97 protein-coding genes and 1 pseudogene (2 of these 98 cut by a window edge) are annotated in these 115,343 nt (G+C 63.7%); 44 read left to right on the top strand and 54 right to left on the bottom strand.

What is annotated here, in order from left to right; translation table 11 throughout:
- The 5 genes in view from EC845_RS17600 to EC845_RS17580 are tightly spaced (at most 6 nt apart) and all read left to right on the top strand, a layout consistent with a single transcriptional unit that may run on beyond the window.
- Positions 1–469, top strand: partial view of a hypothetical protein gene (locus EC845_RS17600; protein ID WP_123299430.1) — the end only. The gene continues 1,013 nt to the left of window position 1, outside the view; only the last 469 of its 1,482 coding nucleotides appear in the window; its start codon lies beyond the left edge, outside the window; its stop codon occupies positions 467–469.
- A gap of 6 nt (positions 470–475) precedes the next feature.
- A complete protein-coding gene (locus tag EC845_RS17595; RefSeq protein ID WP_123299429.1) occupies positions 476–997 on the top strand; it encodes a serine O-acetyltransferase in 522 nt (173 codons plus the stop codon).
- Positions 997–2,217: a polysaccharide pyruvyl transferase family protein gene (locus EC845_RS17590; RefSeq protein ID WP_123299428.1), complete on the top strand. Its 1,221-nt coding sequence runs from the start codon at positions 997–999 to the stop codon at positions 2,215–2,217. Before EC845_RS17595 ends, EC845_RS17590 begins: the two co-directional genes overlap by 1 nt.
- Positions 2,214–3,392 carry a glycosyltransferase gene (locus EC845_RS17585; protein WP_123299427.1) on the top strand — a complete coding sequence of 393 codons (1,179 nt, stop codon included), beginning with the start codon at positions 2,214–2,216 and terminating at the stop codon, positions 3,390–3,392. Before EC845_RS17590 ends, EC845_RS17585 begins: the two co-directional genes overlap by 4 nt.
- Positions 3,393–3,394: 2 nt before the next feature.
- Positions 3,395–4,486: a glycosyltransferase gene (locus EC845_RS17580; protein WP_123299426.1), complete on the top strand. Its 1,092-nt coding sequence runs from the start codon at positions 3,395–3,397 to the stop codon at positions 4,484–4,486.
- Positions 4,487–4,518: 32 nt separating this feature from the next.
- Here EC845_RS17580 and EC845_RS17575 read toward each other — a convergent pair.
- Positions 4,519–5,242, bottom strand: a pseudogene (locus EC845_RS17575) (IS3 family transposase); the annotation flags it as partial.
- 10 nt (positions 5,243–5,252) lie between these two features.
- Here EC845_RS17575 and EC845_RS17570 point away from each other — a divergent pair.
- A complete protein-coding gene (locus tag EC845_RS17570) occupies positions 5,253–5,627 on the top strand; it encodes a DUF1153 domain-containing protein (RefSeq protein WP_123299424.1) in 375 nt (124 codons plus the stop codon).
- Positions 5,624–6,397, top strand: a complete 774-nt coding sequence (locus EC845_RS17565; RefSeq protein ID WP_123299423.1) for an IS3 family transposase — start codon at positions 5,624–5,626, stop codon at positions 6,395–6,397. The genes EC845_RS17570 and EC845_RS17565 overlap by 4 nt, the downstream gene beginning before the upstream one ends.
- A 227-nt stretch (positions 6,398–6,624) precedes the next feature.
- On the opposite strand, the gene EC845_RS22210 is transcribed toward EC845_RS17565, so the two are convergent.
- From EC845_RS22210 to EC845_RS17535, 7 genes are all read right to left on the bottom strand, one after another.
- Entirely contained in the window at positions 6,625–8,853 is a 2,229-nt protein-coding gene (locus EC845_RS22210) for a hypothetical protein (RefSeq protein ID WP_148077337.1), read from the bottom strand.
- Positions 8,854–8,978: 125 nt separating this feature from the next.
- Positions 8,979–11,192 carry a polysaccharide biosynthesis tyrosine autokinase gene (locus EC845_RS17560; protein ID WP_370451353.1) on the bottom strand — a complete coding sequence of 738 codons (2,214 nt, stop codon included), beginning with the start codon at positions 11,190–11,192 and terminating at the stop codon, positions 8,979–8,981.
- A gap of 79 nt (positions 11,193–11,271) precedes the next feature.
- Entirely contained in the window at positions 11,272–11,706 is a 435-nt protein-coding gene (locus tag EC845_RS17555; RefSeq protein ID WP_123299421.1) for a low molecular weight protein-tyrosine-phosphatase, read from the bottom strand.
- Positions 11,703–12,905 (bottom strand): polysaccharide biosynthesis/export family protein, encoded by a 1,203-nt coding sequence (locus EC845_RS17550; RefSeq protein WP_233598146.1) that lies wholly within the window; start codon positions 12,903–12,905, stop codon positions 11,703–11,705. Before EC845_RS17550 ends, EC845_RS17555 begins: the two co-directional genes overlap by 4 nt.
- Before the next feature lie 101 nt (positions 12,906–13,006).
- Positions 13,007–16,009, bottom strand: a complete 3,003-nt coding sequence (locus EC845_RS17545) for a YjbH domain-containing protein (RefSeq protein WP_158615724.1) — start codon at positions 16,007–16,009, stop codon at positions 13,007–13,009.
- A complete protein-coding gene (locus tag EC845_RS17540; protein WP_158615723.1) occupies positions 16,009–16,587 on the bottom strand; it encodes a YjbF family lipoprotein in 579 nt (192 codons plus the stop codon). The genes EC845_RS17545 and EC845_RS17540 overlap by 1 nt, the downstream gene beginning before the upstream one ends.
- A gap of 207 nt (positions 16,588–16,794) precedes the next feature.
- On the bottom strand, positions 16,795–17,100 hold the full coding sequence (locus EC845_RS17535; RefSeq protein WP_123299419.1) for a hypothetical protein: 306 nt from the start codon (positions 17,098–17,100) through the stop codon (positions 16,795–16,797).
- A gap of 262 nt (positions 17,101–17,362) precedes the next feature.
- Between EC845_RS17535 and galE the strand changes: the two genes are divergently transcribed.
- The 4 genes from galE (at position 17,363) to EC845_RS17515 (ending at position 21,314) form a co-directional block, all read left to right on the top strand.
- A complete protein-coding gene (galE, locus tag EC845_RS17530) occupies positions 17,363–18,442 on the top strand; it encodes a UDP-glucose 4-epimerase GalE (RefSeq protein WP_123299418.1) in 1,080 nt (359 codons plus the stop codon).
- A gap of 71 nt (positions 18,443–18,513) precedes the next feature.
- Entirely contained in the window at positions 18,514–19,359 is an 846-nt protein-coding gene (gene kdsA / locus EC845_RS17525) for a 3-deoxy-8-phosphooctulonate synthase (RefSeq protein WP_123299417.1), read from the top strand.
- A 21-nt stretch (positions 19,360–19,380) separates the two neighbouring features.
- On the top strand, positions 19,381–19,986 hold the full coding sequence (locus EC845_RS17520; protein ID WP_123299416.1) for a phosphatase PAP2 family protein: 606 nt from the start codon (positions 19,381–19,383) through the stop codon (positions 19,984–19,986).
- Between the two features lie 1,082 nt (positions 19,987–21,068).
- Complete coding sequence (locus tag EC845_RS17515; RefSeq protein WP_148077334.1) at positions 21,069–21,314, top strand: hypothetical protein; 246 nt, start codon at positions 21,069–21,071, stop codon at positions 21,312–21,314.
- On the opposite strand, the gene EC845_RS17510 is transcribed toward EC845_RS17515, so the two are convergent.
- Positions 21,311–22,114, bottom strand: coding sequence for a D-hexose-6-phosphate mutarotase (locus EC845_RS17510; protein WP_123299414.1), 804 nt, complete (start codon positions 22,112–22,114; stop codon positions 21,311–21,313). The two genes, EC845_RS17515 and EC845_RS17510, sit on opposite strands and share 4 nt — an antisense overlap.
- A 141-nt stretch (positions 22,115–22,255) precedes the next feature.
- On the opposite strand from EC845_RS17510, the gene EC845_RS17505 reads away from it, so the two are divergent.
- The 3 genes from EC845_RS17505 to alaE all read left to right on the top strand — a co-directional run bounded on the left by EC845_RS17505 (position 22,256) and on the right by alaE (position 24,950).
- The gene (locus EC845_RS17505) at positions 22,256–23,692 is read left to right on the top strand and encodes a mannose-1-phosphate guanylyltransferase/mannose-6-phosphate isomerase (protein ID WP_123299413.1); all 1,437 of its coding nucleotides are present in this window, start codon (positions 22,256–22,258) and stop codon (positions 23,690–23,692) included.
- Positions 23,693–23,875: 183 nt separating this feature from the next.
- Positions 23,876–24,352 carry a hypothetical protein gene (locus EC845_RS17500; protein ID WP_123299412.1) on the top strand — a complete coding sequence of 159 codons (477 nt, stop codon included), beginning with the start codon at positions 23,876–23,878 and terminating at the stop codon, positions 24,350–24,352.
- 133 nt (positions 24,353–24,485) lie between these two features.
- Positions 24,486–24,950, top strand: a complete 465-nt coding sequence (alaE, locus tag EC845_RS17495; RefSeq protein WP_123299535.1) for an L-alanine exporter AlaE — start codon at positions 24,486–24,488, stop codon at positions 24,948–24,950.
- Positions 24,951–24,965: 15 nt separating this feature from the next.
- On the opposite strand, the gene EC845_RS17490 is transcribed toward alaE, so the two are convergent.
- A complete protein-coding gene (locus EC845_RS17490; RefSeq protein WP_123299411.1) occupies positions 24,966–25,286 on the bottom strand; it encodes a YciI family protein in 321 nt (106 codons plus the stop codon).
- Positions 25,287–25,549: 263 nt separating this feature from the next.
- Between EC845_RS17490 and EC845_RS22205 the strand changes: the two genes are divergently transcribed.
- Both EC845_RS22205 and EC845_RS17485 read left to right on the top strand, forming a co-directional pair.
- Positions 25,550–25,783, top strand: coding sequence for a hypothetical protein (locus tag EC845_RS22205; protein ID WP_148077333.1), 234 nt, complete (start codon positions 25,550–25,552; stop codon positions 25,781–25,783).
- A 958-nt stretch (positions 25,784–26,741) separates the two neighbouring features.
- Positions 26,742–27,176, top strand: a complete 435-nt coding sequence (locus EC845_RS17485; RefSeq protein ID WP_123299410.1) for an NUDIX hydrolase — start codon at positions 26,742–26,744, stop codon at positions 27,174–27,176.
- A gap of 68 nt (positions 27,177–27,244) precedes the next feature.
- Here the strand turns inward: EC845_RS17485 and EC845_RS17480 are convergent, their stop codons facing one another.
- Positions 27,245–27,433: a hypothetical protein gene (locus tag EC845_RS17480; RefSeq protein WP_123299409.1), complete on the bottom strand. Its 189-nt coding sequence runs from the start codon at positions 27,431–27,433 to the stop codon at positions 27,245–27,247.
- Between the two features lie 171 nt (positions 27,434–27,604).
- Here EC845_RS17480 and EC845_RS17475 point away from each other — a divergent pair, with 171 nt between their 5' ends.
- Entirely contained in the window at positions 27,605–27,973 is a 369-nt protein-coding gene (locus EC845_RS17475; protein ID WP_123299408.1) for a YXWGXW repeat-containing protein, read from the top strand.
- A 65-nt stretch (positions 27,974–28,038) separates the two neighbouring features.
- Here EC845_RS17475 and EC845_RS22200 read toward each other — a convergent pair whose 3' ends face one another.
- The 3 genes from EC845_RS22200 to EC845_RS17465 form a co-directional block, all read right to left on the bottom strand.
- On the bottom strand, positions 28,039–28,827 hold the full coding sequence (locus EC845_RS22200; RefSeq protein WP_148077332.1) for a hypothetical protein: 789 nt from the start codon (positions 28,825–28,827) through the stop codon (positions 28,039–28,041).
- Complete coding sequence (locus EC845_RS22195; protein ID WP_148077331.1) at positions 28,824–29,735, bottom strand: HipA domain-containing protein; 912 nt, start codon at positions 29,733–29,735, stop codon at positions 28,824–28,826. Before EC845_RS22195 ends, EC845_RS22200 begins: the two co-directional genes overlap by 4 nt.
- Positions 29,736–29,963: 228 nt before the next feature.
- Positions 29,964–30,254, bottom strand: a complete 291-nt coding sequence (locus EC845_RS17465) for a hypothetical protein (RefSeq protein ID WP_123299406.1) — start codon at positions 30,252–30,254, stop codon at positions 29,964–29,966.
- Positions 30,255–30,684: 430 nt separating this feature from the next.
- Here EC845_RS17465 and EC845_RS22190 point away from each other — a divergent pair, with 430 nt between their 5' ends.
- Both EC845_RS22190 and EC845_RS17460 read left to right on the top strand, forming a co-directional pair.
- Positions 30,685–30,912 carry a hypothetical protein gene (locus EC845_RS22190; protein ID WP_148077330.1) on the top strand — a complete coding sequence of 76 codons (228 nt, stop codon included), beginning with the start codon at positions 30,685–30,687 and terminating at the stop codon, positions 30,910–30,912.
- A 5-nt stretch (positions 30,913–30,917) separates the two neighbouring features.
- Positions 30,918–31,178, top strand: a complete 261-nt coding sequence (locus EC845_RS17460) for a hypothetical protein (RefSeq protein WP_123299405.1) — start codon at positions 30,918–30,920, stop codon at positions 31,176–31,178.
- 16 nt (positions 31,179–31,194) lie between these two features.
- Here EC845_RS17460 and ligD read toward each other — a convergent pair whose 3' ends face one another.
- Positions 31,195–33,747, bottom strand: a complete 2,553-nt coding sequence (gene ligD, locus EC845_RS17455) for a DNA ligase D (RefSeq protein ID WP_123299404.1) — start codon at positions 33,745–33,747, stop codon at positions 31,195–31,197.
- Positions 33,748–33,836: 89 nt separating this feature from the next.
- On the opposite strand from ligD, the gene EC845_RS17450 reads away from it, so the two are divergent.
- Entirely contained in the window at positions 33,837–34,223 is a 387-nt protein-coding gene (locus EC845_RS17450) for a hypothetical protein (RefSeq protein WP_123299403.1), read from the top strand.
- Positions 34,220–34,702 carry a PIN domain-containing protein gene (locus EC845_RS17445; RefSeq protein WP_123299402.1) on the top strand — a complete coding sequence of 161 codons (483 nt, stop codon included), beginning with the start codon at positions 34,220–34,222 and terminating at the stop codon, positions 34,700–34,702. The genes EC845_RS17450 and EC845_RS17445 overlap by 4 nt, the downstream gene beginning before the upstream one ends.
- 60 nt (positions 34,703–34,762) lie before the next feature.
- Here EC845_RS17445 and EC845_RS17440 read toward each other — a convergent pair whose 3' ends face one another.
- Genes EC845_RS17440 through EC845_RS17430 form a run of 3 tightly spaced genes read right to left on the bottom strand, consistent with a single transcriptional unit; the run spans position 34,763 to position 37,583 of the window.
- Positions 34,763–36,013, bottom strand: coding sequence for an MFS transporter (locus EC845_RS17440; protein ID WP_233598144.1), 1,251 nt, complete (start codon positions 36,011–36,013; stop codon positions 34,763–34,765).
- A gap of 59 nt (positions 36,014–36,072) precedes the next feature.
- On the bottom strand, positions 36,073–36,654 hold the full coding sequence (locus tag EC845_RS17435; RefSeq protein ID WP_123299400.1) for a TetR/AcrR family transcriptional regulator: 582 nt from the start codon (positions 36,652–36,654) through the stop codon (positions 36,073–36,075).
- Between the two features lie 47 nt (positions 36,655–36,701).
- Positions 36,702–37,583: a LysR family transcriptional regulator gene (locus tag EC845_RS17430; protein WP_123299399.1), complete on the bottom strand. Its 882-nt coding sequence runs from the start codon at positions 37,581–37,583 to the stop codon at positions 36,702–36,704.
- Between the two features lie 117 nt (positions 37,584–37,700).
- Here EC845_RS17430 and EC845_RS17425 point away from each other — a divergent pair, with 117 nt between their 5' ends.
- Positions 37,701–38,678: a tripartite tricarboxylate transporter substrate binding protein gene (locus EC845_RS17425; protein WP_233598143.1), complete on the top strand. Its 978-nt coding sequence runs from the start codon at positions 37,701–37,703 to the stop codon at positions 38,676–38,678.
- Positions 38,679–38,704: 26 nt separating this feature from the next.
- Positions 38,705–40,060, top strand: coding sequence for an FAD-dependent oxidoreductase (locus EC845_RS17420; RefSeq protein WP_123299397.1), 1,356 nt, complete (start codon positions 38,705–38,707; stop codon positions 40,058–40,060).
- A 36-nt stretch (positions 40,061–40,096) separates the two neighbouring features.
- Here EC845_RS17420 and EC845_RS17415 read toward each other — a convergent pair whose 3' ends face one another.
- Positions 40,097–40,522 carry a helix-turn-helix domain-containing protein gene (locus EC845_RS17415; protein ID WP_123299396.1) on the bottom strand — a complete coding sequence of 142 codons (426 nt, stop codon included), beginning with the start codon at positions 40,520–40,522 and terminating at the stop codon, positions 40,097–40,099.
- 91 nt (positions 40,523–40,613) lie between these two features.
- On the opposite strand from EC845_RS17415, the gene EC845_RS17410 reads away from it, so the two are divergent.
- Positions 40,614–41,459: an SDR family oxidoreductase gene (locus tag EC845_RS17410; RefSeq protein WP_123299395.1), complete on the top strand. Its 846-nt coding sequence runs from the start codon at positions 40,614–40,616 to the stop codon at positions 41,457–41,459.
- A 42-nt stretch (positions 41,460–41,501) separates the two neighbouring features.
- Here EC845_RS17410 and EC845_RS17405 read toward each other — a convergent pair whose 3' ends face one another.
- The 9 genes from EC845_RS17405 to EC845_RS17365 all read right to left on the bottom strand — a co-directional run bounded on the left by EC845_RS17405 (position 41,502) and on the right by EC845_RS17365 (position 49,922).
- Complete coding sequence (locus EC845_RS17405) at positions 41,502–42,842, bottom strand: type II toxin-antitoxin system HipA family toxin (RefSeq protein WP_123299534.1); 1,341 nt, start codon at positions 42,840–42,842, stop codon at positions 41,502–41,504.
- Between the two features lie 5 nt (positions 42,843–42,847).
- The gene (locus tag EC845_RS17400) at positions 42,848–43,108 is read right to left on the bottom strand and encodes a helix-turn-helix domain-containing protein (RefSeq protein WP_123299394.1); all 261 of its coding nucleotides are present in this window, start codon (positions 43,106–43,108) and stop codon (positions 42,848–42,850) included.
- A gap of 202 nt (positions 43,109–43,310) precedes the next feature.
- Positions 43,311–43,835, bottom strand: coding sequence for an aromatic-ring-hydroxylating dioxygenase subunit beta (locus tag EC845_RS17395; RefSeq protein WP_158615722.1), 525 nt, complete (start codon positions 43,833–43,835; stop codon positions 43,311–43,313).
- A complete protein-coding gene (locus EC845_RS17390; RefSeq protein ID WP_123299392.1) occupies positions 43,832–45,274 on the bottom strand; it encodes an aromatic ring-hydroxylating dioxygenase subunit alpha in 1,443 nt (480 codons plus the stop codon). The genes EC845_RS17395 and EC845_RS17390 overlap by 4 nt, the downstream gene beginning before the upstream one ends.
- A gap of 35 nt (positions 45,275–45,309) precedes the next feature.
- Positions 45,310–46,371 carry an ABC transporter substrate-binding protein gene (locus tag EC845_RS17385; protein WP_158615721.1) on the bottom strand — a complete coding sequence of 354 codons (1,062 nt, stop codon included), beginning with the start codon at positions 46,369–46,371 and terminating at the stop codon, positions 45,310–45,312.
- Between the two features lie 42 nt (positions 46,372–46,413).
- Entirely contained in the window at positions 46,414–47,184 is a 771-nt protein-coding gene (locus EC845_RS17380; RefSeq protein WP_158615720.1) for an ABC transporter permease, read from the bottom strand.
- Positions 47,177–47,974, bottom strand: coding sequence for an ABC transporter ATP-binding protein (locus tag EC845_RS17375; RefSeq protein WP_123299389.1), 798 nt, complete (start codon positions 47,972–47,974; stop codon positions 47,177–47,179). The genes EC845_RS17380 and EC845_RS17375 overlap by 8 nt, the downstream gene beginning before the upstream one ends.
- Positions 47,971–48,801 carry an ABC transporter permease gene (locus EC845_RS17370; RefSeq protein WP_123299388.1) on the bottom strand — a complete coding sequence of 277 codons (831 nt, stop codon included), beginning with the start codon at positions 48,799–48,801 and terminating at the stop codon, positions 47,971–47,973. Before EC845_RS17370 ends, EC845_RS17375 begins: the two co-directional genes overlap by 4 nt.
- Before the next feature lie 170 nt (positions 48,802–48,971).
- Entirely contained in the window at positions 48,972–49,922 is a 951-nt protein-coding gene (locus tag EC845_RS17365) for a LysR family transcriptional regulator (RefSeq protein WP_123299387.1), read from the bottom strand.
- Positions 49,923–50,209: 287 nt separating this feature from the next.
- On the opposite strand from EC845_RS17365, the gene EC845_RS17360 reads away from it, so the two are divergent.
- The 4 genes from EC845_RS17360 to EC845_RS17345 all read left to right on the top strand — a co-directional run bounded on the left by EC845_RS17360 (position 50,210) and on the right by EC845_RS17345 (position 55,582).
- Positions 50,210–50,878, top strand: a complete 669-nt coding sequence (locus tag EC845_RS17360) for an RraA family protein (protein WP_123299386.1) — start codon at positions 50,210–50,212, stop codon at positions 50,876–50,878.
- 23 nt (positions 50,879–50,901) lie between these two features.
- Positions 50,902–51,894 (top strand): tripartite tricarboxylate transporter substrate binding protein, encoded by a 993-nt coding sequence (locus EC845_RS17355; RefSeq protein WP_158615719.1) that lies wholly within the window; start codon positions 50,902–50,904, stop codon positions 51,892–51,894.
- 94 nt (positions 51,895–51,988) lie between these two features.
- Entirely contained in the window at positions 51,989–52,696 is a 708-nt protein-coding gene (locus EC845_RS17350; protein ID WP_158615718.1) for a GntR family transcriptional regulator, read from the top strand.
- 378 nt (positions 52,697–53,074) lie between these two features.
- Positions 53,075–55,582, top strand: coding sequence for an ExeM/NucH family extracellular endonuclease (locus EC845_RS17345; protein WP_233598142.1), 2,508 nt, complete (start codon positions 53,075–53,077; stop codon positions 55,580–55,582).
- A gap of 27 nt (positions 55,583–55,609) precedes the next feature.
- On the opposite strand, the gene EC845_RS17340 is transcribed toward EC845_RS17345, so the two are convergent.
- From EC845_RS17340 to EC845_RS17305, 8 genes are all read right to left on the bottom strand, one after another.
- A complete protein-coding gene (locus EC845_RS17340; RefSeq protein ID WP_123299382.1) occupies positions 55,610–56,968 on the bottom strand; it encodes an LLM class flavin-dependent oxidoreductase in 1,359 nt (452 codons plus the stop codon).
- Between the two features lie 38 nt (positions 56,969–57,006).
- Complete coding sequence (locus EC845_RS17335; protein ID WP_123299381.1) at positions 57,007–58,806, bottom strand: ABC transporter ATP-binding protein; 1,800 nt, start codon at positions 58,804–58,806, stop codon at positions 57,007–57,009.
- Positions 58,803–59,684 (bottom strand): ABC transporter permease, encoded by an 882-nt coding sequence (locus EC845_RS17330; RefSeq protein ID WP_123299380.1) that lies wholly within the window; start codon positions 59,682–59,684, stop codon positions 58,803–58,805. The genes EC845_RS17335 and EC845_RS17330 overlap by 4 nt, the downstream gene beginning before the upstream one ends.
- Before the next feature lie 43 nt (positions 59,685–59,727).
- Positions 59,728–60,720 (bottom strand): ABC transporter permease, encoded by a 993-nt coding sequence (locus EC845_RS17325; RefSeq protein ID WP_123299379.1) that lies wholly within the window; start codon positions 60,718–60,720, stop codon positions 59,728–59,730.
- Positions 60,721–60,755: 35 nt separating this feature from the next.
- Positions 60,756–62,414, bottom strand: coding sequence for an ABC transporter substrate-binding protein (locus EC845_RS17320; protein ID WP_123299378.1), 1,659 nt, complete (start codon positions 62,412–62,414; stop codon positions 60,756–60,758).
- 12 nt (positions 62,415–62,426) lie between these two features.
- Positions 62,427–64,073, bottom strand: coding sequence for an ABC transporter substrate-binding protein (locus tag EC845_RS17315; RefSeq protein ID WP_233598141.1), 1,647 nt, complete (start codon positions 64,071–64,073; stop codon positions 62,427–62,429).
- A 65-nt stretch (positions 64,074–64,138) separates the two neighbouring features.
- On the bottom strand, positions 64,139–64,792 hold the full coding sequence (locus EC845_RS17310) for a GNAT family N-acetyltransferase (RefSeq protein WP_123299377.1): 654 nt from the start codon (positions 64,790–64,792) through the stop codon (positions 64,139–64,141).
- 115 nt (positions 64,793–64,907) lie between these two features.
- Positions 64,908–65,963: an LLM class flavin-dependent oxidoreductase gene (locus EC845_RS17305; protein WP_123299376.1), complete on the bottom strand. Its 1,056-nt coding sequence runs from the start codon at positions 65,961–65,963 to the stop codon at positions 64,908–64,910.
- Positions 65,964–66,329: 366 nt separating this feature from the next.
- Between EC845_RS17305 and EC845_RS17300 the strand changes: the two genes are divergently transcribed.
- Positions 66,330–67,652, top strand: a complete 1,323-nt coding sequence (locus EC845_RS17300) for an NtaA/DmoA family FMN-dependent monooxygenase (protein ID WP_123299375.1) — start codon at positions 66,330–66,332, stop codon at positions 67,650–67,652.
- Between the two features lie 85 nt (positions 67,653–67,737).
- Here EC845_RS17300 and EC845_RS17295 read toward each other — a convergent pair whose 3' ends face one another.
- From EC845_RS17295 to EC845_RS17260, 8 genes are all read right to left on the bottom strand, one after another.
- Positions 67,738–69,105, bottom strand: a complete 1,368-nt coding sequence (locus EC845_RS17295; RefSeq protein ID WP_123299374.1) for an acyl-CoA thioester hydrolase/BAAT C-terminal domain-containing protein — start codon at positions 69,103–69,105, stop codon at positions 67,738–67,740.
- A gap of 2 nt (positions 69,106–69,107) precedes the next feature.
- Positions 69,108–70,679: an ABC transporter substrate-binding protein gene (locus EC845_RS17290; RefSeq protein WP_123299373.1), complete on the bottom strand. Its 1,572-nt coding sequence runs from the start codon at positions 70,677–70,679 to the stop codon at positions 69,108–69,110.
- 88 nt (positions 70,680–70,767) lie between these two features.
- Complete coding sequence (locus tag EC845_RS17285) at positions 70,768–71,823, bottom strand: ABC transporter ATP-binding protein (protein ID WP_123299372.1); 1,056 nt, start codon at positions 71,821–71,823, stop codon at positions 70,768–70,770.
- Positions 71,820–72,848 (bottom strand): ABC transporter ATP-binding protein, encoded by a 1,029-nt coding sequence (locus EC845_RS17280; RefSeq protein WP_123299371.1) that lies wholly within the window; start codon positions 72,846–72,848, stop codon positions 71,820–71,822. The genes EC845_RS17285 and EC845_RS17280 overlap by 4 nt, the downstream gene beginning before the upstream one ends.
- The gene (locus EC845_RS17275; RefSeq protein WP_123299370.1) at positions 72,845–73,771 is read right to left on the bottom strand and encodes an ABC transporter permease; all 927 of its coding nucleotides are present in this window, start codon (positions 73,769–73,771) and stop codon (positions 72,845–72,847) included. The genes EC845_RS17280 and EC845_RS17275 overlap by 4 nt, the downstream gene beginning before the upstream one ends.
- On the bottom strand, positions 73,768–74,739 hold the full coding sequence (locus EC845_RS17270; RefSeq protein WP_123299369.1) for an ABC transporter permease: 972 nt from the start codon (positions 74,737–74,739) through the stop codon (positions 73,768–73,770). Before EC845_RS17270 ends, EC845_RS17275 begins: the two co-directional genes overlap by 4 nt.
- 105 nt (positions 74,740–74,844) lie before the next feature.
- A complete protein-coding gene (locus tag EC845_RS17265; RefSeq protein WP_123299368.1) occupies positions 74,845–75,807 on the bottom strand; it encodes a LysR family transcriptional regulator in 963 nt (320 codons plus the stop codon).
- A 219-nt stretch (positions 75,808–76,026) separates the two neighbouring features.
- Positions 76,027–77,286 carry an acyl-CoA dehydrogenase family protein gene (locus EC845_RS17260; protein ID WP_123299367.1) on the bottom strand — a complete coding sequence of 420 codons (1,260 nt, stop codon included), beginning with the start codon at positions 77,284–77,286 and terminating at the stop codon, positions 76,027–76,029.
- Positions 77,287–77,571: 285 nt separating this feature from the next.
- Here EC845_RS17260 and epsC point away from each other — a divergent pair, with 285 nt between their 5' ends.
- The 7 genes from epsC (at position 77,572) to EC845_RS17225 (ending at position 87,272) form a co-directional block, all read left to right on the top strand.
- The gene (gene epsC, locus EC845_RS17255; protein ID WP_123299366.1) at positions 77,572–78,540 is read left to right on the top strand and encodes a serine O-acetyltransferase EpsC; all 969 of its coding nucleotides are present in this window, start codon (positions 77,572–77,574) and stop codon (positions 78,538–78,540) included.
- Positions 78,541–78,586: 46 nt separating this feature from the next.
- Positions 78,587–79,504, top strand: a complete 918-nt coding sequence (locus tag EC845_RS17250) for a family 2A encapsulin nanocompartment shell protein (protein ID WP_123299365.1) — start codon at positions 78,587–78,589, stop codon at positions 79,502–79,504.
- A complete protein-coding gene (locus EC845_RS17245; protein ID WP_123299364.1) occupies positions 79,491–81,536 on the top strand; it encodes a family 2A encapsulin nanocompartment cargo protein cysteine desulfurase in 2,046 nt (681 codons plus the stop codon). Before EC845_RS17250 ends, EC845_RS17245 begins: the two co-directional genes overlap by 14 nt.
- A gap of 238 nt (positions 81,537–81,774) precedes the next feature.
- The gene (locus EC845_RS17240) at positions 81,775–83,385 is read left to right on the top strand and encodes an ABC transporter substrate-binding protein (RefSeq protein ID WP_233598140.1); all 1,611 of its coding nucleotides are present in this window, start codon (positions 81,775–81,777) and stop codon (positions 83,383–83,385) included.
- 16 nt (positions 83,386–83,401) lie between these two features.
- A complete protein-coding gene (locus EC845_RS17235) occupies positions 83,402–84,367 on the top strand; it encodes an ABC transporter permease (protein WP_123299363.1) in 966 nt (321 codons plus the stop codon).
- Positions 84,368–84,443: 76 nt separating this feature from the next.
- Positions 84,444–85,358, top strand: coding sequence for an ABC transporter permease (locus tag EC845_RS17230; protein WP_123299362.1), 915 nt, complete (start codon positions 84,444–84,446; stop codon positions 85,356–85,358).
- 102 nt (positions 85,359–85,460) lie between these two features.
- Positions 85,461–87,272 carry an ABC transporter ATP-binding protein gene (locus EC845_RS17225; RefSeq protein ID WP_123299531.1) on the top strand — a complete coding sequence of 604 codons (1,812 nt, stop codon included), beginning with the start codon at positions 85,461–85,463 and terminating at the stop codon, positions 87,270–87,272.
- Positions 87,273–87,410: 138 nt separating this feature from the next.
- Here EC845_RS17225 and EC845_RS17220 read toward each other — a convergent pair whose 3' ends face one another.
- The 6 genes from EC845_RS17220 to EC845_RS17195 form a co-directional block, all read right to left on the bottom strand.
- Entirely contained in the window at positions 87,411–88,313 is a 903-nt protein-coding gene (locus EC845_RS17220) for a transporter substrate-binding domain-containing protein (RefSeq protein ID WP_123299361.1), read from the bottom strand.
- 159 nt (positions 88,314–88,472) lie between these two features.
- The gene (locus EC845_RS17215) at positions 88,473–90,149 is read right to left on the bottom strand and encodes a S8 family peptidase (protein ID WP_158615717.1); all 1,677 of its coding nucleotides are present in this window, start codon (positions 90,147–90,149) and stop codon (positions 88,473–88,475) included.
- A gap of 119 nt (positions 90,150–90,268) precedes the next feature.
- Positions 90,269–92,116, bottom strand: coding sequence for a hypothetical protein (locus tag EC845_RS17210; RefSeq protein WP_123299359.1), 1,848 nt, complete (start codon positions 92,114–92,116; stop codon positions 90,269–90,271).
- A gap of 95 nt (positions 92,117–92,211) precedes the next feature.
- A complete protein-coding gene (locus EC845_RS17205; RefSeq protein ID WP_123299358.1) occupies positions 92,212–94,377 on the bottom strand; it encodes a M14 family zinc carboxypeptidase in 2,166 nt (721 codons plus the stop codon).
- Between the two features lie 403 nt (positions 94,378–94,780).
- Positions 94,781–96,124 carry a sigma-54 dependent transcriptional regulator gene (locus EC845_RS17200; RefSeq protein ID WP_304984897.1) on the bottom strand — a complete coding sequence of 448 codons (1,344 nt, stop codon included), beginning with the start codon at positions 96,122–96,124 and terminating at the stop codon, positions 94,781–94,783.
- Positions 96,125–96,126: 2 nt separating this feature from the next.
- Complete coding sequence (locus EC845_RS17195) at positions 96,127–98,079, bottom strand: ATP-binding protein (protein ID WP_158615716.1); 1,953 nt, start codon at positions 98,077–98,079, stop codon at positions 96,127–96,129.
- 585 nt (positions 98,080–98,664) lie between these two features.
- Here EC845_RS17195 and EC845_RS17190 point away from each other — a divergent pair.
- From EC845_RS17190 to EC845_RS17165, 6 genes are all read left to right on the top strand, one after another.
- Positions 98,665–98,895 carry a hypothetical protein gene (locus EC845_RS17190; RefSeq protein WP_148077329.1) on the top strand — a complete coding sequence of 77 codons (231 nt, stop codon included), beginning with the start codon at positions 98,665–98,667 and terminating at the stop codon, positions 98,893–98,895.
- Positions 98,896–99,162: 267 nt separating this feature from the next.
- Complete coding sequence (locus EC845_RS17185) at positions 99,163–100,359, top strand: HlyD family secretion protein (RefSeq protein ID WP_123299530.1); 1,197 nt, start codon at positions 99,163–99,165, stop codon at positions 100,357–100,359.
- Between the two features lie 11 nt (positions 100,360–100,370).
- Entirely contained in the window at positions 100,371–101,972 is a 1,602-nt protein-coding gene (locus tag EC845_RS17180) for a DHA2 family efflux MFS transporter permease subunit (protein ID WP_123299354.1), read from the top strand.
- A complete protein-coding gene (locus tag EC845_RS17175; RefSeq protein ID WP_199739835.1) occupies positions 101,959–103,488 on the top strand; it encodes an efflux transporter outer membrane subunit in 1,530 nt (509 codons plus the stop codon). Before EC845_RS17180 ends, EC845_RS17175 begins: the two co-directional genes overlap by 14 nt.
- 40 nt (positions 103,489–103,528) lie before the next feature.
- On the top strand, positions 103,529–104,317 hold the full coding sequence (locus tag EC845_RS17170; protein ID WP_123299528.1) for a 2OG-Fe dioxygenase family protein: 789 nt from the start codon (positions 103,529–103,531) through the stop codon (positions 104,315–104,317).
- Positions 104,310–104,804 carry a hypothetical protein gene (locus EC845_RS17165; RefSeq protein ID WP_123299353.1) on the top strand — a complete coding sequence of 165 codons (495 nt, stop codon included), beginning with the start codon at positions 104,310–104,312 and terminating at the stop codon, positions 104,802–104,804. The genes EC845_RS17170 and EC845_RS17165 overlap by 8 nt, the downstream gene beginning before the upstream one ends.
- Before the next feature lie 28 nt (positions 104,805–104,832).
- On the opposite strand, the gene EC845_RS17160 is transcribed toward EC845_RS17165, so the two are convergent.
- The 4 genes from EC845_RS17160 to EC845_RS17145 all read right to left on the bottom strand — a co-directional run bounded on the left by EC845_RS17160 (position 104,833) and on the right by EC845_RS17145 (position 109,910).
- Positions 104,833–105,126, bottom strand: a complete 294-nt coding sequence (locus tag EC845_RS17160) for a hypothetical protein (protein ID WP_148077328.1) — start codon at positions 105,124–105,126, stop codon at positions 104,833–104,835.
- Between the two features lie 290 nt (positions 105,127–105,416).
- Complete coding sequence (locus EC845_RS17155; RefSeq protein WP_233598136.1) at positions 105,417–106,940, bottom strand: D-alanyl-D-alanine carboxypeptidase family protein; 1,524 nt, start codon at positions 106,938–106,940, stop codon at positions 105,417–105,419.
- A 175-nt stretch (positions 106,941–107,115) separates the two neighbouring features.
- Entirely contained in the window at positions 107,116–109,167 is a 2,052-nt protein-coding gene (locus EC845_RS17150) for an ATP-binding protein (protein WP_123299351.1), read from the bottom strand.
- On the bottom strand, positions 109,164–109,910 hold the full coding sequence (locus EC845_RS17145) for a response regulator transcription factor (RefSeq protein ID WP_123299350.1): 747 nt from the start codon (positions 109,908–109,910) through the stop codon (positions 109,164–109,166). Before EC845_RS17145 ends, EC845_RS17150 begins: the two co-directional genes overlap by 4 nt.
- A 230-nt stretch (positions 109,911–110,140) precedes the next feature.
- Between EC845_RS17145 and recC the strand changes: the two genes are divergently transcribed.
- Together recC and recB are read left to right on the top strand one after the other, a co-directional pair.
- Positions 110,141–113,785 (top strand): exodeoxyribonuclease V subunit gamma, encoded by a 3,645-nt coding sequence (gene recC, locus EC845_RS17140; protein ID WP_199739834.1) that lies wholly within the window; start codon positions 110,141–110,143, stop codon positions 113,783–113,785.
- Positions 113,782–115,343: the 5' end (the start) of an exodeoxyribonuclease V subunit beta gene (gene recB, locus EC845_RS17135; RefSeq protein ID WP_233598135.1), read on the top strand. It continues 2,368 nt past the right edge of the window; 1,562 of the gene's 3,930 nt are visible here — the first part of the coding sequence; the start codon lies at positions 113,782–113,784; its stop codon lies beyond the right edge, outside the window. Before recC ends, recB begins: the two co-directional genes overlap by 4 nt.

The following is a 115,343-nucleotide window of genomic DNA, read 5'->3' as shown; positions in this document are numbered from 1 at the left end:
TTTTTCTTATGGCAGAACCTATTTGACAGCTATTTTTGCTGCGATTCCAAAATCAATAGTTCCATATAAGCCTGATCAGATCACCAAGGAAAAAACTGAAATTATCTATGGCCGGGGATCTTATATACCGGATTCACCTCGTCAAACAACTTTAGTACTTGGGCAGTTCGGAGAATTTTTCATCAATTTTGGATTGATTGGTGTATTTGCTTTTTGGATAGTCCTTGGTCTGGTTGTTAGGCGTTTGAGGATGTGGAGTTATCAATGGCAAGATTGGGATGTGCGGCGATTTATACTGCCAGTGCTTACTTTGATTCCTATTTTGATGTTGATAACTGATATGAATGTCTTGTTGTTGAATATGACGCGATATCTATTCTTCCCAGTTTTTGTTGCATTGCTGTGTATTCGTAAGAGAAAACCCGTACCTGTTTTGAATAACGGCGCGCACCACCTGGCTGTGGCGTAATTTCGTATGTTGCAAATAATTAAACTTGATTTGCTTGCATATGGGAAGCGTCGAGGCTTGTTCGGATTCTTGTCGGCGCTTATCCTGAATGCAGGGTTTTCCACTGTATTTTGGTATAGGGTGATTTGTGCACTGAATCGGTTTGGACTTCCTGGGCGTATCATCTCAAAGGTGCTTCTAAGGATTCACGTGATTTTTACTGGATGTTATCTGAGCCCTCAAGCAAAAGTTGCCGGCGGTCTCCGTCTTCCACACCCTGTGGGTGTTGTGATTGGTGAGGGGGCCGTAGTCGGTGCTGGAGTTACGTTATATCAAGGTGTCACCTTAGGGCAAAATCTAAAGAATCAGTATCCAATTTTGGAAGACGATGTTTGCTGCTATGCAAATAGTGTTTTGATTGGCGATATTCGAGTAGGGCACAGTGGCGTAGTTGGTGCAAATTCGTTTGTTAATCGAAATGTTGAGTCGTATTCGATTGTAGCAGGTGTGCCCGCACGTGTAATTGCCAAGAACAAGCAGGAAACATAATGAATGACGAGTTAGTCCCACACAGGGGGCGAGTTGTGCTTTGCACGCTGCGTTACAGTGATAACTTAGGCGACGGTGTTATTGGCGATTGCATGGAGTTTCTCATCAAGAAGCAGAGGCCTGGCTTTGATGTTGAACATTTAGATATGGCAGGGCGAGCTGGCTTTTCTGCGCCAAAAGAAAGCCGATTAGGATATTTGCGTAAGATTTTGTTTTACGCGTGCCCCGTGCCGATGCGCGGTACGGCATTTCGTTTACTTTGGCCTTTGTTATTTGAAAAGCGTATGGCCCATGCATGTGGCCATGCTTTTCGAGAGAACGTGGATGCGTTAGTATTTGGGGGCGGTCAAATGCTAAATGATGTAGCATTGAATTTTCCGCTGAAATTTCAGTATGTGGCTAAATACGCATCTCAAAGGCGTACGTCAATGGCTATGGCCGGTGTTGGCGTCTCTAGTAATTGGTCTAAACGAGGTTTGGATTGTTTTCGAGGCGCTTTATCGAGTCCGTTATTTAAATATGTGTCAGTTAGGGATGAGCGCTCTCGCAATACCCTTACCTCATATCTCGAGTCGAGGACAAGTGAAGTTGCTGTCACTTTGGATCCAGCCATTTGGTCCAGTGAAGCCTATAAGGTAGTTCCTCGAGAAAAATCTGTTGATGTTTTGCGTGTAGGCTTTGGAATCGCAAATCCGGAGGAGCTGGCTACTCAAGCTCAGGGCGAAAATTTCTCTGCAGCATCATTTGATAGTTTTTGGCTTGATGTCATAGATGGTGTCAAATCATTGAATTGCAAAATCGTTCTTTTTAGTAATGGCGCTGTAGAAGACGATACCTATTTGCGTCAGTTTGCGGCGAAATTAAAAAGTGTGCGTCCAGATGTCCTCTTCGAGGTGCTTCCTCGTGCGGAAAGACCTCACGAATTGGTGAGTCAAATTGCCGGCATGGATGTCATCGTTGCCCACCGGTTACACGCAAATATCATTGCTTATTCATGTTCTGTACCCAGCATTGCCTTAGTTTGGGATGCCAAGGTTGCAGGATTTTGTGACATGGTTGGACGCAGTCGATGGTGTTACCATTCTTTGACGGATGGGGCGCGTGTTGCAGCGGATGTTGAGCAGGCTTACAAGACAGGAGTTGACTTGGATCAACAACAAAAGTTGAAATCTATTTGCCTGTCTAAAATTGAAGATATGTTAGGAGCGGTCGGGAAATGAAGGTTTTTGTTATTCGGGATGGCGTTTTTACTTTGAATGACGGTGTGCCATCCTCCAATTTATTATACTACGCCGCATTTCCCAAGCGTTATTTGGCAGTTTTTGATAGTGTTACGATGGTGGGTCGTCTTTTTAGCAAGGAAGATCCTACTGCTAAGCCGGTTACAGGTCCGAATGTCGACTTCGTTTCATTGCCTGGTTACCACGGGCCGATAGGTTTTCTGAAAAATCTGCCCAAAATAATATCGGTTATTAACCGTAGCATTGATCCGAATGCAGCTTATATTTTAAGAGTTCCGACTACGGTGCCGAGCTTGTATTCTGTCTTGCTTTATTTGAAGCGCATTCCATTCGCCGTCGAAGTTGCTGCAGACCCGTATGATGGATATAGCCCTCAGGCACTTGGGAACCACCCCCTGAGCCGTTTTTTTCAATGGTTTTTCCCTCTGTTGATGCGTTGGCAGTGCCGCAATGCAGTCGCAGCAGCTTATGTGACGCGCGACGCATTGCAAAGGCGTTATCCGGCGCGTAATGCAGAGTCATCGTTTTCTTTTACGTCTATCGATTTGGTTCCTGAAGCTTATAGAAGCGAACCTAGGACTTATGAGTCAACGCGAAATGCTAGCCTTAGGCTTGTGATTATTGGCAACATGCAAAAAACCCTTAAGGGGCATGATGTTTTATTGCATAGCCTTGCTAAACTCCGATCCAAGAATTTTGACTTGAAGTTGACGATTATCGGGTATGGCGAAAATTTAGCCTTTTTTCAAAAAATGGCTGAAGATCTTGGATTGAAAGATCATGTCGAGTTTACTGGGAAGCTGCAAAACGGTGAGCCCATTCGCAGTGTGCTAGATCGTTGCGATATCTTCGTGCTGCCGTCACGGCAAGAGGGACTTCCTCGCGCTTTGCTTGAGGCGATGGCTCGTGGCCTACCTGCCATCGCTACGCGTGTGGGGGGGACACCCGAGCTACTAGAAGAGCACGCTCTTGTGGAACCCGACGACATAGACGGTCTGGCTGGACGCATACAGCACTTCGTAGAGAATCCAGAATTGCTCAACCAAGAGGCTGCGCGAAATTTGGCGCTCTCACATGAATACAGCATGGAGAATGTCACAATTCAGCGTAATCGCTTCTTCGAGCGAGTTAAGCAAGCCAGTCGGCGGGTTTGAAGATGGCAATCATCGTCTTTCATGCTGCCGAAACGATTAAAGGTGGAGTTGCAAGTGTACTCAACTTACTAGTAAGTCACCAAAGGCAATCTGGCATGGATGTGCATGTGCTTGTCCCCAGCCAGCAATGCGAGGAGCTTACAGGGATTGATCGCTCTGCAACTACAACCTTTGACCGCCCGGGTAGGAGTCTGCGATCTTTCTTCAATTTTTTTATTTCCTTCCTGCGCTCAGTGTGGACGTTGCGACCGGATGTTGTGCATCTGCATAGCAGCTTTGCAGGTGTTTTGGGCAGAGTTGCATTATTATTTTTGCGACCGTTTCGTCGTCCCCGTGTTATTTATACTCCACATGCATGGTCATTTATCATGGATGTTTCAGAGAAAAAGAAGAGAATTTATTCTTATTTAGAAAAGATACTTCTTCCTCTTTGTGATGTTGTGACATGTGGTAGCAAATATGAAAAAAATGAGGCGGAGAAATATGGAATAATTTCGCCTAAGATTGGAGTTATCTATAACGGTGTTCTGGATCCCCTTGTCGTGGACTCGTTGCCGCTTCGATCAAGTCGAATGGAACTTCTTTTTGTAGGTAGGTTGGATCAACAAAAAGGCTTTGATATTTTAATCAGTGCCATGCGGACGCTCGATCCATCTTTGTACCGGCTTACCGTCGTAGGCGGAGGGGTTCACGATGACTCTGACCATAAATTGGAAGATCTGCCCAATGTGGAGTATGTTGGATGGGTTAAACAAAATCAGTTGCCCAAATATTTTGCTGCATCCGATGTTTTGGTTATGCCCAGTCGTTGGGAGTCTTTTGGTTTAGTCGCCGCAGAAGCTCATAGCTGCGGGCTCCCTGTCATTGCTTCGCGATGCTGTTCGATCCCGGAGATTGTTCAGGACGGCGTAACAGGATTCTTGTTTGAAAAAGATTCGAGTAGTGATCTGGTTGACAAACTTGGGCTTTTTAGTCGAGAGACTGCACTTGCGATGAGGTCTGCATGCTTGTTGCGTTATGAATCGTTGTTTACGGCTAAATCAATGTGCGAGCGCGTAGCTCAGACTTACAAGTTCTCTTTTGTTTGGAAGTAATTAAGATGACCTGCCCTTTCCAGCCATACCAATCAGTTGGAGAGAGGTCCAAGGGTTTGCAGGTTAACTGATCCTGCCTCGGTGGTTGATGGGTTGGGATTGCGGTGTTTGGCGGCGAACTCAGCCGGAGGAATCCGGTCAATCGTTCCGTGCGGTCGGACCTCGTTGTAGTCCTGGCGCCAGATGGCGATGACCTCGCGCGCTTGGGCCAGGGATTCGAACCAGTTCTCATTGAGGCATTCATCCCTGAACTTGCCGTTGAAGCTCTCGATGTAGGCGTTTTGAGTTGGCTTGCCTGGCTGAATCAGGATGTGCTGTATGCCTCGTGTCTGCATCCAGGTCATGAAGGCTCGGCATGTGAACTCTGGGCCGTTGTCGCTCCTGATGGCCTCTGGGTAGCCCCTGAATCTTGCAGCCCGCTTGAGGACGCGAGCGACGTATGCCCCAGGCATGGAAAGGTCCACAGCGATGTCGACGCACTCATGGGTGAAGTCATCGGCGATCGTCAGGCATTTGATGCGGCGCCCGTTGGACAGCGAGTCGCTGACAAAGTCAAGGCTCCATGTTTGATTGACCCGGGCAGCGGCCACCAAAGACGTCCGCTCACCACGGTACTTTTTGCCCTTGTTGCGCTTGCGAACAGCACAGGCCCTGTGCGCGGTAAAGCCGAAACACCTTCTTGTGGTTCGTGCCTGGAAACTCTTTGCGCAGCATGTCGTGCACACGACGATACCCAAAGCGCCGGCGCTCCATGGCCACTGCATGAATGCGTTCGTGTATTGACCCACTGAAAAGCTGCACAGGTCTTAAACTCGAAGAAAGAGACCTGAGCATGAAGATGGAAGAAGAGATCAAACGGTGGACGGCCAAGCGCAAGAGCGCCTTGGTGATGGACATCATTCAAGGCAAGACGACGGTGGCAGAGGCCAGCCGAGCGCATGATCTGACGCCCTCGGAGATCGAGAGCTGGGTGGACGATGCCAAGCGCGGTATGGAGAACGCCCTGCGGGCCAAACCCGAGGACGTTCGTGAACAGTACGAACGCCAGCTGCGTGATCTGCAGGAGGCGTACGGCGAGGCGATGCTGGAGCTGCGTGCGAGAAAAAAGCTACAAGCCTTGCTGGACGAGGACGGGAAGTGATCCTGCGTGTACAGCAAGGCTTGGCCGATGAGGGCGTTGCGGTCAGCTTGAGCCAACTGTGCCGGTGGTTTGAAGTACCTCGACGCACGGTCTATTACAAGACAGTCAAGGTGCCTCCCAAAGTCGAGCCCCGGTTTGCCGAGCCCATCAAGGCACTGATCGAGGAGTCGCCATCGTTTGGCTACAGGACCGTGGCACATCTGCTGGGCTTCAACAAAAATACCGCGCAACGGATCTTCCAGATCAAGGGCTGGCAGGTTCGCAAACGGGCTATTGGCATGCGACCGCGGATCCAGGCTCTACCCTCAGTGGCCACAGCGCCCAACGAGCGATGGTCGACCGACCTTTGTCGAATCTGGGCCGGTCGCGACGGCTGGGCCGCGTTGGCGCTGGTGATCGACTGCCATACCCGGGAGTTACTGGGCTGGCACCTGTCGCGCAGCGGCAAGGCGACAACGGCATCGAGCGCGTTGGAGCAGGCCTTGATTGCCCGGTTCGGCACGCTCGGGCGTGTGCCGCAGCCGTTCCTTCTGAGGTCTGACAACGGCCTGGTGTTTACCAGCCGGGACTACACCGCCCTGGTCAGAAGCTACGGATTACACCAGGAGTTCATCACGCCCCATTGCCCTCAGCAAAACGGAATGGTCGAGCGGGTGATCCGAACACTGAAGGCGCAGTGCACGCGTCGGCACCGATTCGAAAGTTTCGAGTACGCGAGCCGGTTGATCGGCGACTGGATTGGTTTCTACAGCACTCGCCGGCCACACTAGGCCCTGGCGATGATGACTCCCGCTGAGGCATACGCACTAGCGGCCTGATCTGTGCACATTCTGCTGGGTTAATACAGCTGCGCAGCAGCCACATGCCGATTTGCTCGCAGCGAGCTCCAGAACCGCCAATTCGAGCGCTCAAGTGCAATCGGCGGATCTGGCTTTCGATCGGCAATTGTCAGCCATCCGCAACGCGAAAGAGTGCAGCCTCGTGTTTGAGGCTGTAATCATGTGGTCGCAGTGAAAATTTGTCCGTCCGATTGGTGGCTGGGATCACCACCGAACTTGACATACAACTTATTCTCGTTTGACCAAATCCTAGCAGGGCCAATATGAACAGGAGACTCCCAGGAACCTTCGAATTGAACAGCCTTTCCTGGATTTACTAAAAGGCGGTCGGGCGTTTTCTTACTAAATGCCAGCTCTCCACTTTGCCCTTGGCCGTCGCTGAGTCGTATCGACGCGCCTTGTGCTGTTACACGCACATCAAACTCATTGGATTTACCCTCAGCTGAACGGTATGCATAAGGCGTTACCATTGTATGGACAGCTCCAGCTTGCACCAGCCACCCGACTGGGTTACGAGAATGATCTGGGATGCTTACTATCTGTGTTGTGCTATGTTGTTCACGGAAAACACCTCTTGGATCAAAGACTTCAACAGTGTTAGTCCCTGACATACGATAGCTGACTTCTAGGCGTGCTGATTTTGATGGATTTGCTTTTGGCATAACCAAAACTCCGACTGCTCCATCTCCGCTGGCATTTGATACTACGCTGGCCACAAAGCGAACATCGCTGGGGGCTTTTCTCCCTTCATCGCCTACAAGTATGCCAATGGTGTCGTTGCCGTCACCATTTCTAATATTGGTGCCATGGACGTTAAGATTGAATGCATATCCAACTTCAATCATCCGTTGATTGTCCAAAACGCGAATTTCTTTAATATCTTTTTGGCGTTTGGGATATGCGTGAATATGCCCGCCGTAAATATTGAAGTGCGTAACAGGACGTGCTGCTGTTTTTGATGAGTCGATACGCACGAAACAGGCATTGCCACAGTCACGTATTATTGGCGAATACAGAGTGAACTGATTGCTACGATCGCCAGTGTCGATAATGGTGTCATGTAGTTCAAAGACGGCTTCGTCTTGATATCGTTTTTGCCAATATCGATCTTCAATTTTTTCTGTATTGGTGTTAAATTCACGAGGATCTTTGCCCGAATTGGTTTTTGTGCAAATGTAATCTTCGTGAGGAATTCGTCGCCACTGTGACTTGGATGATGCTGGTGATGCGCCTGCGCTCTCGGTAATGGCTATGTATCTATTGCCTTGGTGTCGAATAATACTCTCAATGGCATATTTCTTTTGCGGTTCCCATTCTGGATTGGAGATTCTTGTTAGCTCTCCCTGCTTATATCCGCGTGCATTCGTCCAGAAATCAGGTGAATCAAATGCCAGCCGCTCAGTGCAATTGACAAATTGGGGGAAAAATAGGGTGGATTCTCTGATCTTATCTCCGTAGAATCCGTGGCCCCGAGCGCGCTCTACGCGTAAATTGGCGATGCATAAGTGGTCAATGCCTACAACTCGTATTCCTCGGCATTTGTAACGCGCATCAATGTGAATTTTATTGGCGACGACTGGCCATCTAAAGTAGGGTGTCGATTCTTCAGCAATGATTTCGACCAAGTACTCGCCTTCAAAGTCATCGCCTGCAACAACAATTCCATCCCATTTTATGTTCTGAAAGCCCTTTTTTATGATCACAGGGCGATCTACTACCCAGGTCCCAGGCGGTATGTGTGGGGCGCCAAATTTTTCCGAATCCTCAAATAGTTTGTCCATGGCATCGCTATTGGTGCGTGCCATAGATCTGTCTGATGTTGGGGCGTCTCGTTTTGCGCCTTTATCTGACAGGGTCTTGAATTCCGATAGCTTTTCACTGAGATTTCGATCGATTGATCCATCACCTTCAGCTCTAATTCGAATCATTCCTCCTCCCTTTTGGGGGTCGGTAGTATTCGAAAGGTCTGTTTTTATAGTTGATGAGGCAATTTCTGCTAGATAGCCTTCACTTTTATAGCCTGAAGCAGCCCAGGCTACTTCTCCATGCTTATTCTTTGCAATGACTTGATAGGGTCCATCCCAAAAAATTGATGCAGCGCCGTCGGCGTCAAGCTGAATAGAGTGATCATAAGCCTGCTTGAACTCAGGATCTCTATAGGCCGTTTTGGGAGCACCGGTGGACGGATCAAAAGTGCTGATGGAGCCGAGTGCCAATCGCCGTCCATTTAAATCATGGAACTGATTGCTTCCTGATATAGGGAGTGAGGGTGGCAGATGCAAGGGCTGCGAGCCTGACGGTTCCGTGACCTGATTAGCAATTGCTGAACTTCCAATGCCCAATCCAACAAAAGAGAGGGCTCTGCTGAAGAAATTTCGACGGCTCATGAGATTCTTTCCATTGGATGCACGAAACAATCTGATTGCACGATTGTGTTGAAGTTCAGTCTGGTCGCAAGCGATTGGCAATAAAAAAAACGCATCGACTTATCGATGCGTTTTGAATTTTTTTATTACGACTTATTGCTTGGTGCGTAATCGTAATTAGCGTATCGATAGCCACCGTATTTGTAACCGTATGCTCCAGCATACCGCCGGGTCGTATCTATGCCATTGAACAGCACACCGTTAACGCTACAACCGCTGTGTGCAAGCCGCTTAACGCTTTCGTTTAGTTCTCCAGTTTGCGTCAACTCTGCCCGGGCAACAAGCATCACAATTCCTGCTGTTTTCGCTGCCGCAGCGGTATCTGCAGCTACCAAAACTGGAGCGGTATCGATGATAACCATATCGTAATCACTAGAAACGCGTTCGACGATGCGCGCAAACGCCTCCGACATCAACAGCTCCGCCGGATTTGGCGGGAATGTGCCCGTCGTCAGAACATCGAGGCCGCTTAAAACATTCTTATGAATAGCTTTTTGAGCATCGATAGAGCCGACGATAAGATCTGAAAGACCATTGTTGCGAGGAAGCCCAAAAAATTGATTGATGTACCCTTTGCGCATATCGGCGTCGATGAGCAACACTCGTTTACCACCTGATGCAACAATGGCTGCAAAATTGGTTGAAACAAAGCTCTTACCAAGTCCAGGTGTAGCTCCTGTAATAACAATGCGGTTGTTGGGCGCTTCGAGCATTGCAAATTGAAGCGATGTCCGTAGGCTGCGGAGGCTCTCTATCGCTGGATCTGCTGCATGCGAATGTGCAAGAAGGTGAATGCCCGGTGCCTTATTTGCAACTTGCTGTGAGATCACCTTTTGGGTGGGACTCAAAGGAATCATGGTGTATACATTGAGCCCTGTATGTGCCTCGATTTCTTGAGCACTTCGTATGCCGCGGAACATCGAGTTTCGAATAAATGCCAATATAACACTGAGAAGAAATCCAATTGCAAAGGCGAGCGCGACTGCCATTCCTTTGCGTGGTTTAACCGGTTCAATTGGCACTACTGCATTGTCAAGCAAACGGACATTTCCCGTTTTACCCTCTTTTACCAACTGCAATTGCATTGAGTTGTTCAGGAGGGATTGATAAAGTTCAGTGTTAACTTGAATGTCGCGCTGGAAGCGCAGAGCATCCTGCTGAACTGTGGGCATGCCCTTGATACGAGTATTGAGTCCTGCGATTTGGGCCTGCCATGCCTGAATCTGACGATCCAGTGTTTGCACGCTTGGGTGTGACGAAGTAAATCGTTCTTCGAGTGCTCTGCGTTGTTGTTGAGCCTCGAACAGTTTTGTCTGCAGGTCGACCGTTTGGGTTAACGCAAGCTTGGCCTCTTCATCCAGTGCAATAGTGCCCTGTCGATTGCGATACTGATTGTAGGCCGCTTCTGAAGATTCCAACTGTTTTTTGAAGTCAGGTAGCTGAACATCAAGAAATGCAAGAGTTTTTTCGGCTTCAGCCGCTTTTCTTTGTACGTTCTGTTGAACATACTGCTCCCCGATTTCATCAAGGATCGTTACCAATCGACTTTTGTCAGAATCCTGCAGACTTACGTTTATGATGCCTGATTGACGACCTTTTTCTGCAATCAATAGATTTGTTTGTATATCATCTACCACGCCATCACGAGACAGCCGGTTCAAAACAAATTGAGCACCTGCCATTCCTTGAAGACTATCGACAGTGAGTGCAATAGGGCCAAGCGCGGTCTGTTGTAATAGAGGTACGCCGATCACGCCACGAACGGGTTGTTCAAGATTAGCTGTGGTTAATGTGTAGGATTTTTCCTCACCAACAGTGAGGATGAAATCTTCGCCTTCCAAGATCGAAGGAACATTAAACTCACTGACTGTGATGTTTTCCTTCCCTGATACATAGCCAGCAGCGCCTAAAAAACCTGGAGTGGACAGGTCTGTTGCACGGCTGGCCATCCAACGTCCAATCACTGGAACATACCGGGGTTGAGCGCTGATGTAGATCTTGGTTGCATCGACGGCACGTCCGATCACCATACGTGATCGCAGTACCTCAATTTCACCACTGGCCGGCGTTTTCACATCAAATAGGCTGGAGGCTGCCCCAAGAAGCGACTGCGCGGCTGATGAAGCTCCAGAAGAATCTTCGACTTGAATTAATAAGTCAGTTTGATAGACTGGTTTTGCCAAGATGGCATACGCAACACCTACGGCTAATGCGACCGTAGTCACCGACGCAATTAGCCATTTATTATCAAGAAGGATATCAAAGTACTCCCTCAGATTGATATCGCTGTCTTCCTCCACGTAGGAAACGGGTGGTTGATTGTTCGAAGGTAGATGAGCGGTTGTCATATGAATAAGAGGGAATTTTGTGGATGCTGTTTTAGAGTTTACGGATGCGCTGAGACCAGTCGTCAATGCCCGCTTCAATCAATCGGAGTGCATATTCGAAAGCGGATTTATCTAAGCGGTAAGGATCCGGGATGTCTACATTCTGATTATGTCCGATTCTGAAGACTTTTCCTTTGGTAAACGGATACATCTTTTCAATTGCATCTCGATGCTCATTTTCCATTACCAAAATCATGTCATGCTCCTTGCACATTGCGAGGGTAAGCTGTCGGGCCCGATGAGGCCTTATGTCAAGTCCTGCGTCGGTCATCAGTTCAACGGCGTGTGGATCTGCCGGATAACCTACTAATGCTCCTAAGCCTGCTGAACCAACTTGGATGTTGTTCAATTTATTACGCAAAAGTGCTTCTGCCATGGGACTTCGACAGATGTTGCCTACGCAAACGATTAAAACCTTTCCAATCATCGTGTGCTAATTTCGCTTCCGTAGTTAATGGCACTGGCAGAAGGCAGAATCAAACTGATGATTCGGTTCCAGCGAGCAAGGCCGACGGGATCGATATAGACCACATCTCGGGACTGTAGTTTAAAGCCATCCGCTACTGCGAGCATAGTAGGATTTTTGGCATCCAAGTGAAATACGCTGGGCGTTCCACCTTGATCACGTCTGATGACGTAAATTTGACCAGGATTGGCTGTGGCCAGATTGATACCTCCGGACTCGCCCAATGCTTGAGCCAAGCTCAATCGTCCATCTCGCATCAGCAATGCGGATGGCCGGAGTGTTTCACCCATCACATAAACCTTGCGCTCATCCCGGTTGCGCACTTCAAGTGCATCCCCATCTTTGAGGATGATTTTATTGGCGTCTAGGCCTTTGGCCTGTAAGTCGGAAAGATCGATTTTAGTTGAACGCCCAGACCGAGTTAAAACAACATTGGAACGATCGCCGTTGGTTGTTATTCCGCCTGCTCGATTCAAAGCTTCTAAGAGCGTCATGGGTCGATCCGTGAAGATCTGAGTACCTGGAGTGCGAACCTCTCCCTCCACATATGCCCGTTTGCTGCGAAAAGCTTGAATCCGTACCGTTAACTGAGGACTTCGAATGAACTCTGCCATTTTGTTGGCTATAAGTTCGCTGGCTTGGAGTTCATTGAGTCCAGCGATTTTTACTCGTCCGATGTAAGGGTAGCTGATTTCTCCATCGGCCCCAACAATAAGTCCTGGGGCTGTACTTACACCGGCAGGATCAACCTGCTGGCTGATAACTGCACCTGCAGAGGGCATGAGCTCTGGGTGATCATAAACAGTGATGGCTATGACGTCACCAGGTCCTATCGTATAAGGTGCGGCTGCATCCGAAAAGAGGGCTGACAACTCCGGAGAAACACTTCCGGGTTGCATTTGATCCATGGCAGTAACAACCTCAGGCGTGATCTGAATAATCGAAGGTTGGCGCGAATTGCTAAATGTTCCCCAACCACGCCCATCATCAGTCGGCAATCCAGTTGTGGCGATGCCACCATGGCCGGGTCCAATCAAACTGCAGCCAGAAAGGGCCGTCAGTGCGGCAAGAGCTGTTGCCTTCAGTAAAGACTGGAATGACCCGTGCATCATGACCTGGGTTTGGCTTATGCCGAATCTTTTAGTATTCAGTTGTTGCATTTTGACTTGATTCGATGAACGAATGCTGGAAATAATTAAAATGATAGTCGGAAGCCATGATCATCCTTTTGGATTGTGCTTGGCTTCGTCGTGAGCGGCTGTTATCTTGATGGCCAGAGATAGTCTTGTCCTGTCTCGCTCGGCTTGATCTCTCGCTGTCTAGCCATGTCCGGTTCGTACTTGAAAGCCGATGCATCACGTGTCGATGTCATTGAATAAAGCTGCCATGAACGCGCCAATTTGGCTCCTCCATCTCGCGTTAGCGGCGTATAAAGGAATGTTCCGTTTGTAATGGTCGATTTAGGCAGCATCAGATCGAATGGGATAGTAACGAACATGCCCTTGTCAAAACTGCCTTCGCCGAATTGAGCCGCGGATACGTTCGTCTTGGTTGCCCAAGCACCTAGCAATACGCCGTTTTTGAAGCGTTTGCTGAGCATCACGGTAGCCCCCCTGTCGCCAGCTAGATACTGCCCTGCACTAAGACTTGCATTAATGCCTTGCCAGCCCGTATCCCAATAGAAAGTCGCGTGTCCCGTGTTGACGTTGTAGTCTCGCATCGAGAAGCGTTGCTCGAAATCGCGTTGTTTTACGCGATTCACATCTATTCCGAATGCCCAGCGGCTGGCGACGGGACGATACAGCCATTCACCACCTACACCCGCAAACATTGGTTCTAACAGCCCGCCGTACACCATTGCGAATTGGTTCGGTGTCAATTGACGTGCGTGCGTAAGTTGTAGATTTGCGAGAGTCAAACGTTCTGTGACGGCATATTCACGCATGTACGTGCGTACCCGCGGAAGACGGCTTGGCGCTGTGTACTGAAATTTATCGTAGTTGTCGATTAATCTCAGATTTGCTGAGCCGCTGAGCCACGTGCGAGGCGTTATACGGTACTCTGCGGATGCTCGAACACCGACCTGATACAACAGGAAAGTATCAGGCCCCCCAAACGATTGCCAGAAGCTCGGCGTGAAGCCTCCTCGGAAGCGGTCTTCCTCACCTGTCCATAACACCTGTTGCTCGCTATTGGCTGCTGTTGGCGTGACAGGAGGGGTAGTCAGAGTATACTTAGAGGGTGTTGGTTTTTGAGTATCTTTTTCTCGTTGATTCTGGATGGCGAGTTCACTCACATCACCTTGCATACGCCAAGGACTGTATGGCAGACCACGATTCCCAAATTCGGTTGGATAATGGGCTTCGACATGGCGAGTTACCCAATCCTTTCGATTGATTCTTTGGGTGTCAAGCAGTAATCCATGATGCGTGAAATCGATGGCAAAATATTGAACACTTGCGGGCGCGTCGCGATTAAGTACCGCAATAGTTCTTTCCAAGCGCTCTTTACGATATGTTGAACCCGAATCTTCGACATTGACGTGTAGCGTTTTGTCTTGTTGGGCGATTGCTTGTACAGGCCAACTGGTCTGTTCAACGAGATCTGCCGCAGTTTCATTCCATTTCGTTGTGCCGGATACGTCCCTAGGCGCTACATTGGCGGGGACGGGGGGCGGATCGAATGGTTTTGGTGTGTATGCCGTCGCGAGACTATTTCTAAATGTCACGCCTAGCATTATTTTGTTCCCGCGTTCGAAGGCAGCGGAAACGTCCATGTACTTATTGACCCTGTAAACTGCTCCAATATTCAAGGGTGAGCTTGCGTTGATCGGGTTGCCTGCGCGATCTGATTTGTAGTCGTTGCCGTCATATTCTAGTTTTAAAATTAACGGTTCATATGGCGTATGCCATTGTACGCCGCCGAATAAACTTGTTCGGCCTCTGAAGAATGTACTGAAACTGGCTTCGCCTGTACCTGAGGTCGTAGGCCGCGTAGAAAATTTGTCGCTCAATAGGGAGAATGGGTTGCTTAGGTTTCCTCGTGCTCCCAAATATCCCCAGCCTAAACCCACGCTCCAGTCAAAGTTGCCAGTTCGTTTATTTGAAACTACATATTCGCCAGAAAATAATCCGGTGCCGCCTAAGTCACGAACACCAACTGCGAGTTGAGGTAACCATCTTGATTCCTGCCAAAGTCTGACTTTGAAGTCAATGCTTTTGTCTTTGTATGATTGATTAGGGTTGACAACGCCATAAGGCCGGTCTGAAATGTCTGCGTACCTGAATCCACCTTCTAGCCATTCCAATGGCTGGAACATGAGGGTGGCACGTGTATAAGGGCTGATACGGCTTAGCGTAAATCGAATATCACCTTCTTCCGCCATCCGTGATGTAGGCGTTTGAAGTAGACCGATCTCTCCGAAGTCGCTGGATGTAACAGGTAAGTCCCGGCTTCGCCTTGTCGGCGTTTCGCCGTCTTCCGTCAAGGCTGCAGTTGTTCTGCCTATGCCGTCGGTTGCTACGCCCTGAGTCGCCAAATATGCGGCCATGCGCTCCGAGAATTCCTCTGGAATATCACTGTTTCGAGTGGGCGCCCAAATCCAAGAGCCCGGTGCCGGTGGCATTTGAGCTTCCGCATTCCATAGCGAAATGCCGTAGGTTAACTGTTGCCCATCGGGCTGAGTAATCCAAGCCCGATCCCGTTGGTTGGCGTCGCTGCGAGAAGTGCAGGCAGCCAGATACTGCCAAGCCAACGCACCTGCGCGATGAGGTACTTGACAGATCTCGCCGTTTTCTAAGACCACAGTCACGGTGTTCGGCCGCACTGGCAGCACAACACTTTGGCCGGTTTGCAGAACTGGATCTTCGGATGGGTTGACAAACAACCATCGTTCGTCTGGTACGCCCAGCGCCACACGGCCCGTAGCAGACTGTCGTTGGAGCCAAGTCACCAGTCGTGGAAATCGCCTAAAGGATGCCGCCTGTAGGACCAGTTGTTGTTGAAGCGCTTGCTGACGAACTCTTTCCTGCGGAACTTGCCATTGCAGACCTGCATAGTAGGCGTTCTCCGTTTTTGGCTGGCGTGCAAGATAGGCACTCAGCCTTTCCCCCGCAACGACTTGTCCAGTAGCAGATGTAGTGGCCTGCTGCTGCGCGATAGCGGTTGAAGCGGCACCAGCGACCAACAGCGGCAAGGCGCCGTTGCGAATGAACTGGGCAATGATGGAGGGCGCGTAAGGGGGGCGAATTCCGGTCGGTGACATCAGCCACGTTCTCCAACAGATGCAGTTTTTTGTTTGTCGTTGTTTGTGTTGGAGGAGGTCACGGGCCATTGCTGCAAGGTCATGCAGAAATCGGCCGATAAGCACTGCTCACTGTAGACCACGGCTCCGGTTGCCGGGTTGACGGCAAAACGCGAAGCGGGCAGGCGGTCTTCTGACGCGCCACCCGTGGTCGATGCTGTTTCTTGGTACCAGCGCAATGTACTGGGATCTAGCTGCACGAGGCGTGTACTCCACGGCGCACCGTCCATCGGACGGATGGTCACCTGATCGATCAAGCCAGAGCGGTAGCCGGGCATGACGTCGCGCAGGCGCGAGTACTGACTGTCGCTCGACGACGATTGGCCGGTCATAGTCGCCCATGCCGGTGCGGATCGGAGTTCGACATGCCGCCAGTCCACCAAGCGAATGCCCGATGTGCCAGCCACGCGGCCATCGACAAGCCGCAACACCTCACCATCACCGCTGAACCACACTTCGGTGGTGCTCACACGGCCCGTGGCGGGATCTGTATATTTTTCGGTTGCACCTAGCGCAAGCAAGAACGGGATGCCGCTCACCGTGGCGCGAAGATATCGTGCGTTAGGGACCAGAGGGATTGCCTCTACGTCGGTCCGTTTGGTCTTCCACCAGCCAGCCACAGTGTCGACCCAGGCGTCGCTGACGGAACTGCATCCACTTAGCGTAAAAGCGGACGCCACTAACAACAACACGGTGCGGGAAGCCCGGCACCGTGTTGTTGTAACGGGTACTGCCGGAGCCACAGATTACTGCGTGCCGGTGGTGCCGCCTGTACCGCCGGTGCCGCCTGTGCCGCCCGTACCAGTGTTGTTGTCGTCGGAGTTGCTGGAAGCCAATCCGATAGCGGCGATGGTGCCGAGACCGATAGTGGTACCGGCAATGCCCGCAGCGGTGAAGCCACCTGCGCCTGCAGCGCCACCAGCGGCGGCGCCTTCGGTCGCTGCAGCGGCGGGTGCAGTTTGTTCAGGGGCGGCTGCGGGAGCCGCGACTTGGGCGCCAGCGATCAGCGGCGCACTGACCAGAGCGGCCAGCAAAATCTTATGCAGTTGCATGATGAATACCTTTCAACAAAGAGTTGATAGCGATGTGAAGAGGCATGGACCAAGCGCCCAGACCCGATGTCATGGGGATGATAGCATCGTGTGGGCGCAAGACAAAATAAACGTGGCAATCCGGGGAACTGCTAGTTCTGCGCAACATTTTTTGTAGGACTGGGCCGACAAAATTGTACGCCCGCAGTTGTATACAGGCATCTGAGTAAGTCGTTTGGATTACTGCTGTCCGTCTTAATTTCTCCCTCAAAATAAGCGAATTATGAAAGTATTTGTTACTGGTGGTGCCGGCTATATTGGTTCGCACACTGTGGTCGAACTGCTGCAGGCTGGGCACGATGTTGTGGTGTTCGACAGCTTGGTCAATAGCTCTGTTGCGGCGCTGGATCGCGTCTCATCAATTACAGGTAGGTCTGTTGTCTTCATCAGGGGCGATGTGCGTGATCGAGCCGCGTTGGATGCGGCTTTTGCTGCTCATGCGATCGAGGCAGTCATCCATTTCGCGGGCTTGAAGGCCGTTGGCGAGAGCTCAGTCCGGCCTTTGGCCTACTACGACGCAAACGTGTCGGGTTCGATCACACTGTGCGAGGCCATGGCCGCCGCTGGCGTCTACAACTTAGTGTTCAGTTCGTCTGCTACGGTGTATGGGCCCGATGCGCCCGTGCCTTACGAAGAGACCATGCCCTTAGGCCGGGCCTCTAATCCCTACGGTTCGAGCAAGATCATGGCCGAGCAGGTGATGCTCGATCTGTGTAAGGCCGATGCTCGGTGGTCAGTAGCATTGCTGCGCTATTTCAACCCAATCGGAGCTCATCCGTCAGGCCTGATCGGCGAGGATCCCAAGGGCTTGCCGAACAACCTGCTTCCGTTCGTGACACAGGTTGCGGTCGGAAAACGAGAGTCATTGTCGATCTATGGCGATGACTACCCCACTGCTGATGGGACTTGCGTGCGTGATTTCTTGCATGTAGTGGACTTGGCCGTCGGCCATCTGAAAGCACTGGAGGCGCTGGCTACTGTCTCTAAAGGTGCCAGAACTTATAACTTGGGCACTGGCCAGGGCGTGTCGGTACTGCAGATCGTCAAGGCCTTCGAGGCCGTCACCGGGCAGAAGGTGCCTTACACCATTGCGCCGCGCCGGGCGGGTGATCTAGCCGCCTTCTGGGCCGATGCCACCCGGGCCGGTGAAGAGCTGGGCTGGCAGGCCACCCACACCCTCGAAGACATGCTGGCCGATGCCTGGCGTTGGCAATCGGGCAATCCGGACGGTTATGCCGATGCGTCCGCAGCGGCAAAGACGGATGCATCAGGCAAAGCCACCGAGCCCGCCCTGGTCGCGTGAGCATGTGCACAATGCAGGGCTGAACTTTTGGCCCGTGCCGTGCCCCAAGCGGCAACTACTCACTTCGCACCATGTCCACCATCCACATCCAATCCATCGCGGTCGACAACCGCAAGCCCTTTGTGCTCTTTGGCGGCATCAACGTGCTCGAATCCAAAGACCTGGCCTTGACGGCCGCAGCCGAGTACGTGCGGGTGACCAACAAGCTGGGCATTCCGTATGTGTTCAAGGCCAGCTTCGACAAGGCCAATCGCTCGTCCATCCACTCCTACCGCGGCCCAGGCCTGGAAGAAGGCTTGCGGATCTTCGAAGCGGTGAAGCAGGAGTTTGGTGTGCCGGTGATCACCGATGTGCACGAACCTTGGCAAGCCGCACCGGTGGCCGAGGTGGCTGATGTGTTGCAACTGCCGGCCTTCTTGGCGCGCCAGACCGACTTGGTCGTGGCCCTGGCCCAGACTGGCAAGGTGGTCAACATCAAGAAGCCGCAGTTCCTGAGCCCTCAACAGATCGGCAACATCGTCGAAAAATTCCGTGAGGCCGGCAACGAGCAGATCATTCTGTGCGACCGTGGCACCTGCCTGGGCTACGACAACCTCGTGGTCGACATGCTGGGTTTTGGTGTGATGAAAAAGGTCTCGGGCGACTTGCCCGTCATCTTCGACGTGACGCATGCCTTGCAGCAGCGCGAATCGGGTGCGGCGGCATCGGGTGGCCGGCGTTCACAGGTGGCAGACCTGGCCCGGGCGGGGCTGGCCGTCGGTATCGCCGGCTTGTTCCTGGAAGCGCATCCCGACCCGGCACAAGCCAAATGCGACGGGCCGAGCGCGCTGCCGCTGGATCAGCTCGAGCCCTTCCTGGCGCAACTGAAGGCGCTGGACGATGTGGTCAAGGCTTTCGAGCCCCTGCAGATCGATTGACCGCAGAGGCACACCTTGGCGATGCATGATTTTTGGTTGATGGTAAGTGAGCTGGGCAACAGCAAATGGCTGCTGCCTGCTGCTTTCCTGCTCGTCTTGGCATCGGGTGCCAAGCGCTGGCAACTGGGCTGGCGATGGCTCAGTGGCTTGGCGGTTGCCAGTCTGGTAGTGCTGGTGTCCAAACTGGCCTTCATGGGCTGGGGCATCGGTTCGCGGGCCTGGGATTTCACGGGTTTCAGCGGGCATGCGGCGATCTCGGCGGCGATCTACCCGGTAGCCTTGGGTTTGCTGGTAGGTTTGCGTTGGCGTCTGTGGGGGGCTGCAGTTGGTGTGGCAGTGGCCTTGCTGATTTCTTATTCACGCTTGCCGTTGCATGCGCACAGCGTGTCTGAAGTGGTGCTGGGCTCGTTGGTCGGCTTGTCGGCCAGTGCCTGGTTCTACCTGGGGCCGCCGCAGGTGGCTCGGCCCACGTTGCTGGCCTGGGTGGGCGCCGTGGCGCTGGCCTGGGCTGCATCGTTTACGGTGCTGCCGGGCGTGGGGACACATGACTTGGTCATGAAGATGGCGCAGGCGGCTTCAGGCCGTGAGGTGCTGTATACCCGAAAATGGCTACGCCAGCAGGGTTAGATTTGAGTCGCTCAGTATAAAAACTGTCCAGTTGGACAGTTTTTTTATGCCTGCGTATTTCTACATGGGTGCACTCAAAACTCGCTCTGTCATCTTGCCGTTTTATAAATTCTCCAGAATAATCGATCGGAATTCATATAAAGATCGATAGAACTGGGGAAACGACATGGGAATGTTGTGGGAGCGTTGCGCGTGCGCGCAACCTGAATACGCGCGTCTGCATCGAAAACCTTGGATGAAGCTGTTTGGCTCGCGCCGCTTGTATGAGTGCAATGCTTGCGGCAAGCATCAGCTCATTGCTCGCATATCCGAAGCGCGTGAGAGCGGGGATCGCTTTCGTGCGCCTTTGAATCAAGGCCAAAGGCCTTCTGTCTAGCAAGCGCTGACACGGGGATGCCATCTGGCCGTTCTTAGACGGCCGAGCTGATCCTGTCCTCCGCGGTGGGTGACTGCGCGTGTTCTGCTGCCTCATCCGCTCTGCTGGCGGCCTTGGTCATGCTGTAGAAAAACATGCCGCCGATCGGCCAGGCGACTGCAAGCGTGAGTAGAAGTGTTCTCCACATACGGGTCTCCTGAAAGTTGTGACCACGTGGATAGGTTAAAGCCATATCCCTATCAAAGCGCTCAGGGTTAACGTCAGCGCTTTGTGGGAGAGCCGCGCATGGGCCTGTGGGCATCGTGCCGTTTTTGCATGTTTGGTGCGGGGCAGCAACGTTTTGAGCCCAAAACGTGCGCTGTGAACTTTACTTCTTTAAAAACATCACATCCCAGGCATTGCGGGTTTTCCCCGTTCCGGGCTACAGCCTTTGGCAGGTGACCGGTTTCAACTCAAATTCCATAGCAGTTCTTGGTAGAGGAGTGAAAACCCCAATAAAAATACGAATCGTATGAGATAGTGCTAATTCACTGAACTGATACATCAATTTTGATAGCTTGAGGCGTTTTTTGACGAGTACTTAAGTATTGGTTAATTTCGCATTTTGTTATACTGAATGCGGTGTGACAATGCAATCATGACAGCTTGGCATTTGGGATATGACATCTCATCACGTACCAAGTTTTAGTCTCAAAAGAGGATGATCATGGGAGCCCGGCCACTTTTCCACTTGCGTGATGTCGAGATCTATCTAGACGTGCCCAGCTCCAGCCTGGCGTTGGGCCCCATCGTGGTCAACGCCGAAGGTCATGTGCAGCTCGGCGAAGGCTTCTTGATGAGCTTGGAGCAGGCCGAGTCGCTGATCCAGGCTTTGAGCGGTGCAGTGAAGAATGCCCGGGTGTTTCTCGAGCTCGAAGGCAAGCTGCCTTCAGTGCCCGAGTCGGCCAACTAATCGGCGTTCTTCACCGCATCGATGGTGAAGGTGCCCGTAAAGCTCTGGCCTGGCGCCAGTGCGACAGGCTGGTCGACGATGACCGGTTCGACACACACAAACCGCTGCCAGTCTGCGTCGGGCAGATCGGCCAGTTCACGGGCACCGTCGGCACCCGGATTCCAGACCATCCATTGCGTAAAGCCCGTGCTGCTCAGGCGCAGCGTGCGTTGCGGTGTGTGCAGCTCGATCGACTGGCCGCCTGCATACAGGCGTTCGAAGGCTTCTCCCGTCCAGTTCAATTGCGGCGCGTTGTCGATGCTGAAGTCGGGCGCATAGCGGTCTTGCGCCGCAGAGCCTTGCAGGCCGGTGAGCCGGGCCTGCAGCAAGTCTTCAACCGCAAAGTAGGGGTGCAGTCCGCCGGTAAAGCTGAACGCGGTGTCACCGGTGTTAAGCACATCGATCGCCAGTGTCAGGCATGAAGCGGTGAGGGTGGCCGTGAAGGTCAGCTGCGCATGGTGCGGCCAGGTGGGCTCGGTGAGCTGCAGGCCGTAGCAGGCCGTTGCCAAGTCGGCGGTGCCGGCTTGGGTCTGCAGTGTCCAAGGCAGGCCGCGTACAAAACCGTGTTTTTTGAGCGGACCGCGGTCATTGAACTGTGGAAACAGCAGGGGCACGCCGCCACGCAATGGCTGGCCGGCGGCAGGCGTTGGGGTCACATAGAACAACTCGCCGAGCTGCGCACTGCCTGCATGGGCAATCTGGGCGCCCAGCTCGCGGTGATCGAGATGCAGGAGGCGTGTGGGCGGCGTGAGGGTGTTCATCGTGGATGGGGTTCGAGTGAGTCGAGGGCAGTGTACGGGTTGCCCCGAGTAAAGAATTGCATCTTCAGGGTCAACCGGCGCGCTTGGGATGGGACGGTGAAATAATGATGATGATTATTCAGCCTGGTTGATGGAAAAAGCATGATCCCAGTTATTTTGTCGGGTGGCTCTGGGACCCGTCTGTGGCCCCTCTCTCGTGCCAGCCACCCCAAGCAGTTTCTGGACGTGACCGACCAGCAGACGATGTTCCAACTGACGTTGGGGCGATTGCAGGGACTTCCCGACGGCGGCGAGCACAGCCGGGCGCCCATCGTGGTCTGCAACGAAGCGCACCGTTTCATCGTGGCCGAGCAGGCCCGGGTGGCACGCACCCCATTGCGCAGCATCCTTCTCGAGCCGGTTGCCAGGAGCACCGCGCCGGCCATCGCCGCCGCCGCTGCAGTTGCCACCGCCGATGGCCAAGATCCGGTGTTGCTGGTGCTGGCCGCAGACCACGTCATCAACGATGTGGCCGCTTTCCATGCGGCCGTGAAGGCCGGCTTGCCCGCTGCCGAAGACGGCAAGCTGGTGACGTTTGGTGTGGTGCCGACCGCGCCCGAAACGGGGTACGGCTATATCAGCGTGGCGCATGCCATCGAGGCCGGTGCAGGCCCGCAGGTGCAGCCGGTTCAGGCCTTTGTCGAGAAGCCCAACCTGGCCACGGCCCAGGATTACGTGGCCGGTGGCCGCCATCTGTGGAACAGCGGCATGTTCATGTTCCGTGCATCCGCTTACCTGGCCGAGCTCGACAAGTTTGCCCCCGATATCGCCAGCGCTGCGCGTGCGGCGGTCGAACTGGGCAAGAAGGATCTGGATTTTGTGCGCCTGGATGCGACGGCGTTTGCCGCTTCGCCGGAAGACTCCATCGACTACGCGGTGATGGAGAAGACCGACAAGGCCGTGGTCGTGCCGCTGCAGGCCGGCTGGAGCGACGTGGGCGCCTGGAACGCCGTCTGGCAGGTCAGCGACAAGGACGCACAAGGCAATTCGCTGCGCGGCGATGTGGTGGTGCACGATGTGCAGGGCAGCCATGTGCATGCCGGACACCGTCTGGTGTCGGTGCTGGGGCTGCAGGATGTGGTGGTGGTGGAAACCTCGGACGCCGTGCTGGTCGCATCCAAGGACAAGGTGCAGGACGTCAAGAAGATCGTCGAGCAGCTCAAGGCCAAGTCGCGGCCCGAAGCCAGCCTGCACCGCAAGGTGTATCGCCCGTGGGGCGCGTACGACTCGATCGGCAATGGCGACCGCTACCAGGTGAAGTGCATCACGGTGAAGCCCGGCGCCAAGCTGTCGGTGCAGATGCATCACCATCGTGCCGAGCACTGGATCGTGGTGTCGGGCACGGCCAAGGTGCAGATCGACGACAAGGAAGTGATGTTGACGGAAAACCAGTCGACCTACATTCCCCTGGGTGCCGTGCATGCGCTCGAGAACCCAGGCAAGATTCCGCTGGAGCTGATCGAAGTGCAGTCGGGCGCCTATCTGGGCGAGGACGATATCGTGCGCTTCGAGGATCGTTACGGCCGCGCAGGCTCGTAAGACCCAACGATCTGCGGTGAAGAACCGGATGGCCCGGCGTCGAAAGGCGTCGGGCCATTTTTGCGAGTTGAAGATGAAGGCGGCCTGAAGCCCTTGCGGAGCGAACGAGTGTCACACGCCTGGGAAGGCGGGGGCCCTACAGTCGTGCTTTTTGCATAACTGAACACTCGGGGAGTCGGCACGATGGATGGATTGGTCAAGGTAGCAGCGGGTGCGGTGGTCGCGGTGGCGGCCGTGGTGGCGCTGGGGGTGGGCGCGCTGGATCACGTCAAGACGCTGGCCGGCGATTTTCTGGGCGAGGCCCAGAACACGGCGGTGCAAAGCGCCGAATCGCTGACGCAGCAAGGCGCCGGCCTGGCGGCCGCGATGGCGACGCTGGGCATGGGCACGGTGCAAGACACGACCTCGGGCCAGTTGACCCGGGCCCTGCAGTTTTGCCTGGACAACACCTTGCTGACGACCGAAGAGGTGAACCCGGTGCGCCCGGGCATGACGGCCAGCGGCGAATCGGCGGCGGGGCAGGGCGGGCGTTCGTCCAGCGGCTCGACCGATCTGGAAAGCAGCCTGCGTGCGCTGGGGGGCGAGGTGAAGCGCTCGGCCCAGAACAGCGCATGCGATCTGGTGTTGTCGACTGCGCGGGCGACCGCACCCAAAGGCTGACCTCGGCCTACGAATGGCGGGGGCTTGAGCGGGCTGGCTTGAGCGGGCGGCTTGCCGATGTGGGGCCGGGGTGGTTGGGCTATGCTGAATCGCATCGGCATTCCCCTTCGCAGTCCCCCCACTTTTGCACGGCATGACCCAGAACTCCGGATCGACACATCACGGTTGGCGAGCTTTCGCCGCCGACACGACAGCGCTCATCCTGTTTTTCACGACCACGGGGGCGTTGAACGAGCGTTTCATTGCCGGCATGAGCTGGGAAGAGGTGTTGCACGCCCGTTTGTTGGGCGCCGTGCTGATGGTGCCATCGGGCCGGCCCTATGGGCTGTGGCGCGACTGGGTGGTGAGCCATGCCCGGCCGTCGCGGCTGTCGCAGTTGCTTTGGGACACCCTGGCGCTGGTCAGTTTTCAGGTGCCGATCTATGCGGCCATCATCGCCATCAGCGGCGCTTCGGGCCGGGGCCTGTTGCTGGGTGTGATGGGGGCCACGGTGATGATGCTGGTGCTGGGGCGGCCTTACGGTGCTTTCTTGAACTGGGTTCGGGCCTTGTTCAAGTTGCCGCCGGGGGGGAACAAGCCCATGAGCCTGGGGGGCTGAGAACCGGGGCGGGGCTCAGTCCGATCCCGGATGATGACCGGCGGGATCGAACTGCCCGACCCACCAGCGCAGGCGCCAGGGAATGATCTGGACTTGCGCGCGGATGCCGGCTTTGGCGTAGGGGTCATCTGCCTCGAAGCGGATGGCTTCTTGCCGGTCTTCGGTGTCGATGAGCGAGGCGCCGCCGATGATCTGCTGACCGGTCTCGTCGAGCAGTGCGCCCGAAGACAGCAGTTTTCGGCCGTATGACGCGAGGTAGTCCCGGTGCGCTTGCCTGACCTGTTCACGGGCTTCGTCCATGCCGTCGTGGTCGTGGGCAATGATCAGAAAAGGCATGTTGGCTCCTGGATACGACTCGTTATGTTGGAGTTGACTCAGCCATCCTGCGTTAAAAAATGTGTGCTTAAAAGCTGTGACTCAAAGCTTACAAAAATACGCATTTAAAAATTTTTAACAATTTCGATCACGTTCCGTTTTTGTGTCCGTTTTTGTGATTGCAAATTGCGCCCTGAAATCGAGCATGCGATAATTGACTGATTGCAGATGGTGGACTTAGGCCTCATCTTCACTGCGATTTCGTTCGGAATTCATGGGTCAAAATGGCAATCCCTAAAGCTAAGTCTCCAGAGGTGCGCTACGCGAAGAAGTTCCATCGCGTGGGCGGCGTTCGCGTGACTGCGCGAGATGCGAAACGTGCTTCGTTTTTGGAACAAGTTGCCAAAACCAAGCCGACCGATGAGTTTTTGAAAGAGGCTCGCGCGATGGCGCATGAAGTTCAAGTCGCAAAGGATGCGACTTTTCTGGATCGGTTCCGCCGCACGTTGCCAGTGTGATGTTGAGCCTAGAGGGGTACGGGCTTCTGCCGATATCTGAGATCGAGCGGCGGCATCTGGATGGCTTCACGTGTGGCATCGACAGTCTGGATACATGCCAACTATCGCTCGGCGGCCCGTCTGATTGTGGTGGATGCAGCGAATACAGCCAAAGTCCTTCGATTTTACGAGAGCAACGGCTTTGTTTCGTCTCTATGGGCAGAGGATCAGGCTCGGCATCAGGGGCGGTCGGTGCGTGGAAGAAACAACTTGGCGGCAGAGACCGTCAAAATGATTGCGGACATCATGAGGCCATGATCTTGCGTGGCTTACGTAGAAATGCCGCGTAAGTTGAGGCATGGTGCGCATCCGTGGGATGCGTCGGACTGGCCGCATTGCCATCAGTCTACAAGCGCTGTCGCTTTTTTAGTTACACGAAATCGAGTGTGACCAGAGGTCATGCCTCGGCTTGGTGCACGGTGTTTTGCAACTGTGTTTAAAGCGGGTAAGCACCTAGCCCTTGGCTATGGCTAACACTTTCGAGTGCACCTACACTGGCATTGCATCACGAGATGTTTTATGTCAGGAGTTGAGCATGTTGGTTCACGGAATTGCTGTAATCGCTTTGGTTCAGGTCGCGGGTGGCCTGGTTGTCTACAGTCTTGCCAAGGCGGCCAGCCGCGGCAACCGTGAGTCGGAGTTCGCTGCGCAGTAAGACGACGCTCCCCAATCAGCAAGCCCGCGTGTGACGCGGGCTTTGTCGTTTCTGGGGAGGATTGAGCATGGCGTCTTACGCCCGTCTGCTGGGTTGCGGCTTAAGGTGAATGGATCCGTGAGGACCCATGTTCACGAGGCCACCCTCGTCGAGCGTCACGGACTTGGCCCGCCTTCTGGCGGGCCTTTTCTTGGGCTTCGGACGTGTGCCTGCCTCCATCATCAAGTAGCATGACGGCCGCCCGACTCAGCCCTTCCAATCCCGATGTCTGCTCCACACATTCGCGCCAAGGCGCTCTGCATTTTTTCTCATCACGGCAAGATTCTCGTGAGCGAAGCCGTGGACCCCGCCGGGGGCACACGTTTCTGCCGGCCTTTGGGTGGCAGCATCGAGTTCGGCGAAACCAGTGCGCGAGGAATCGTCCGAGAGATCCGTGAGGAGCTCGATGCGGAAATCGTCGACCTCCGCCTCATCGGCACGCTGGAAAACATCTTCACGTACGAAGGCGAGCTCGGACATGAAATCGTCCAGGTCTATGACGCTGCGTTCGCCGATCGATCGTTTTATGGTCGGGCGTCCATCAGCGGGGTGGAAAGCAATGGCCAATCGTTCTCGGCTTTTTGGCTCGATCCAGCGGAACTGGCGCCGGATTGTTTGCTTGTACCGGACGGCCTGTTGCAACTGTTGACCGACCGATAGGGAACTGGGGCACCAGATGCCTTATTCGGCATGCTGCGCGCGATAGCGGCCGCACCAAACGGCCGATATCAGGACTTGCGCAACAGGAGGTCGTTGAGCAGGCGCGTGCCCTTGACGGCCGCTTTGTGCGTGGATTTGACGACTGCCTGTTCGATCTGCTGGTCGACCTTCCGGGCCTTGCTGGGCAGGATGTAGGCCCCGGTACCGGCGAGAGCGACGGCAAAGACAAGTGCTGTCGAAAGATAGCGAGGTGCCATGTCGGTTCTCCTGGAGGCAGGCTCATGGGAGAGCAGATGATGCCGCTCAACGCGGGCTGTGGCAAGTTGCCGTTTCAGGTTCGGCTAAGAAATGCCCTTCATATTGGCTGCACGGACGGTGAGATGTGTGGGCTTGCCTGGTGACCGAATCGTCCGCTTCAGGAGATGAACATGAAGACAGCTTCCATGAATGCATTCCGGATGATCCCCATCGGTGCGACGCGAGCTGCATGGCTGGCGGCGGCGGTGGGCACTGCAACCCTGGTCTCTGCTTGCGTGGTAGCGCCGCCCAGGGCGCACGAAGCGGTTTCGTACCGGGTAGAGGTCGCTCCGCCGCCGCCGCGGGTCGAAGTGATCCCTGCGCCGCGATCGGGCTATGTGTGGGCGCCGGGCTACTGGTCGTGGGATCCGCAGATCCGCAGGCATGTGTGGCTGGAAGGCCGGTGGGAGGTCGAACGCCCGCGCGCCCACTACGTGCCTGCGCATTGGCGGCAAGAAGGGCCGGGCTGGGTTTTTGTGCCGGGCCGTTGGGATCGTTGAGACCCGCGGCTGCGGTGAGCGAGGCCGTGGGCCCCGCTGGCATTCACAATTTTTTCAAGAAAAGATCAATGGCCAGCGGCTTGCTCGATATTGTCGTGCTGCAATGCACTTGCATACTCAATTGTGGGTGATGCTAATGTTTTGAAGTCTTCGACGCCATCAAACAAGCTGAATCCATTCTCGCATGTTACGGCGACTTCGATCAGGACGCGCATATTAAGTGGTGCGTCTAGATTGATCTTCTTGATCTTGCAGCGCACCTCGCGTTTTGCCAGTAGTAGTTTTCTCAGTCCGAGGCAGAAATAGCGGGGTACGTAGCCCAGCAGCGTTTGATAAGGGCTCTCCGCACGGATCGCGATTGCGTTTTCATCTCGAATGTTTTGCAAATCCAGCATCAAGTAGGCATCTGCAGAGCCCTGGTTGTCAGATGCTCTTTCTAGGGCGTCATGGCTGATGGATTTTGCGCCGCGCGAGAAGAAACTGAATGAAAATTGCCCATTGATGTTTTCTGGATCGGCAATCAGTTCATATCCATCGGTCGCTCGGACCCCCCCTGTCACCGCCAATAATTCCATCGGTGTTGTGGGTGTCTCGTTTAGGCCTAGCCAGCTGATATAATTTTTATATTCAGGTCTGGATTTAGAGATGACTCTATTTCTGAAGAATGGAAATAGTGATTTGGAAAGATACGAATATTCCAGTGTCTGCATGCGGCTGAGACCGCTGAATCCCGTAAGGCGTAAGGCACCTCTGGTGTATTTGAGCTCATACCCCATTGCGCTTTCGGTCAATTGAGCCACTGGAATCCACTCGCGTGATTCAGGATCTTGGCCCGCGACAAATAATCTTTTCATGACAGTTTCGCATTCAAAATGCGTTCCTGATTGATTTTTAAAAGCTGGAGTGTGAATTCACGCGATTTTTCACTCATCCAGTCATCCGGCACGTCGTTGATGACACGAGCGACATCATCAAAATCCACAGACGCCAACCTGTTTTTCCACCATTCCGCTGCTCCTGTCGATCTCGCAGACGCACGACGATAGGCTTCTACGGTACCGAGCGCCACCGACTTTTCCCCTTCCTCGTGTGGGAAGAAACCGCTTTTGGCCTTTGTGGCAAATGTCGATATGTGGTAGCCCTTGTCGCTGGTCGTCAATCGTTTTTCTCTCTCGGAATCCATGAGATTTCGTGCCAGACTCGACCCATGATCGTATGAGGGGGACAGTGACAGGAGCCCGTTTGACTTGCGAATCAATGCCCAATTCTGATCATGGCGGTCTTGATTTCCGATCCATGCGTCGAACATTATATAGCCTATGAACACATCCAGGGCTGTATGGATATCTTTTGATGCATCCCATTCCGCCGGGGGGGCGACCGAGTCTTGTGTCTGTTTGAAGTAGGCTAGAACCCGCTGCAGCTTGTGGCTGGTATTTCGATAGGGTCTGAGCTCTTCTGTATGAGCATCGTGGGCTAATGCAGCAAGAATTTCATTGCCATGAATAATTCTCGAGCCAAAGGTTGCTAGGGTCGGCGTGATGACGCCTCGACGTTGTTCATAGGTGGCCAGTTCATATTGCGCATGAGGTATTCCCAGAATTTCGGCAAGATGCGAGGTGACCTTTTCGGCCCAGTTCTCCCCCGTGTTCGGACGGCCCTCTTTGAAAAGACATAATCCAAGATTGGTATCTTGATACCAGAATTTATATTTGGTGCCAAGAGGCTCTGTGTTGATTGCAGCACCGTCCGGAACGGACATTATTGGATACATGTCTGAAAACTGGCCTTTCACCGTTTAAGTACAGTGCTTCAATCGATAGAGGCTGCATTCGCCTTCTCATCAGGCCGACCGCGCGGCCTAGACTAGCACCCTTTGTACCGCTTCACAATAACGCCTTGATTCGCGACATGGCGTGGCGAATGTAAGCATGCAGATCATGCTCACACAGGATGCCCTGTTGCGGGCATTCCTGCGTGTTCAGCCGGCTCAATGCATGCGGGCCAGCCCCAGCGCTTCGCCCGCCACATCCAAGCCATCGACGGCCAGCTCGAGCCGGCCCTGGATGCACTCCAGGAGCACGGCAATGCCCAAGCCGCTCTGTTCATCGAGGGGCGCGGTCTCTCCGCGTACAGCCGACATCAGCAGGCCGATGGCCGCAAAGCTGCCGTACACATCCATTTGAATCTGACGGAAGTCGTTCAGATCCAGCGGGGTGGCCGTTACTGCATCGAAAGAGGGGGATTGGGCGGACGTGCCCGGCGAAATGGTGTTGACCATTGGCTGCTCCAGTTACGGTTTGAGTACTGCCACCTTCCCGCCAAGGAAGGTGGCAGCCCGAACGAGGTTGGCGGACCGATGGAGCACCGGCAGGTCTTGCGACCTCCCCGCCCGAGCCACCGTAAAGGGGGCAGGGCGAAAAAGCCGCATCAAAAATGCGGCCATACGCCGCTCCATTCAGGCCGCCAAGCCCGATCCACTCTTTTGCAGTGGATTTGCTAAGTGTACGGCATGTGCAACCCCTTCAGATGCGTGTATCCGACGATGGAAAAAGTGAGCCGCATGAAGGTCGTTGATCGCACGCAACAAAGGCAACCGCAGCGGAATGATCGGGCTGATCCGTGCCGATGAATGCAAGCTCGCCTACAGCCAGCAGATCTCAGTCGCGTAGGGTGAAGGCTTCGATCTACAGAGAAAAGGAGAACACGCGGTGAATATTCGGTTGAGTTGGAAGTACACGCATGCCAACGGTGGCGTACTCTATGGCCATAGCGAGTGGATGCGAGACAGTGCCGAGGTCAGGCAATCGTTCACGCGACGCATGCAGAATGCATCGAACGACGAGCTGGGGTTGCCAGCCGAGGTTTGGATTGAAGAAGATTCTTTCGACCGGTATCCGGCACAACAACGCGCGGCCTCGGGACGAGGCAAGGGGTGAAATCGATGACCAGGATCTATACCGAGGACGAGCTGGCCGGCGTCGACCTCGCGAGCTTCGAGAGTTTTGTGCTGGTTGCAGAAGACAACCACGCCGAGGGCAACGAGATCGTGAGTGCGCGCAGCGTGAGCCAGGCGATTCCGGTGCCGTCGAGTCAGGCGGGGGCCGTGGCCGAACGGCGTCTGCTGATCGAGGTGAAAGACCCCTTCGATGCGGCGATCGTGGAACGTGTGCGCGACGTGATCAATCAGCAGTTGCTGGCTTGAGCCGTTGGCTCGCCCGTTACCGGCGAGCGGCTTTTGCCGGCTTCAGCATCTTGATGGCCGGGCCGATGGATCGGGCGGCGCTTGAATAGTCGTGCCAGGGCGCGTTGCCCTGGTCGAGCCGGCGGTGGATGTTGCGTACCGTCCAGTGTGCGCCGCCGGTCAACTGGCCGAGTTCGGCCCACGCACAAGGCACGGAGACGCCCATGCCGGGCCGCACGCGGGCCGACCACGCCGAAACGGTGGTGGCGCCGAAGCCGTTGCGCAGGTAGTCGACAAAGATCTTGCCGACGCGGTTGCGCGGACCCATCTTGGCGACGAACAATTGCGGAAGGGTGGCGGCCAGGTGCGAGACGACGGCTTGCGAGAAGGCCTTGACGGTATCCCAGTCGTGCTGGCGGCGGATGGGCACGACGACATGCAGCCCCTTGCCGCCGCTGGTCTTGAGAAAGCCGGCCAGGCCGAGTTGATCGAGGAAGGCATGCAGCAGTTGGGCCCCTTGCTGCACGGTTTTCCAATCGACGCCGGCGCCCGGGTCGAGGTCGAAGGTGATGCGATCGGGCTTCATGAGGGCCGATCGGGTGGCGTTCCACGTATGGAATTCGACGACGTTCATCTGGGCGGCCGAGAGCAGGCCGAGGGCGGTGGCCACTTCCATGTAGGGCTCGTGATCGGGGTCGAGCGATTGCGGCAGCTCGCGGATGCCGGTCATCTTGGCGTTCTCGAGGTGTTTCTGAAAAAACTGCTGACCCTCGATGCCGCTGGGCGCGCGGACGAGCGAGACGGGCCGGCCCTTGAGGTGCGCCATCATCAGCGGGCCGACCAGCCCGTAATGGCGGATGAGCTCGATCTTGGTGATGCCGGTGGATGCATCGACGACGCGGTCGGGGTGGCTGATCTTGAGCTGGGCGGGCAGGGTGCTGCGGGTTTCCTGGGGCTTGAAATCTTGCGGGTGCTGCGGGCGTTCGCGAACGATGTTCTTGGCGGGTTTGTCGTCGCGCAGGGCGTGAAAGACGGGATGCCGGAGATGGCCGTCTTGTGTCCAGTGAGAAAACGTGACTTCGGCCAGCAGGGTGGGCTTGACCCAGTGCGCCTGCCGATCGTGTTCGGTGGGGCCGGCGAAGGGGCTGGTCTTCTGTGCCAGCTTGTGCAGCTTGGCGTGGATGTCGACCAGGGCCTTGTTGTTGAAACCGGTGCCGACGCCGCCGGCATAGACCAGGCGGCCTTGCTCGTCGTGAACGCCGACCAGGATGGCGCCCAGGGCCTGTCGTGAGCCTTTGGGATCTGTCCAGCCGCCGATGACGAACTCTTGCCGATGGCCGCATTTGAGCTTGATCCAGTCGGCGGAGCGGGTCGAGGTGTAGGTGCTGGTCTTGCGTTTGCCGATGATGCCTTCGAGCCCCATCTGGCAGGCGGATGTGACCATGTCTTGCGGCGGGGCGTCGAAGGTGTCGCTGAAGCGCAGTGCCGGGGGGGCATGGGTGAGCAGCGTGCGCAAGGCGGCGCGGCGCTCGACGAGGGGGAGGCCGGTGAGGTCGAGGCCGTCGTGGAAGGGCAGGTCGAAGAGGAAGTAGACAAAATCCTGCTGGCGGTCGAGATCGAAGGCGTTCTGCAGCGCCTGGAAATCGGGCGCGCCGTTGGCATTGAGGACGACGATTTCACCGTCGAGCCATGACGGCGGCAGGTGCAGATCGGCGATCTGCCGGGCGATGCTTTTGAGCTTGGAGGTCCAGTCGTGCCCGTTGCGGGTGAACAGGCGGACCTGGCCCTGGTCGTCGATGCGGGTGAGCATGCGGTAGCCGTCGAACTTGATCTCGAACAGCCAGTCTTCGGCCTGGGCCGGCGGTTGGTCGACGAGGGTGGCGAGCACGGGGCTCATCTTGGGCGGCAGGGTGCTGCGCGCAGGTGCGGCGGCCTTGCGTCTGGCAGACGAGGTGGTGCTTGCGCTGGTCTTGCGGGCGGACTGGTGCGGGGGCTTCGACGGCGTCGGCGTGCCTTGAGCCGAGGTGGGCGCTGCGAGGGCGGGCAAGGCGGCGACGCTGTCGGGCAACTCGTCGACGACGCTGAATTCGGATGCGGGGCGGGCGAGGGTGTCTTTTTCCTTGATGAGCAGCCAGGCGTCTTGGCGGGTGTTCTTGCTTTTGATGCGGATGAGTGCCCAGCGCCCTTGCAGCTTGTGGCCGTGGAACTCGAATTTGAGATTGCCTTGGGCATAACCTTCGTGGGCATCGCCGATGGGCACCCAGGTGCCCTTGTCCCAGACGATGACTTTGCCCGCGCCGTATTGTTTGGCGGGGATGACGCCTTCGAAGGTGTTGTAGCTGATGGGGTGGTCTTCGACGTGGATGGCCATGCGTTTGTCGGCCGGATCGAAGCTGGGGCCTTTGGGCACGGCCCAGCTTTTCATGGTGCCGTCGAGCTCGAGGCGCAAGTCGTAATGCAGGCTGCTGGCCCAGTGTTTCTGGATGACGAACTGCCGCGCGGCTTCATTGCCCACCCCGCCCTCGGCGGGCTCGGTGGTGAGGGTGAAGTTGCGTTTGGATTTGTATTTTTCGAGCGGATCGGTAGCCATGGCATGAACCCAGCGCGAGAGCCGGAGGTGTGGGTCTCCAGTCCCGACTGTGTACCGGTCGGTGCTTTGGGGGTGTGAGGAAAGCTGCAGTGTTGTTGTCAGGGCGGGGCGGCGGCATCTGCCAGGGCCATCCGGATGCGGCAAGGCGACGCTGCGATAATTTGTCTTTCTTTGTTCATGGGGCTCGCCAGATGCCGATCGATGTCAAGCAGGCTGTGGTCACTGCCAAAGATGCCGTGCAGAAGCTGTTCCACGATGAGGATTTGCGAAACATCGGGCTCGAGGAAGTGGTGTACGACGAGCTGAATCACTGCTGGCGTGTCACGGTGGGTTTCTCGCGCCCTTGGGATGAGCCCATGGTGGCAGGGCTTGGCTTCGCGTTTTCAAAAGAGCCTGTTTCGGTCAAGCGGACGTACAAGGTGGTCAAGTTAAACGATCAAGACGGCTCATTGATGGCGGTGGAGAACCGTTGTTGAATCGTCCGCGTGTTGCGGTCGACACCAATTTATTGTTGTTGTTGATCGTCGGGATCACATCTCGCGATTTCATTGCAAAACATAAAAGACTGAACACCTTTGTTGCCGCAGACTTCGATCTGCTGCTCCAACAGCTTTCGCATGCCGATCAGATCGTGCTGACTCCCAACGTGTTGACCGAGACTTCGAACTTGGTGGATCACATTGCCGAGCCGATGCGGTCCAGGATTTATGCGCAGTTCGCTGCTCTTATCGGGCAATCGCTTGCGTGTGAGATATACGTTCCAACCCTGCGCTTGACTGGGCATCCGACATTCAGCCGTTTGGGGGTCAGTGATTCGGCGTTGCTCGAGTTGGTGGAACAAGGGGTGGTACTTCTGACTGTCGATCTTGATCTATTTCTAGCGGCGGTGAGCACCGTCGCAGGTCAAAGTGCTATTAATTTCAACAATTTGCGAGAACCTAATTTACTGCGCTAGTCGTGAATGGGATGGTCGTGCGGTCGATCCATCTCGACCGCCGCGTTGGTGTACCGCTGTCTATCGTCTTACCGCAAACGGTGCCAGGCTCAGCAACCCCGCGACGGCCAGTGCGAGCCCGACCCAAAGCGGGGATTGCAGGCCGAAGCCCGCATCGATGGCGGCGCCGCCGGCCCACGAACCGAAGGCAAGACCGGCGGTGATGAGGGAGGCGTGCATGGTGTTGACCAGCGGCCCGGGCGAGGCGGCACGCATGACGCGGGCGACCATGGCCGGGTTGAGGGCGACGCCGCTGACGCCGATGGCGAGGAAGGCGGCGATGCTGATGACGGCATGGCTGGCGAAGGCGGCAAAGGCGGCCAGCCCCATGGCGAGGACGACGAGGCCGACGGCGAGCACACGCAGGGTGTAGCGGTCTGCCAGTCGCCCGACGACGAGGTTGCCGACGACGTTGGCCAGCCCGTAGACCATGAGCAGCCAGGGAATGGATGGGGCCGAGAAACCGGTCAGCTCGACGAAGATGGGCGAGAAGTAGCTGAAGGCTGCAAAGGTAGCACCGATGATCAGCGCGCTGGTGGCGTAGGCGGCCCAGAGCGGGCCGTTGGCGAGGGATTGCAGCTCGGCACCCAATCCACTGGGGGCGTTGTTTTGACGGCTGCGGGCGGGGTCTTGCGCATCGGGATTTTGCGAGGACTTGTGCGAGTGCTTTCGCGAGTGCTTTTGCGAGTGCTTTTGCGAGTGCTTTTGCGAGGGCACGCGCCAGGCGACCAGGGCGGTGCAAAGCACCGACAGCACCGCGACGGCCCAGAAGCTGGCGCGCCAACCGTGCTGCTGTTCGATGAGCGAGGTGGTCGGCACACCGAAGACGGGGGCGAGCATCAAGCCGGCCAGCACGAAGGATGCGGCGCGGCCCCGTGATTCTGGCGCGACCAGCCCGGCGCAGAGGGTGAGCGAGACGCCGATGCACGCGGCGCTGGCCACGCCCATGACGATGCGGCCCAGTGCCATGCCGGTGTAGCTCGAGACCGAAGCGGCGAGCACCGCGCCCGCCACATACAGCACCAGCAGCCACATCAGGGCCGATTTGTGGGGCACCCGCAAGGCCAGGAGCAGCGCGGTGAGGATGGGGCCGCCGATGGCCATGCCCAGCGCGTAGAGCGAGATCAGGTAGCCGATTTCGCCGACGGAGACCTGCAGTGCGGTGGCGAGGGCCGGCATCATGCCGGCGACCATGAATTCGGCGGTGGTGAGGCAGAAGATGGTGAGGCCCAGCAGGTAGACGACAGGGGGCATGGGGGTGGGTTTGCTCATAATGGAATGATCGTTAAAAAATAGGCGAATAACGGTCTGGAGCCGAGGCACGGGCCGGCTCACAGCGAGGTGAGGATGCCTTCCAGGGTGTCGATCAGGAAATCACGCTCGGGCATGGATCGGCCGAGCAGGCGCAGCCCGTAGTAGCTGCTGAGGAAGGCGCGGGCGGCGGTACGGGCGGGGCGGCAGGTGGCGAGTTCGCCGCTGGCCTGTCCTTCTGCAAAAAGATCGCACAGCACCTGTTCGAGCCGGGCGACGTAGACCCGGCTGATCTGCTCGACCTTGGGATCGGTGCCCGAGCGTTCGAGCACGGCGAACTGGGCCATGCAGCCGCGTCGTTTGACGGGGTCGAGATCGATGTCGATGCCCCAGAGCATGAGCTCGCGCAGACGCGCTTTGACCGGGCCGGGGCGGCAGAGGATGCGCGACTGGATCTGGATGCCGAGCTGCTGGTAGTGCTCGAGGGCCTCGTGGTACAGGCCGAGCTTGCTGCCGAAGGCGTTGTAGAGGCTGCCCCGCCCGAGCCCTGTGCGCTCGACCAGCGCCTGGGCCGAGGCGCCTTCGTAGCCGTGCGACCAGAACACATCCATCGCCGCTTCGATGACGGCGATGTCGTTGAATTCTCTGGGGCGACCACTCATGGGGGCATTGTAGGGGATATTGGAATGAGTGGTACAGAATTCGCCATCTACAGCACCAGCTCTGCCACGGTCGAGCGCAGCCAGCGGTTGGCGGGATCGTGCTGATAGCGTTCGTGCCAGTGCTGCTTGATCGAGAAGACGGGAAAGCGGTAGGGCGGTGCGAGCGCTTTGACGCGGGCGATCTTGACGAGGGTCTGGGCCACGCGGTTGGGCACGGTGGCGATGAGGTCGGTGTTGGCGAGCAGGTTGCCGACGCCTGGCAAGGTGGGCAACGAGAGCGCGACTTTGCGCTGGGCGCCCCGGCGCTTGAGTTCGTGCTCGACGATCTCGTTGCCGGTGCCCGGTGCGGTGAGAACGACGTGGGGCTCGCTCTTGAATCGGCTTTCGGTGAGGTTGCGGTCGATGCGGGGATGCTGCCGGCGCACGACGCAGGCAAAGCCGTCGTCGAACAGCCTTTGCTGGTAGAAGCCGGCCTCGAGTTCGGGCATGTAGCCGATGGCCAGGTCGGCGCCGCCCGATTCGAGCAGCTTGGGGGTTTCGGCGGTGATGCGGAGCACCTCGATACGGACGTCGGGTGCGGCCTTGGCCACCTTGTTGACCAAGGCGGGCAGGAACTCGAGATGGCTGATGTCGGTCATGGCGATGCGGAACGATCGGGACGACGAGGCCGGATCGAATTCGGAAGGCTGCTGGGTGGCCGATTGCAGCAGCTCGAGCGCCTGGCGCAACTGGGGCACCAGCATGGCGGCGCGTGGCGTGGGCAGCATGCCGGCGCCCGTGCGCACGAACAGCGGGTCGTTGAACAGCCGCCGCAGCCGGCCGAGGGCAAGGCTGACGGAGGTCTGCGGCAGTCCGAGATTGTCTGCGGCCCGGCTGACGTTTCGGGTCTGGTAGATCTCGTTGAAGACGGCCAGGAGCTTCATGTCCATTATTCGATTTCCCGCTAGTGCGTATTCATCAACATCAATCGACGACATGATGCCCTTTGCCTAGAGTTGGGGCAAGACTCTGGCGAAGGCGCCGGGGATAACGAGAAATCTGGAGACATGTCGATGAAATTGCCCTGGCTGAGGCCCGTTCTTCTATTTGCCGGTCTGACTGTTGCGAGTGCACATGCAGGGTCGCAGGAGTGGCCCAGGACGCCTGTGAAGGTGGTGGTGCCTTTCGATGCGGGCTCGACGCCCGACGTGGCGGCGCGGGTGGTGGGCGATCGGCTGGCGGCGCGGCTGGGCCAGCCTTTTGTGGTGGAGAACAAGAGCGGTGCCGCCGGCAACATCGGCACCGACACGGTGGCCAAGGCGGAGGGCGACGGCAAGACGATCGGCGTGAGCATTGCGGGGCCGCTGGGCGTGAACGCACTGCTGTTCCGCACGATGCCTTACGACGTGGAGAAGGACATCGAGCTGGTGAGCATCGCGGTGTCGCAGCCTTCGGTGCTGGTGGTGGGGGCGAAGTCGTCGACGACGGATGCGAAGCAACTGGCGGCGCTGATGGCGCAGAAGACGCGGCTGAGTTTTGCGTCGATCGGTGCGGGTTCGATCTCGCACCTGGCGATGGCGGCGCTGGTGGCGCAGACGGGTGCGGATGCGGTGCATGTGCCGTATCGCGGATCGGGGGCTGCGGTGACTGCGCTGCTGTCGGGCGATGTGGACATGGCCTTGCTGCCTGCGGCGGCGGTGATGCCGCATGTGAAGGCCGGCAAGCTGCGGGCGCTGGCGGTGGCGTCGCCCGAGCGATCGCCGTCGCTGCCCGATCTGCCGACGCTGGGCGAGAGCGGCTTGCCCGACATCAAGGGCGATGCGTGGATCGGTTTCATCGCACCGGCCAAGACACCGGCGGCGGTGATCAAGAAGCTGCATGACGGGATCGTGCAGGTGCTGGCCGAGCCCGAGGTGAAGGAGAAGCTGCGCCTGCAGTACATGGACCCGGTGGGCAATTCGCCCGAGGCGTTTCGGCAGGTGCTGGCAGCCGATGTGAAGCGATGGAAACCCGTCGTCGACAAGAACAAGATCACTTTGGACTGAAGCCCCGAGAAGGCGAATGAATACACATGACTGAATTGCAAACGACATTGCGTGAGCCTGCCCGCAACCTGCCGGTAGCCGGCGAGTACGACGTGGTGGTGGTGGGCGGTGGGCCGGCTGGACTGGCTGCGGCGGCCAGTGCCGCTCGCCGGGGCGCACGCACGCTGCTGGTGGAGTCGTACGGCTTTCTGGGGGGCATGGGCACGGCGGGGGGCGTGACGAACTTTGCCGGTCTGTACGGCCGCCACCGCGGAGAGATGCGGCAACTGGTGCACGGCGTGGTGGACGAGCTGCTGTCGCGCCTGGATGCGTTGGGCGGCTTGAACCGGCCGCAGGACGGCATGGAGGGACGGATCCGGGTGCGTTCTTACGATACCTCGATGTACAAGTGCGCGGCCGATCGATGGATGATCGACAGCGGCGTGAATCTGCTGTTCCATGCCCGGGCGGCGTCGGTGCTGATGGAGGGCGCGCGGATCACGGCGCTGGTGGTCGAGACCAAATCGGGACGGCAGGCGATCCGGGCCCAGGTGGTGATCGATTGCTCGGGCGATGCCGATGTGGCGGCGTTTGCGGGTGTGCCGTTCGAGGTGGGGGACGGGCAGGGCAGCGGGCTTTTTCCGTCGACGATGTTTCGCGTGGGGCATGTGGATGCGGCGCCGGCGCTGGCGGCAGTGGGCGAGTTCAAGGCGATCAACGACTTCATGGCGCGTGCGCAGAGCGAGCATCCGGGCCGTTACCGGTTTCCACGCGAGGGCGCGATTCTGCGGCCGCAGATTCACGCGGCGGAATGGCGGGCCAATGTGACGCAGATCACGAACGCCGAGGGCCAGGCGATGAACGCGGTGGATGCGGTGGAGCTGAGTGCGGGAGAGGTCGAGGGCCGGCGACAGATCGTGGAATATTTTCGATTTCTGCGCGAGCAGGTGCCGGGTTTTGCGGCGTCGCGCATCGTGGAGATCGCGCCGCAGGTGGGCATACGCGAGTCGCGCCGCATCGAGGGGGTGTATGCGCTGACGGGGGACGACATCCTGAACTCGGCGCGCTTCGAGGACACGATCGGCATCAACGCCTGGCCGATGGAGCTGCATCGCGCGGGCGGCATCAGCTGGGGTTTTCCGACCGATCCCGACCGCGCCTACAACGACTTGCCGTGGCGGATGGTGGTGCCGCGCACGATCGAGAACCTGCTGGTGGCGGGGCGATGCGCATCGATGACGCACGAGGGCCAATCCGCAGCACGTGCCAGCGGCGGCTGCTTTGTGATGGGCCAGGCCGCAGGAACGGCCGCGGCGCTGTGCGGCGGCGAGGCGATGCAGACGCTGGATGTGAAGCGGCTGCAGCGGGCGTTGAAAGAGGATGGGGCGTTGTTGGCGGTTTGAGAGGGATCGGGCGGTTCGGGGGCGCGCGGTGACGGGTCAGGCCGTTGGCGCGTGGTCGGCGGATGTGGCTGCCAGGAGTGCGGGCAGATGGGTCTCGAGCCAGTCGGTGAGGTCGCGGACCTTCTCGGCGCCTTGGCGGCCGAGGGGCGTCAGCGTGTATTCGACATGCGGGGGCACGGTGTTGAACGCATGCCGATGCACCATGCCGTCGGCTTCGAGCCACTGGAGCGTCTGGGCGAGCATGCGTTCGCTGACGCCTTCGATCTGGCGCCGCAGGGCACTGAACCTGAGCGTGCCGGGGAGCAGCGCGATGAGCACCAGCACGCCCCAGCGGCTGGTGAGGTGCTTGAGGATTTCGCGGGAGGGGCAGGCGGCGGCCATGACGTCGCCCCGCAGCATCCGTTCATGCAGCAAGCCGTGAGCAGACTCCAAGGCCGTTGGCGCGGTGTTTGTCGGATTCATTCTAAGCTTACCTTTTTGTACGTACTTACTAAAAGTTATTGTCGAGACTATATTGGATGGGTCATCGATCACGCAAGCAAGGAGTTACATCATGACCATCGCTATCACGGGCGCCACCGGCCAACTGGGCCGTCACGTCATCGGCAAGCTCAAGCAGAAGACCGGCGCGGACGGCATCGTCGCGCTGGTGCGCAGCCTGGACAAGGCCCAGGATCTGGGGGTGGAGGCCCGTGTGGCCGACTACACGCAGCCGGCCACGCTGGAGGCGGCGCTTGCGGGTGTGGACACGCTGCTGCTGATCTCGGGCAACGAGATCGGGCAGCGCGCCGTGCAGCACGCCAATGTGATCACCGCGGCCGGCAAGGCGGGCGTCAAGCATGTGGTCTACACCAGCGTGTTGCACGCCGATCGTTCGCCGCTGAGCCTGGCGCCGGAGCATCTTCAGACGGAAGCCGACCTCAAGGCATCGGGTATCGCATACACGATTCTGCGCAATGGCTGGTACACCGAGAACTACACCGGCTCGATCAAACCGGCGTTGGCGAACGGCGCTTTTTACGGCAGCGCGGGCGAGGGCCGTATTGCCTCGAGCGCCCGGGCCGATTACGCGGAAGCGGCCGTGGTGGTGCTGACGACCGACGGCCACGCCGGCAAGACCTACGAGCTGGCAGGCGACACGGCGTACACGCTGGCCGAACTGGCGGCCGAGATCTCGAAGCAGACCGGCAAGGATGTGCCCTACAAGGACATCCCTGAAGCCGATTACGCTGCAGCGCTCAAGGCGGCGGGCCTGCCGGAGGGGTTTGCGGCAGCCCTGGCATCGTGGGATGTCGACGCTTCGCAGGGGGCCTTGTTCGACGAGGGCCGCGAGCTGTCGCGTTTGCTGGGCCACCCGACGACACCGCTTGCCGAAAGCGTGAAGCTGGCCCTGGCCTGAAGCCGGCCGGGCCGGTGTGTGGCGGCGGGCGGCGACGGCCTTTCAGGTCGGGGGCATGGATCGAAGGGCCGCCACGGCTTGTTCCAGCCCGCCCAGTAGGGTTTCGGCGACCCTCGCGGAAAAATCACCGGGAAGGCTTGCCTGGGTTTGCGCGATGACCGCCGGTGTGCGTGCGATGATTTCCTCGATGAGGTCTTCCGCATCGGGGCCGTATCCGATTCGCGCTGCCGTCGAGTTGAAGTGCCTTCGCTGGATGCGAGAGGCTTCATCGTGACGGCTTTTCCCCAGCATGGCCATGGCCAGGCGCAGCCGTTGAGGGGCCCACTGGTTTGCGCCGTTGCCGAGAACGGGGTAGGCGCTCATCACATCGTAGAGCGGCGTCATCGAGATCCGGCCCTTCGCACTCAGGTGGATGCTGAAGTTCTTGGCGTGACCGTCTGGCGCGCGGAGCAACCAGAACAAGATCTGAGAGGCCATGAGCGTGCGCAGATCTTGTTCTCGACGAAGCGATGTCTGCAGAATCATCGAGAGTTGTTCGAGACCGGGGCCACCGTCCGCCTGGTATTTACGGGTGGGTGCGGTTCCGGTGGCCTGACAGAAATCTTCTTGTGGCAGGCGCAGGATCCATTGGCCGTGATCGGCGATTTTTCGATCGAATCGCTTGACCACCAGGACACGATGCCGGCCGAACGTCGCGATGTCGGCTTCGTTGACGGGCAAGCCGTACGCCTGCAGCAGCTTGAGGCACAGCCATTCGTTGTCGACCGATGTACTGAAGTCGGCCTGTTTGCCTCCCATCAGTCCCAGCGGCAGCTTGAAGATATGGGTGGTGGGCGTGGAGCCGGTCGGCTTGAGCCACTGCCCGTTGTGCCAGAGAAAGGCGGTTTTTTCCTGGGCGCCTGCCAATGAGATCCTGAAGTCGTCGTCTTCGTCGCGCGCAGCCCGGAGCGATGCCGGGGCGGTTGTCTGGGTGAGGTAACGATCGAGATCGGCCTCGCTGCAGGGGATGCCTTCGATGCGGTCGAAGCCCTGGGGTTCTTCGTCCTCTCCCATGATCTGGATGGCACCGACACAGTCCCTGCCGATGGCCTTGAGCAAGTCGAAGGCGTCGGTGGACGGGGTGCCGAATTTCTCGGCAATCCGACGGCGGATGGTGTCGCTGTCGGGGAGCAGATTCTCGAAGTAGGCCGACACGGCAGGACCGGTGATCGGGGCGTTGTCGAGGTCGAACGGCAGCGAGAGCGAGAGCGGACGGCCCAATGACGAGTCGAGCCAGGCGGGGTCGTACTGCAGCATGGCCTGGTTCGGCCGGAGCGTCCATACGCCGACCCGAACGCCATTGGCCCAGATCGTGAGGTTGCGGCTCGAGGATGGGCGACCCATCTTTTTCACCATTCCTGAGCGGTGTCGTCGACGGATGGCGAGGCAGGACGCCCGACCGAGACTTCCAGGCCAAGCGCCGCACACCAACCCAGGAGCTGTTGCACGCTGATATCGCCGGCGTTCGACTCGAGCGTGGAAAGCCTCGATTGGCTGAGACCGATCTTGGAGGACAGGGACGCCTGAGAGATTCGCCTGGATTTGCGAGCCGACTGCAGGATGCGCCCCAGATGAACGGGGGTGGACAGAACCTGGCTGGTGGGTTTCATGGCTTTTATCCGCTATTCAGATAAGTCGATTTTATCTGAAAGACGAATAAAATGAAATTATCGCAATAGCGAATATTCCGCTTCTTTGCAAACGACCTTCATGCGCTGCACGAACTGATGCAAAAGAGCCCATCCTGTCGTTCCATGGGCGACCTGGGCTACCCCGCGATAGGGGAGCCGACGTCGGCTTGGACGTGTGTCTTCAGAACGGGATGGCCAGCGGTGCAAAGCTGGCATCCGCGTTGATCAGTTCGATCTTCTTGCGGCGAATGTGCAGTTGGTCGCCGGCACGCGCCAGTTGATGTGTGGTTCTGGCGGCGAAGAAGCGTTGATGGCCTTTTCTGTAGTCGGCAACGAGCAGCGCCGACGAGACTTCGACGGTGTCTTGGGTCTGCTTCTCGATGCGGACGTTGCTGACGAGCCTCACGGTGCGCGAGGGGGGCGATTGCACATGGATATCGGGATGGCGCAGGCGTGCGATGCGGTTGCCCATGAGTTCGCGGTCGTCGAAGAAGATGGAGACTTCGGTGTAGGGATCGGCCTGGCCGGGGCGAGCCGGAACCCAGTACTCGGCGTCTTCGGTGTAGAGCGCCTCCCAGTCCTCGAAGCGGCGTTCGTCGAGCAGGCGGGCTTCGAGGTAGAGGAAGTCTTCGACGTCGCTGCGCAAGAGGGCGGGCAGGGCAGCGGCTGGTGCGGGGACGGATGCGGCGGTCAGGGAATCGCTCATGGCTGGATGGCGGTTGGAGTTGTCGTTGCAGGAGCCGTGGCAGCGGCGGAAGTCGGGGCCAGATGGTCGAGCCAGGCGCGGTATTGATTGCGCATGGGCAGCTCGGTGGCGAGGTGACCGGTGGTGCTGCCGTCTGGCTGCACGGTGTCTTGGGCGATGCCGCGGGCGTAGACCAGCCATTCGAAGCCGTCGGCGGCGAGGCCGGTCTGGATGCGTTCGAAGGCTTCGAGGTCGTCGGTCTGGATCAGGGAGGCTGCGGAGTGCGAGACGTTCAGGTAACGCACGACATCGCGATTGATCTTGTCGGGGGCACCCTTGAGCAGGACAGGGAACACCAGGATCTCGGTGCGGTCGACCGAGATGGGGTTGATGACCCGGATGTGCTGGGCGGCCGACTGGATGACGACGTTGGGATAGATGATGGCGTTGTGCCAGTCGGGCTGCAGGATCTCGCGCGTGCGCTGCTCGCCGTGCCGTTCGGTCAGCAAGGCACGGTAGCGTTCGAAGTCTGCCCCCGAGCGCTTGTCTGAAAACGGCATGCTGCCGCAGTAGCTGTGACCCTGTGCAAAGGCGTGCAGCGGGATTTCGTCGAAGGCCTTGCTGGGGTTGGCACCGCCGGCTTTTCCGCCGCTGCCGATCTGGGGACCTTCTTCGTCGCCGCTGCGGCGCTTGAACTGGCGACCGTCTTCGCGCACGGTCGAGGCGTGCGAGAAGAAGGGGTGGTACAGGTCGTTGAGGTTCTCGAGCTGGTGTTTCCAGTTGCCTCGGAACTCGTAGCGATGGACACCGCCGGTGACGAGCAGTTCGCCGTCCGGCGAGAGGGCGACGAGATCGTCGATGTGACGGCGGATGGGGCCGAGGAACTCGCTCAGTGGCACGCCCTCTGGGCTGAAGCTGGCAAAGACGAAGCCTTGGTAGGACTCGACACGGGGCAGTTGCACCATGCCGAGGTCGGGGTCCTTGAGGTCCAGGCAATCCTTGTAGCCGGCGCGCAGCGGGACGCCCTGGAGCGCGCCGTCGGTGGCGAAGGCCCAGCCGTGATAGAGGCAGCGAAAGAGCTTGGTGTTGCCCGAATCCTCGTTGCAGACCACGGCACCGCGGTGTCCGCAGCGGTTGAACAGGACATGCACCGCACCGTCGCGATGGCGAACCAGCACCACGGGTTTTCCGGCGAGGACGAGGGTCACGAAATCGCCGGGCTGGGGGATCTGCGATTCATGCCCGACATACAGCCAGGTGCGATTCCACAGGCGCTCCATTTCGAGTTCGAAGATGGCTGGATCCCGATACAGCGAACGATGGATGCGGTCGGGACGGACCAGGCTTCTGAGCTTGTCGTCGGAGGGCGTTGCAGGCTTGAAGTGCAGCGGCTGTGCAACGGCCGCGCCGTGGCCGGCGTGCGTGAGAGGGCTGTCGTGTTCTGCGGCGGTACAGGGCATGATCGGGTCTTTGTTCGGGCGGGCGGACGGAAAACTCAGCGTGTGGCCTTGGCGGCAGGCACGGCCTGGGCGGCGCGGCGATCGATGAAGAGTTCGTCGGTGGCCTTGTCCGAGATCTGGAAGAACTCGCGGGCCTTGGCGAGCTTGGCGTCGTCGAGCTTCACCGAACGGGGCAGGTAGGGCACGGTGTTGTCCCAGGCCTGGTTGCGGATGGCGCTGGGGAAGGCCTGGGTGATTTCTGCCGAGTCGGCGAAGTAGGTGAACACGGCGTCGCGGGCCTTGTCCTTGTCGCTGTGGATCAGGTCGAGGGCACGCTGCACGGCGCGGAGGTATTTGCCGATGGCTTCGCCGCGCTGGTTCAGCACGTCCGCGCGGGCGACCTGCACGGTGTATTCGAAATCGGTCTGGTCCTTGAGGTCGAGGGCAGGGTCGACGAGCTTGACGCCATAGCCTTCGGTGGTGGCCTGTTCGATGGCGGGCGAGGAGTTGACGAAGGCATCGATGCGGCCGGCCTTGAGGGCCGCCAGTTGGGCCGCGACGGTGGGGATGTTCACCAGCTTGATGTCGTTGTCCGCGACCTGGGCGGTCTTCAGCACGAAGCGCGCGAATTCACCGGTCGAGCCGCCGATGTCGGTGACGGCGATGGTCTTGGCGCGCAGCAGGGCGCCCTTGTCGGTCAGCGTGGCCTGGCCGGAGAGCGCGCTCAGGCCGGGGAGATTGGTTCGCGCGACGATGGCTTGCGGAAAGCCCTGCACGCCGGTGGCGAAGGCCTTGAGCGGTTGGCCCTTCACGACGGCCTGCGAGGCGTTCTTGATGCCGACGATGCCGATGTCCGCACTGGAGCCGACCACCGAGGCCACGGCGTTGGAGCCGCCGTTGCCGTCGGCGATGGTCACGTCCAGGCCCTCTTGCTTGAAGTAGCCGAGCTGCTGGGCCACGTAGACGGGTGCAAAGATCAGGTTGGAGACCGAGGTCACGACCTTGATCTGTTCGGCGGCATGGGCAGCGGGCGCAAAAGCCAGCAGCGCGGTGGCCAGCCAGCCTGCAACGTGGGGAGCGCGCAGTGAAAGCGCGTTCCGGGAGACGAGTTTCATCATGGTGTGTGTCCTTTTCATGGGGTCGAGGAGAAATCCGGAGGCTCAGTTCTGAAGACGCCAGCGGGTGCGGCGTGCCAGCCAGCCGACCAGCGAGCCGCTTGCGGCGCCGAGCAGCGTGACGCAGGCAATGGCGCTGAAGGTGCCGGCGGTGTTCATGGCCGCGGCGTTGTTCTTTGCGAGCAGCCCGAGCCCGCCTGCAGAGGCGACGATTTCTGCGCTGGTGACGGCGACAAAGGCATAGGGCACGGCGATGCGTATCGAGGCCAGCGTCCAGCCGAGCGATGCGGGCAAGTAGAGCAGGCGCAGGCGCTGGAAGGGCGTTGCGCCGTAGAGGTGGAGCACGTTGTTCATGGTCTGCGGCAGGCTGCGCATGCCTTCGTAGCCGGCAAAGAAGAAAAAGAACGAGACGGTGAGACTGGCCAGCACGAACTTCTGCAGGTCGCCGGTGCCGAACCAGAGGATGAACAGGGGAATGAGCGCGACCTTGGGCAATGCGAATCCCACCTTCACGAAGGGCATCACGATGTGTTCGCAGCGCCGGGAGGCCCCGGCCAGCAGGCCCAGAAGCAGGCCGATGCTTCCGCCGGCCAGCAGGCTGATGGCCACGATGCGGGTGGTATCCCACGCGGCGCGCTGCAGCACGCCGCGCTTGAGCCAGGCCAGGCTTTGCGCGTAGATGTCGGACGGCGTGCTGGCCAGCAGGGTGTCGATGTAGCGCCCCGAAGACCATTCCCAGACGGTCAGCACGGCGATGAGCAGAATCAGCTGGCAGACGGCGATTTCGCCCCGGCGGGGCGTGCGGGGTTCAGTCATGGATGTGCTCCTGCTCGGGCGTGAGCCACTGCCACAGTTGTGCGTAGAGAGCGGTCTGCACATCCTGCGCCGGGGGCTGGTCGCCCGTGCGGGGCACTTGCAGTTCATGGATCAGCTGCGCCGGGCGTTTGCTGAACACCAGGATGCGATCGGACAGGGTGATGGCCTCGTGCAGGTCGTGGGTGACGAGCATCACGGTCAATCCCAAGGCATCGACCAGCCGGCGCAGTTCGAGTTGCATGACCAGACGGGTCTGCGCATCGAGTGCACCCAGGGGTTCGTCGAGCAGCAGGAACTCGGGGCTGTAGATCAGCGTACGCGCGAGGCTGACGCGTTTGCGCATGCCGCCGCTCAACTGGTTGGGATAGTGCCGTTCGAATCCGGCCAGGCCGACGCGCGCCAGCATCTCGGCGGCGCGGGCGTGCCGTTGCGGCTTGGCGATGCGCTGGATTTCGAGCGGCAGGGCGACGTTGTCGAGCAGGTTGCGCCAGCCGAACAGGGCATCGTCCTGGGTCATGTAACCGACCCGGCGGTTGGGTCCGCCGACGGTCCGGCCGTCGAATGCGACTTCGCCTTCGTCTGCGGCCATCAAGCCGGCGGTGAGGTTCAGGATGGTGCTCTTGCCGCAGCCCGAAGGGCCGATGAGCGAGACGAACTGCCCGCGCTGGACGGAGAACGAAACGTCGTCGAGCGCCTGCGTGGTGTCGCCTTTGGCTTCGAAGGCCTTGCTCACGCCCAGCAGGTTGAGCAGGGGCGCAGCGGGGGCCAGGGATGTGACGGCGGTGCTCATGTCCGGCTCCCGGCCGGTGCGCTGAGCGCGCGTTCGACGGCGCGCAGCAGCACCACGGTGATGGCGCCGAGCACCGCCAGGAGAGCCAGCACGCCGTTGGCGTCCATGTCCGATGCGGCGTAGACCAGGGCGTAGCCCAGTCCCGAGGTGGAGCTGGTCATTTCGCCCACGATGGCGCCGTGGAACGCGTAGACGAGTCCTTGCTGCAGTCCCAATGCGACATAGGGCCGTGCGGCGGGAAGGCGAACCTTGACGGCGAGTGTCCATGGGCCGGCACCCATGAGGCTGGCCGCATTGAGCAGGGCCTGGCTGGTCTGGCGGACGCCGCTGTAGACGTTGAAGAAGACCATGAAGAAGCCGGTGACGAAGGCCATGAAGACCACCGGCAGGGAACCGACGCCGAACCACAGCAGCAGCAGCGGGGCCAGGACGATCTTGGGCAGGGCATACAGGCCGTAGATGAACGGGGCGAGGATGCGGTCGAGCAAGGGCAGGGAGCCCAGCAGCAGGGCCGCGCCGATGCCGAAGAGGGCGGCGAGCACAAAACCGGTCACGGTGTTGACCAGCGTGGCCGCGAGGTGGTGCCACAGGTAGCCATCGAGAGCCCACGCCAAGATCTGGCGCCCGATGTCAAACGGATTGCTGAGGTAATAGGCGTTGAACAGCACCCCCGAGCCGAGTTGCCAGACGACCAGAGCGGCCAGGATGGCCGAGGCGCTCCAGAGCGAGCCGGAGCCCGGAAGCCGGCTCCATTTTTCGGAGAACCCACGGGAAGGGGCGGGACGCGCGCGGGTAGCCGCGTCCGGGGACAGGGTGCTTGGATTCATCTTGATGCAAGTGGGGCAGCGCCGCCGTTGCCCGGGAGTCCGGGTGTGGAAGCTGCTTTATCGTTGCAACAAATATAGTTTTATACCTATGAATCCAGTTAATTTATTTTCTATTTTGAATAATTGAAAAACAGATAAAGCACCCCGATCCGATCCGATCGGACGCGGTCTCAGTACCAGGTGACGCCGTCGATGAGGCGGGCCGGTGTGCTGGCGGGATCCCGCAAGGCCTGGAACAGCGTGCCGTCGAGGCTGCGCTGCACAAAGGCGTCGGCGGCGGCGGAGGCGCTGCCTCCCTTGCGCTGGAGCAGGCCGACGTCTCGTGCAATGTGGGCGCCGGCGATGGGCAGGACGGCGAAGCGGCTCGGGTCGATGGTGAGCAGCGTCAGCGCGGGCAGGATGGCGACGCCCTGGCCGGCTTCGACAAGACCCAGCACGGTTTCGATTCGGGCGAGCATGTGGCGGGTGTTGAGGTAGAGGCCCTGGTCGCGCAGCGCATGTTCGACGGTCGCACGGATGCTGGTGCCGGGCAGCGTGCTCAGCAGCGGGTGCTGCAGCAGATCGCTGAGGGTGAGGCGCGCGCGTTTCGAGAGCACATGTCCGGCCGGCAGCACGGCATAGAAACGTTCGCGGTAGAGGGGTTGGAAAGCGAGCGTGCTGGGCCGTTCGGGGGCGGCACCGAAGCCGAAGTCGGCGACTTCGCTTTCGATGAGATCCTGCACGATGGCAAAGCTGTCTTCGTTGAGCTGGATCTCGATCTCGGGAAACCGGCTGGCGAAGACATTGATGGCCTGCGGCAGTATGGCGGCCGACACCGAGGGGGTGGAGGCGATGACGATGCGGCCCCGTGCGAGCTGGGATTGCTGCCGCATCTCGAGGACGGCCATGTCGACGTCGGCGAGCATCTGGCGGGCGCGATTGAGAAACCGCTTGCCCTCGGCCGTCAGCGTGACGCTGCGGGTGGTGCGGCTGAGCAGGCTGACTTCGAGCACCTGCTCGAGCTCCTTGATCTGCGCACTGAGCGAGGGCTGGGAGATGCCCAGCCGCTCGGCCGCCCGGCTGAATTGGCATTCTTCGGCGACGGCGACAAAACTGCGAAGCTTGCCGAGGCTAATGGGCATGGTAGTGGACGGCTGTGAATGGGGGGAGGAGCGGCGAGTGTCCCACAGGCTTCGACCGACTGTATCGCTTGCACCGGCTGCCCCGCTTTTGTTTTCGGTTTGCACGGATGACCGAGCGGGTCTGCTCGGACGGTGAGCCTTTAGGGGGGCGCCGCTGTCCTGGCTTGCGCAGGAGCTGCAAAGATGTTTTTTGCATATGCAAGCTCATAAAGCGAGCTGTCGAAAAAAACAATTTAGATGCAAAGTTGGCGACCTCAACGTGGCAATACGCTAAAGGATCGTTTCAAATGTCGAATATTGGAAACCGTGTAAATACAATTTATGAGCAAGTCGATGGCGATGTGATTGATGTGGCCCGGCAAACGCCGGTCGCCGTCATCGGGGATGTGTCGAATCGGCTGTACTGCTTTCCGGGCGGATTTCAGAACTATGCGAGGACGGCAAAAACGTTCGCCGGACCGGCGTTCACGGTGCGTGTTCGCCCTGGCGACAACCTGTTTCTGCACAAGGCTCTGGACATCGCGAAGCCGGGCGACGTGATCGTCTGCGACGCCGCCGGCGCGCTGGACAACGCGATCCTGGGTGAGTTGATGGGCCGCTATGCGGTGACCCGCGGCGTGGCCGCCATCGTGATCAACGGTGCTGTTCGCGACCTTGCAGGTCTGGCTTCGCTGCCGATCCCCGTCTATGCGCGTGGTGTCACGCCCAATGGCCCGTTCAAGAGCGGTCCCGGAGAGATCGGTTATCCGGTTGCGGTGGGGGGCGTCGCCATTTCGAGTGGCGACCTGGTGGTGGGCGACGAGGACGGCCTGATCGTCTTGCCGCGTACGGAGGCACCGGCCGTTCTGGCCCGGGCCCGCGACCATGTGGCTGTCGAGGCGCGCTGGGTGGAACAGATTGCGGCGGGCACGTGGCCACGGGGATGGGTGGATCAAGGCATCGCAGCCTTGGCTTGAGCACAAAAAGGAGGACCGGAAAAATGAAGTATTCGAATAAGAGAACAGCGCTCAAGACCTTGGCGCTGATGGCTTCGGCGCTGGTTCTGGGCAACGGCGCGGCGCTGGCCGAAGCGGCCTATCCGCAGCGCTCGATCGTCGTCATCGTGCCTCAGTCGCCGGGCTCTGTCGCCGACATCATGGCCCGTGCCGTGAGCGCATCGCTGTCGACGACTTTGGGGCAGACCGTGGTGGTCGACAACCGCGCAGGTGCCAGCGGCATCATCGGTGCACAGTCGGCCGCGCGGGCTGCACCGGATGGCTACACGCTGTTCATCGGCTCGGTCAGCACGCATGGATTGCTGTCGGGCACCGAGAAGAAGTTGCCGTACGACCCGGTCAAGGATTTCCGGGGTGTCTCGCAGATCAACGATTCGCCGCTGGCGCTCGTGGTTCATCCGGATTCGGGACTGAAGACGCTCAAGCAGGTGGTGGAGCGTGCCAGGCAGCAGCCGGGCGTGCTGTCGTACGCCTCTGCGGGCAATGGCAGCGGATCGCGGTTCACGGTCGAGCTTCTGCGCGTTCAGGAAGGGCTCGACATGCTGCATGTGCCGTACCGCAGCCCCGTGGAAGCGGTGAATGCGGTGGTTGCCGGCCAGGCGACGCTCGCCTCGCCCTCGCTGCCCAGCGTTCCAGAGCTCATCAAGGCCAATCGCCTGACGGCTTTGGCGGTGACGGGAAAAACACGTTCCCCGCTTCTGCCCGATGTGCCGACGACGACCGAGGCCGGTTATCCCGGTGTGCAGTTCACGAGCTGGACAGGTCTTTTTGCGCCTGCGGGGACACCGGATGCCGTGATCCAGAAACTCAACAAGACGGTGGAAATCGCGCTCAAGGATCCTGCCGTCATCGACTACATCGAGAAATCGGGTGCGACGCCGGTGCGCCAGTCGCCGGCTGCGTTCGACAAGTTCGTGAAGTCGGAAGTCGACAAGTGGGTCAAGGCTGCTCGGGATGCCGGTGTTTCGGCGCAATAAGCCCTCTTCGGCCGTCGCTACAATCGTCGGAAAATGGGTGTCTGCGTGGGCACCCAGCCAGGCCCACGATCCATCACCGCTCAGCTCCTGCAGTATGCCGAGATCCACTTCCGATGTTTATTCGATTCTGAGACGTCGCATCATCCTCGGCGAGTTCCTTCCGGGTACCCAGTTGAAAGAGGCGGCGCTGGCGCTCGAGCTCAACGTCAGCAGAACGCCGGTGCGGCACGCCTTCAAGAGCCTGCTCGACGATGGACTGGTTTCGGCCGAGCCCAACCGGGGCGTTTTTGTGGCGCCGTGGGCGGATCAGGACAACGACGAGGTGTTCGATCTGCGGATCATGGTGGAATCGCACGCCGCCGGTCTGGCCGCTGAGCGCAGGCAGCCCGAGCATCTGGCCAAGCTGCAGGGGCTCAACGCGGAGATGAGCCGCCTGATCGAAGATCGGCCGGACGGCTATCTGGACGGAATCCAGACCTGCAACCGCAACTTTCACTGGGCGATTCTCCAGGCCTCGGGTTCACCGAGGCTGATGAAGTTCGCGGAAAGTCTGCTGACGGTGCACCGGGTGATCGGCGCGTTTTATTACTACACCCCCGAGCAACTCCAGAGCAGCCTGCATGATCACGTCAGCATTACCGGCGCGATCGAACGGGGCAATGCGAAACTGGCCCGTGCCTTGGTCGAAGCGCATATCGGCGAGACCTGGCAACGGCTCAAGGAAAGCCGACTGAGCTTGCCCGCCAGCGAAGATGCGGCGGAGGCGAGCGGCGTGCTGTCGCATCTTGCAAAAGTCACCTGATTGGGGTGCTCAATCGCGCAGCGTGCGCTCCGGTTCCTGCCTGCTGACCCGGCCGGCGGCGCGCACCAAGCTGTAGAACAATACACCGCACGAAGGCCAAACGATGGCGAGGCTCATCAAAGCATAGCGCATTTTTATTTCCCCAATTGAATCAACGGCTTATCTGTTTTTATCCAGCCCTGATCGGTGCCGCGGAACGCATTGTGCTGAAGATGGCCTGGGCTTTCCAGGGGGCGGGGCCACATGAATTCTCATGGTGAATATAGAGACGCTCTATCGACTTTGATTTTCGTTAGGATTGACCGGCAGAGTGCAACTGCCACGTAAACGTCACCGACGGTTTGTAAAGTTTTCACTTTCTGACCACTGGAGTTGAGTGTGCGTTCTGTGCTTTCCGCGGCCTTGCTGCTGCCTTTGCTTTCGTCGCCCGCGTATGCGGATCTGTTCTTCAGCGAGTACGTCGAGGGCTCCAGCTTCAACAAGGCGATCGAGGTCTACAACCCGGGCCCGGGTGCGGTGGATCTGTCGAGCTACACGGTCGAGCAGTACAGCAACGGCGGCCGGACGACCAGTGCGGACATCGGCTTGTCGGGCACGCTGGCTGCGGGGCAGGTGTACGTGCTGGCGCACACGCAGGCGGCTGCAGCCGTGATCAAGCGCGCCAACCAGACGCATGCTTCGCTGGGCTTCAATGGCGACGATACGCTGTTGCTCAAGAAAGCCGGCACGGTGATCGACCGGTTCGGGCAAGTGGGTTTCCGTCCGGATCAAGCCTGGGTGTCGGGCGGTATCTCGACGCTCGATCGCACGCTGCGCCGCAAGTTGACGGTGGCCCAGGGCGACACGGCCTACGAAACGGCGTTCGACCCTGCGGTCGAGTGGGACGGTTTTGCAAAGGACGATTTCACGGGCCTGGGCGTGTACAGCGGCACGGTGCCGGACGAGCCCGAAACGCCGGCGGTGGTGGCACAGTGCGGAGCGACGGCGCTGCCGATCGCCGAGGTGCAGGGCAACACGGCGACCTCGCCGCAGGTGGGCAAACGAGTCGGCGTCGAGGCGATCGTCACCGGCAACTACCTGGGCACGAACGGTTTCGGCGGGTTTTTCTTGCAGACGGCCGACGGCGAACGCAAGAACCTGGCAAACACCTCGGAAGGACTGTTTGTGTACGCGCCCAACCTGGCCGCCGGTGCCGTGAAGGCCGGCGCACGGGTGCATGTGGTGGGCACGGTCGAAGAGGCGTTTGGCCAGACCCAGCTCAAGCTGGAAAGCAATCTTGCCGAATGTGCGCCCAACGGGCAGGCCACGGCGCAGGGGGTGACGCTGCCGCTGGCAGCCCATGCCGAGTTTGCGGATTACGAGGGCATGCTGGTGACGTTCCGCCAGCCGCTGGTGGTCAACGAGGTGTACGAGCTGGGCCGCTACGGCAGCGTGGTGCTGGGCAGCAGCCTGCTGCAGGTGCCGACCCACACGGCGGCACCGGGCGCCGCAGCGCAAGCGGTGATGGCGCAGAACGCGCGTTCGCGCATCATTCTGGACGACGGACTGAACAACCAGAACCCCGATCCGGTGGCGTATCCGCAAGGCGGGCTGAGCGCGGCCAATACGCTGCGCCGTGGCTACACCACGCAGAGCGCAACGGGTGTGATGGAAAAACGCTTCAGCGAATGGCGCATCCAGCCGATACCCGGCGCAGCGGTGCCGACCTTTGTGGCCGACGGCAATCCGCGCCCGCAAGCGCCGGTGCGCAGTGCCGGCAGCGACACGCGCGTGGCGGCGTTCAATGTGCTCAACTACTTCAACGGCGACGGCACGGGCAGCGACGAGGGCTTCAAGGACCCGAACAACCGCGGGGCCTCCGACCAGGCCGAGTTCGTGCGCCAGCATGACAAGATCGTGGCGGCCATCGACGGCATGGATGCGGACATCGTCGGACTGATGGAAATCGAGAACGACGGTTACGGCAGCCGGAGCGCGATCCGGACGCTGACGCAGGGCCTGAAGGGCGACTGGCAGTTCGTCGATCCGGGCGTCGACCGGCTGGGCACCGATGCCATTGCCGTGGCGCTGATCTACCGTGCGGACAAGGTCAAGCCCGTGGGCCAGGCCGCGACGCTGGAGATCGACGACAAGAACCGCCAGCCGCTGGCGCAGACGTTCGAACCCTTGGCCGGCGGCAAGCCGGTGACGGTGGTGGTGAATCACCTGAAATCGAAGGGTTGCTCGGGCGCGACCGGCATCGATGCCGACCAGGGCGACGGCCAGAGCTGCTGGGCCCCGACGCGCAGCCGCGCCGCCGGCCTGATCAACGACTGGCTGGCCACGGCCCCCACGCAGGTGGCCGACAGCGCGACGCTGATCATCGGCGACCTGAACGCGTATGCGATGGAGAACCCGATCCTGCGCTTCGAACAGGCCGGTTATGCCGACCTGCAGCGCAAGGCGCACGGTGCCGCGGCCTACACCTATGTGTTCGAGGGCGAATCGGGCTATCTGGACCACGCGCTGGGCAATGCGGCCGCACAGGCCCGCACGCGCGGCGTGCAGAGCTGGCACATCAATGCGGACGAGCCGATCGCGCTGGAGTACACGGTGGACTTCAAGTCCGAAGGCCAGAAGGCCAGCTTCTATGCGGCCGATGCCTACCGGTCGTCGGATCACGATCCGGTGATCGTCGACCTGGCCCTGGTGGATGCGCCGGTGGTGACGCCGCCCGTCGACGGTGGCACGGGGGGCAACGACGGCGGCAATGCCGGCGGCGATGAAGGCAGCGGTGGCGGCGGCGGCGCGTTGGCCTGGTTGCCGCTGGCGCTGCTGGGATGGCTGGCTGCGCGCGGTGTCTGGGGTGTCCGGGGTGCAAGCCTGGGCCGTCGCCGCGTCGGCTGACGGCGAGGCCCGGTCGGACGGTCGGGCTTAAGCGTCCGGCGATGCGGAGCGGGCGGTGGTGTAGCGGTTTTCCGGGTAGTCCAGGCCCAGATGCTCGCGCAGCGTGTCGCCTTCGTAGTCGCGGCGGTAGATGCCGCGCTGCTGCAGGATGGGCACGACCTGCTCGGCGAAGTCGTTGAAGCTGGTGGGCGTGCCGCCGCGCACGATGAAGCCGTCTGCGGCGCGGGTTTCGAACCAGTGCTGCAGGCCGTCGGCGACGTCTTCGGCGGTGCCGAGGAAGGTGGGGCGGGGCGTGGCCGCCTCGAGCGCGGCCTGGCGCAGGGTGTGGCCATGCTTGCGGGCATCGCGCTTGATGGCGTCGGTGGTGCTGCGGAAGCTGTTCTGGCCGAGCTCGCCGAGCTCTGGGAAGGGTTCGTCGAGCGGGTACTGCGAGAAATCGTGGTGCTCGAAATACCGGCCCAGATAATCCAAGGCATTGCGAATCGTGACCAGGCCCGCGGTTTCCTGGTATTTGCGTTCGGCGTCTTCGCGGGTGCTGCCGACGATGACGGTGATGCCCTGGAAGATGCGCAGCTCTTCGCCCGACCGGCCTTGCTCTGCGAGCTGGCGGTGCACGTCGGCGTAGAAGGCGCTGGCCAGCACGGCATCGTCCTGGTGGGTGTAGATGGCGTCGGCGTGGCTCACGGCAAGCTTCTTGCCGTCTTCGGATGCGCCGGCCTGGAACACGATGGGGCGGCCCTGAGGCGAGCGGCCGATGTTGAGCGGACCTTCGACGCGGTAGTACTGGCCCTGGTGGTTCAGGGTGTGCAGCTTGTCGGGGTCGAAGAACACGCCGGTCTGCTTGTCGCGCACGAAGGCGTCGTCTTCCCACGAATCCCACAGGCCCTTGGCGACGTCGAGGAATTCGGAGGCGATGCGGTAGCGTTCGGCATGCTCGGGGTGCTTGTCGCGCGAGAAATTGCGTGCCGAGCCTTCGAGCGGCGAGGTGACCACGTTCCAGCCGGCGCGGCCGTCGCTGAGGTGGTCCAGGCTGGAGAACTGCCGGGCGACGGTGAAGGGATCGCTGTACGAGGTCGACAGCGTGCCGACCAGGCCGATCTTGTCGGTGACCAGGGCCAGGGCGGAGAGCAGGGTCAGCGGCTCGAAGCGGTTGAGGAAGTGGGGGATGGACTTGGCGTTGATGTAGAGGCCGTCGGCCACGAACAGCAGGTCGAACTTGGCGGCTTCGGCCGTGCGCGCGAGGTCTTGCACGAACTTCACGTTGATGCTGGCGTCGGCGACCGCTTCGGGGTGGCGCCAGGCGGCCATGTTGCCGGAGGCGCCCTGGATGATGGCGCCCAGGCGCAACTGGCGGGGAGCGGGGGAGAGGGAAGTCGAGGAAGGCATGGTGCTGGACGACGCTGCGGTCGGAGGATGGAAGACGGTCAGGCCACGGCACGCAGCAGGGGCGCGGCAGTGGGTGAAGCTGTGGATGAGGCAAGCGGTTGGTGCGCGGCCGAGGCGAGGTCGGTGCGCGGGGGCAGCACGGGCAGGGCGTCGAGCAGCGCGCGGGTGTAGGCGTGGCGCGGCGCGGCGAACACGGATTCGACGGCGCCGGTTTCCACGACCTGGCCGTCCTTCATGACGATGACGCGATCGGCGATGTGGTGCACCACCCCCAGATCGTGCGAGATGAAGAGCAGCGCGGTGCCGTGTTCGGCTTGCAGATCGGAGAGCAGATCGAGCACCTGGGCCTGGATGGAGACGTCGAGCGCGCTGACGGGTTCGTCGGCGACCAGCAGCGCCGGGTTGGGCGCGAACGCACGCGCGATGGCCACGCGCTGGCGCTGGCCACCCGAGAGCTCGCGCGGGTAACGATTCAAGAAAGCAGGGCCCAAGCGCACTTCGTCGAGCAGTTGCAGCACCCGGCGGCGGCGCTCGTCGCCGTAGACCTGCACGGCGTCCAGGCTCTCGCCGATGATGCGGCCCACGGTGTAGCGCGGATCGAACGAGCTGTAGGGATCCTGCGCGATGAGCTGCATGCCGGAACGGCGCGCGCGGCGCTGGCGTTCGGGCAGTTCGCTCCAGGGCAGGCCGTTGACGTGCACCTGGCCGCCGTCGGGCTGGACCAGGCCCAGCACCATGCGGGCCACGGTGGTCTTGCCCGAGCCCGATTCGCCGACGATGCCGAGGGTTTCGCCGGCGGCGAGTGCAAAACTCACGCCGTCGACGGCCAGGCGGGCATCGGCCTTGTCGCCGTATTGCTTGCGCAGGCCCTGCACGGCCAGCACTTCGCGGCTGGGGTCGATGGCCTTGGGGCGCAGCGGGATGCGGACGGGGAGGGTGTGGGGCTGCAGACCGGACGGTGCGGCCCGATCGGCGGTGTCGGCAGGCTCCGTGGGCGTGGACAGCCGCCAGCCGCGCGATTCGCGGGTGGGAACGGCCTGCAGCAACTGCTGGGTGTACGGGTGGCGTGGCGCGCGCAGCACGTCGAGCGTGCGGCCTTCTTCGACCACCTGGCCGTCTTTCATGACCAGGACCCGGTCGGCCAACTGGCTGACGACGGCGAGGTCATGGCTGATGAGCAGCAGGCTGTTGCCCAGGGCACGGCGTTGCTGCAGCAGTTCGAGGATCTGCTTCTGCACCGTCATGTCGAGGGCGGTGGTGGGCTCGTCGGCGATGAGCAGCGAGGGTTCGCCGGCAATGGCGGTGGCGATCAGCGCGCGCTGGCGCAGGCCGCCCGAGAGCTGGTGGGGGTACTGGCGCAGCCGTCTTTCCGCATCGGCAATGCCGACCGAGCGCAGCAGTGCGGCGCTGCGTTCGGCGATGGCGCGCGGAGACAGCGTGGTCTGCACCCGCTGTACTTCGCCCAGCAGCGAGCCGATGCGGCACAGCGGATCGAGCGAGACGAGTGCATCCTGCAGGACAAAACCGATGCGGCGCCCGCGAATGGCGCGCCACTGGCGTTCGCTGTAGGCGCGGACATCTTCGCCGTCGATCTCGAAGCGGTCGGCATGGATGTGGGCGCGCTGGCCGTTGAGGCCGACCAGCGAACGGGCGGTGACGGATTTGCCCGAGCCGGATTCACCGACGAGTGCGACGGATTCGCCGGCCTGCACGGTGAGGTTCAGGCCCGAGACGACGGTGCGCTGTTCGGACCCGCTGCCGAAGCGGATGGACAGGTTCTCGATGCGCAGCACGGCAGGGGCTGCGGTGGGGGATGAGGTGGGGTGAGTGTGGCTCATGCGGCCTCCCGGCCTTCGAAACGGGTCTGCCAGTAGCGGCCCAGGACGCTGACGGAAATCACGGTGAGCGTGATGGCGACGCCGGGCCAGACGGCGATCCACCAGGCGTTGTAGAGGTAGTTGCGGCCTTCGGCCAGCATCAGGCCCCATTCGGCTGCGGGCGGCTGCGGGCCCATGCCCAGGAAGCTCAGGCCGGCGGTGCCGATGATGGCCGAGCCCAGGCCGATGGTGGCCAGGATGGGGACCTGGGCGACGGCGTGCGGCAGCACATGGCGCCACACCAGCACGTGCGATGCGAGGCCGAAGGTGCGGGCATGTTCGACATAGCCGGACTGCGCGACCACCAGGGTCTGGGCCCGCACCACGCGTGCGAACCGGGGCACCGAGGCCACGCCCAGCGCCAGGATCAGGTTGGTGGTGCCGGGGCCCGTGAACGAGATCAGCATGAGCGCCAGCAGCAGGTCTGGGAAGGAAGAGACGACGTCGAGCAGGCGGCTGATGAACTCGTCGAACGCGCCGCGCGCCAGGCCGGCCAGCAGGCCCAGCAGCGTGCCGGCCACTGCGGCCAGCAGCATCGCGGCGACGCTGATCAGCAGCGAGTAGCGGGCGCCATGGACGACGCGGGAGTAGATGTCGCGGCCGAGCTGGTCGGTTCCCAGCCAATGCTCGGTGCTGCTGGTGAGCTGGGCGGCGATGGGATCGGCGGCCAGCGGATCGTAGGCGGTGAGCCAGTGCGGCGCGACCGTGGCGATGGCGGCCACGACCAGGAAAGCCGCGGCCAGCACCAGGCCGGGATGGCGCAGCAGCCAGCGCACAAGTCGGTGGCTGCTCTGGCCCACGCGATGCGGTTCGGAGAACGTATGCGGGATGAAGGACATGGCGGCGTTCCCTGGATGATTCTTGAACGGGTTGCGGGCGCGGTCAGCGCGGCGTGCGGGCATCGCGCAGCCGGGGGTCGATCAGCAGGTAGAGCAGGTCGACCAGGGTGCTGAGCACGACATAGATGAAGGCGGAGAAGATGGCCACGGCCAGCACCACGGGCATGTCTTGCGCCAGCACGGCTTCGACGGTGATGCGGCCCAGGCCGGGGCGGCCGAAGACCTGTTCGGTGATCACCGCGCCGCCGAGCAGGCCGCCGAAGAGCCAGCCGGCCAGCGTGACGGCCGGCAGTGCGGCGTGGCGCAGGCCATGGCGCAGGCGCAGCGCGAATGCGCTCACGCCCCACGAGCGCACGGTGAGTGCGAAGGGCTCCTCGAGCGCACGTTCGAGGCCCTGGCGCAGCACCTGCCCGATCACCGCGCCCTGGGCCAGGCCCAGCGAGATGGCCGGCAGCACCAGGGAGGAAAAGCCCCGGTCGCCGGCCACCGGGAACAGCTTGAGCGTGAAGCTGAAGACGAACAGCAGCACGATGCCCAGCCAGAACGACGGTGTGGAGGCCAGCACCAGTTCGATGCCCGAGGCCACGCGTGCGCCCCAGGGCCGGCCGGCCGTGAGCACGGCCAGGCCGACGGCGAAGACCAGGCTCACCACCAGCGCCAGGCCGGTGAGCTTGAGCGTGGGCCAGAGCTGCGACAGGATCAGGCCCGAGACATCGGTGTTGAGGATGTACGAGCGGCCGAAATCGCCGTGCAGCACACGCCACAGATACAGCAGGTATTGCTGGTAGAGCGGCTGGTCCAGGCCCCATTCGAGCCGGATGGCGGCTTCGAGCGCGGGCGTGCTGGGCTGCTCGCCGATGAGCACGTCGACGATGTCGCCCGGCGCCAGCTGCACCGCCAGGAAGGACAGCGTGATGGCGGCCCACAGCACCAGCAGGCCGGTGGCGATGCGCACCGTGACGGGCGACCGCAGCACGGCCTGCACACTGTGCTGCCAGGGGCGGCGGGAGGGAATGGAAGCGGCGATCTGGCTCATGGCGTGTCGGGAGGTTCGCGTGCGGAAGGGAGCGCTCAGGGGCGCTTGATCCAGACGTCGTAGGCGTTTTCGGGCAACTGCGCGAGGGAGCGGAAACCGAGGCCCTGCACATGGCGGCCGGCGGCGATCTGGTCCTCGGGGATGTAGAGCGGCACGGCCAGGGCCTGATCGGCGACGGCGAACTTCTGCAGCGCACCGTACTGGCGGCGGCGCTCGGCGTTGTCGAGCGAGCGGGCGCCGGCTGCCAGCCAGCCGCGCAGCTCGGGGGCGGCGGTGCGGCTGTAGTTGATGGCGCCGCCCTGGTCCACGGGCAGATAGTGGTAGCCGATGTTCAGGCCGTCGGTGTCGGTGCGCGAGTTGGGAATGGAGCCGAACTCGCCCGTCTTGCGCACGGTGGCGTAGGTGCCGATGTCCACGTAGCGCAGCTTGAAGTCGACACCGAGGCGCTGGCGGGCCTGGGCCTGCAGGGCCAGCAGCAGCACGTCGCGCTGGTCGCGCACCGTGGCCTGCGATTGCACGATGTCGATGCTCAGGCGCTCGCCGTCCTGGGTGCGGTAGCCCTGGGCGTCGCGCTGGCTCCAGCCGGCGTCGTCGAGCAACTGGTTGGCGAGCTGCGGCTTGTTGCCATAGGCGCGCTCGAGCTCGGCGGTGTAGTAGGGGTCGACCGGCGAGGCGATGCCCCAGGCCCGCGTGCGCTCGCCCCGGTAGACCGAGGCGATGACGGCGTCGACATCCAGCCCTTCGAGCAGCGCGCGGCGCACACGCACGTCGCGCGTGGGGCCGTAGGTGACGTTGAGGTAGAGCGAGTAGGGCGTGCCGGCGTTGTAGCCCTTGAGGTATTGGTAATCGGGCTGGCCCTTGAAGAGCCGTGCGTCGTTGCCCGAGATGCCTTCGATGACATCGACCTGGCCGGACAGCAGGGCGCCGGTGCGCACGGCGGATTCGGGCAGGAAACGGTAAGTCACGCGATCGAGCCAGGCCGGGCCCTGGTGAGCGGCGGTGGCGGGTGCCCAGTTGTAGTCGGGATTGCGCACGAACTCGACGTTCTGGCCCTTCTGGTAGCGCTTGAGGATGAAGGGGCCGGTGCCGGCGAGCTCGGGGCCGCCCGACTTCAGGCTGGGTGCATCGTAGGCGGCGGGCGACAGCAGTTCGAGCGCCGCAGCGAAAGGCAGGAAGGGCGTGTAGGCCTCGGTCAACTGGATGCGCACGGTCCGCGCATCGACGGCCTCGACCGACTGGATGCGTGCGCCGAATTCGCAGGCGGTGGAGCTCGAGCAGTAGGTGGCGTGCCGGATCTGCTCGAAGTTGGTGGCCACGGCCGCTGCGTCGAAAGCCCGGCCGTCGGTGAACTTGACGTTGTCGCGCAGCGTGAAGGTGTAGCGCTTGCCGTCGGGGCTGATCTCGTAGGCGGTGGCGAGCCAGGGCACATAGGCGCCATCGGCCTGGCGGGCGAACAGCGACTCGTAGCTGGCGCGCAGGATGAGCTTGGCCTTGGCTTGGCCGTTGAGCTGGGGGTTGAGCGTGTTGGGTTCGCTCTCGACACCCCAGGTGAGGTCACCCCCCTTGACCGGGGTGCCCGCTGCGCCTGCCGCATGGGCGGCCAGGGGCAGCGCGGCAAGGCCCGTGAGGCCCGCCGCGAGCAGGGTGGTGGCGGCCCGCCGGCGGGCGCTGGATTTCAGGACGGATCGTGTCATGGCTGTGTTTTTTTACTTCTTGATCCAGATGTCGTAGGGGTTCTCGGGCAACTGGTGGAAGACGCGGAAACGCACGCCCTGCACGTGGCGGGCCGCGGCGATCTGGTCTTCGGGTTCGTACAGCGGCACGGCCAGTGCCAGCTCCTTGATCGCGTAGTGCTGCAGTTCGCCATAGAGGCGTTTGCGCTCGGCGGTCACCGAGGTGGCTGCTGCGGCCTTGAGCCAGACGCTGAGCTTGGGATCGGCCGAGCGGCTGTAGTTGATCGAGCCTCCCTGGTCGATGGGCAGGTAGTGGTATTCGATGTCGATGCCGTCGGGCGGTGTGTTCGAGTTGGCGATGGAGCCGAAGCGGCCGGTCTTGCGCAGCTCGGTGTAGGTGCCGGCATCCACGTAGTTGAGCTTGAAGTCGATGCCCAGCTTCTGCCGTGCCTGGGCCTGCACGGCCTGCAGCAGCACGTCGCGCTGGTCGCGCACGGTGGCCTGGGCCTGGATCAGTTCGATGGTCAGGCGCTGGCCGTCCTTGGTGCGGTAGCCCTGCGCGTCGCGCTGGGTCCAGCCGGCTTCGTCGAGCAACTGGTTGGCCAACTGGGGGTTGTTGCCGTAGGTGTTCTCGATGCGCTTGTCGTAGAAAGGATCGATGGGCGAGGTGATGCCCCAGGTGCGGGTGCGTTCGCCTCGATAGATGGACTGCAGGATGGGCGAGACATCGAGGCCTTCGAGCAGCGCGCGGCGCACGCGCACATCCTGGGTCGGACCGTAGTCGACGTTGAGGAACAGGGAGTAGGGCGTGCCGGTGTTGAGGGCGCGGTGGTAGCTGTACTCGGGGCTGTCCTTGAACAGGCGGGCGTCGTTGCCCGAGATGCCTTCGATCAGGTCGACCTGACCGGACAGCAGCGCGCCGGTGCGGACCGAGGATTCGGGCAGGAAACGGTAGGTGACGCGCTCGAGGTAGGCCGGGCCCTGGTGGCCCGCGTTCGAAGGGGCCCAGTTGTAGGCGGCGTTACGCGCGAATTCGAGTTGCTGGCCCTTCTGGTAGTTCTGCAGCACGAAGGGGCCCGTGCCGGCGATGCCGACACCGCCGGACTTGATGTTGGGTTTGTCGAACGAGGCCGGCGAAAGCAACGCGAAGCTGCCGGCAAAGGCCAGGAACGGTGCATAGGCCTGCTTGAGCGTGAGCTGAACGGTGTAGGCGTCGAGTGCCTTGACGTCGGCCAGGCGTGCGCCGTGTGCGGCCAGCGAGCCCGAGCTGGAGGTGTAGGCCGGATCCTGAATCGCCTTGAAGTTGCGCACGACGGCTGCGGCGTCGAGTGCGGAGCCGTCCGAGAACTTCACGTCCTGGCGCAGGGTGAATGCCAGCGTCTTGCCGTCGGCCGACAGGGTGTAGCCCGTGGCCAGCCAGGGCAGGAAGCCGCCGTCGGGCGTGCGGGCCAGCAGGCTTTCGTACGCGTTGCGCAGCAGCAGCACGACCTTGTCCTGGCCGTTGAAATGCGGGTTGAGCGTGGCCGGTTCGGTCTCCACGCCCCAGGTCAGGCTGCCGCCGGAAACCGGTTGCGCCTGGGCCATGGCGGGGGCCGCGGCAGCGAGGCTGAAACCGACGGCCAGCAAGGCCAGGGCCATGCGCAGGGGCCGGGTCGAAGGGGGGGTGGTGAGCAGGTTCATGGGTGTGTGCAAGACAGCGTGTCGAACGGGTGGATGGAGATGAAAAACGCGGACCAGGCCGTGAATCAGGCCGCTAAGGAAGCGGTTTTGGACGGATGCAGGGGACGTGCATCGGCCTGTGCCGGGTCGGCGGATGTGGATGTGGATGTGGATGTGGAGGCAGGGGCCGGCGGCCGGTGCGGCAGCAACGTCGGGTACAGGTCGGGCAGCAGCGCCTTGCGCAGCCACACCAGTTCGGTGCCGAGCGCATTGGTCGAGTTGCCGAAGGGCTCGTAGCCACGCGAGAGGTAGAGCTGCGTGAGCCAGGGGTGCTTGATGGCCGTGGCCAGGTGCACGGCCGGTGCCTTGACCGTGTCGCGCAGGAAGTTCAGTTCGGCGTGGTCGAGCAGTCGTCTGCCCAGCCCTTGCTGTTTGTGGGCAGGCGATACGGCGAACCAGTGGATGAAAGGATAGGGGGCACGCGGGGCTTCGTCCGGAACCCACGGAAAACGGATCGACACCGTGCCCAACAGGTCGGCTTGCCGATCGGGGCCGTTGCCGCCGGCCTGTTCGATCACGAAGGTGGTGTGCTGCCGGATACGCTGGCGAACGAGATCGACCCCGGCACGCGTGACGGTGAACAGCACGCCGGGCGGCAACTCGGAATAGGCGGCGTGCAGCAGCTTGAGCAGGCGGGGCGCATCGGCTTCGGTGGCGATGCGCAGGGCGGTTTGGGTCATGAGGGCTCTCTGTAAAGCGTCGATCGGCCGGACACGGCGTGGGTACGGACCGGCCGCCCTGGGGTTCGGCGGCCATGCCTGCATTGCGCCCCGTTGGAAGGCTCGGCAGCCGGGATCAGGCCGCGACGGCCACCGGAGCCGCGACACGCGCGGCAGCGAGTTGTTCGATCGAGGCCAGGCGAGCGGCACCTTCGCTGATGGGGGTGTCGATCACGAACTCCTCGATGCCGAACTGCGCGTGCAGTGCATCGAGCGCCCGGACCACATCGGCGCCGGTGCCGTGCAGCACTTGCACCTCGCGTTGTTCGATGTGGTGTGCGCCGCCGCCCGATTGCCGGACGAAATCCTCGGCCTGACGCAAGGTGCCGACATTGACGGCCTGGCCGTCCCCGACCCGCACACGGTAGCGCTGCTGGGATTGGGCCTGTCGTGCGGCCTCTTCGGCGTCCTCGGCGACGATGGCCGAGACGGCCAGCAACGCCGGGCTGCCGGTGAGCTGGCGATAGTGGCCCAGCACCTTCTGGATTTCGGCGGGCGCGCCGTTGATGTGTGCGGCGTAGACGAAACGCCAGCCCTGCTGTGCGGCCAGTTCGGCGCTGGCGACGCTGGCGCCCAGCAGAAAGGTCTGCGGCGCCTCGGGCGGGCGGGGCTGGGCGCGCAACTGGGTTTCGGCTGGGGCATCGGCGTCGCAGAGCTGGCCGTCGTCGGCCGGCGCAATGGCCGGTGCCTGCTGCGCCGCGAGGTGTTCCGAGAGTTCGGCCAGCAGGTCCTCGAAGGGCCGCTTGTGGGCCGCATCGCCCGGGCCTTGCAGCGCACGGGTGGACAGCGGCAGGCCGCCGGGGGCCTTGCCCACGCCCAGGTCGATGCGCCCCGGGGCGATGGCCGACAGCAGGTTGAAGTTCTCGGCCACCTTGTAGGGGCTGTAATGCTGCAGCATCACGCCGCCCGAACCGACGCGGATGCGCGAGGTGTGGGCCAGGATGTGGGCGATCAGCACCTCGGGCGACGAGCAGGCCAGCTGGCTGTTGTTGTGGTGCTCGGCCACCCAGTAGCGGTGGTAGCCCCAGCCCTCGGCCTTGCGGGCCAGATCGATGCTGCGGGCCAGGGCCTGGGCGGCGGTGTCGCCGGTGCCCAGAGGGGATTTGTCGAGCAGGCTGAGCGTGTAGGCCATGTTGTTGTGTCTTTCCGGGCGGGCGGCAAGGCCAATGCGAATGCGGGCCCCATGCGCCGTTTTTCCATTTGAATGTGGGCGGATTCTGTGGCGCGGCGATGGGTGTGCACAACGAAGAAAGGCGTATGTACAAATGCGGGATGTGATGCCTGATCGGCGTGTTTCGATCACAAACCTTCTTATGCGGATCGGTGGCTAGCTCATGCGCCTTTGTTCGTGTTCATCGGCGCGCCGGGCCGGTAGCATGCGGGCCGTTTTGCGTGCGAATCATCTGCCGATCCATCCAGTCGGGCAGGCGCGCACAGACGGGCGCGGCCGGCCCGCCAGGGCACGGTGCGAGCGCCTCCACGACAACAAGGAAACACTGTGACCTCTGCATCCCGTCCCCGCCGGCTCAAGACTCTGGTCGGCGCCGCCAACTTCGTGTTTGCCGAATCCGACACGCGCCCGCTGCCCGGCCCGCGCCGTGCGGTCGAGCTCGCGCGCAAGGCCGAACAGCACCGCATCACGGGCCTCTTCACGGCCGACCTGCTGCAATCCGATCCGCATGGCCTGGCGGGTACCACGGGCACACAGGAGCCGATCGTGGCGCTGGCTGCGCTCAGCCAGGTGACCGAGCGCATCGGGCTGGTGGCGACGGTGTCGACCACCTATTTCGAGCCCTACAACCTGGCACGCCTGATCGGCACGCTCGATCACGTGAGCGGTGGTCGCGCGGCATGGAATGCGGTCACGTCTTCGGTGGGCGAAGAGAACTTCGGGGGCGGCCTGCCGGATCCGGCGGAGCGTTATGCCCGCGCGGACGAGTTCGTCGCGGCTTTCCACGCGCTGTTCGATGCCAACGACAGCCGGGCCGTGCGGCGCTCGCCGAGCGGCTCCATCGGCATCGATCCGGCACATCTGCATCGCATCGATTTCAAGGGCCGCCATGTGCAGGTTCAGGGACCGCTGAACGTGCCGCCGCCGCCGCAGCGCCGCCCGGTACAGTTCCAGGCGGGCCAGTCCGAAGAGGGCATCACGCTGGGTGCACGCCATGCCGAGGTGGTCTACACCTCGCAGCCCACGCTCGAATCGGCGCAGGCCTTTGTGGCCGAGCTGCACCGGCGTGCACGGTCTTTTGGCCGCGAAGGGCGGCTGCCGCGCATCATGAATTCCTTCCACTCGGTGATCGGCGAAACCGATGCCGATGTGGCGCGGCGCGTGCGCGAACGCAATGAACGCATCGACTACGATCTGGGTCGCCTGCAACTCGCCGACATGCTGGGCGGCGGCATCGATCTGTCGGATCTGCCGCTCGACCGCGCGCTGCCGCAGAGCCTGCTGCCCGATGTGGACGGTGTGAATCGCCGCCGTGGCCGTGTCGAGATCTTCCGCCGTTATGCGTTGCAGGGGCTCACGCTGCGCGAGCTCATCATCCAGGCCCGCGAGACCGGTCACTGGTTCAACACCGGCACGCCCGAACAACTGGCCGATGCCATCGAGACCCGGTGGCGCGCGGGCGTGCTGGATGTGATCTCGCTGCATGGTCTGGGCCAGCCCGACCAGGAAACGCTGCTGCTCGATGGCCTGCTGCCCGAGCTGCGCCGGCGCGGCCTGATCGACGAGGACTATGTGGGCGAGACGTTCCGCGAAAACCTCGAGCTGCCCGAACCGGTGGCGCTGCCGGCGCTGTCCGCGCTGGCGGCCTGAAGGCGCACCGGCAACCGTTCGGCAACCGGTCGATCGGGCCGGTTGCCGAGCGGCTTGGCCGGCGGCCGACCAGAGAACGACGGGACTAGGCCGGCGAGCCCGGCTCTTGCGAAGCGGCGCCGACGTGCGCGTCGACCGCAGCCGCCAGGAATCGCCGCGCGGCTGCCCACGAATGCGCATCGGCGTGGGCATTGTTGGCCGGTGTGCCGCCCGTCGTGCTGCTGCGGCCCGATACCGGGTGCAGATAGACCAGTTGCGTGGTCGGCACGTAGGGGAACAGGATGCTGTGGCCGGCATCCGCATAGTCATGCCGCTGCACATCGTGCGGGTGCTTCACCTCGGCCAGTTTGTCGGCGACCATCTGCGTGTACAGGCTCGAGGGCCATGAGCCGTCGTCCGTGGCCGACAGCAGCAGCACCGGCGCCTGGATCTTCTCGACCGGAATGCGGGCGCGAGCCACGGCTTCGGGATCCTGCAGTGCGGTGCGGATGGCGCGTTCGTTGCGGCGCGGCAGCGGGCCGGTGTCGTAGGGCTCCCAGGTCGCCGTGCGATTGTTCTGCCAGACGTGGACCAGCGGCTGGCCCCGGTAGAGCCAGGCCGGCCCGTTGCGGCCCACGGCCGGGTCGGCAGCGGCCTGTCCGCCATGGACGAGTGCACCGGGCACATAGGCCAGAACGGCAGACACGTCCTGCGGGAACAGGGTGGCCAGCAACAGCACCAGTTCGCCGCCGCGCGACTGCCCGCTGATGGCCACGAAGCCATGCAAGGGCCGCTGGGTCCGGCGAACCCAGTCCAGTCCGGTCTTGAAGTACTCCAGCGGGGTGTTGGAGATGTAGTCCGGGAGGCCCGGGGCCTTGAAGTACCCCAGGGCCAGGGCGGCGTAGCCATGCGAGGCATACAGCGCCGCGCGCGGCTCGTTGATGCCGCCGCCCGAGCCGTTGAGCACGACGACCGCAGGATGCGGGCCGGGGCCGGCCGGCAGGAAGAGGGTGCCGACCAGGCCGTCCTCGCGCACCTCTTGCCGCTGCACGCCGGGCGCGCACAGGCTCTGCGTGAGCACGGCCTGCAAGGGCTCGGCCGCGCCTTCTCGCAGCGCCTCGATGCGGGTGGCCAATGGCCGGGTCACGTCGCGGCCGAACAGTTCGCGGCTGCCTTCGGTATCGGGTGTCTGCGACCACAGCAGGCCCATGGCCGAGACGCCCTCGTAACTGCCGCCCGGCAGCGGCGTGTCGCGGCCGAGGTCGACGGTGCCTTGCGCATCGGCCTCGAACACGGCGTGGCTGCGCCAGGTCACGTCCGCGCCGCGCACGGTGCTGCTGCGCACCGTCACGCGTTCGTGCGGGAGCAGGCCCTGCAGGCGGATCCGGCGCTCGACGTCGATCAGCCCGTCGGCCGGCTCGACACGCAGCGTGGCGCCGGACGGGGTCGTACCGGGTACGGTTGTGCCGGCCATGCTCACTTGCCCTCGCGCGTGACCATCTGCGCGGCCATGCGGTCGCTGATGTAGGGCGCGACCTTCAGGCCCTTCTTGGACGCCCAGATGTTCTTGTAATGAAACAGCGGGATCACGGCCACATCGTCGGAGATCAACTGGGCCGAGTGGCGCAGGATGGCCTCGCGGCGTTCGCTGTTGAATTCCACGGTCGCGGCTTCCAGGGCCTTGTCCACGCCCTCGTTGCTGTAGCGGCCCCAGTTGGAGTTGCCCAGGCCTTTCTTGGCATCGGCGGTGGCGAACACGTTCACCAGGCCGTAGCCGGCTTCGCCGGTGCCGTTGCCCCAGGCCAGAACGCTGACTGCAAACTCGTTCTTATTGGCGCGGCTGGAATAGATCGACCACGGCACCACCTCGAGATTGACCTTGACGCCGATGCGGGTCCAGAACTGCGCGACGGCCTGCAGCGCTTCGGGCGCCTGCGGGTAACGGTCGCCGGGGACGTGCACTGTCAGGCGGAAGCCCTCGGGGTAGCCGGCTTCGGCCAGCAGGGCCTTGGCGCGTGCGGCATCGTAGGCGATGTCCTTGACGGTGGGGTTGTAGCCGAAACTGCCCTTGGGCATGTTCTGGTTGGCTTCGGTGACCGTGCCTTGCAGGATGCGGTCGACGATGGCCTTGCGGTTGATGGCGATGGACAGGGCCTGCCGCACCCGCACGTCGGCCAGCGGGTTGTTGGCCAGGGGCTTGCCGGCGTTGTCGGTGATGAACTCGTTGGGACCGGGGCGGAAGCTGGGCTGGATCAGCAGTGCGCGCAGGCCGGGGTAGGCATGGATGGCGATCTGGGGCGACTTGCGCAGTTTCTCGACATCGGCGGGCGCGACCTTGTCGATCACGTCCACGTCGCCCGACAGCAATGCGGCCGTGCGGGCCGAGGCATTGTTGATGTAGCGGTAGTCCACGCGGGCCCAGTCGGCCTTGGGACCCCAGTAGCCGGGGTTGCGCTCGAGGATGGAGCGGTCGCCCGGGGTGTACGAGACCAGCTTGTAGGGGCCCGTGCCCACCACGGCGCGGCCGGCGTTGTAGTCTTCGGTGGTGGCTTTTTCGCCGACATGGCGGCTCACCAGATAGACCGCGCCGATGCTCAGCAGCAGGTTGGGATCGGGAATGGTGGTCTTGATGACGAGGGTGTGGTCGTCCTTGGCTTCGGCCGAGGCGACGGTGCGCAGCGAGCTGGCGTACGAGGCCACGCTGCCGGGCACCTTGCGGGCGCGCTGGAAAGAGAACACGATGTCGTCGGCGGTGAAGGGCTGGCCGTCCTGCCACTTCACGTTCTTGCGCAGCTTGAACTCCCAGGTCTTGTCGTCCAGGGTCTTCCAGCTTTCGGCCAGGCTGGGCAGCACCTGTCCGTCGCGGCGGTCGATGATCGAGTCCCAGATCTGCAGCGCCAGCGAGCGGTCGCCGGCATGGTTGTTGAGCTGCGGATCGGCGGATGAAACCGGGTCGGCAAAGCCGATCGAAAGATTCTGCGCGGTGGCCGTGAGGGCGGCCGTGGCCAGCAGGGCGGCGGTGAGCAGGGGAAGCAGTCTGGGGGTCATGGATGAGCCTCGAACAAGGGATGGTTGAACGGTCGATGCAGTGAATGCGTCGGGTCGGGAAAGGCGGTTTTTGTAGGGCCGGGGCGCATCAGCGCCCGTCGTGCAGGTGGCAGGCGGCTTCGTGCCGGATGGCGATGCCGCGCAGACGCGGAGCCTCGCTGCGGCAGCGCGGCATGGCCTGCGGGCAGCGGGGGTGGAAGTGGCAGCCCGAGGGCGGTGCCAGCGGACTGGGGATCTCGCCCTGCAGCGGCGCAAAGCGGGTGTGGCGGGTCGAGAGCTTGGGGATCTGGGCCAGCAGGGCCTGGGTATAGGGGTGGGCCGCCCCGCTGAACAAGGCCTCGACCGGTGCGCTTTCCACCACGCGGCCCAGGTACATCACCACCACCCGATCGCTCAGGTGGCGGATCACGCTGAGGTCGTGGCTGATGAACAGATAGGCCAGCCCGAGCTCGTCGCGCAGGTCCATGAACAGGTTGAGCACCTGGGCCTGGATGGAAACGTCGAGCGCTGCCACGGCCTCGTCGCAGACCAGCATGCGCGGACGCACGGCCAGGGCGCGCGCGATGCCGATGCGCTGGCGCTGGCCGCCGCTGAACTGATGCGGGTAGCGATGGCGCAGGGCCGGGTCGAGGCCCGCACGTTCGAGCTGTGCGCAGACATAGTCGTCGTAGTCGGACTCGCCCAGCAAGCCGTTGAGCCGTGCGCCTTCGCCCACGATGCGGTCCACGCGCAGGCGCGGGTTGAGGCTGGCGTAGGCATCCTGGAAGATCATCTGGATGTCGAGCGCCGCGCTGCTGCGGGCCGGGCCCTGCAGGGTCTGGCGGTCCCGGCCGTCGACCAGCACCTGGCCCGACGTGGGGGCGTCGAGCCCCACCGCCAGGCGGCCCAGCGTCGACTTGCCGCAGCCCGATTCGCCGACCAGGCCGACGACCTCGGAAGGCCGCACCAGCAGGTCGACCTCGTCCAGCGCATGCGTCACGGGCGAAGGCCGTGCCAGCCGCGCGCGTTGCAGGACACGCTCGAGAATGCCGTCGTTCGCGTGGCCGAAGCGTTTGCTCACGGCCCGCAGGTCGACGATGGGCGCGGCTCCGGCCGTCGGTGTCGCCGGGCCGGCCGCCTGTGTGTGTGCAGTGGGGTGGATCATGCCAGGGCCTCCTCGGCTTGGCCGGCGTGAAAACAGCGCACGGCATGGGGCGCCTGCCGGCCGGCCTGCGGATGGGCTGGTTCTTGAGCGTTGCTGCCGGGCCAGGGCCGCATCGGCGGCTGCTGTGCACACTGGCTGCTGGCCCGGGCGCAGCGCGCCGCAAAGGCGCAGCCCGCAGGAGGATCCGCGAGATTGGGCGAGACGCCCGGAATCTGCCGCAGCCGCTGGCCACGGGGGTTGTTCGAGGGCAGGCTGGCGATCAGGCCCTGGGTGTAGGGATGGGCGGCATGGTCGATCACGTCGTCGACCGGTCCGTGTTCGACCACACGGCCTGCGTACATCACGGCGATCTCGTCGGCCAGTCCGGCCACCACCGAGAGGTCGTGGCTGATCCAGATCAGCGAGGTCCCGTGCTCGTCCACCAGCCGCTGCACTTCGGACAGGATCTGGGCCTGGATGGTCACGTCCAGCGCGGTGGTCGGTTCGTCGGCGATGATGAGCGAAGGGCGGTGCAGCATGGCGATGGCGATCGCCACACGCTGGCGCATGCCGCCCGACAGCTGGTGCGGATAGGCGCGCAGGCGCTCTTCGGGGCTGGCGATGCCCATCAGGGCCAGCGTGTCGCGGGCCAGATCGCGGGCGGCGGCGCGGCTCACGCGGTCGTGGGCCTGCACGGCCTCGATCATCTGCGCATCGACCCGCAGCACGGGGTTCAGCGTCATCATCGGGTCCTGGAAGATCATGGCCACATGGCGGCCGCGCAGGCGGCGCATCTCGGCCGGCTGCAGGCGCAGCAGGTCCTGTCCTTCGAACAGGATCTCGCCGCCGGCCACGCGGCCCGGCGGATCGACCAGACCCATGATCGAGAAACCGGTCACCGACTTGCCGGAACCCGATTCGCCCACCAGGCCCAGCACGCGGCCGCGTTCGAGCGTCAGGGACACGTCGTTCACGGCGGCGACACGGCCGGCGCGGGTGTTGAATTCGGTACGCAGGTTGCGCACCTCGAGCAGAGGCTGGTTCATCGCTGGAGCCTGGGGTTGAGTACGTCGCGCAGACGGTCGCCGACCAGGTTGATGGCGACGATGGTGACGAGCAGCGCAATGCCCGGAAAGACGCTGATCCAGTATTCGTTGGACAGCATGAACTGGAAACCGTTGGAAATCAGCAGCCCCAGCGAAGGCTCCGTGATGGGCACGCCCAGGCCGAGGAAGGACAGCGTCGCCTCGAGGGTGATGGCGCGCGCCACCTGCAGCGTGCCGATCACCATGAGCGGCGGCAGGCAGTTGGGCAGGATGTGGCCGCAGACGATACGCCAGGCGGCAATGGCCTGGCCGCGCGCCGCATCCACGTACTCGCGCCGCGATTCGACCAGCGCCTGCGCCCGTGCCGTGCGGGCGTAGTAGGCCCATTCGAGCAGGACCAGCGTCAGGACCACGTTGCCCACCCCCTTGCCCAGGTAGGCCAGGATCATCAGCGCCATCAGGATGGTGGGGAAGGACAGCAGCAGATCGACCACCCGCATGATCAGCGCGTCGACGCGGCCGCCGGCATAGGCCGCCAGCAGGCCGACCAGCGTGCCGATCACGGCCGCGGCCACCGCCGAGCCGATGCCCACCAGCAGGCTGATGCGCAGCCCGTAGACGATGGCCGAGTACAGGTCGCGGCCCTGGCCGTCCGTGCCCAGCCAGTAGGTGTAGCCCTGGGCTTCGCTGACCGATCCGGGCGGCAGCCGCGAGTCCAGCACGTCGAGCTGCATCAGGTCGTAGGGGTTCTGCGGCGTGATCCAGTGGGCCGTCAGCGCGCTCAGCACGATCAGCGCGAGCACCACCATGGCACCCAGGGCCACGGGCGAGGCGCACAGGTCGTCCAGCGCCTGCCGCCAGACCGAGCGGGTGCCGCCCACGGCAGCGTATTTCTTGAGGGGAGTGGGGGATGGTGTGCTCATGCTGCCGCCAGCCTCACGCGCGGGTCGAGCAGCCGGTAGGCGATGTCGACGACCAGGTTGACGAAAACGAACAGCAGCACGACCACCATCAGGTAGGCCACGATGACCGGGCGGTCGAGCGCGTAGATGCTGTCGAGGATGAGCTTGCCGGCGCCCGGCCAGGCAAAGATGCTCTCGGTCACCACCGCGTAGGCGATGGTCGAGCCGAGCTCGAGGCCCAGCACCGTGACCAGCGGGATCAGCGTGTTGCGCAGCACGTGGGCCAGCACCACGCGGCTGTTGCGCAGGCCTTTGGCGCGTGCGAACTTCACGTAGTCGAGCGGCACGATCTCGCGCACGCCGGCCCGTGTGAGCCGCAGCACCAGGGAGACCTTGAACAGCGCCAGATTGAGCGCGGGCAGCAGCAAATGGTGCAAGCCGTCGAGCGTGAGCCAAGACCACTGCACGCCGAACAGCGCCGCCGTCTCGCCGCGACCGCTGGAGGGCATCCAGCCCAGTTGCACGGCAAACACCAGGATCAGCATCAGCGCGACCCAGAACGAGGGCAGCGAGAAACCCACGATGCTGCCCGCCATGATGGCCTTGGCGACCGGGTTGTCGGGGCGCAGGCCCGCGAACAGGCCCAGCGGCACGCCGATGAGAATGGCCAGCACCATGGCGGCAATGGCCAGCTCCAGCGTGGCCGGCAGGCGCTGCAGGATCAGGTCGATGGCGCTGATGTTGTAGACAAAACTGCGGCCCAGGTCGCCCAGCGCCGCCTGCTTGAGAAACACCAGGTACTGCTGCCACAGCGGCAGATCGAGGCCCAGCCGGCGGATGGCGTCGAGCCGCTCCTGCTGGTTCATGTCGTCGCCCAGCAGGATATCGACCGGGTTGCCGATGGCGTGCAGGCCGACGAACACGATCAGGCTCATGGCCAGCACCACGAGGGCGGCCTGGCCGACGCGGCGGATGATCCAGCCGATCATGGCCGGACTCCGAGCGGCGCCGGGGCGGCTGCGGAAGGTTCAGTGGGGTACATCGTTGTTGTTGTCTTCAGGTCAGGGCAGGGAAGAGATCAGGCACGAGAGCCTTCAAGGCACGTGATCGGCATACAGCTGCTTGAGCAGCTCGCCGTGGCGGTCGGCGTCGTGGCACACAAAACCGGGCAGCGTTTCGGTGGCGACTGCCAGCAGGGCGTCGCTGAGCGCCCGCAGCGCAGCGTTCACGGGCATGGATTGCGGGGTCACCACGCCGAAGAAGAACGGAATCTCCTCGCTCAGCGGCCGCGCCACCAGGCCGGGCAGCAGCGTGCCGGTCAGGGTCACGGGCTCCAGCACGGCCACGCCCAGTCCGGCACGCACGAAGGCCTGCGCATTGAGGGACGAATTGGTCTCGATATGCGGCGAGCGCAGTGGGCCGTTCAGGCCCGACCAGGCCCGGTCCAGTTGATGGCGCAGGCGGTAGCGGTTGGCCATGGTGATCAAACGGCGGTCCGCCAGCTCGCTCAGGGCCAGCACCGGACGGGCAGCCAGGGCGTCGTCCTCGCGCAGCGCGACCGCGCAGGGCGCCTGCCCGATCCAGTGCACGTTCAGGCCCTTGTGTTCGAGCGGCAGGCTGCTGAGCCCGCAATGCGCGGCGCCGCTCTGAACGGCATGCACCACTTCCTCGGGGGCCGCGCTGCGGATTTCCAGCGGCGTGGCATCGAGCGTGGTCTGGATGCGAGCGAGTGCGGCGGGCAGCAGCCCGACGGCCAGTGCGCTGGTGGCGACCAGGCGCAAGGGGCGAGACCGTCCCCGTGCGATGTCTTCGGCGCGTTCGCGGATCTGGCGAAGGCTCGAGAGTGCGCGCGACACATCCTCGAACAACAGAAAACCCTGTTCGGTGGGGCTGACGCGAGGGCCGCTGCGCACGAACAGCGCATAGCCGATCTCGGTTTCGAGTTCCTGGATCAGCCGGCTCACGGCGGGCTGGGAACGTCCGAGCAGTCGTGCCGCGCCACTGACGCTGCCCGACGACATCGTGGCGGCAAAGGCTTCGAGCTGTCGTAATTCCATGAAATATCCGTTTCGTGGAATCTTATGGAGTCAGTATGCGAAATCCAAATACATAAAACACAGAAGCTCATGCGCTGGCGATGGAACGGGCGCACACCGACATCCCGCACAGCCGCCGGCAGGCCGGCTTGGCGGGATCGCAGCGATGTCGAACGGAGGGCGGCAACTGACCCGGCGAGGCAGGCCGCGCACGGTGGCGCAGATCGCCGGTGGGCTGTCTTAGAAGAAGCCGGTGCGCGGCAGCTCGGTGCCGTGCAGCGCCTGCTCGCCGACCGAGCGGGCCTTGAGCGTGGCGGGGTTGTGCGAGGCCAGCGTGCGCACATTGCGCCAGTGGCGATCGAGGTTGTAGCGTTGCGTGGCGGCCGAAGCGCCGCCGACGTCGAACAGCTGGCTGGCCGCACGCACCGCCAGTTCGTCGACCACCACCTTGGCCTTGGCTGCAGCCACGGCGGCGGCATGGGCCAGTTCGGCCTGCTCGCCGCCCAGTGTCTGGCGGGCCTGGTCGGCGCGATCCAGTGCGTCTGCCGCAGCCAGCACGGTGGCCTCGGTGGCGAAGGCGGCGCTGCTGATCTCGCCGATCGACTGCTGGATGACCGGATCGTCGACGGCGCGTTCGGCAGGGCTGTGCGTGAAGTTGCGGTCGCCGCGGCGGTGCACCAGGGCGATGGCATCGGCCTCGACGGCGCGCACGATGCCGGCTGCCACCGTCGTCAGGAACAACTGGGGCAGGGTGCTGCTGTAGGCCAGTGCGTAGTTGGCGCCGGCGCTGTCGAGCAAGACCTCGTCCGCACGCACGCGCACCTGCCTCAGGTGCGTGGTGCCGGTGCCCGTCAGGCGCTGGCCGATGCCGTCCCAATCGTCGTCGAGCTGCAGGCCCTGGCGATCGGCCGGGATGACGGCCGATGCATTTGTTCCGTCCGGCGTGTGCGCGCGCACCAGCACATAGTCGGCATACAGGCTGCCGGTGCTGTAGAACTTGATGCCGTTGAGCAGCCAGCCGCCCTGCGTGTCGTCGGGATCGGGCACCAGCGTGGTTTCGAGATGGCGCTGGCCGACCGAGCGCGACGCCAGTTCGCCCGATGCCAGTCCAAAGATCGCGCCGTCGAGCACGGCCTTCACCCAGGGGTGTGTCGGATCGCCCGCCAGGGGCACGACAAAGCGTTCGATGAACGAGAAATGGTTGCGCAGCACATGGGCCACGTTGGAATCCGCCGCACCCAGGCTCAGCACGGCTTCGAAAAGCTGGCGCAGCGTGGCGCCGCCGCCGCCGATCGCCGCAGGCAGACGGAAAGCACCGAACCGTGCCTGCCGCAGCCACGCCACCGCTTCGTACGGATGGCTGCGTGTGCTGTCGCGTTGCGCAGCGCCTTGCGCGATGGCGTCGAACAGGGCCTGGAGTTCGGGCGCCCCAGGGCGAACCGCGCCGTCGAAATGCGGAACGGAAGGGGCGGCGTCGACAGCCTGAAGAATGGCATTCATGGTGATGCAGGGGGGATGGCGGATAGGTCATTCACTGTAGCCAGCCCTTAGCGGGTCTCTCGCATAAGTTCATGCGAATTTCGCGTCAAGTTCTTCTTTATTCGATATCTAAATAAGGTTATTCGGTTCTTGATTTGAAGTGCGTTTGGATATGCCAAGAAATTCGTTCGCTGTGCAGTGCAGCATCCCTAAACTCGCTCGTCGTTGGCTACCCGATGAGGGCCTTGGTATGTGAGTGCCGAGGAGGGGGTGGTCTGCAACGGTCGAGCAGTCAGAAAAAAACGGATGTCCATTCACGACGCCACTTACCCCGATCGGGCCGCCGCGCGTGCGGCCGAACCAGCGTCCGGGACCGACGCCTTGTTGCCGTCGCTGGTGACGGCATTGCGCCTCTCGCGCGAACAGACCCACAAGATCCGGCATCGCGGACGCATCCGGGAATTGCCCTCGCGCGATGCGATGGAGCAGGTGCTGGGAGGCTGTCTGGCGGCCTTGTTTCCCACCCACTACGGACGGCCCGATCTCAATGACGGCAGCATCGATTTTTTTGTCGGCCAGGCCTTGAGCGACATGTTGCGCACCCTGCAGGAACAGGTGCGGCGCGGCCTGTTCTTTGTCGCCGATCAGGACATCGAGAACGACCAGGCCTTGCGCGAACGCGCAGCCGCCATCACGGCCGAGTTCGCACGCCGGCTGCCCGATGTGCGTGCCGACGTGGTGAGCGACCTGCAGGCCGCCTACCTGGGCGACCCGGCCGCCACCAGCGTTTCCGAGATCCTGCTGTGCTACCCCGGTATCCAGGCCGTGATCTGCCACCGCCTGGCGCACCGGCTGTACGGGCTGGGGGCGCAGTTTCTGGCGCGTTTGCTGTCCGATATCGCCCATGCACGAACCGGTATCGACATCCATCCCGGGGCCCGCATCGGCCGCAGCTTTTTCATCGATCACGGCACCGGTGTCGTGATCGGCCAGACCGCCGTGATCGGCGAGCGCGTGCGTCTGTACCAGCAGGTCACGCTGGGCGCGAAGCGGTTCGAGGTCGACGACGACGGCAGCCTGGTCAAGGGACTGGATCGGCATCCCGTGGTCGAGGACGACGTCGTGGTCTATGCCGGCGCCACGGTGCTGGGGCGCGTGACGATCGGGCGCGGCTCGGTGATCGGCGGCAATGTCTGGCTCACGCACAGCGTGCCGCCCAACAGCCAGGTGCACCAGGCCCACAACGTCAGCAACGGCCAGCCGCGCAGCCTCTGAACGCATTTCTTCTTTCACCTACCTGTTTTTCAACGGAGTCTTTTTCATGGCCACCAAACACGAACCCCAGACCGCACTAGGCGATGTCGCCGCCAGACAGTTGGCGGTTGCGACCCGCACCGTGCCGCAGATGGAATCCATCACGCCGCGCTGGCTGACCCATCTGCTGAACTGGATTCCGGTCGAGGCGGGCGTGTATCGCGTCAACAAGGTGAAAGAAGGCTCGGTGGCCGAGGTCGATTGCTCGGGCCGCGACGAACGGGTGCTGCCCAGCACCTTAGTCGACTATGTCGAGAACCCGCGCGAGTACTACCTCTCCGCGGTCAACACCGTGCTGGATGTGCACACGCGGGTGTCCGACCTCTACAGCAAACCCTACAACCAGATCAGCGAACAGTTGCGCCTGACCATCGAGACGGTCAAGGAGCGCCAGGAAAGCGAGCTCATCAACAACAAGGAATACGGCCTGATCGCCAGCGCCGCGCCGCGTCAGGTCATCAAGACCCGCACCGGCGCGCCCACGCCCGACGACCTCGACGAACTGCTGAGCAAGGTCTGGAAAGAGCCCGGATTCTTCCTGCTGCATCCGCTGGCGCTGGCTGCCTTCGGCCGCGAGTGCACACGCCGTGGCGTGCCGCCGCCCACGGTCTCGCTGTTCGGCTCGCAGTTCATCACCTGGCGCGGCGTGCCGCTGATCCCTTCGGACAAAGTGCCGGTGGTGGGCGGCAAGAGCAAGATCCTGCTGATCCGCACCGGCGAGAGCCGCCAGGGCGTGGTCGGCCTGTTCCAGCCCGATCTGCCCGGCGGCACCAGCCCGGGTCTGGCCGTTCGTTTCATGGGCATCAACGACAAGGCCATCGCGTCTTATCTGGTGTCGCTGTACTGCTCGCTGGCCGTGCTGACCGACGATGCACTGGCCGTGCTCGAGGGCGTGGAAACGGGCAAGTACCATGAGTACAAGTGATTTCACGCCACCGCCGGGCCTGCCCGACGTGGCGGCCCTGGCGCAACTGGCCAATGCCTTGTTCTCGGCACCGCCGGGCGGTGGGCCCGCAAGCGGCGTGCAGCCGGTGGCCCTCGCGCAGCCCGCAAGTTTCCAGCCGGCAAGCCTTCAGCCGGCGAGTCTGCAGCCCGGTGGCTTGCAGCCCGCGCCCGTGCAGCCGCCGGCGCATGGCCTGCAGGGCGACAGCGTGCGCAGCCTGGCGCAGCCCCAGAGTGCACTGAGCGACCCGCACGGCATCGCACGCCGGCCGGGCGACGGCGTGCCGGTGCCGGGTGCCGCCGGTACGCTGCCCGCCTCGGCGAACGGCGGCGGAGCTTCGCCAGGCCATGCGCTGCCGTCGGCGAGTCCGGCCGCGTGGGAGACGCACCCGTCCGCCAGCCGGCCCGAGGCGCCCTCGCATCACGCGTTGCATGGCGCGTCGCATGGCCGGTCGCCGGGTGTGTCTCCGGGCCTGTCGCCGGGTGGATTGCCGGGTGGATCCCCGGCCACCCCCGCCGGCGGCTCCAGCCTGCCGTACGCCGACGAACAGCCTTTTGCCCGCGAGCTGGCACAACTGCTGCAGAGCCCCGGCCGCCCTGCGCCGCCTCAGTTGCCCTACGCACAGTCCGCCGGTGCAGGCAGCAGCCCGTTCTACTTTCTGGAGACCCGCGTAGCCGCCCACGCCAGCCCCTTGGGGCCTCTGCACGCGCCTGTGTCGCAGCTCGGTGCCAGCCGTCTGCCGGGTGCGTCGCCGCAGGCCGGCCAGTTGCCGCATGCCTACACGCCGGCCTTCGATGTGGAACGCGTCAAGCGCGATTTCCCCATCCTGCGCGAACGGGTCAACGGCCGGCCGCTGGTCTGGCTGGACAATGCCGCCACCACGCAGAAACCGCAAAGCGTGATCGACCGCGTCAGCTACTTCTACGAGCACGAGAACTCCAACATCCATCGTGCCGCGCATGCCCTGGCCGCGCGCGCGACCGATGCCTACGAGGGTGCGCGCGAGAAGGTGCGGGCCTTCGTCAATGCCCGGTCGACCCACGAGATCGTGTTCACGCGCGGCACCACCGAGTCCATCAACCTGGTCGCCCAGACCTGGGGCCGCACCCACATCGGGGAGGGCGATGAAATCATCGTCTCGCACCTAGAGCACCATGCCAACATCGTGCCCTGGCATCGCCTGGCGCAGGAAAAAGGCGCTCGCATCCGCGTGATCCCGGTGGACGACGACGGGCAGATCCGGCTCGATGCCTACGCGCAGCTGTTCACGCCGCGCACCCGCCTGGTGGCCTTCACGCAGGTCTCGAATGCGCTGGGCACGGTCACGCCGGCACAGCGCATCATCGACATCGCGCGTGCAGCCGGCGTCACGGTGCTGCTCGACGGCGCGCAGTCGGTCTCCCACATGCGTGTCGATCTGCAGGCGCTGAGGCCCGACTTCTTCGTGTTCTCGGGACACAAGCTGTTCGGCCCGACCGGCATCGGCGTGCTCTACGGCCGCGAGGAACTGCTCAACAGCCTGCCGCCGTGGCAAGGCGGCGGCAACATGATCCAGGACGTGAGCTTCGAGCGCATCCAGTATCACGACGCCCCCAACCGTTTCGAGGCGGGCACGGGCAACATCGCCGATGCGGTCGGGCTGGGCGCAGCCATCGACTACGTCGACGCGCTGGGCATCGAGAACATCGGCGCCTACGAGCACCATCTGCTGGCCTACGCGACCGGGCTGATCCGCGACGTGCGCGGCATCCGGCTGATCGGCACCGCCGCGGACAAGGCCAGCGTGCTGTCGTTCACGCTCGAGGGCCATCGCACCGAAGAGGTCGGGCAGGCGCTCAACGAGGTCGGCATCGCCGTGCGCTCGGGGCACCACTGCGCGCAGCCCATCTTGCGGCGTTTTGGTGTCGAAGCCACCGTGCGGCCTTCGCTGGCCTTCTACAACACCTGCGCGGATGTCGATCTGCTGGTCGAGACCCTGCATCGGCTGCAGGCGGCCCGGCATCGCATCTACTGATGGCATGAAACGCCCCCGGTGCCCGAGCGGGCGCGGGGGCGGCAACGCAGGTTTGTGCGATCGGGGCAGGGAATTCGCTCCGATTGCGTCATTTTCGGGTTATCTTTGTGTCTTTTACGCAGATCCGGGGCGGCACCGCCGATCCGGGCCGCGTTCCGTCCGCGCAGCCGTTCCATCGTTCGACTCACGACGAAGGACGCATGGCGGCCTTCTCGACACACAAGCTGGAGACCCACCCATGGTCATGATGTTGAACACCCCCCTGCGCCGTGCCCTGATCGCGGCCGGTCTGGCCGCCACCCTGTTCCATGTGCCCGCCGCCATGGCCGAGACGGTGCGCTGGGTGCGTTCGTCCGATGCCGCGACGCTCGACCCGCACTCGGTCAACACGGGGACCAACATCAATGTCTCGCACCAGATCTACGAACCGCTGGTGCTGCGCGACATCAAGGGCAAGCTGATCCCCGCCCTGGCGACTTCGTGGGGGCTGACCAGCGACCCGACGGTGTGGGAGTTCAAGCTGCGGCCCAACGTCAAGTTCCACGACGGCGCCACGCTCACTGCCGACGACGTCGTGTTCTCGCTGGAGCGCGCCCTGGCGCCTTCCTCGGGCTTCAAGGCCCTGCTGGCCTCGGTCGACAAGGTGAGCAAGGTCGACAACCTCACGGTGCACGTGAAGACCAAGGGCCCCAACCTGATCTTCCCGGACAACCTGGTCAACATCTTCATCGTCAACGCGGCGTTCTCGAAGGCCAACAAGGCCGAACTGCCGCAGGACGAGAAAAGCACGGTCGAGAACCACTACACCCGCAACGTGAACGGCACCGGCCCCTACGTGCTGGCTTCGCGCGAGCAGGACAGCCGCACGGTGCTCAAGCAGTTCCCCGACTACTGGGGCAAGGGCCAGGTGCCGCTGCAAGTCACCGAAGTGGTGTTCATGCCCATCAAGGCGCCGGCCACACGCGTCGCGGCACTGCTCTCGGGCGAAGTCGATTTTGTGCAGGACGTGCCCGTGCAAGACATTGCCCGGCTGCAGGCCGACAAGTCGCTGCGCGTCAACGAAGGCCCCGAGAACCGCACCATCTTCCTGGGCCTGAACGTGGGCGCCGAGCCGCTCAAGAACGCCGATGTGAAGGACAAGAACCCGCTGGCCGACCCCCGCGTGCGCCAGGCCTTCAACATCGCCATCGACCGCGACGCCATCAAGCGTGCGGTGATGCGCGGCATGTCGCAGCCCACCGGCATCATCTCGCCGCCTTTTGTGCACGGCTACGAAAAGGCCTTCGACCAGTATCCCAAGACCGACGTCGCGCAAGCCAAGAAACTGCTGGCCGACGCGGGTTACCCCAACGGCTTCGGCATCACCCTGCATTGCCCCAACGACCGCTACGTGAACGACGAAGCCATCTGCACGGCGATCTCGGGTTTCCTGGGCCGCATCGGCGTCAAGGCCTCGGTGGCGGCACGGCCGATCGCGCTGCACTCGGCGGCCATCAACTCGGCCGACACCGACTTCTACCTGTTCGGCTGGGGCGTGCCCACCTTCGATTCCGCCTACATCTTCGATTACCTGGTGCACACCCGCGGCAAGAACGGCCGGGGCTCGACCAACGCCACGCGCTACAGCAATGCCGAGCTGGATCAGAAGATCGTCTCGCTTTCGTCCGAGAGCGACAAGGCCAAGCGCGATGCGGCGCTGCACGACATCTGGAGCGTGGTGCAGAAAGAGCAGATCTACATCCCGATCCACAACCAGGTGCTGCATTACGCGATGAACCGCAAGCTCGACATCCCGGTCGATCCGATGAACTACACCTACTTCAAGAACGCCACGGTGACCAACCGCTGACGCGGGGGCACAGGCCATGCTGGTCCATGTGCTTCGCCGGCTCGGGCAGTCGGTGATCGTCCTGCTGGTGGTGTCGTTCATCGCCTTCGTGGTGTTCCGCTACATCGGCGACCCCACCATCAGCCTGCTGGGCGAAGACGCCTCGGTGCAAGAGCGCCAGGCGATGATGGCCAGCCTGGGCTTCGACCGCCCGGTCGCCGAGCAGTACCTCGATTACCTGCGCCGCGCGGTGCAGGGCGATTTCGGCATCTCTTATCGGCTGCGGCGCCCGGTGGTCGACGTGATCGCCGAACGCCTGCCCGCCACGCTCGAGCTCGCCCTGGTGGCCGCCGTGCTGGCGGTGGCCGGCGGCATTGCGCTGGGGGTGTACACCGCCATCCGGCGCGAGAGCTGGGTCTCGCGCGGCATCATGTCGCTCTCGCTGGTGGGGGTGTCGCTGCCGACCTTCCTCATCGGCATCGGGCTGATCTACCTGTTTGCGGTCGAGCTGCGCTGGCTGCCTTCGTTCGGACGCGGCGAGACCGTGATGCTGGGCAGTTGGCAGACCGGGCTGCTGACGGCCTCGGGCTGGGCCTCGCTGATCATGCCGGCCTTCACGCTGGGGTTCTTCAAGCTCACGTTGATCATGCGCCTGGTGCGCGCCGAGATGCTGGAGACGCTGCGCGCCGACCACATCCGCTTCGCGCGGGCCCGCGGCATTCCCGAGCGCCGCATCCACTTCGGTTATGCGCTGCGCAACACCATGATTCCGGTGATCACCATTGCCGGGCTGCAGATCGGCTCGCTGATCGCTTTTGCCATCGTCACCGAGACGGTGTTCCAGTGGCCGGGCGTCGGGCTGCTGTTCATCTCGTCCATCCAGGCAGTCGATGTGCCGGTGATCGCCGCGTATCTGCTGCTGATCGCGGTGCTGTACGTCAGCATCAATTTCCTGGTCGATCTGCTGTACGTGCTGGTGGATCCGCGCCTGCGCAAGCGCTGAGCCGCCTCTGCCGCTGGCCTCGTCCCGCGTGCGCCGTCTTCCTGCCCACCGTCTGCTGTCTGTTTTCCCGAGGCTTATGAAAACTCTGTCCTGGCGCCGATCCGACTCTCCCGTGAAGCGATCTTGGGCGCATTCACGCACTGCGCAGTTGGCCACCGTGGCGCTGCTGCTGTGCCTGCTGGGGGCCTTGCTGGCACCCTGGCTGGCCAGCCAGAATCCGTACGACCCGGCCGGGCTCGAGCTGCTCGACGCCTTCACGCCGCCGGGCCAAGAGGGCATGGCCGGCGGCCGCTACCTGCTGGGTGCGGACGACCAGGGGCGCGACGTCTGGTCGTCGATTCTGTACGGCCTGCGCATGTCGGTGCTGGTGGGCCTGTCGGCCGTGGCGCTGTCGCTGCTGATCGGCGTACCGCTGGGCCTGGCGGCGGGCTACTTCGGCGGCTGGTTCGACAACCTCGTCATGCGCATCGCCGACGTGCAGCTCACCTTCCCGGTGCTGCTGGTGGCCTTGCTGATCTTCGGCGTGGCCCGCGGCATTCTGCCGGCCGGTTACCGCGACGACATGGCGATCTACGTGATCGTGCTGGCGATCGCGCTGTCCGACTGGGTGCAGTACGCACGCACCGTGCGCGGCGCGGTGATGGTCGAGAAACACAAGGACTACGTGGCCGCCGCCCAATTGATCGGCCGCTCGCGGGCCGCCATCCTGGTGCGCCACATCCTGCCCAATCTGCTGGCGCCGGTGCTCGTGATCGCCACCATCAGCTTTGCGCTGGCCATCGTGACCGAGTCCACGCTGTCGTACCTCGGCGTGGGGCTGCCCCCCACCGAGCCTTCGCTGGGCACGCTGATCCGCATCGGGCAGGGGTTCCTGTTTTCGGGCGAATGGTGGATTCTGCTGTTTCCCGCGTTGATGTTGCTGCTGCTGGCCCTGTCGGTGAACCTGGTGGGGGATTGGCTGCGCGATGCGCTCAATCCCAAGCTGCAGTAACGCAAAAGGCTGCACGGCACCATGCAAGACACACAGGATTCACGCACCCGGGACCCGCAGGGTCCGGCCGATTCGCTCAACCCCACCGCAGACCCGCACGACATGAACGCCACCGAGCCGGTCCAGCCACGGGCCGCATCCGCCTCCGCCTCTTCCGGGCATCCGCCTGCCGCTGCCCGGTCTTCGCCCGTCCCGCCCGTGCTGCGCGTGCAGGATCTGAGCGTGACCTTCGACACCTACCGCGGCCCCGTGCATGTGCTCGACCGTGTCTCGTTCGAGATCGGCCGCGGCGAGATCCTGGGAGTGGTGGGCGAATCGGGTGCGGGCAAGTCCATGACCGGCCTGGCCGTGATGGGGTTGCTCGAAGCGCCCGGACGCATCTCGCACGGCACGGTCGAGCTGCAGGGCGAACGCATCGACACCTTGCGCGGCGAGGACCTGCGCCGCATCCGCGGCCGCCGCATCGCCATGGTGTTCCAGGATCCGCTGACCAGCCTCAACCCCGTCTACACCGTCGGGCAGCAACTGGTCGACACCTTGCGCACCCACCTGCGGGTGAGCGCCGAAGAAGCGCGGCGCCGCGCCATCGCCTTGCTCACCGAGGTCGAGATTCCGGATCCGTCGATCCGGGTCGACCAGTATCCGCACCAGCTTTCGGGCGGGCAGCGGCAGCGCGTGGCGATTGCACTGGCGCTGTGCGCCGAGCCCGAACTCATCATTGCCGACGAGCCGACCACGGCACTGGATGTGTCCGTGCAGGCCCAGGTGATCCGGGTCTTCCAGCGCGTGTGCCGCGAGCGCGGCATGGCCGCCATGCTGATCACCCACGACATGGGCGTGATCGCCGAGGCGGCCGACCGCGTGACCGTGATGTACCGCGGCCAGGTGCTCGAGACCGGGCCGGTGCGGCAGATCCTGCATGCGCCGGCTCGGCCCTATACCCGTGCGCTGATGGCCGCGATTCCCTCGGTGCATCGCCGGCTGCATCGGCTGCCGGTGCCGGAGATCGGCCAGGATGTGGCCTCGGGCACGGCACCGGTGGCTGCTGCCCCCGAGACCGTGCCGCCGGCTGCGCGCGGTGGCGGCGCGGCCGCACAGCCCGTGCTGCTCAAGGTCGACGGCCTGGCGCGTGAATTCGATCTCTCGGCCGGCTGGCTGACGCGTGTGCTGGCGCGCGAGCCGCGCAAGGTGCTGCGTGCGGTCGACGGGGTCAGCCTCGAGATCCGGCGCGGCACCACCTACGGGCTGGTGGGCGAGTCGGGTTCGGGCAAGTCGACCGTGGCGCGCATGGTGGCCGGCCTGTTGCAGCCGACCGAAGGCCGGGTCTGGTTCGACGGCATCGACCGCTGGGCCGGCGGGCATTCCGGGGCCTCGATGCTCAAGCTGCGCCGGCGTTTCCAGATGATTTTCCAGGATCCGTATGCCAGCCTGAACCCGCGTTGGCGGGTGGAGCAGATCATCGCCGAGCCGCTGGAGGTGCTGGGCCTGACCCGCACTGCGGCCGAGACCCGCGAACGCGTGGCCGAAGCCCTGTCGCGTGTGCGTCTGCCGGCCGACGTGGCGACGCGTTACCCGCACCAGTTCTCGGGCGGCCAGCGTCAGCGCATCGCCATTGCGCGTGCGCTGGTGAGCAAACCCGACTTCATCGTCTGCGACGAGCCGACGTCCTCGCTCGACGTCTCGGTGCAGGCCCAGGTGCTCAACCTCATGCGCGATCTGCAGGACGAGTTCGGGCTCACCTACCTGCTCATCAGCCACAACCTGGCAGTGATCCGCTACATGTGCGACGACGTCGGCGTGATGCAGCGCGGCCGGCTGGTCGAGCAGGGCCCGGCCGAGGCCGTGTTTGCCCAGCCCAGCCATGCCTACACCCGCGAGTTGATGGCCGCGGTGCCCACTATGGACGCGGTTTGACGCCCTGACTGTTTCAGCGCCGCCGGCGTCGCTGGAGGCCCCGTGCAGCGGGCTGCCGCAGTCTGCACACTCCCTGACTTTTGAGCGTCGATTGCCGGTTCGCCGCAGCGGGACTCGGCACCCCGGCGTTCGCCGGGCCTACTGCAGCGGCTGGTCGTTCGGTGCGCGATAGAGCTGAAGCAGCTTGTCGTGCGGCGGCCAGTTCATGTTGAGGTTCTTGGGCGGAATGGGCTGCTGAAACCACTTGGTGTACAGCGCCAGCGCCTCGCCCGAGGTCATCAGGCGCGTGAGTTCTCGGTCCACGATGGCCTTGAGCCGGTGGTCGTCCTTGCGCAGCATGCAGCCATAGGCCTCGGACGACATGGGGGTGCCCACCACCACCCAGTCCTCGGGCCGGTTGGCCTTGGCGCGCTCGCCGTAGAGCAGGGCGTCGTCCATCATGAACGCATCGACACGCCCCGATTCGAGCAGTTGAAAAGACTCGCTGTGCTCGCGCGCCGTGATGAACTGCAGGCGCGTCGCGGTCTCTTCGACAAAAGTGCGCAGCAGCCGCTCCGAGGTGGTGCCCGCCGTGACCACGACCCGTTTGCCTGCCAGGTCGGCAAAGTCGTTGATGCCGGATTGCCGGTGTGTCATGAGCCGGGTGCTGATGACAAAGAACGAGGTCGAGAACAGCACCTGCCGTGCCCGCTCGACGTTGTGCGTGGTCGATCCGCATTCCAGGTCGACGGCGCCGTTGACCATCAGCGGGATGCGGTTCTGCGCCGTGACCGGCACCAGCTTGAGCGTGAGCGCCGGCAGCCCGACCGCATGCCGGATGTGCTCGGCCACCCGCAGCATCAGGTCGTGCGAATAACCGATGACCTGTTTTTTGTTGTCGTAGTACGAGAACGGCACCGACGATTCGCGGTGCCCGAGGTTGATCGTGTGTGTCTGCTCGATGCGGGTCAGCGTGTCGCTGGACCAGCCCCGCGCCGGCATGCCCGCCATGAGCAGCCCCAGGGCCAGGCTGGCGGCTGAGGCCAGGGCCCGCGTGCGCATCCCGGACAGGCGGGTCGGGGTTGCGTTTTTTCTGAACATGTCGGTTGAACGATGGATCATGCGGGGCAGGTCTGGGCGATTGGGGCGGGGATCGGGGTAGGGGGCCGTGCGTGCTGCGAGGGGAGGGCTTGATCCGCCGCCGGTGAACGAACGCTGCGCTCAGCGGCCGGCGCCGGGCAGGCCGTGCCCATCGCGCTGCGAGCCCCGAAGGCCCGCAGGCGTGGCGCGGCGCAGCAGCCCGCGCAGCGCCAGCAGGGCGGCCAGGGCCAGCACCATGCCGAGCGCCAGCGATCCGCCGCCACCGCCGCCGCTACCGCCGCCACCGCCGCTGTCCGTACCGCCCGAGGGCGGCGCGACGAGGGTGGTGTCGTGGGCCGCCTTGACCGCCTGGCCGGCATCGAGCAGGCCGGCGCCGCAGGTGGCCGTGGTGCAGAAACACGATCGGAAGTTGCTGGTGGCCGAGCACGACGAGGTGCCCGCGATATGCGTTCGCGACGAGGACTGCAGCATCGATGCCAGTTGAGTCGGGGTGAGCTGAGGGGCGGCCGCGAGCATGAGCGCTGCGGTACCGCTGACCAGCGGCGCGGCGAAGCTGGTGCCGGCGGCATAAACGTAGCCGTTGAGCTGAGGGGTCGTCTGGCCGCTGTTGCCGATCAGGAACAGGCCGTCGTTGACCTCGCCGCCCGGCGCCGCCAGCGTCACGGCCTGGCCCAGGCGCGAATAGCCGGTCTTGAGCCCGCTGCGCTGAACCGCGCCCACGGCGACCACGCCCTGGCAGTCGGCGGGGCGCTGCGGCTGCACGCCGCCGGTGCCTTCCTGGTTGCCGGCGGCGACGACCACCAGCGCGCCGGCGTTGGTCACCTCGCGGATGACGTTCTGCACGATGGGCGTGCAGGCGACGTCGCCGCCCATGCTCAGGTTGATGACGCGGGCCGGGTAGGGGTTGTCGGGCACGCCCTGGACACGCAGGCCGGCGGCCCAGCGCATGCCGTCGAGCACGTCGCTGAGCAGCCCGCCGCAGCGGCCCGAGACCCGCACGGGCAGGATGCGCGGGGCCGGGCCCAGCAGGCCGGCCACACCGTAGCCGTCGCCGCGAATGGCGCCGATCTGTCCTGCAATGGCGGTGCCGTGCCAAGTGCTGTTGCCGACCGGGCAGCCTTCGAAGGCGCCGCCGGTGATCGACGATTCGCTGGCGAGCACCCAGTCGCCCGGATCGGAGGGATCGCTGTCGCGGCCGTCGCCGTCGTTGGCATAGACGGCACCGAAGGTCGGATCGAGCGAGACGAAGTCGTAACCCGGCAGCAGTGCGCCGCGCAGGTCGGGGTGGCCGGGCAGCACACCGCTGTCGAGGATGGCGACCACCACGTTGCTGGTGGGGGCGATGTCCCAGGCGGCCAGGGCGTCGATGGCAGCGGGCAACTGCGACATCGGGGCTGCCATTTCCCACTGACGCGACCACAGCGGATCGTTGGGCGTGGCGGCGAGGGGAATGCGCACATCGGGCTCGATGTGCTGGATGCGCGGATCCTGGCCGAGTTCTGCCTGCGCCTGGCGCAAGGCATCGCCGGACAGCGGCCGGGGCAGGGCGATGACGGCACGGCCGCCGCCGTCGGCCGCCGGGATGCCGGCGGCCTGGTCGAGCTGGAGCCGGCTGGCGGCCGAGAGCGTCGATCGCTGCCGGCTCGCCGAAGACGTTTCGGATGCGGTCACCTCCTGTGCGGGGCGAATCTGGACCAGGAAGCCGCTGGCCGTCGGTTGCGCATGGGCCGCAGCCGTCATGGCCCCGGTGGCACACAGAGCGAAAGAAAGAGCACAGGAAATACGCGACAGGATCATGTCTGGCATCCACTTCGAAAGCAGGGGTCGGCGTTCACGCCGGCGGCAGAGGGTGCCGGGCCACATGCAGCCTGCACATGGCCCGGGGCCTGGTTTTCCAACCAGGCCTGTCGGCAGTATTACATCGGAACGACGCAACGCGCCGCTGTCGCGGTCGGCCTTGCAATCGGTGTGTAGCTGCTGAACGACGCTGCCGTGCCGAAGTTGAGTCGGCGCTGCGCCAGACCGGCGGTGGCGGCTGTGCCGGTGCCGATCACGAAGTGCTTGAGCACGCCGTCGGCCGGGTCGATCGCACCGAACGGTGCCGTGGCGGCGGGGCAGGCTTCGGTGCTGGTCGTGGGCACGTTGCGGAAGCTCTGGATGTCGTTGGGGCCGCGCACGTAGATGTACTCGACCACGGCGCCGTTGCCGCTGCCCGAGACGGTGCGGCTGAAGTAGCGGCCCGACCAGATGCGGCTGCGCGTGGCCTCGGAGAAGCCCGTCACCGCCTTGGCGCCTTGTGCAGAACCCAGCTTGACCAGCCGCAGACCGAACAGCGAGATGCTGCCGTCGTTCTGCAGGTGGGCCACGCCCGGGTTGCTGGGCACCGACAGCGCACCGTTGAAGTCGACGGTGGTCTCGCCGAAATCGATCACGTCCGCGTTGGCCGCATTCACGGTGTACGAGCCGATCTGCAGGCCGACGTTGCGGGCGGTTTCCAGCGCCGTGGCGGTGCCGGTCTGCCTGTCGTTCTGGTAATAGAACGTGCCGTGCGCGTAGGTGCCGTCCTCGAAGATCACCATGTACTCGGGCGTGCTCAGGCCGTTGGGGCGAACCCAGCCGCCGACCAGCGCGTTCGATGCACTGGCCACGCGGGTCAGGCTCGAACCGCCCAGGTTCATGGCGTTGCCCGAGATGTTGAAGGTCTGCACGCCGTTGGCCGGACCCGAGCTGTTGGCGGCTTCGAGCAGCGTGATGGCGATCGTGCCGCCGCTGATGCTGTAGCGGCCGTAGCGGTAGCCCAGGCCGTTGTCGAAGGCCGTATCGGTGCTCGACGGCCCCTGCAGGAACTGGTGCACGAAGGTGCCGTCGCCGGCGAAGACATAGACTTCCTTGCCGGTGCCGCTGGTCTTGATCCAGGCGCCTTCGATGGCTTCGGCCTGGGTCTTGGCCGCGGCCTTGGCGACGGCGGCCAGGGCCTGCGGGGTGGCGACCAGGCTGTCCTTCACGCTGGCGAACAGCGATTCGCGCTGGACCGGATCCAGGGGGGCGGTGATGGGGTACAGCACCTGCTGCAGCGAACCCGATGCGGCCTGGCCGTAGGCGGCAAACGCGGCCTTGGCGTCGAGGCCCGCCATGCCGCTGGTCTCGGCGAAACCTCGCGTCAGCAACTGGCCCAGCGTCAGCATCTTGGTCTGCGCCAACGTGCTTTCGGTGTCGGGCAGCGGCAGGTAGTTGTCGTAGAGCTGGATGCCGCCGACCTGGCCGGCCGAGCCCACCAGGAAGGACAGCAGCGTGCCTTCGGCCTGCGTGAGGTTGGCCGCGCGGCCGCTGTCGACTTCCGACTGCAGCAGCGTGGTGAAGGGCGTGATCGTGGCGTGGCGGCCCAGCGGTGCGGTCAGCACATAGGGGGCGGCCACGGGGCCGTCGGCGGTCTTGGCATCGGTGCCGGCCTGGATCAGCACGATGTGATCGCTGCCGACGTTGCTGGCGATGTCGAACTGGCCGCCGGCGGTGCGGGCCTGCGGCTCGTCGGCATCGCAACTGCGGTTGTTGTTGACGTCGAGGCAGGCGATGGCGTTGTCGATGCCGCCGTCCAGCACGAATCCGGTCACCGAGACCGTGGGTTCGGGTGTCGGCGTGACCGGCGGCGTGCCGGGGCCGGGGGCCTCGTCATCGTTGCTGCCGCCTCCGCCGCCACAGGCGCTGAGGAGCACGGTCACGGCAGCGGCAACGGCCGCCAGTGTATGGGTATGACGCAAGTACATGGTTGTTCGGAATCTGTAAGGGTTGACTGGAAAGGCCGGCCCGGCCCCGGCACGGCGGCCGGGGGGCAGGGCGGGCCTGGATGGTCCGCAGGCGTTCAGAGGCCGCGCTGGCGGCGGGTCCACAGGGCGCGCGCGCCCCAGGCCAGGCCCAGCAGGCCGGCGAGATAACCGAGTGCGCCGCCGCCGCCGCTCTTGGGCGGTTCGGTGGTGCCGCCGCCGTTGCCGCCACCGTTGCCCGGTGCCGTGGGGCTGGCGGACACGTCCAGGAAGGCGGCCGAGACGGCGCCGGGCTTGCCGTCGCTGTTGACGCCCTGCACGAACACCATGTGGCGGCCGGCGGCCAGGCCGCTGGTGTCGATTTCACCCACGGCCAGCTTGGTGGCGTCGGGGAAGTCGGCACGGGCCTGGTCGGAGGTGGTCAGGTCGAGCTTGACGCGTGTGGCCTCGGCGCCTTCTTCCCAGGGCATCTTGTCGATGTAGGCATAGGCTTCGCTGATGTTGTAGACCACGGGGTAGGGCGGCGGCTTGATCGTCGACTGGCCCGCATTGCTGTAGCGGTAGCGGTTGTCGTCGACCAGGGCCGAGACGGCGACCTTCGAGCCGGCCTCGACGGCGGCGGTCTGGTCGACCTTGACATCGACCGTGTCGGGTCCGAAAGGCAACTGGTAGACACGGTGCAGGGCACGGCTGAGGTAATGGAAGCCGTTGAAGTTCTCGGGGTAGGTCTCGTTGGCGAAGACACCGCAGTCCTCGTAGAACGAACGGCCCATTTCCACGGTGTACGAGGGCGCACCCAGGAAACCGTAGAACGCGTCCTTGGTGGTGCCTTCGGTGTTGTAGCTCAGCAGTTGCTGCGACGAGTAGTTGTTGTGATACGCCAGACGCTGCGCGATCACGGCCATGCCCTTGTTGTTGGGCGAATGGGTGTTGAAGTCGTTTTCCGTGCGTTCCACGCCCCACGGCCACAGCACCGCGCGGGCATTGCTGTGCAGGTCGATGAACATGCCGCCGCCGTACTCTTCCGATGCACCGGTCTTCCAGTCGAGTTCGTTGGTGATGTTCGAGCGGTTCTCGGGGTTGCAGTACTCGGCGCTCTTGGGCCGGCCGTCCGGCAGCGCGCCGCCTTCCCACTTGCACTGGGCCTGGTTCCAGGTTCCGCGCACGTAGTTCATGACGGCCTGGGTCTCGGGTTCGGACGCAGGTCCCGTGCCGCGGAAGGTCTCGCCGCAGATGTTGCCGTCCGAGCCGCCCGCGCCGCCGGTCGCCCAGCCGAAGGGGTAGTTGCGGTTCAGGTCGACGCCCGAGCTCAACTGGCCGTTGGTGCCGGTCGTGCACTGAGCCGTGACGTAGTTGGTGTTCTTGCGCTGGCGGGCGCTGCGGTCCTGTTCGGCGAGCTTGCGGCCGTCTGGGTTGTGGATGATGAAGTGATACTGGTTGTGGTCCAGCATCATCGTCGCATTGGCATCCTTGCCGTAGTTGTCGAGCAGCCATTCGATGAACTTGGTGCCGACTTCCTGCGGGGCGTATTCACGTGCGTGGATGCCGCCGGTCCAGACCATGCGCGGGACTTCCTTGCCTTCCTGTTTCTTGAAGTTGCCGACGACGATGGCGCGCACGTCGTGCGGCTGTTCGGGAAACAGGCCGAGGTTGAATCGCTGCAGCAGGCTGGCCGGCAGGAATTTCGTGAGCAGGCCGGCGTAGCTGGACCAGGAATAGTCGTACTGGTTGCCGACCACCGTCGGTTCCTTGATCTGGGTTTTCATGAAACCCGGGCCCAGGGTCTTGAGCTCGACCAGGTCGGGGTACTTGGCCTTGAGTTCGTCGAACGTCGAATAGGTTTGCTCGACCGTGCGGTAGCAGGAATGCACGCCGTCGGCCACGCTGCTGGGGCGGTCGCGCTGGGTGCGGACCAGCGAGCCCGAAGCCAGGTCGCGGGTGCGCGAAGACACCCACTTCTGGATGCGTTCGGTTTCCTGCTGGTCGATCTCGACGGCGTAACCCATGTCGCGGATCGCCTTGAGTTCGGCTTCACCGATTTCCGCGTGGATCTTGCTCGATTTCTGGTCCACGTAAGGGTGGTCCAGCATCGCCGTCATCTTGGAAAGCTGCTCCTCGGTGGCGTAGGTGATCTGCACCGAATACACGTCTGCGCCATGGTCGTGCGAGTCGTGGGCCAGGCTCAGGCTGGAGCCGACGCTCAGGAATGCGGTGGTCAGAATGACCGCCAGGGGCGTCAGGCGGGGGGGCTGAAATCTTTTCATCGAACGCTAACTCCTCAGTAACTGATTGACGACGGTCGGCGTGCCGTCCGGTCACCCCCGGATCGCGATCCGGGGGCCCCTGACGGGACATCCGCGCGGGGCGTTTTCAGGGCTTGGTTCCCTCGCCTCCACGTGTCCTATAGTGCAGAAAGCGTGCCACGCGAAAATCAGTTTGAAGTTTTCGTAAGTGATTGATTCAAATAGGGTATTTAAAAGCCTGAAACCGCTGTGTGACGAAATTCCGCGAACTGTCACGAACGGCTGCCGGAAAACCGTTGCGGCACGGCGGGTGGCGGTTTTCCGGCACCTGCGACGGCCTTCCGTTCAAGGGGTCTCCAGGCCCTCGTCGAGCCCTCGCCGGCCGCCCGCGCCGCGCCTTGCCCCAGCCTCGCTCAGGCCGCGCTCAGGCCGCGCTCAGGCCGTATTTGCGGATCTTGTCGTTGAGCGTGGCGCGGGCGATGCGCAGGGCACGTGCGCTGCGGCTGACGCTGCCGTCGTGGCGGCGCAGTTCGGCGGCGATGAGGTTGCGCTCGTAGCTCTCGACCGACTCCGCCAGCGACAGGCTGGTGTGTCCGCCGTCCACGCCGGGCTCGCCCGCCGGCGCGAAGATGTCGTTGTGCACGCCCAGGGCCAGGCAGTCGGCGGCGTTGCGCAGTTCACGCACGTTGCCCGGCCAGTCGTGGGCCATGAGTTCGCGCAGCGTCTGGTCGCAGATGTGCGGCAGCGGCCGCGAAAAACGGCTCGCGGCAAGCAGCAGAAAGTGCTCGAGCAGCAGCGGCACGTCCTCGCGCCGTTCGCGCAGGGCCGGCAGGTGCAGCGTCACCACATTGAGCCGGTAATACAGATCGGCGCGGAAGTTACCCCGGCGGGCCCGTTCGAGCAGGTCGTCCTTGGTGGCCGCGACGATGCGCACGTCCACCGCGATCGGCTGGTTCGAGCCCACCCGTTCGATCTGCCTTTCCTGCAGCACCCGCAGCAGCTTGATCTGCATGCCCATCGGCATGCTTTCGAGCTCGTCGAGGAACAGGGTGCCGCCGTTGGCGTGCTCGATCTTGCCGATGCGGCGTTTCTGCGCACCGGTGAACGCGCCGGGCTCGTGGCCGAAGAGTTCGCTGTCGAGCAGGTTGTCGGGCATGCCGCCGCAGTTCAGCGCGACGAAGGGCGCATGGCGGCGCGAGGACAGATCGTGCAGCGCCTGGGCGACGAGCTCCTTGCCGGTGCCGGTCTCGCCATGGACCAGGATATCGACCGGCGAGTCGGCGATGTCGACCACCAGGCGGCGGATCTTTTCCATCTGCGGCGACTGGCCGACCAGCTTGGCCACGCCCTCGCGGCGCGAGAGGGTGGCGCGCAGGGCGCTGACCTCCAGCGTCAGGGCCCGTTTCTCGAGTGCCCGGCGCACCACCTCGACCAGGATGTCGGGGGCGAAGGGCTTGGTCATGAAATCGTAGGCGCCGCTGCGCATGGCCTCGACGGCCAGGGTGACGTCGCCATGGCCCGTGATCATGATGACGGGGATGTTGGCGTCGACCTGCTGCACGTAGCGCACCAGGGCCAGCCCGTCCTGTCCGGGCAGGCGCATGTCGGTGACCACGGCACCGGCAAAGCCCGGGGCGATGAGCGGCAGCGCGGCTTCGACCGTGCCCACGGCGCGCGCGCGCAGGCCGGCGAGCTGCAGGGCCTGGACGCAGCCGAGCTGCATGGCCAGGTCGTCTTCGACGATCAACACGGAGAGTTCGGTGTGCAGTGTCATGTTCGGGGTGTGGGGTCTTCTGAGAGGCCGGCCAGCGGCAGGTGGATGCTGAAGCAGGCGCCGGGGCCGTTGCGGCGGCTGGCGCGGATGCTGCCGCCGAAGTCGCGGACGATGTCCCGCGAAATGATCAGGCCCAGGCCCATGCCGCGTGGCTTGGTGGTGTAGAAAGGCTCGAAGAGATGGGTGGCGAAGTCGTCGGCCAGCCCGCAGCCGGTGTCGAGCACGTCGATGCGGGCCCAGCCGGCGGCACACAGCGCCGCATCCTCGGGGGCGTCGACGCCGCGCATGGCCTCGAGGGTCAGGATCTTGTCCGGCGCCGTGGCCATGGCGTCGATGGCGTTGCCGATCAGGTTGATGAGCACCTGCTCGAGCCGGTTGATGTCGCACCAGGCCATCACGTCGCCGGGGCCGATGCGGTTGACGACCTCGATGCCGCTCTGGGTGAGCTGGGTCTGGTAGAGAAACAGCGCATTGCTCACCGCATGCGCGACATCGACCTCGCCCAGCCGCGGCGTGGTCTTGCGCGCGAAGGTGCGCAGGGGGTGGATGATGGCGCCCATCTTCTCGGCCAGGCTGGCGACGATGCCGAGGTTGTCGCGCGCAGCCACGTAGTCCTTGCGGCTCATGAACTCGATGGCGTTGCCCGCCAGCGCCCGGATGCCGCCCAGCGGCTGGGTGAGCTCGTGCGTCATGCCGGCCGCCAGCCGGCCCAGCACCGCCATCTTGGCGGCATGCACCAGCTCGTCCTGGGTGGCGCGCAGGGTGGATTCGGCCTGTTCGCGTTCGCTCACCTCGCGGCGCAACTGGCTGTTGGCTTCGGTCAGGGCCTGGGTCCGGTCCTCGACCTTTTGTTCGAGCTCGGCATTGATGCGCGCCAGCATCTGCTCGGAGCGCAGGCGGTCGCGGAAGATGCGGCGTCGCTGCGCCATGTACAGCAGCGCCAGGATCAAGAAACCGATCACCACCGCCGACATGGCCGATATCGTCAGCGCCTGGGCCCGCACCGGGCTCAGGTCCGAAAACATCATCACCCGCCAATCCATGCCGTTGAGCGTCTTGCCCGAGACCAGCGTGTCGTGGGTCGAAAGCCCGCTCCACCCCTGGCCCCGCGACAGCACGCCTTCGACCGACTGGTTCTCCTCGTCGATGGTGAGCGTGACATCGAGCGGGAAACGCGGCGTGCGCACATGGTTGTACATGCGGTTGAGCTGCAGGTCGACCCGGCGCTCGACCGGCAGATTGGCCAGCGTGGTGTAGCGCCACTCGGGGTTGGACGACAGGATGACCACCTGATTGGTGTCGGCCAGCAGGGCCGGTGCGCCCAGCATCTCCCAGATCTGGTTGACCGGTTCGAGGCTGATCTTGATGGCGGCGACGCCCACCACACGCGAGCCGTCGTGGATGGGGTGCGAGACGAAGTAGCCCGGCACATTGCTCTGCGTGCCGATGGCGAAGTGGCGCCCGACCCGGCCCGAGAGCGCTTCGAGGAAATAAGGCCGGAACGACAGGTCGACGCCCTCCAGGCTGTTGGGCGAGAGGCGGGGGCTGCTGGTGGCCAGCACCACGCCGCGGTCGTTGAGCACGTAGATCGACATGCCGGCCATGAAGGCATTGAGCCGTTGCAGGTAACGGTCGGCTGCCACCATGGCGGCGGGGTCGGTGGGCGAGCGCAGCAGGCGCTGCACCTCTTCGCTGAGCTGAACGGTGGCGGGCACGTGTTCCAGCCGCTGGATCATGCCCTCGACCGCCGAGGCAAACAGCTCGAGGCGGTGGTTGACGTCGACACGCAGGTTCTGGATCGCCTGGCGTTCGGCGATCTGGTAGCCCAGCCACGCACCCAGCCCCACGGCGAGCAGGGCCAGCGCAGCCGAGACGATCTTGCGGAAGGTACGCAGGTTCATCGCCAGCCGCGTGTCGGCTTGCCTGCGGGCGTACGAGGGTAGGCGCAAGGCGATCGCATGGATCGGTAGCGGCGGTCTGAATTCATGGTCTCCGGGGGCATGGTGGGCATTTTTTTGTCGGGTCGCTGCGTGGGCTGCGGCCAGGCCCCTGGACAGGGATGGCCGGTTCTGGATACAGGCAAATTCCAGGCCAGCATGAAGCGGCAGATGCAGATCACGTGCGCAGGGAAGGGGCGCGGGACAGGCTTCACGGATTGCCGTCGGCATCCCGGTCGGGATGGCGGAATTCCGTACACGGTACATGTACCGAAACGGGATATCACCCGCGTCGGCCGATTGTGCAGGCCGACTTGACGCGGAGGCTCCAGATGACGCCGAAGTCGGGAAAGCCCTAGGAACGGCCTGCCTTCGAGTGTGAGCGCCGCCGGACTACGTGGCCGGTAGGAGCCCGGCGTTCCCCGGAGTGGGGCCAGCGCCCGTGATCGCCGGCAGGACACGCCTGCGGCGCGGTGACCTACGGAAGGGGTACAGCCGGGTGTTTACAACGGGAGGCATGACAGGTTTAAGGACACGGCGTGCTTCGGCGTCGAAGTCCCCAGGCGCTGAGACATGCGCGAACAAAAGGTGATAGCCATGATGCATTTATGGGCAGTGACTTGGATCTGCCAGCGCGATCACAGCCGTGGCGTACTGCAGATGAGCGGCCCGGATCGGCCCAGCAGCGAACAGGCGGCGCAAGCCGTGGCACGCGCGTTGAACCTCGAGCCCCAGCTCGCGACACAGACGGACGACGCAGCGGGCAGCCAGGCGGCGTCCCTGCTCGACCGGCTGGGGTACACCCTGATCGTGAGAAAGACAGCCTAGCGCCGCCCGCACCGCAGGCCCGGCCCGCGCTTGCCGGCCTCCACCCGCGCCATCGAACCGCCTCACCCTGGGCGCAGTCGCCTCGGACGGATCCGATCGGTTTGACCCCTGTCAATCGAGGGCTTGTCCGACGCCCGGATGACAGGCAATGGCCCCTGAACTGGTTACCATTTTGTCCGCAGCCCCGTGCTGCAAAAGCAAAAATAACCGGCCAGGAGTACACCGTTGTCGACGCCCGATTCGCACGCGCCCGCCGGGGCGCCTTCTTTGTCCTCTTCTTCGACGTCGTCTGCGGATCCGCGCCGGGCTTCGGGCGACGCTCCGGATGCCGGGGAGCCGCACCAAGAAAACGCCGCCCGCCCGTCTCCCCTGAAGAATCCGCGTGTGCGGCTGGCCCTGTCGATCGCCACCCTGCTGCTGGCGGCCGGGGGCATCTGGTGGGCGTACCACTGGTGGACGGAAGGCCGTTTTCTCGAGGCGACCAACAACGCCTACCTGCAGGCCGACTCGGTGGCCGTGGCGCCGCGCATCAACGGGCATGTGACCGAGGTGCTGGTGCGCGACAACCAGGCCGTGCGGGCCGGCGAGCCGCTGGTGCGCATCGACAGCCGCAACTACCAGGCGATGCTGGAACAGGCCCAGGCCGTGACGGCCGTGCGCGAGGCCGACATCGCGGCGGCACGCGCCAACATCGAGGCCCAGAACGCCGCTCTCGAGCAGGCCCGGGCCCAGGAAGAGGCCGCTCGCACCAGCCTGGCATTCGCCGGCTCCGAGGTGCGCCGCTTCGAGCCGCTGGCGCTCACCGGTGCCGATACCCATGAACACGTGGAGGCCTTGCGCCACCAGCGCGACCAGGCACAGGCTCAGTACACCGGCGCGCGGGCGCAGGTCAGATCGGCGCAGGGCCGTGTGCTGGCGCTCAGGGCACAACTGGCCCAGGCCCAGGCCGGGCTCAAGCAGGCCCAGGCCGATCTGGATCGCGCCCGCATTCCGGTCGACGATGCCGTGGTGACGGCCCCGATCGCCGGCCGCATCGGCGACCGGACGGTGCAGGTGGGCCAGGTCGTGGCCGCCGGCACACGGCTGATGTCGGTGGTGCCGCTCGATGCGCTGTACCTGCAGGCCAACTTCAAGGAAACGCAGGTCGGCTGGATCCGGCCGGGACAGCCGGCCCGCATCGAGGTCGATGCCTTGCCGGGCGTCCGGATCGACGGCGAGGTCGAGAGCGTGTCGCCAGGCACCGGCTCGCAGTTCGCCCTGCTGCCCGCAGAAAACGCCACCGGCAATTTCACCAAGATCGTGCAGCGGCTGACGGTGCGCATCAAGCTCCAGCCCACGCCCGAGCAGCGCCAGGTGCTGGTGCCGGGCATGTCGGTCGAGGTGACGGTCGATACGCGCTCGGCCCGTGAGGGCACCGGCCGGACGGATCGCCCGACGGGCACGCCGCCCGCCGCGGGCCGCTGAAGGAGCGGCGCATGGCGGCCTCTTCAGCAGCAGCATCGCCGGCTGCGGCGCCGGCATCCGGGCCCCAGCGGGCCGACGCGGCCGCCTGGATGGCGGTGGCCGCGGGCACGGTGGGCTCGTTCATGGCCACGCTCGACATCTCCATCGTCAATGCGGCGCTGCCGACGATCCAGGGCGAAGTCGGGGCCAGCGGCACCGAGGGCACCTGGATCTCCACGGCCTACCTGGTCGCCGAGATCGTGATGATCCCGCTCACCGGCTGGTTCGTGCGCACCGTGGGGCTGCGCAACTTCCTGCTGGTGTGCGCGGTGCTGTTCACGGTGTTTTCGGTGCTGTGCGGCATCTCCACCACCTTGGGCATGATGATCGTGGGCCGGGTCGGCCAGGGCCTGACGGGCGGGGCGATGATCCCCACGGCCCTGACCATCGTCGCCACGCGGCTGCCGCCGGCGCAGCAGACCATGGGCACCGCGCTGTTCGGCATGACGGTGATCCTCGGCCCCGTGGTCGGGCCGCTGCTGGGCGGATGGCTGACCGAGAACTTCAGCTGGCATTACGCCTTCTTCATCAACGTGCCCATCTGCGCGGCGCTGGTGGTGCTGCTGCTGGTCGGCCTGCCGCACGAGAGAGCGCGGCTGTCCGAGCTCTGGTACGGCGACTGGCTGGGCATCGCGGGGCTGTCGATCGGGCTGGGCGGATTGACGGTGGTGCTCGAGGAAGGCCAGCGCGAGCGCTGGTTCGAATCCTCGTTCATCGTGGTGCTGTCGCTGATCTCGGCGGCCGGGCTGGCCATGCTCGCCGTCTCGCAGGTCACGCGCAAGGATCCGGTGATCCGGCTGTCGATCCTGTGGCGGCGGGATTTCGGCTCGGTCTTTCTCATGATCATGGCGGTGGGCATGATCCTGTTCGGCGTGATGTACATGATCCCGCAGTTCCTGGCGGTGATCGCCGGCTACAACACCGAGCAGGCCGGCTACGTGATCCTGCTGGCCGGCCTGCCCACGGTGCTGCTGATGCCGGCCATGCCGTGGCTGCTGGCCAAGGTCGATGTGCGTATCCTGGTCTTCATCGGCATGAGCTGTTTCGCGGCTTCGTGTTTTGCCGACATGTCGCTCACGGCCGACAGCCGTGGCTCGGAGTTCGTGGCGGGCCAGTTGCTGCGCGGCTGCGGCCTGGCGTTCGCGATGATGGCGCTCAACCAGGCGGCGATCTCGTCGGTGCCGCGCGAGCTGGCCAGCGATGCCTCGGGTCTGTTCAATGCCGGGCGCAACCTGGGCGGGTCGGTCGGGCTGGCGCTGATCTCCACCTTCCAGGACCGCCGCATGAGCCTGCATGTGGACCGGCTGGGCAGCGCCACCACGGCCAACTCGCCGTATGCGCAGGAAGTCATCCAGAGCATCGCGCAGCGCCTGCAGCAATACGGCGGCGACTCGCAGCATGCCATGAGCCAGGCCGCCAGCGTGCTGGGCCGCATGCTGCAGCAGCAGGCGCTGGTGATGACCTACAACGACCTGTTCCTGATTTTTGGCGTGATCGTGCTGGCGAGCATGCCGCTGATCCTGTTTCTGAAACCATTGCCCAAGGGCGAAGGAGTGAGCCTTGCAATGCATTGACCCGAAAACCCGTGCCGGCAGGGCCGCAGGGCTGCCGGGCCTGGGCGCGCTGGCCGGCGCGGCGGTGCTGGCGCTGACCGCCGGGTGCACGCTGGGGCCGCAGTACGAAGGGCCGCCCCAGGTGGCGCCGCAGGCGGTCTCGGCCGCTCAGCTGCAGCGTGCCGGGCAGGCGGGCGTGGTGGCGGCCAGTCCACCCGCGCAATGGTGGCGCACCCTGGGCGACGACGCGCTCGCCAGCCTGATTGACCAGGCGCTGCAGGGCAATCCCAACCTGCGCGCAGCCGACGCCCGGCTGCAGGCGTCGCGGGCGCTGTTGAGCCAGAGGCGGGCCGAGATGCTGCCGTCGGTCGGCGCATCGGCGGGCTACACCTATCTGAACGCGCCGCGTTCGCTGGAGCGCGGCCTGGACCGCGCACTGCGCGGAGCAGCCGAGGCCGGCGGCAGCGATCCGAACGCGGTGGCGGGCGTGGACCTCGACACCGAGCTCTACACCGTGGCGCTCGACGCCAGTTGGGAAATCGATCTGTTCGGACGGCGGCAGCGGGCCACCGAGGGTGCCCTGGCACAGGCGGGTGCCGACGAGGCCGCACTGGCCGATGCCCAGGTGCGGCTGGCGGCCGAACTGGGCCAGGTCTATGTGGGCTACCGTGCCGATCAGCGCCGCCTGGCGCTGGCGCAGGACGGGCTGGCCAAGGTGGTGCGCATGCTGGAGCTGACGCGCCAGCGCCGCGCGCAGGGTGTCGCCACCGAGATCGAGATCGAACGCCTGGTGCTGCAGCAGCGCCAGGAAGAAGCCCGGCTGCCCCAGCTCGAGGCGCAATTGCAGGTGGCGCTCGACCAGATGGCGCTCATCACCGGCCAGGTGCCGGGCGCGCTCGATGCCCGGCTGGCCGGCTCGCAGGCCTTGCCGCGCCTGCCGGCCGAGGTGGCGGTGGACGATGCCGCCAGCCTGATCCGCCGGCGGCCCGATGTGCGGCGCGCCGAGCGCGAGCTGGCGGCTTCGACGGCACAGATCGGCGAAGCCCTGTCGGGTTATTTCCCCCAGGTGCGGCTGCTGGGCCTGATCGGCCTGGGCGCCACCAGCCCCAGCGGTCTGACGGCCGATTCGGCTGCGGTGATGGTCTCGCCCATGCTGAGCTGGTCGCTGCTGGATTTCGGCCGCGTGCGGGCGCGGGTGGACCAGGCGCGCGCGGGGCGCGAGGCGCGTCTGGCCAGCTACGAGGGCACGGTGCTGGCCGCGCTGCAGGACGCCAACGGCGCGCTGACCCGCTTCGGTGCCGCCCGCCGCCAATGGGCGACGGCAGGGCAGGCGCAGGCTTCGGCCGAACGGGCACGCGACCTGGTCCAGCAGCGCTACGCGGCCGGCGCAGCCAGCTTGATCGACGCGCTCGACACGCAGCGGCAGGCCCTCAATGCACAGGATCAGGACGTCGGCGCGCAGGCCCAGTTGCTGGCGAACTACATTGCGCTCCAGAAAAGCCTGGGATTGGGCTGGCAGCGGCCTGCAGGCGTATAGTTTGCCGCTTTGCGACGGTCCCGTTCATATTTTCATCGCCATGTCACAGCCTGCCTTCGAGCCGCCTTTCACCTCCGTCGCCGAATTGGTGCCCCTACTGCGGCGCCAGGGATATGCCGTGGTGAATGCGGCCGCCGTGGCCCAGCTGTGCGGCGACGGGCTGGCCACCTGGGATGCGTTTCGCGAAAGCTGGCGTGACCTGCCTTCGGATGCCTACTTGAAGGATGGCGGCCGGTACCGCCGGCGCCGTCACGCCTCGTTTGTCGTCGAGCCCGGCGACTGCCGCCCGGTGCCGCACCGTGCGCACTGGCAGCCGGTGCACTACAACGCGCTGCATGGCGGCATGGAGCGCTGGTTCGAACCCATGGATGCCGAACTGGTGTCGCAGCCGCAATGGCAGGCCCTGCTGTGCGGGCTCTCGGGGGTGTGCACGGCGCTCAGCGGGGTCTCGACCTGGTTCGTGGAAGCCCACCAGTTCCGCATCGACACCACCGACGGCATCGGCCGGCCCACGCCGGAAGGCGCGCATCGCGACGGCGTGGATTTCGTGGCCATCGTGATGATGGCGTGCGCGGGCGTGAAGGGCGGCGAGACCCGGGTGTTCGAGGCCCAGGGGCCGAGCGGCCAGCGTTTCACGCTCAACCAGCCCTGGAGCATGCTGCTGCTCGACGACACCCGGGTGATACACGAGACGACGCCGATCCAGCCCGACGGCGAAGCGGGTTGCCGCGACACGCTGGTGCTGACCTTCCGCCGCCAGGGCTTCCAGGATGCCGTGCCGGGCGCGCAGGCCGCCGAGTCCAAGGGAGCGGCCGCCCGGCATGGCTGAGCAACTCATCCCCCATGCTCGCAGCGGGTTCGACGACGAACCGGATCTCGGCTGCCTGGAGGAGTTCGACCAGATCATTCGCCTGCAGGGCCTGCGCTCGGCTCTGCTGTACCTGAATGCGCTGGTGCCCCACCGCTTCACGGCGCTGTACCGGCTCGACGGCCCGACTTTTGTTTGCAGAGCCGCGGTCGATGCCGAGCAGGAAGAGCTGACGCTGGACCTGACCGAAGTGCCGGTGGCCGACAGCTATTGCCAGTTCGTGGTGCGCGACGGCGTGTACTGGACACCGGACTCGCTGACCGACCCGGTGCTGGCCGGGCACAAGCACCGTGAACTGGTGCGCAGCTATATCGGGACGCGCGTCGGCCACCCGGGCCAATCGGCGCAGGGCAGCCTGTGTCACTTCGATTTTTCGCCCTGGTCCGTGAATGTGGATCAGGTGGCTTTCTTCGAACACGCCGCGATGCGGCTGCGCCCGTTTCTCTGAAACGGGCGGCGAGGGCGGATCCGCCGGTTCAGCCCATCGAGCGGGACGACTCCAGCACCGAAGCGCTGGTCGGGCCCCACCAGGGCAGGGCACGGATCTGCGAGGCCGAGTCGTCGCGGCTGGCCTTGCGCGCACGCGGCTTGCGTGTCTCAAGCCAGAACTCCAGGTTGCTGGCCGTCTGGTGCTGCTCGACATAAGCCAGCGACTCGGCCAGCACGTGACGGTTGTGCGCCGTATCGGCCACCCAGCGGCCATGGCCCTTGACTGTGGGGCCGCCATCGCCGATGCGTGCACTGGCCCAAGCCATTCTGATTTTTGGCATTTCTCTTTTCCTCCCTGATTGACCTGTTCGACGCAGGCGGGGGAACCGACGGACGTGCTGCCGAGCCGGGCCTGAAGCCTGTGTGACGTCAGGAAGAATACCTATTCCGAGTACTTTTGTGTCTGAGCAAATCTGAGCGTTTTTCTGTCATGAAGGCGTCAAAAAACGATGCTGCACACGGTTTAGCCTGGCGGTCTGGCACCCGTTTTGTGTATTGCCCGGGTGGTCCGCTCGGAGACTCGAGCGATCCGGGCGCTCCGAGCGGACGGGCAGGGACGGTCCGCCCAGCGTCAGGACCGAGCGGCGTACCAGCGCCGGGCCTGGTCGGCCATGCGGCCCAGCCAGCCGGCCTGCGCCACGGCTTCGCGCACCACGAGCGGGACGCTGGCCAGCGGCCGGCCATCCAGCGTGAACTGCAAGGTGCCGACCGACTGGCCCTGCGCCAGCGGTGCGATCAGATCGGCGGGCGTCTGGGGCGCCCAGCGGATGTCGGCGGTACGGCCGCGCGGCACCGTCACCCACACCGGTTTTGCGGGGGCGAGCACGGCCTGGTCGGCTTGCCCTTCCCAGACCGTCTGGCGCAGCGGCGCTTGGCCGGGGCCGAACAGGCGCACCGTTTCGTAAGCCTGGTAGCTCCAGTCCAGCAGCCGGGCGCTTTCCGTGGTGCGGGCGTTGACGCTGCCCGTACCTGCCACCACGGTGAGCACACGCCGTCCGTCGCGCAGCGCGGTCGACACCTGACAGTAGCCTGCCGCATCGGTGTAGCCCGTCTTCATGCCGTCGACCGAGGCATCCGAAAACAGCAGCCGGTTGCGATTGGGCTGCGTGATGTTGCCGTAGGTGAAGCTTTTCTGGCTGAAGTAATGGAAGTACTGCGGGAAATCGCCGATGAGGCGCGAGGCCAGCCGCGAGAGATCGCGCACGGTGGTGAGGTGGGCCGCATCGGGCAGGCCGGTGGGGTTCATGAAACGGCTGCGGCTCATGCCCAGGCGCTGGGCCTGCTCGTTCATCAGCGCGACAAAACCGCTTTCGCTGCCGCCCACGGCTTCGGCCAGCGCGGTGGCGGCGTCGTTGCCCGATTGCACCAGCAGGCCCTGCAGCAGTTCGTCGACGGTGACGGCATGGCCGGCCTGCAAGAACATGCGAGAGCCGCCGGTGCGCCAGGCATGGTTGGACACCGCCACCGGCTGGGCCGGCGACAGGCGCTGGTGAGCCAGGGCATCGAAAACGACATACGCCGTCATCAGCTTGGTCAGCGAGGCCGGAGCGAGCTGCTGGTCGGGCTGGGCTTCGCTCAGGATCGCGCCGCTGTTGAGATCCAGGCTGAGCCAGGCACGGGCAGCGAGCACGGGCTCGGCAAGAACGGCTGCTGCCGGCGCATCCGGTGCCGCGTCCAGAGGCGCGAGCGGCACCAAGGGGGTCAGCGGCGCCAGCGCGGCCGACGAAGCCGGTGCAGCGGAATTCGCCGATGGCGTGTCGGCCGGCCGCAGGGCGGCCACTGCCGCAGGGGCGGTCGCTGCGGTCGCTGCGGCTGCCGGACGTGGCGATGCAACCGGGGCCGAGGATCGTACGGCTGCGGTCGGAGCCGGGGCCGGGGCGGGGGCATTTGCCGGGGCCGGCAAGGCCGCCGCAGGCTGCACGGGCGCGGCGGGAGCAGCAGGGGCGACGACAGGCGCGGGCGCCGGCGGCATCCACGGCGAGATGGTCAGGATCTGCGGCTGGGCGCCGTTGGCGGCCGACGCGTTCGTGTTGGCGGAAGTCGACGTGACGGGGCCCGTCCCCGCTGCCTGGGCGGCGGCGATGAGAGCCGGCATTGTGGCCAGGACGAGTGCGGCGGGCAGCGAACGGAGGGCGAATCGAGGGGAGGAGGAGGGCACGTTGAATGGGGCGGAAATCAGGCGGACAGGCAGACCGGCGGACGGCCACGAGGACGATGTACCGCCATCGGCGGCAGGCACCGGTCGGCTCGAATCATGGGGGGTTTGGGCGTCAGTCTGGCGACTGCGGTAACTGTAGTACAAAAGTGGTGCCGCGGCGGGGCTGTTCCGGTTCGGTCGAAGGGCTCGCTGCAGCCTCCATCCGAGCGCGGTCGTGGTCGGCCTGGCCGGGCAGCCACTGCACCGTGGCCTGCAGCGCCTCTGCCCGGTTGCGGATGTTGGCCAGGCCGCGACCGCCGGTGCGCGCCCGGCCGGGCGTCATGCCGATGCCGTTGTCGTGCACGCTCACGGTCACGCGGCCCTCGTCGGCCGTCGCATCCACCCGGATCGTGCTGGCTTGCGCATGCTTGATGATGTTGGTGATGGCTTCCTGCAGGATGCGCAGGATATGGAAGGCATGACTGGCACTCATCCAGCCCAGGGGCGGCAGCGTGTCGACTTGCCACTGGAGCGTGATGCCGGCGTGCTTGAGCCGGGTATCGAGCCGGTAGCGCAGCGTGCCCAGCAGCAGGGCGAGGTCGGCCTCGACCGGGTCGAGCGAGTCGATGGCCAGCCGCAACTCGTCCAGGCATTCGCGCAGCGCCTGCTGCAGGCCGGGGCCGGCGTCTGCACCTTGCTGAGACAGCCGCAGCGCATCGTGCAGCGTGCCGCCCAGGCCGTCGTGCATGTCGCGCATGATGCGGGCGCGCTCCTGCGTCAGCAGTTCGCGCTGTTCGACCGCACGCAGTTGTTCGTAGCTCTGGCGCAGCTCGCTTTCGCGCTCGGCCAGTGACAGGGCGAGTTTTTCGCCGCTGCGTTCCAGTCCGTCGATGCTGTCGATGTAGCGCCGCGCCATGGCCCAGCCGAACACGATCGCCACCGAGATCTGCCAATAGGCCATCAGGTAAGGCTGGTCGAGCGGCAGCAGATAACGCTGCAGCATCAGGTCGTGCACGGCCAGCGGCAGGGCCAGCAGGTTGAGCACGGCCAGCGTGCGTGCGGGGGCGCGACCGCTGCGCCACGAGGCCAGCAGCAGGATCGGGATGGCGATCAGCGCACAGGCCAGCATCAACAGATAACAGGCAAAGGCCAGCGCCGCGAGGTCTTCCGGTGCCCGCCAGCCCGGCAGCGTGAGCAGGCTGGTGCCGAGCACGCTGGCCGCCAGCACGCGTTCGAGCCAGACCCTGGGCCGGGCCCCGCACAGTCTGAAGTTGATCGTCAGGCCCAGCATCACCAGCCACGACAGGCTGTTGATGGTGAGCCAGCCGAACCAGTCCGATCGCATGATCGCCGGATCCAGCGGTCCCCAGTAATGGAGGCAGCGCACGGTATACAGCACCGAGACCATCACGAACAGCAGGTACAGCGTATCCCGGCGCCGCGCGCCCCAGATCGCCAGGGCATAGAGCCCCAGGCCCAGCATGCCCAGCCCGATGCCCAGCGGCAGGCTGTTCTGCAGAAACGAACGCACGGCATGGCGCCAGCGCAGATCGGCCCGGGCACCCAGCCAGGGCGCGGTGATGCCGCCGCCATGCTCGCCCAGCGTGTCCATGCGCAGCGTCAGCACCGCCGGGCGGGGCGAGCCGTCGAGCGCATCCAGCACCAGGCCCAGCGGCCGGTTGAAGCCGTTCCACACCGGGTCGCCTTCCGAAACCCAGATCAGCTGGTCATCGGCATACAGCGAGACCACGCCGACGGTCTGCCAGCGGGGCAGGTAGAAAAACAGCGGTTCGTCCATGTCGCGCAAGGCGGGGTCCACGGCGATGCGGTACCAGGTGGTGTGGCGTGTCTCGTCGTCGTCGTCGTCGGCAGCCGCCGTCGAGCCCGGGGTACGGGCATCGGGCAAGGTGCGCGGCGACCAGGCCGCCGTACCCCAGGGCGGCATGCCGCTGGCCGACAGCCGGGCCGGGGGGATCAGCGGCGCATCTTCAGGCGTCCGAGCCTGGGCGGCGTCGACCTCGACGACACGATGCGGTCGGGGGTGCGCGGCCGATGCGGCCCACGCGTCGCCCCAGCCGTCTGTCAAGAACCAGCATGCCGTCATCAGCAAAGCCGTCCACAGGCCGATCCGCGGGGCGAGCCGCCGCAAGGCCGAAAGCGCGGCGACGCCGGACAGTCCCGTCACAGGCCGGGGGCACCGGGCGGCGTGACCAGCCCCATGAGGTGAGCGCGGCTGACGGCTTCCGCCCGGTTGCGCACGCCCATCTTTTCATAGATGCGGCGCACATAGGTCTGGATGGTCCAGTGGGACAGGGACATGGACTTGGCGATCTCTTGGGCCGTGTAGCCCCGGATCACGAACTCCAGCACCTGGCGCTCGCGTGCCGAGAGGTCCATGGCGAGTGTCGCGCCCGCCCGCTGGCCCTGGTCTGCCGCGGCCGCTGCGGCAGCCGCTTGGGCCGCGGCCGTGAAATGGCGCAGCAGGCGCCGCGCGATCATCGGGTTGATGGGGCTGCCGCCGGCGTGTACGGTCTTGATCTCGTTGACGATGTCCGTGGCAAGGGCGTCCTTCAGCAGGTAACCGGTGGCCCCGGCCTGCAGCGACTGCATCACGCGTTCCTCGTCGGCAAACATCGTGGTCACCATGACGGCGCACGACGGCCAGCGTTCACGGGCCCGGGCGATGACTTCGACCCCGCTGCCGTCGGGCAGGCTCAGGTCCACCAGCAGCACATCGGCGGCGGGCCGGTCCAGCATCGACAGGCCCTCGGTCACCGTGCCGGCCGAGGCGATCAGCTCGACCTCTGCCGACCGGGCCAGCGAATCGGCGATCTGCTGCTGGAAGCCCGGGTCGTCCTCGACCAGTGCCACGCGGATGGCCGTTGGGGTGTCGCGGCTGGCATCGCCGGGGGCAGTAGGGGGAGTCATGTCTGCAAGCTCATCAAGGAGCTTCTAGCGGTTGATCTGTCCATTAATGTATCTTGTGTAACGATATGGGTGATTTGACAGCCTGCCCGCCAGCCCCCAGGTGTGGCGGACCCGCTAACATCGCGCTTTTGCGCGCCGCTGCACGGCAGGCGCGAGACGTCACTTCAGATGGCACCCCAGACGGCACGATCGGTATCCATGACCCACGCAGTTCTCAGCAGGATTCCCGCATGACCGGGGCATCGCCGATCGAACCCGGCTTGATGGTGATCCATGGCAACCAGCCCGAGAGCCTGCGCGAGCTGCTGGTCAACTGGATGCGCCTGCATCCGCTGTCGCCGCTCGAGCGCGAGACCGTGCTGGTGCAGAGCAACGGCATCGCGCAATGGCTCAAGTTCGCGCTGGCCGCCGATACCGACGCCGGCGGGTTGGGCGTGGCCGCCGCGCTGAGCGTGGAGCTGCCGGCGCAGTTCCTGTGGCGCGCCTACCGCGCGGCACTGGGCCCGGATGCCGTGCCCGAAACCTCGGCCCTCGACAAATCCGCACTGGCCTGGCGGCTGATGCGGCTGCTGCCGGTGCTGCTCGAACGCCCGGCGTTCGGGCCGCTGCGCCGTTTCCTGGCTCAGGATCGCGACATGCGCCGCCGCCACCAGCTTGCCGAGCGGCTGGCCGATCTGTTCGATCAATACCAGGTCTATCGCGCCGACTGGCTCGACGACTGGGCCCGGGGCCGCGACCAGGTGCGGCAGGCGCGCGGCGGCGAACGCGCGCTGGGCGAGGACGAACGCTGGCAGGCCGAACTGTGGCGCGCGCTGCTCGAAGACGTGGGGCCCGAGGCGGCGGCATCGGGGCGTGCTGCCGTTCACGAGCGCTTCCTGGCCTGCATGGCGGCGCAGACCGAGCGCCCGGCCGGCCTGCCGAGGCGGGTGGCGGTGTTCGGCATCTCGTCGCTGCCCGCGCAGTCTTTTGCGGCGCTGCAGGCGCTGGCCCGTTACAGCCAGGTGATGCTGTTCGTGCACAACCCCAGCCGCCACCACTGGGGCGATATCGTCGCCGATAAGGATCTGCTGCGTCACAGCTACAAACGCCAGACGCACCGCCCCGGCACGCCGTCCGGGCTGGACGAGGACGCCCAGCACCAGCATGCCCAGCCGCTGCTGGCGGCCTGGGGCAAGCAGGGGCGCGATTACCTCAACCTGCTCGATGCGGCCGACGACCCCGAGCGTTACCGGGGCCGTCTCGAGCCCGTCAACGGCGGGCGCATCGACCTCTTTGCCGGCGGTCGGCTCGATACCCTGCTGGGCCAGTTGCAGGACGACATCCTCGACCTGCGCCCACCCGCCGAGAGCCGTGCCCTGTGGCCCGCCGTGCCGGTGGCAGCCGATGCCTCGGTCCGCTTTCACATCGCCCACAGCGCGCAGCGCGAGGTCGAGGTGCTGCACGACCAGCTTCTGGCGCGCTTCGATGCCGACCCGGCGCTCACGCCGCGCGACATCATCGTCATGGTGCCCGACATCAACGCCTACGCGCCGCACATCGACGCGGTGTTCGGCCAGTTGCCGCGTGCCGATGCGCGCCATATTCCGTACACCCTGGCCGACCAGGGCCAGCGCGGGCGCGAACCGCTGCTGGTGGCGCTCGAGTACCTGCTCAAACTGCCCGAAAGCCGCTTTGCCGCCAGCGAGATCCTCGACCTGCTCGACGTCGGTGCCGTGCGCCGGCGGCTGGCGCTGGCCGATGCCGACCTGCCCACCGTGCGCCGCTGGATCGCCGGCGCGGGCGTGCGCTGGGGACTCGACGGCGCCCAGCGCGAACAGATCGCCCTGCCGGCCGCACACGACACCAACAGCTGGCGCTTCGGCTTGCGCCGCATGCTGCTGGGCTATGCGGTGGGCGAGGGGCCGTCTTTCGAAGGCATCGCCCCCTATGGCGAGATCGGCGGCCTCGATGCCGTGGCCCTGGGCCCGCTGGCCGCGCTGCTCGAACGCCTGGACGTGCACCGGCAGGCCCTGGCCGAGCCGGCCGATCCCGCCACCTGGGCGCAGCGCCTGCGCGATCTGGTGGATGCGTTCTTCACCCCGTCCGACGAGGCCGAGGAACTGCTGCGCCAGCAACTGCTGCAGATGCTGGACGACTGGCTCGCCACCTGCCAGCACGCCGGCTTCGACGACCCCATCCCGCTGACCGTGGTGCGGGAGAGCTGGCTGGCCGGGCTCGACCAGGGCGGTCTCAACCAGCGTTTCCTGGCGGGGGCCGTCAACTTCTGCACCCTGCTGCCCATGCGTGCCATTCCGTTCAAGGTCGTCTGCCTGCTGGGCATGAACGACGGCGATTACCCGCGCCAGCAGGTCGGCATGGACTTCGACCTGATGCGGCAGGATTACCGGCCCGGCGATCGCTCGCGCCGGGAGGACGACCGCTACCTCATGCTCGAGGCGCTGCTGTCCGCACGCGAGCAGCTGTATGTGAGCTGGGTGGGCCGCAGCATCCGCGACAACAGCGAACGCCCGCCCTCGGTGCTGGTGGCGCAATTGCGCGACCACCTGCGCGACGGCTGGCGCGCCACCCCCGACGGCACCGATCTGCTGCACGCGCTCACCCAGGAACACCCGCTGCAGCCGTTCAGCGCCGCGTATTTTCCGCCTCGGGCGGCGGCGGGCGATGCGGTGCATGGGCTGGACGGGCTCTATACCTATGCGCACGAATGGGGCGCGGCCCAATCGCCGGCGGCATCCGAACAGCCCGCGGCGCAGCCGGAACCCTTGCCCGAGCACCTGCCCGAGGCGCCGCTGCGCCTGCGCGAACTGGCCGATTTTCTGGCACAGCCGGTGCAGGCCTTTTTCCGCTCGCGCCTGCGTGCCGTGCTGGGGCAGTCCGAAGCGGCCAGCCTGGACGACGAGGCGTTCTCGCTCGATGCGCTGCAGACCTGGCAACTCCAGAACGAACTGTGCCTGCGCCTCAAGCCCTGGGTCGAGCAGGAATGGCCGGCCGGGCCCGCCGCAGACCCCAGCACCTACCCGGGGGCCCACGGCCCGGCCGACGCCGCCGCCGAGGCACGTCAGGCGGTGGCCTCGCGCCTGGCCGATGAACTCGATCGCCTGGCCGAACAGGGCCAGTTGCCGCTGGCGGGTTTTGGACCGCATGCCGCCAACACACTCGCCGCACCGCTGACCGATCTGCTCGCCCGTTACCGCGCCCAGCTCGAACGCTACGACGCCGGTGTGCTGCCCGTGCAGGAACTGTCCGTGTCGGCCGCCCGCACGGAGCCGCCCGGCAGCGGCACGCCGGCGCTTGCGTTGGAGGACGACGTCGACGGCGTCCGGCTATCCGGCTGGGATGCCGTCGGCAGCCAGCCCCCATCCGCACGCATCCAACTGGTCAGCGGCAAACTGCACGAAGGCCGGGGCTACAAGTGGCACAGCCTGGTGCGGCACTGGGTCGATCATCTGGCCCTGCAGGCCGTGGCGCCGCAAGCCGCCACCGTGCTGGTCAGCCAGACCGGCGATCTGGTCCTGGCCCCGCTGCCTGCCGGCGAGGCCCGCACGCGGCTGGCCGATCTGCTCGACGCCTGGGCCCAGGGCATGCGCGAGCCCTTGCCGGTCAGCTGCAAATCCGCTTTTGCCTGGCTGGCCGCAGGCCCCGAGCCCGAGCGCCGGCTGCGCGATGCCGCCACCGCCTACGACGGCAGCTTCGGCCTGGCCGGCGAAGCCGAGCGCTCGCCCGAACTGGCCCGTGCCTATCCCCGTTTTGCCGACCTGGCGGCCACCGGTGCCTTCGAAGCCTGGTGCGACCGCCTGTACCGGCCCTTGTTCGACGCAATCCAGGGCGCCCCCGGCGAGCCGGCCGATGGCGACAAGCCCGGAGATGCAGCATGATCCCGACCTCCATGCCGACCGATACCGCCACAGCCGTGACCCAGGCGCTCGACCCCTTGCGTTTCCCGCTGTACGGCAGCCGCCTCATCGAGGCCAGCGCAGGGACCGGCAAGACCTACACCATCGCCTTGCTGTACGTGCGGCTGGTGCTGGCCCATGGCGGCGGCCACGCCCTGGGCCGGCCGTTGACGCCGCCCGAGATCCTCGTCGTCACCTTCACCGATGCCGCCACGCAAGAGCTGCGCGAACGCATCCGCGCACGGCTGAGCGAAGCAGCGGCCTGTTTTTCCACGCCCTTGGACGACAACGAAGGGCACGAAGAGGGCGGCGACACGGCGAATGCCGAGCGCAAGGGCCCCGCCCACGATCCGGCCCTGCTGGCCTTGCGCGCCGATTACCCGCCCGCCGCGTGGCCCGGCTGCGCGCGCCTGCTGAGCATGGCCGCGCAGTGGATGGACGAGGCCGCCGTCTCCACCATCCACGGCTGGTGCTACCGCATGCTGCGCGAACACGCCTTCGACAGCGGCAGCCTCTTCACCCAGGAACTCATCACCGACGAATCGGCCTTGCTCGAAGCCGCCGTGCACGACTACTGGCGGCGCACCTACTACCCGCTGCCAGCCGCCGATGTGGCCGAAGTGCTGCGCTGTTTTGCCGATCCGGCCGCGCTCAGACGCCAGATCGAACCGCTGCTGGCCCGCGGCGATGCGCTGCTGGCTTGGGGCGGACAGGTCATCGGCGGGCCCGGTGCGATCGCCGAAGAAACCTCGCCCGCCCGGCTGCTGGCCGGCCTGCAAGGCTGGAATGACACCGCCGAGACCCTGACACTGAAGGTGCGCGAGACCTGGACCCGGCCCGGCGGTGCCGACAGCGTGCGCCAGTGGCTGCACACCCTGCGGCCCGACCTCAACGCACGCAGTTTTCCCGAACGCAAGGACGACGCCGCATTCGACGCCTGGCTGCAGGCCCTGGCCGACTGGGCGCACACCGGGCAGGGCGATCCGCAGTCCCTGCGCCTCGAGCGCCTGGCCCCGCAGCGCCTGCAGCTCAACGGCAAGAAACCCGTGCCCGAGCACCCGCTGCTGCAGCCCCTGGCCGATTGGTTCGACCACGGGCAGTCGCGGCCCGACGTGCGTGCCGCGCTGCTGCTGCATGCGCTGGCCGGCATCCGCGCCAACCTGGCCGAAGACAAGAGCCGGCGCGCCGAACTGGGCTTCAACGACCTGCTGGTGCGCCTGGATGTGGCGCTGCAAGGCGCGCAGGGCGACCGCCTGGCCCTGGCCATCCGCCATCAGTTTCCCGTTGCGCTGATCGACGAGTTTCAGGACACCGACCCGCTGCAGTACCGCATCTTCGACCGCATCTACGATGTGGCGGGCAACGACGCGGCCACCGGGCTCTTCATGATCGGCGACCCCAAGCAGGCCATCTACGCCTTCCGGGGCGCCGACATCCACACCTATCTGCAGGCCCGCGCCGCCACCGCCGGGCGGCATTACACGCTGGCCACCAATTTCCGCTCCACCCGGGCCGTGGTCGAGGCCGTCAACCACGCCTT

Source organism: Comamonas sp. BIGb0124 (genome assembly GCF_003752175.1).
In the GTDB taxonomy this organism is placed as follows: domain Bacteria; phylum Pseudomonadota; class Gammaproteobacteria; order Burkholderiales; family Burkholderiaceae_C; genus Comamonas_F.
This window is presented reverse-complemented; position numbering and strand designations above follow the sequence as displayed.

What these genes read in the sequence shown, in the direction of transcription:
- EC845_RS17580 (WP_123299426.1), top strand. Translation starts at nt 3,395, where the DNA reads ATGGCAATCATCGTCTTTCATGCTGCCGAAACGATTAAAGGTGGAGTT.
- EC845_RS17165 (WP_123299353.1), top strand. Translation starts at nt 104,310, where the DNA reads ATGGCTGAGCAACTCATCCCCCATGCTCGCAGCGGGTTCGACGACGAA.
- recC (WP_199739834.1), top strand. Translation starts at nt 110,141, where the DNA reads ATGACCGGGGCATCGCCGATCGAACCCGGCTTGATGGTGATCCATGGC.
- EC845_RS17265 (WP_123299368.1), bottom strand. Translation starts at nt 75,807, where the DNA reads ATGGAATTACGACAGCTCGAAGCCTTTGCCGCCACGATGTCGTCGGGC.
- EC845_RS17350 (WP_158615718.1), top strand. Translation starts at nt 51,989, where the DNA reads ATGCCGAGATCCACTTCCGATGTTTATTCGATTCTGAGACGTCGCATC.
- EC845_RS22200 (WP_148077332.1), bottom strand. Translation starts at nt 28,827, where the DNA reads ATGAAAAGATTATTTGTCGCGGGCCAAGATCCTGAATCACGCGAGTGG.
- alaE (WP_123299535.1), top strand. Translation starts at nt 24,486, where the DNA reads ATGACCCAGAACTCCGGATCGACACATCACGGTTGGCGAGCTTTCGCC.
- EC845_RS17400 (WP_123299394.1), bottom strand. Translation starts at nt 43,108, where the DNA reads ATGAAACCCACCAGCCAGGTTCTGTCCACCCCCGTTCATCTGGGGCGC.
- EC845_RS17485 (WP_123299410.1), top strand. Translation starts at nt 26,742, where the DNA reads ATGTCTGCTCCACACATTCGCGCCAAGGCGCTCTGCATTTTTTCTCAT.
- ligD (WP_123299404.1), bottom strand. Translation starts at nt 33,747, where the DNA reads ATGGCTACCGATCCGCTCGAAAAATACAAATCCAAACGCAACTTCACC.
- EC845_RS17180 (WP_123299354.1), top strand. Translation starts at nt 100,371, where the DNA reads ATGGCGGCCTCTTCAGCAGCAGCATCGCCGGCTGCGGCGCCGGCATCC.
- EC845_RS17545 (WP_158615724.1), bottom strand. Translation starts at nt 16,009, where the DNA reads ATGTCACCGACCGGAATTCGCCCCCCTTACGCGCCCTCCATCATTGCC.
- EC845_RS17145 (WP_123299350.1), bottom strand. Translation starts at nt 109,910, where the DNA reads ATGACTCCCCCTACTGCCCCCGGCGATGCCAGCCGCGACACCCCAACG.
- EC845_RS17555 (WP_123299421.1), bottom strand. Translation starts at nt 11,706, where the DNA reads ATGATTGGAAAGGTTTTAATCGTTTGCGTAGGCAACATCTGTCGAAGT.
- EC845_RS17355 (WP_158615719.1), top strand. Translation starts at nt 50,902, where the DNA reads ATGAAGTATTCGAATAAGAGAACAGCGCTCAAGACCTTGGCGCTGATG.
- EC845_RS17230 (WP_123299362.1), top strand. Translation starts at nt 84,444, where the DNA reads ATGAAAACTCTGTCCTGGCGCCGATCCGACTCTCCCGTGAAGCGATCT.
- EC845_RS17170 (WP_123299528.1), top strand. Translation starts at nt 103,529, where the DNA reads ATGTCACAGCCTGCCTTCGAGCCGCCTTTCACCTCCGTCGCCGAATTG.
- EC845_RS17250 (WP_123299365.1), top strand. Translation starts at nt 78,587, where the DNA reads ATGGCCACCAAACACGAACCCCAGACCGCACTAGGCGATGTCGCCGCC.
- EC845_RS17275 (WP_123299370.1), bottom strand. Translation starts at nt 73,771, where the DNA reads ATGAGCACACCATCCCCCACTCCCCTCAAGAAATACGCTGCCGTGGGC.
- EC845_RS17155 (WP_233598136.1), bottom strand. Translation starts at nt 106,940, where the DNA reads ATGCCGGCTCTCATCGCCGCCGCCCAGGCAGCGGGGACGGGCCCCGTC.
- EC845_RS17550 (WP_233598146.1), bottom strand. Translation starts at nt 12,905, where the DNA reads ATGCAACAACTGAATACTAAAAGATTCGGCATAAGCCAAACCCAGGTC.
- EC845_RS17305 (WP_123299376.1), bottom strand. Translation starts at nt 65,963, where the DNA reads ATGGCCTACACGCTCAGCCTGCTCGACAAATCCCCTCTGGGCACCGGC.
- EC845_RS17425 (WP_233598143.1), top strand. Translation starts at nt 37,701, where the DNA reads ATGTCGATGAAATTGCCCTGGCTGAGGCCCGTTCTTCTATTTGCCGGT.
- EC845_RS17515 (WP_148077334.1), top strand. Translation starts at nt 21,069, where the DNA reads ATGGGAGCCCGGCCACTTTTCCACTTGCGTGATGTCGAGATCTATCTA.
- EC845_RS17440 (WP_233598144.1), bottom strand. Translation starts at nt 36,013, where the DNA reads ATGAGCAAACCCACCCCCATGCCCCCTGTCGTCTACCTGCTGGGCCTC.
- EC845_RS17490 (WP_123299411.1), bottom strand. Translation starts at nt 25,286, where the DNA reads ATGCCTTTTCTGATCATTGCCCACGACCACGACGGCATGGACGAAGCC.
- EC845_RS17205 (WP_123299358.1), bottom strand. Translation starts at nt 94,377, where the DNA reads ATGAAAAGATTTCAGCCCCCCCGCCTGACGCCCCTGGCGGTCATTCTG.
- EC845_RS17245 (WP_123299364.1), top strand. Translation starts at nt 79,491, where the DNA reads ATGAGTACAAGTGATTTCACGCCACCGCCGGGCCTGCCCGACGTGGCG.
- EC845_RS17360 (WP_123299386.1), top strand. Translation starts at nt 50,210, where the DNA reads ATGTCGAATATTGGAAACCGTGTAAATACAATTTATGAGCAAGTCGAT.
- EC845_RS17535 (WP_123299419.1), bottom strand. Translation starts at nt 17,100, where the DNA reads ATGCAACTGCATAAGATTTTGCTGGCCGCTCTGGTCAGTGCGCCGCTG.
- EC845_RS17500 (WP_123299412.1), top strand. Translation starts at nt 23,876, where the DNA reads ATGGATGGATTGGTCAAGGTAGCAGCGGGTGCGGTGGTCGCGGTGGCG.
- EC845_RS17220 (WP_123299361.1), bottom strand. Translation starts at nt 88,313, where the DNA reads ATGCGCACGCGGGCCCTGGCCTCAGCCGCCAGCCTGGCCCTGGGGCTG.
- EC845_RS17590 (WP_123299428.1), top strand. Translation starts at nt 997, where the DNA reads ATGAATGACGAGTTAGTCCCACACAGGGGGCGAGTTGTGCTTTGCACG.
- EC845_RS17365 (WP_123299387.1), bottom strand. Translation starts at nt 49,922, where the DNA reads ATGCCCATTAGCCTCGGCAAGCTTCGCAGTTTTGTCGCCGTCGCCGAA.
- EC845_RS17270 (WP_123299369.1), bottom strand. Translation starts at nt 74,739, where the DNA reads ATGATCGGCTGGATCATCCGCCGCGTCGGCCAGGCCGCCCTCGTGGTG.
- EC845_RS17240 (WP_233598140.1), top strand. Translation starts at nt 81,775, where the DNA reads ATGGTCATGATGTTGAACACCCCCCTGCGCCGTGCCCTGATCGCGGCC.
- epsC (WP_123299366.1), top strand. Translation starts at nt 77,572, where the DNA reads ATGTCCATTCACGACGCCACTTACCCCGATCGGGCCGCCGCGCGTGCG.
- galE (WP_123299418.1), top strand. Translation starts at nt 17,363, where the DNA reads ATGAAAGTATTTGTTACTGGTGGTGCCGGCTATATTGGTTCGCACACT.
- EC845_RS17460 (WP_123299405.1), top strand. Translation starts at nt 30,918, where the DNA reads ATGACCAGGATCTATACCGAGGACGAGCTGGCCGGCGTCGACCTCGCG.
- EC845_RS17505 (WP_123299413.1), top strand. Translation starts at nt 22,256, where the DNA reads ATGATCCCAGTTATTTTGTCGGGTGGCTCTGGGACCCGTCTGTGGCCC.
- EC845_RS17395 (WP_158615722.1), bottom strand. Translation starts at nt 43,835, where the DNA reads ATGAGCGATTCCCTGACCGCCGCATCCGTCCCCGCACCAGCCGCTGCC.
- EC845_RS17320 (WP_123299378.1), bottom strand. Translation starts at nt 62,414, where the DNA reads ATGACACGATCCGTCCTGAAATCCAGCGCCCGCCGGCGGGCCGCCACC.
- kdsA (WP_123299417.1), top strand. Translation starts at nt 18,514, where the DNA reads ATGTCCACCATCCACATCCAATCCATCGCGGTCGACAACCGCAAGCCC.
- EC845_RS17585 (WP_123299427.1), top strand. Translation starts at nt 2,214, where the DNA reads ATGAAGGTTTTTGTTATTCGGGATGGCGTTTTTACTTTGAATGACGGT.
- EC845_RS17260 (WP_123299367.1), bottom strand. Translation starts at nt 77,286, where the DNA reads ATGAATGCCATTCTTCAGGCTGTCGACGCCGCCCCTTCCGTTCCGCAT.
- EC845_RS17410 (WP_123299395.1), top strand. Translation starts at nt 40,614, where the DNA reads ATGACCATCGCTATCACGGGCGCCACCGGCCAACTGGGCCGTCACGTC.
- EC845_RS17160 (WP_148077328.1), bottom strand. Translation starts at nt 105,126, where the DNA reads ATGCCAAAAATCAGAATGGCTTGGGCCAGTGCACGCATCGGCGATGGC.
- EC845_RS17310 (WP_123299377.1), bottom strand. Translation starts at nt 64,792, where the DNA reads ATGACCCAAACCGCCCTGCGCATCGCCACCGAAGCCGATGCGCCCCGC.
- EC845_RS17330 (WP_123299380.1), bottom strand. Translation starts at nt 59,684, where the DNA reads ATGTCCTTCATCCCGCATACGTTCTCCGAACCGCATCGCGTGGGCCAG.
- EC845_RS17295 (WP_123299374.1), bottom strand. Translation starts at nt 69,105, where the DNA reads ATGGCCGGCACAACCGTACCCGGTACGACCCCGTCCGGCGCCACGCTG.
- EC845_RS17430 (WP_123299399.1), bottom strand. Translation starts at nt 37,583, where the DNA reads ATGGACATGAAGCTCCTGGCCGTCTTCAACGAGATCTACCAGACCCGA.
- EC845_RS17465 (WP_123299406.1), bottom strand. Translation starts at nt 30,254, where the DNA reads ATGGTCAACACCATTTCGCCGGGCACGTCCGCCCAATCCCCCTCTTTC.
- EC845_RS22205 (WP_148077333.1), top strand. Translation starts at nt 25,550, where the DNA reads ATGGCAATCCCTAAAGCTAAGTCTCCAGAGGTGCGCTACGCGAAGAAG.
- EC845_RS17325 (WP_123299379.1), bottom strand. Translation starts at nt 60,720, where the DNA reads ATGAGCCAGATCGCCGCTTCCATTCCCTCCCGCCGCCCCTGGCAGCAC.
- EC845_RS17520 (WP_123299416.1), top strand. Translation starts at nt 19,381, where the DNA reads ATGCATGATTTTTGGTTGATGGTAAGTGAGCTGGGCAACAGCAAATGG.
- EC845_RS17280 (WP_123299371.1), bottom strand. Translation starts at nt 72,848, where the DNA reads ATGAACCAGCCTCTGCTCGAGGTGCGCAACCTGCGTACCGAATTCAAC.
- EC845_RS17435 (WP_123299400.1), bottom strand. Translation starts at nt 36,654, where the DNA reads ATGAGTGGTCGCCCCAGAGAATTCAACGACATCGCCGTCATCGAAGCG.
- EC845_RS17285 (WP_123299372.1), bottom strand. Translation starts at nt 71,823, where the DNA reads ATGATCCACCCCACTGCACACACACAGGCGGCCGGCCCGGCGACACCG.
- EC845_RS22195 (WP_148077331.1), bottom strand. Translation starts at nt 29,735, where the DNA reads ATGTCCGTTCCGGACGGTGCTGCAATCAACACAGAGCCTCTTGGCACC.
- EC845_RS17290 (WP_123299373.1), bottom strand. Translation starts at nt 70,679, where the DNA reads ATGACCCCCAGACTGCTTCCCCTGCTCACCGCCGCCCTGCTGGCCACG.
- EC845_RS17370 (WP_123299388.1), bottom strand. Translation starts at nt 48,801, where the DNA reads ATGAATCCAAGCACCCTGTCCCCGGACGCGGCTACCCGCGCGCGTCCC.
- EC845_RS17235 (WP_123299363.1), top strand. Translation starts at nt 83,402, where the DNA reads ATGCTGGTCCATGTGCTTCGCCGGCTCGGGCAGTCGGTGATCGTCCTG.
- EC845_RS17390 (WP_123299392.1), bottom strand. Translation starts at nt 45,274, where the DNA reads ATGCCCTGTACCGCCGCAGAACACGACAGCCCTCTCACGCACGCCGGC.
- EC845_RS17595 (WP_123299429.1), top strand. Translation starts at nt 476, where the DNA reads ATGTTGCAAATAATTAAACTTGATTTGCTTGCATATGGGAAGCGTCGA.
- EC845_RS17375 (WP_123299389.1), bottom strand. Translation starts at nt 47,974, where the DNA reads ATGAGCACCGCCGTCACATCCCTGGCCCCCGCTGCGCCCCTGCTCAAC.
- EC845_RS17340 (WP_123299382.1), bottom strand. Translation starts at nt 56,968, where the DNA reads ATGCCTTCCTCGACTTCCCTCTCCCCCGCTCCCCGCCAGTTGCGCCTG.
- EC845_RS17415 (WP_123299396.1), bottom strand. Translation starts at nt 40,522, where the DNA reads ATGAATCCGACAAACACCGCGCCAACGGCCTTGGAGTCTGCTCACGGC.
- EC845_RS17190 (WP_148077329.1), top strand. Translation starts at nt 98,665, where the DNA reads ATGATGCATTTATGGGCAGTGACTTGGATCTGCCAGCGCGATCACAGC.
- EC845_RS17315 (WP_233598141.1), bottom strand. Translation starts at nt 64,073, where the DNA reads ATGAACCTGCTCACCACCCCCCCTTCGACCCGGCCCCTGCGCATGGCC.
- EC845_RS17475 (WP_123299408.1), top strand. Translation starts at nt 27,605, where the DNA reads ATGAAGACAGCTTCCATGAATGCATTCCGGATGATCCCCATCGGTGCG.
- EC845_RS17335 (WP_123299381.1), bottom strand. Translation starts at nt 58,806, where the DNA reads ATGAGCCACACTCACCCCACCTCATCCCCCACCGCAGCCCCTGCCGTG.
- EC845_RS17215 (WP_158615717.1), bottom strand. Translation starts at nt 90,149, where the DNA reads ATGATCCTGTCGCGTATTTCCTGTGCTCTTTCTTTCGCTCTGTGTGCC.
- EC845_RS17480 (WP_123299409.1), bottom strand. Translation starts at nt 27,433, where the DNA reads ATGGCACCTCGCTATCTTTCGACAGCACTTGTCTTTGCCGTCGCTCTC.
- EC845_RS17570 (WP_123299424.1), top strand. Translation starts at nt 5,253, where the DNA reads ATGCGTTCGTGTATTGACCCACTGAAAAGCTGCACAGGTCTTAAACTC.
- EC845_RS17225 (WP_123299531.1), top strand. Translation starts at nt 85,461, where the DNA reads ATGAACGCCACCGAGCCGGTCCAGCCACGGGCCGCATCCGCCTCCGCC.
- EC845_RS17405 (WP_123299534.1), bottom strand. Translation starts at nt 42,842, where the DNA reads ATGGGTCGCCCATCCTCGAGCCGCAACCTCACGATCTGGGCCAATGGC.
- EC845_RS17385 (WP_158615721.1), bottom strand. Translation starts at nt 46,371, where the DNA reads ATGATGAAACTCGTCTCCCGGAACGCGCTTTCACTGCGCGCTCCCCAC.
- EC845_RS17510 (WP_123299414.1), bottom strand. Translation starts at nt 22,114, where the DNA reads ATGAACACCCTCACGCCGCCCACACGCCTCCTGCATCTCGATCACCGC.
- EC845_RS17420 (WP_123299397.1), top strand. Translation starts at nt 38,705, where the DNA reads ATGACTGAATTGCAAACGACATTGCGTGAGCCTGCCCGCAACCTGCCG.
- EC845_RS17380 (WP_158615720.1), bottom strand. Translation starts at nt 47,184, where the DNA reads ATGACTGAACCCCGCACGCCCCGCCGGGGCGAAATCGCCGTCTGCCAG.
- EC845_RS17210 (WP_123299359.1), bottom strand. Translation starts at nt 92,116, where the DNA reads ATGTACTTGCGTCATACCCATACACTGGCGGCCGTTGCCGCTGCCGTG.
- EC845_RS22210 (WP_148077337.1), bottom strand. Translation starts at nt 8,853, where the DNA reads ATGAGCCGTCGAAATTTCTTCAGCAGAGCCCTCTCTTTTGTTGGATTG.